The following is a 115,343-nucleotide window of genomic DNA, read 5'->3' on the forward strand; positions in this document are numbered from 1 at the left end:
CGGGAAACGACTATGCACGCACCTTGGGCATGAAAATTAACGACCCCGAAGGCGCGTTTGCACAGCTGGTTCGCGGCAAGGTTAAGCAGCTAGAGATTGGTCGCATCAACGACGTCTACTTCATGGAGACCATGTCGTTTGGACTTGATGCAGCTATTGCAGCCGACACCACAAAGCGCCGCGCGAACAACTCCTCTACCGAGGGCGAGGCGCTCTTCTTAACCTCAGGTCTCAAGTTTATGGCTGCAGGTAGCAAGGGTTACCCTTGCACCGTCTCGTTTGATGGCGAGAAGGACATTGATCTTCAAGCGCTTATCATGGCCTTCCAGATTGGCCCTACGTATGGCGGCGGCTTTAAGGTCTGTCCGCATGCGCAGCCTGACGATGGCCTTCTTACCGTTTGCTACAACACTAAAGTGCCTATCATTCCTCACCTGCTTGCTCTGTTTGGCCTGGCTAGGGCTGGCAAACACGTCAACTCCCGTATCATTGAGGAGCGTCACCTCAAGCAAGCAGTGGTAACTTTCCACAAGCCTGTCCCAATTCAGGTAGACGGAGAGGAGCTCCCTTTTGCAGAACAGTTTGTCATTGAGGTTATTCCCGCCGCACTTTCCGTGATTGTTCCCTAGCGCACAGAGCAACTCCTGCACCGTAGGTCGCGCTTCGAAGCTCGGGCTTTGCCGGTTGCGCATTGCGAGAAGATCGGTCTTCTCGCCAGAAGGCTTAACGTTAAAAAAACAGGGGCACCTGCCAGCGCAGATGCCCCTGAATTTGTATTGTGTAGCTAAGACTTTACGACTAGAACTTAGCGAGCTTCACGCTCAAGCAGAGCCTTAACCTCAGCTGCGGTGTCAAGCTCCATAACGCGAGCGGTGAGCTCATCTGCCTCAGCCTTTGTCCAAGCAGCAATGGTCTTGCGGGTGCGCAGGACAGATGGTGCAGAAACGGAGAACTCGTCCAGACCAAAGGAAAGCAGAACTGGGATGAGCAGTGGATCTGCAGCTGCCTCGCCGCACATACCAACCATGATCTTCTCCTTGTTACCCTCACCAATGAGGAACTTGAGGGAACGGAGAACGGATGGCTGGTAAACCTCGTAGAGGTAGGCAACGCGGTCATTACCGCGGTCAGCGCACATGGTGTAGCCAATAAGGTCGTTGGTGCCAATGGAGAAGAAGTCGCACTCACGAGCCAGCTTGTCTGCAATCAGGGATGCAGATGGAGTCTCGATCATGGTACCGACCTCGATGTCCTTGTTGTAAGCTACGCCCTCAGCGTCAAGCTCACGCTTACACTCCTCAACAAGAGCCTTTGCCTGGCGAACCTCATCAACGGTGGTGACAAGAGGAAGCATAATCTTGATGTCACCAAATGCGGATGCGCGGAGAAGAGCGCGGAGCTGAACCTTGTACTGCTCAGCATTGTTGAGGCAGTAACGGATAGCGCGGAAGCCCATGAATGGGTTCTCCTCAGCCTTCATGTTGAGGTAAGGAATCTCCTTATCGCCACCAACATCAAGAGTGCGGATGATGACAGGCTTATCCTTCATGCGTAGAGCAACCTTCTGGTAAGCAGCAAACTGCTCTTCCTCACTTGGAAGCTCCTTTGCGTCCATGAACAGGAACTCGGAGCGGAAAAGACCAATGCCCTCAGCGTCAGCTTCAACTGCGCCGTTAGCATCATCTGGGTTGCCGATATTAGCAACAAGCAGAACCTTGATGCCGTCAGCAGTTACGGTCTCCCTGCCACGATAAGCCTCAAGAGCGGCCTTCTCTGCAGCATAAGCCTCAGCCTGAGTCTTGTACTCAGCAAGCTCAGCCTCAGAAGGATTAACAACAACCTTGCCATTGGTGCCGTCGACAACAATAGCGTTGCCAGTTGCAACCTCAGAAGTGATGTTAGGAACAGAAAGAACTGCAGGAATCTCAAGAGCACGAGCAATGATTGCGGAGTGAGAAGTACGACCACCAGTCTCGGTAACAATACCTGCAACGTGGTCCTTATCGATGTCTGCGGTCATAGAAGGAGTCAGCTCATGGCAGACAATGACGGAGTTCTCTGGAAGTGTGGAGAGGTCAACAACCTCTTTACCAAGAAGGTCAGCGAGAAGACCAGTCTTTACGTCAGCAACGTCTGCAGCGCGCTCACGGAAGAGCTCATCCTCCATGCCAAGGAACATGTTGTAGTACATGTCGTATGCGTCACTTACAGCCTGCTCAACGCAGGTGCCACCGTCAATTGCGCCGTTAACAGCCTCTTTGATGCCCTCATCCTCAGCAAACTCAATGTGAGCACCCATAATTGCAGCAGCTTCCTCGCCCACCGTCTTGGTCATGCGCTCAATCTGCGCATTTGTCTGTGCGATGAACTTAGTTACAGCCTCTGCGTAACGAGCCTTCTCTGCAGCTGTATCTTCAACAGTGTGTGGAGTAAAAGTAAGATCTGGATCTACGGCAACCTGAGCAGTACCGATGCCGATTCCATTGGACGCATTGACTCCCTCAAACATACTTGCTCCAATCATTGTCCGCGAAGCGGTGTATTTAGTTCTGCAAGCCTATCCACATTGGACAATAGTCGCAGAAACAAAACTGTCTTTTTACAGAGTAACATTTTTTTGACCTGTTACGTTGTGAGTATCGTTAAATAAATTTCAATAAAAAAACACTTGGCAAGAGAATCTTTCTTGCCAAGTGTATGTACGTTCACAATAGTAAAAGTGTTCAGTATTTCTTGCGCGGCGAAAGTACACCATCTGAGGGTTTCTCGCCAAAAGACCTAGACGATTAGCTTGTGGTTACTACTCAGAATCTGCCAGCCAAGATGACTTGCCCTCGCGGCTCTCCTCTTTCTGGCGAGCAAGCTGAATCTCTTCTGCGATAGAAGCAGGCATTTCTCGGCCCATCTTCTTGTAGAGAGCAGTGACAACACGATCGATGGTTGCGCGCTTTGCGATTCCTCGGCTTGCTGCAGTTGCCGTTCCGCAAGCAGAAGCGTAGATAAGCGCAGTGTCGTAATCATAGCCAGCGGTGGTCTTTGCCAAAAAGCCTGCAACCATGGAGTCACCAGCGCCAGTTGCGTTAACAAGGCGAATCTTTGCAGTTGGGACAATGTGCTCAGTACCATACTCGTCCAGGAGCAGCGAACCTGCACCGCCGCAAGAGACGATAACGTTGCGAGCGCCGCCGTCCTGGAGCTTCTTTGCAAATGGAATGCACTCTTCTGGAGTCTCTGGACTTGCACCAAAGATACGGCCAACCTCGTGGTTGTTAGGCTTGATCAGGAATGGTTGAGCCTTAATAGCCTCCATAAGCAGCTGACCAGGAGCGTCAACAACAAACTGAATACCGCGACCAGCAAGCTGAGCCATAAGGCGAGTGTAGATATCCTCTGGAAGCGAGCTTGGAATAGAACCGGTAAGAACCAGGGTGTCACCTGCGCCAACAACATCCATGCGCTCCAGCAGCTCATCAACCTTTTTCTCCGGAATGCGTGGACCATTGCCGTTGACCATAGTCATAACAATGCCGTTAAGCTTGACATTAATGCGGGTAAAGCCTGAATCCAGCTTGACGAAGTTACTTGGAATACCCTGACGCTGAAGATCACTCAGCAGGTATTCACCAGTAAAGCCACCGACAATGCCCATAGCAACGGTGACTTTATCAAGCTCATTTAAGAGTGTGGAGACGTTAATACCATTACCACCGCAGTGCAACTCTTCTGAGGAGGAACGGTTAGTAAAGCCCATGTCCAATGTGTTTGGATGCATGACATAGTCAAGCGCGGGATTAAGCGTCATTGTGTAAATCACGGCGAGTCCTCCGAACTACAATAAAATCATGGAGACTTCAGTATGACGCAATCGCTCTCAACAAACAATTAGAAACTAGCGACTCACAAAAAATAAAAACCCCGACGCATGCCGGGGTTTGAAATTCAAATGGTGGATCGTCAGGGGTTCGAACCCTGGACCTTGGGATTAAGAGTCCCCTGCTCTACCAGCTGAGCTAACGATCCAATTAACGTTTCGAATGGGGTGGGAAAAGGGGCTCGAACCCTCGACCTACGGAGCCACAGTCCGTCGCTCTGCCAACTGAGCTACTCCCACCATTTGGCCACCTCATGAAACGCAGCTAAATCATTATTACAGAATCAGAAAAAGATGCAAGCGAGAAACGCAGATTTTTCAAACTCTTTTTTGATTTTCTTAGAAATCTGCCGGTGCAACGGGTTTCTCGCCAAACAAAATGCGGAGAAGAACGAGCTTCTCCGCAGGTGATTTCATGCGCTATACGAGCTGGTATATGGTGGTATGGCAGTGGTACGGTGTCAAGAAACCGCAATCAATCCGCTTAAAGCCGCAGACTGTATCTAGAAACCGTGAGCCGTAAGTGCTGCATCCAGGCGATCCAGCGCCTCTTCAATCTCCACACGAGGGGCTGCCAAATTCCAACGCTTGAAGCCCTGGGCAGCCTCGCCAAAGAAGACTCCGTCGGTGAAGAAGAGCTGAGCCTCAAACTGCAACAGGTGGTCGAGCTCTTCTGGGGTAAGGCGAAGGTCTCTGAAGTCAAGCCACTGGAGGTAGGTTCCCGTGATTGGTGCAAGCTTCACCCGAGGGTGCTTGGTGGCGAAGAAGTCCAGGACCAACTTCTGGTTATCGTCAACTGCCTTGATGCATGCGTCCAGCCATGCCCCACCCTTGCTATAAGCCAGCTCACAGGCCTTGAAGCTGATTGGATTGCATGAGGTGGTCTCTCGGGCCTGCAGGCGCTTCTCGAGGCGGCTGCGCAGTTCTGGATTGCTCACGATGATGTTGCTGAACTGCGTGCCAGCAAGGTTGAAACTCTTTGAAGCGCTTGTGCAGGTAATGGTACGCGCTGCGACTTCATCGGAAACTGTTTCAAAGACGGTATGCGTAGAACCTGGCATGATGAGGTCGTGGTGGATCTCGTCGGCGACCACGATGAGGTTGTGCTTAACCGCAATCTCTGCGATGCGCGTAAGCTCTTCTTTGGTCCACACGCGACCGCTTGGATTGTGGGGTGAACACAGGATGATCATGGTGTTCTTTGGCTCGGCGGCAAGTTTCTCAAGCAGGTCAAAGTCAATGTCGTAGTGAGGACCCTCTGACAGGACAAGCGGGCACTCTACCAGCGCACGGTTATTCTCCTCAACTGCCATGTAGAACGGATGGTAGACAGGAGTAAACAGGATGACACCCTCGTCTGGCTGAGTGAACTCGGCAACAGATGCAAAGAGCGCAGGCACCACGCCTGAAGAGTTGAGCAGCCACTCTGGTTTTACATCCCAGTTGTGGCGAGTCTTCATCCACTTGCACACAGCCTGCTTCATCTGATTGGTTGGCACGGAATAGCCAAGAATTGCGTCATTGATATATTCCTTGAGGCCCTCGACAATCTCTGGGGCTGTGTGGTACTCCATATCAGCAACAGAAAAAGGTGGAATACCAGGAGCTACATCAGGATTAACGTCATACATGACGTTCCATTTTCTAGAACCAGTACCAGCACGATCAACGCGTGATTCAAAATCATAAGACATAGTGTCTCCATTCACGTAAGCCTGTAATCAGTGTAGCTGCTTTTAGTGTAGCTACTTTTCTTTTCCTTTGTCATTCTTCTGATAAGAAAATCTTTGATGGCACGACGTATTTGCAATCCTTATTGCTATAATGAACGACGCTATATGTCTCCTTAGCTCAGCTGGATAGAGCGTCGGTCTTCTAAACCGCAGGTCGCGCGTTCGAATCGCGCAGGAGGCACCAGAAACTCCAGGTAGATGGCTTGCCGTCTACCTTTTTTGTTAGGCCAACACCGCAAGTGCACCCTTTTTGCACCCAAACTGTATGGCTACTGTAAAAGTAGAATACCTGTTCGAATAAAAGTTTTAACTATCTAGATAGGCGATTTTTGCATAAACACTTGCCAATATGCAGGAAAACTAATCAAGAAATTGATGTATCAAATGAGAGGTGCTGTTTTGGGTAAAAAATCCGTTTAGTTGGAGTTTATTTTTGGTCTTCGAAGTTTTGGCACTTACGTTTACCCAGCTCAGAAATTTTGTACTAATTTCCACAATTTTGTCCACGCAAAATTGCTGGTAGATGGACTGCATAGAAACTAAGCATTTTTGGATACTCCAACTAAACGCATTTTTTACCACTTTGCCGCCGAATGGTACTCTATCGCTGAAAAATTTCACTCGGACGCACAAAAATACCCGTTCGATTCCACGAAATAGAATCGAACGGGTACTAGGTCAACGAAAATGATGCGTGCACGACTGCACGCCAGATATTACAGCAGGTACTCTACAATCTGGACAGCGTTTGTTGCGGCGCCCTTTCTGATCTGGTCTCCGCAGCAGAAGAATGTCAGTGCATGAGTGTTCTCATCAGCAGAGAGATCCTCGCGAATACGACCAACATAGATGAGGTCCTGGTCGGAGGTATCAAGAGGCATTGGGTACTGAAGCTCTGCAGGGTTGTCCACAACCTTAATACCTGGTGCGTCTTCAAGAATAGCGCGAGCCTCATCTGGGCTCAAAGGACGCTCGAACTCAACAGTGATGGACTCAGAGTGAGAGCGCATCGTTGGAACGCGGACGCAGGTACAGTTAACGCGCAGCTCAGGAAGGTGCATAATCTTGCGACCCTCGTTTTGCATCTTCATTTCCTCAGAAGTGTAGCCAACCTCGTCAAAGCCGCCAATCTGTGGAATCAAGTTGACTGCCAGCTGGTATGCAAAAGGAGCGGTCTCGGTTACTTCCCTACCTGCAACAACATCAGCCATCTGGTTCTTCAAACTGGTAAGACCAGGAAGTCCAGCGCCGGATGCAGCCTGATAGGTAGAAGCGATAATGCGCTTTGCACCCGCTGCCTTATGCAGAGGATACAGAGGTACCAGGCCAATAATGGTTGCGCAGTTTGGATTAGAGATGATGCCGTTATGGTTCTTGATATCCTCAGCGTTAATCTCTGGGATTACCAGCGGAACGTTTGGGTCCATTCTAAATGCATGGGAGTTGTCAACGCAGACGCATCCACGCTTAACTGCTTCAGGGAGCAGCTCTTTTGCCTGCTCGTCGCCAGCTGCACCAAGGACAATATCTACACCCTCAAATGCCTCTGGTGTTGCCTCGCGAATAGCAATCTGCTGGCCAGCAAATTCGATAGTTTTACCAGCGCTTCGAGCGGATGCCAGAAGCACCAGCTCCTTGATAGGAAAATTACGCTCTTCAAGGCACTGCATCATCTGGGCACCAACAACGCCGGTAGCACCAAGAATTGCAACGACCTTACCGTTTTGATCAAAAGTCATAGTTACCTCGAAACCATTTCGTCACGAACAAATCCGTTATAAATGACGCCAATTGTGCGATCAAAGTCGGCATTATCGACGCCCACAATAATACTAATCTCTTCCGAGCTCTGCGTAATCATGCGAATGTTGACGCCCGCATTGCCCAGCGCGCCAAAGATCTTACCAGAGGTGCCAGAACGCCTAGACATATTACGACCAACAACAGAAACAAGAGCTAAGCGGTCTACCATCGTAATGTCATCAGGCTCAATCTCGCGACGAATATCGCTGATGATGGAATAAACCGTATCCTTTACGTCGGAGGCATTTACCACAATACCAAACGAATCAACGCCTGTTGGGATGTGCTCGACAGAGACGCCGTAGCGCTCAACAATATTGAGTGCGCGGCTGATGACGCCAACCTCGTTGGACATGTGAGCCTTCTTGACATGAATAGCTAAGAAGTCTTTCTTGCCTGCAATACCTGTAATCAAGTGCTCGTTTGTATCGCCATCTGCAGTCTCACGGATAACCGTGCCCGTGTCTTCTGGACGGTTTGTGTTCTTGATCTGAATTGGAATGTTTGCCTCACGAACAGGGAAAATTGCCTCTTCCTGAAGAACGGAAGCGCCCATGTAAGAAAGCTCGCGCATCTCGTCAAAAGTAATGCGGCCAATAGCGCGTGGATTCTGAACAATGCGAGGATCCGCAGAAAGGAAGCCAGACACGTCAGTCCAGTTCTCATACAAGTCAGCGTCTAGGCAGCGAGCGACAATGGCGCCGGTAATATCGCCACCACCGCGCTGGAACAACTTAATTGCACCGTCAACGGTAGCACCGTAGAAGCCAGGCAGCACAAACGAGCCGCTGCGAGCAACAACTTCTTTGAGTCTAGAAGCAGTGCGCTCCATATCAATGGTGCCGTCATGATGGAACAGCATAACGTCAGCAGCATCAACAAAGGGCAGGCCAAGATACTCAGCAAGGATCTGGCAGGTGAACCACTCGCCCCTACTTACTACATACTCTGGCGAGAAGGACTTAATGTTTGTAGCAAACTTCTCAAACTCCTCAGCGACAGACCATGCAACTCCCAGTTCATCAGCAATCTCCACAAAGCGAGCCTCGATGTCTGCAAGTAAAGAGGTGCAGTCAACGTGATACTCAATGTGGGCATTTACCAGCAGCAAAAGATCCGTAATCTTGTTATCGGTTGAGTGGCGCTTTCCTGCTGCAGACGAAACAATAAAGCGTCTATCAGGGTCAGCCTCAACAATAGCTTTAACTTTTTTGAACTGCTCTGCAGAAGCAACACTTGAGCCGCCAAATTTTGCAATTTTGATCATTTCTAATTCCTCTTTTCAAGTGCAGCCATAAAGGTTGTAGGGTCTTGCGAAAGTGCGCTGGTAAGAAGCTCGCAGGCCTTCTCGGCACTTAGATTTTTAACCAACTGAGCACCCGGCTCCCAGAACGTACCGCCTGGAATATCGGCCTGCGTCCTAAACACATAGTCGGAAACAAGCAGCTCTGGATTATATGAAAGACCAGCCGAGAAGGTCTGCTGACCCCCAGCAGGAGCCGCGGCACAGTCAATAATATCCTGCACGACGGCGTTTGCCGTTGGGTCGCCACCGGCACCCTGACCGTAAAACTTGAGCTCTCCAATGGTATTTCCCACGGCAGTTGCAACGTTAAAGTTAGTTGGAACGTTGGCCTCTATGGTTGAGAGCGAAACCGCAACTGGCTCAACAGCTACCGCATACGATGAACCGTCAGAAACACCACGACCAAAGAGCTTGATTGTCATATCGTGACTGCCAAACATGGCAAGATCGCGCTTAGTTAAGTTTCTGATACCAGACATAGGAATCTGGTCTGTGCAGATTACGTCGAAGGCAATAGATGCAGAAATCATAGTCTTAGAGCGAACATCAATGCCGTCGATATCGCTTGACGGGTCTCGCTCGGCGTAACCCAGCTCCTGAGCCTTGCTCAGAACCTCAGCAAAGTCCGTTCCGTCTTTGAGCATGGAATAGACAATGTAGTTGGTGGTTCCATTCATGATTCCCCAGAACGCAGAAATTTCGTCAATACGACGAACTTTCTGAATTCCTGCTATCCAAGGAATGCCACCGCACACGCATGCTTCGATCTTAAGGTTGACGCCCGCTTCAGCGGCAAGTGTCATAAACTCCTCAAAATGAGCAGATACCACGGCTTTATTTGAGGTGACTACATTTTTCTTAGCAGTCAGCGCAGCTTTGATGTACTCATAGGCTGGCGTGAGGCCACCCATGCACTCAACAACGGTATCAAGCGCAGGGTCAGACAAGAGCGCATCAAAATCAGATGTTGCCCGAGGGTCAACGTGCTCTTTACCAGCTCTAACCAAGATGGACGTCAGGTTAACGTCAGAAACGCGCTCATCAAGAATGCGCGCAACTGAAGCACCAACCGTTCCAAATCCAAGTAGGGCAATGTTTTGCATATAACTCCAAATCTAGCAGTCATTTTGCGAGAAAACCGGTTGCCTGCAAGGCTAATTGCAGAGCAAGGACAACCGCACACAAAGGTGACTGCACTGATAACAATCTCATAGACAAAAACTACCAAAAACCTAGACAGAATCTAATCGACAGTTTTTCTCGTCTTCATAATGCTATGAACAATTCTATGTTACAAGCGACATTTACTTCTCACTGTTAAAATAATAGAAACGCAACACGCGAGACGCGCAATTTGCACGCGCACAACACGCGACACGCACAACACGCGACACGTTCTAAAGATTGGTGGTTTCATGGCCGTCGCATATCACAGCACAAGAAGCTCTGACCATACCGTTTTGGCCAAACAGGCCATTTTGCAGGGAATTGCTCCCGACGGCGGCCTTTATATCCAAGATTCAATTGGCGAGAAACCCCTCGATCTTGCAAAGGTTTGTTCTCAGGGCTTTAAGGCTACTGCTTTTGACGTGCTTTCTGCTCTGCTGGACGACTACTCTGCTGAAGAGCTGACTCGCTGTATTGAGGGCGCGTATGGCTCTCAGTGGGACACCCAGGCTATCACGCCTGTTTCTGCTATCGGAGAAGACTGGCTGCTTGAGCTCTTCCATGGTCCAACGTCGGCTTTCAAAGACGTCGCGCTTCAGATGCTTCCCCGCCTGATGAGTGTTGCTCGCGAGGACGCGGACGTAGCTGGCGCTGTCGACGCTACCGCCACCGCCGGCAAGAGCATCATGATTGTGACCGCAACTTCTGGCGACACTGGCAAAGCTGCACTTGAGGGCTTCAAAGACGTACCCGGCATGGGCATCACCGTCTTTTACCCTGAAGGCAAGGTTTCTGATATTCAACGCCTGCAGATGGTAACTCAAAAAGGCTCTAACGTAGCTATTTGCGCTGTTAAGGGAAACTTTGACGACGCTCAAAACGCCGCTAAAGCAATCTTTGCTAACAAGGAGTTGGCGCATGAGTTGGCCGGTAAAGGCACAGTACTTTCCAGCGCAAACTCCATCAATATTGGTCGTTTAGCCCCACAGGTAACCTACTACTTTGACGCATATGCCCAGCTTGTTGCCAAGGGTGCCATCACTCAGGGTCAAAAAGTTACTTTCTGCGTGCCAACCGGCAACTTTGGCGACGTCCTCGCAGGTTACTTTGCAAAAGAGATGGGACTTCCTGTTGAGCGCCTCATTGTGGCTTCTAACAGCAATAAGGTGCTGACTGATTTCTTGGAAACAGGCGTCTATGATCGCAGGCGTGCATTTGAAAAGACTATCTCTCCGTCGATGGACATTCTGGTTTCATCAAACCTTGAACGACTCCTCTATCTTGCGTCCGGCAAAGACACTGAGCTTGTCAGCTATCTGATGAACCAGCTGGTAACCAAGGGTATCTACACGGTACCTGCTCAGGTGATGGACACCATCCGCGAAACCTTTGATGCTGGCTTTGCTACCGACGCTCAGACGCGTGAGACTATCTATTCTACCTGGGAGAATTGTCGTGTGCTGATTGATCCTCACACAGCCGTCGCAAAGCACGTGCTTGACAGGGTTTCTCGCCAGGCGGGTAACGTGCGCGTTTGTCTGTCTACTGCTAGCCCGTATAAGTTCTCGTCCGACGTGCTTGCCGCGCTGGGCCACTCGACCGCTGGCCTGGATGACTTTGCATGCATGCATACGCTCGCCGAAATCACGGACACTAATCCGCCAATCCAGCTTTCATCGCTGAATGATAACGTTATCATTCATACTGACGTTCGCGAGAAGGAACAGCTTGCTTCATACGTTTCCGAAGCATGCGGGCGTATTTTTGCTTGTTAGACTTTGAGAAAGCAGGTTCTACATGCTCGACAACACCATCTTGACCGTATCTGTACCTGCTACCTCTGCAAACATTGGCGTCGGCTACGATACGCTGGGTCTTGCGTTTAACCTGCGCGCAAAGATTACGTTTAGGGAATCCCCTACGCTCATCATTGACGGCTGCCCCGAGCAGTTCAGAAACGACGATAACCTTGTCTGGACGTCTTATGTTCGAGCCTGCGAAAAGCTGGGCGAAGAGCCTACTCCTAAGCACATCACTATCGACTCGCCTATTCCGCTTTCTGGCGGACTTGGCTCAAGTTCTACCTGCGTAATTGCTGGTATTGCAGCCGCGATGACCGAGTCTCATGGCGGCTGGGATCCTGAGCGTGCGCTCGACTTTGCCTGTCATTTTGAGGGCCATCCCGATAACGTTGCTCCTGCAATTTACGGTGGCCTGACCTCATCATTTGTTGAGGGCGGGCATACCGTTTGTACTCGAAGGCTCGTAGCGCGCGGTCTCTCTTTTGTTGCAATTGCGCCCCCGTACTCTATCAATACTGAGGAAGCGCGCAAAGTGGTTCCGCAGAAAGTCTCCCTTGAAACGGCCGTTTACCAGATGGGTCGTACCGTTGCTGTTACCCATGCACTTGAAACAGGCAATGGAGGTCTTTTGGCAGCTGCCTGCAACGACAAACTCCATGAGCCCTACCGCAAGGAGCTCATCCCCGATTACGAGGAGCTTAAGCAGGTAGCAAAGCTTGCTCGTGCATGCGCCTTTGTCATCTCGGGCTCAGGTGCCACTATGGTTGCCATCTGCGACTCCCCCGTTACGGCGCGCGCGGTTGCCGAGAATGCCAAGCAGGTCAGAGGCGATCTTTGGATTCAGATTCTTGAGCCAGCACTTCTGGGTACCGTCCTTACCTTGGACGACGGTCAGCAACACCGCAACACTTTCGACGAAATCTAACGTGACAACTGCGCTCGGTCAATGCGTGTACTAACAAGTACGCCTGCGACAACACGGGTTTCTCGCTAGGAGTGTCATTCCCGTCCGTTTTTCTCGCCAGGCGGACCCTTCTGCTATTGCGTGCCTGAAAAGTGCAAAGAATCTGTATTTGAGCCACCGATTCTTTGATGAAATCAGGCAAATCCACAGATTCTTTTACGTATTTAGGCAAAAGTTACAGATTCTTTGAAGAAATCAGGCGCGTGAAGATAGGCTGCGCCGCGCCAAATTTTGCGAGCCTGAAAACTACATCAAGTCTGAGTAAATTAACTCAGACTTGGCGAGAAAAACCGGCAAATAGCTCAGATATGGTGCGCTTTTCAGGCAAACTGTTCAGACATGACAACAAAACCCGGCTCCTACGTTGTGTGGGAGCCGGGTTAACGTTTAAGGTACGTTGACGTCAAAGCACATTTGCCACTAGTTGCGTTTATGCGCCGAGGTAAGCCTTACGAACGTCATCGTCGTGGAGAAGCTCCTGGCCGGTGCCATGCTTAGCAACCTTACCAAGCTCAAGAACGTATGCACGGTCAGCAACCTTAAGTGCCATATTAGCGTTCTGCTCAACCAACAAAATGGTGGTTCCTGCATCGCCGAGCTGACGAATGATCTGGAAGATTTCCTCAATCAGAAGAGGAGCCAGACCCATGGAAGGCTCGTCGAGCATCAAAAGCTTTGGCCTGCTCATCAGAGCTCGACCCATAGCAAGCATCTGTTGCTCGCCACCAGACAGCGTTCCTGCCAGCTGATTCTTGCGCTCGCGAAGACGTGGGAAATGCTCGTAGACCATCTTGACGGTCTTAGCGTTCTGGGAATCGGGCTGCGTATAGCCGCCCATCTCAAGGTTTTCAGCAACACTCATGCGAGAAAACACACGGCGGCCCTCAGGGCACAATGCCAGGCCAGCCTCAACAATCTTGTGAGCGCGCTGGCCTACAAGGTTTTTCTCGTCAAGCGTAATGGTGCCAGAGTCCGGCTTTACTAGACCAGCAATGGTGTTCAGTGTAGTTGATTTACCTGCGCCGTTTGCGCCAATAAGGGTAACGATCTCACCCTCGTGGATGTCAAAAGAAATGCCCTGAACTGCGTGGATTGCACCGTAAGAAACATTAAGATCCTTGACGGATAGCAGGGTTTTTCCAGCGCCAACTGCCTGGGTGTTTGTAGTTTCAGCGGCCATTAGCGCACCTCCTGCTTTCCAAGATATGCCTCGATAACGCGAGGGTTGTTCTGAACCTCTTCTGGCGTTCCCTTTGCGATGATGTTGCCGTGGTCAAGAACGGCCAAACCCTCGCAAATGCCCATAACAAACTTCATATCATGCTCGATGAGAAGAACAGCAATCTTGAAATCATCACGAATCTTAAGGACATTCTCCATAAGCTCGTCAGTCTCTGCTGGATTCATACCTGCAGCTGGCTCGTCAAGCAGTAAAATCTTAGGCTGCGTTGCCAGAGCGCGAAGAATCTCAAGCTTGCGCTGAGCACCATAAGGCAGGTTGCCTGCAAGGTTATTTGCAAGGTTCTCCATACCAAAAATGCGCAGCAGATCGCGAGCGTTATCAGCGCTCTCTTTTTCCTGCTTCCAGTGAGCTGGAAGACGAAGGACGTCCTCAAAGAAATGAGACGTCATGTGGCTACCCTGACCAACCTGAATGTTCTCCATAACAGTCATGTTGTTGAACAGTCGAATGTTCTGGAAGGTGCGGGCAATACCCATATGATTTGCTTCAACAACGCTTTTACCAGCAAGGTCGTAGCCGTCAATCATTACGGTACCACGGGTTGGCTTATAGACACAGGTAAGCAAGTTAAAAACAGTTGTTTTACCTGCACCGTTAGGACCAATGATGCCAGAGATCTCGGTAGGACCAAGAGCAATGTTGAAGTCGTTAACAGCAGTCAAGCCACCAAAGTCAATGCCAAGGTGCTCAGCTTGAAGAACTGGAATTGCACCAAGGTCTCGCTCAGGAATGAGGTTAGGAGACTCTTGCCTAATAAGTTTTGTAGTGTTTTTAGTTGCCATCGCTCTTACGCCTCCTTCGAATCAGTTGTGGCTTCTACCTGCGTATCCGCCTGCTCATTTGCCTGAACGCCTGCCTTCGCGTTGACCTGCACGTCTGTCTGCTCGTCCGAGTCATCATTGTTCCAAGGGAAGTCCCTGTTCATGACTCGCTTAATAATGCGAGACAGCGAGAAGTCATAGGAGCCAAACAGACCCTCTGGTCTGAAGATCATGACCAGAATCAGCACGATTGCATAAGCAACCATGCGGTAGTCAGCAAAGGCACGTAGAGCCTCTGGGAGTACGGTCAGGACAGTTGCGGACACAACGGAGCCAAACATAGAACCCATGCCGCCCAAAACAACCATAACAAGGATCTCAACGGACTTCATGAAGCCAAACTTGGCAGGCGCCATAACGCCGATGCAGCCCGCGTAAAGGCCGCCTGCAATACCAGCAAGAAATGCAGAGAAAACAAAGGCAAGGGTCTTGTAATACGTGGTGTTAACGCCTGATGCCTCTGCAGCAATCTCGTTATCGCGGATGGCGAGAATAGCACGTCCATGTCTAGACTTCATAAGAGTATGAATAGCAAAGATGGCAAGCGAAGCAACAATTGCGGTGTTTAGGTAGCCTGTATAAGCAGGAATACCCGTGAGGCCTGATGCGCCACCAGTAAGCTTGAAGCCAAGAGCAGAGTCAATGTTTACCAGGACAACGCGGATAATCTCTGCAAAGCCCAGAGTAATGATGGCCAGGTAATCACCGCGAAGACGAAGTGCTGGAATACCAATAACCACGCCCATCAGAGCGGCGCAAATGCCGCCAAACAAAAGACCCACAACAAAAAGAATAACTGCAGGTGTAGAGCCTGAGGCCATGGACTGAGCATCCAGACCAAAGAGTGGCATCATGCGAATGATAAAGATTGCGCAGGCATAACCACCAATGGACATAAAGCCAGCGTGACCCAAAGGAAGCTGTCCCAGATAACCAGTAACAATGTTCAGAGAAACGGTCATCAGAACATACACGCCAATTTGCTCAAAAACAACGGTCTGATAGCGAGAAATAAGGCCCTCTCCTACCAGGAAGTTTCCACCAAAGACAAAGAGTGCAACAAGAATTGCATTGATGGCATAGCGAGCAGGCATAGTGAGCTCACGACGGTGACCATCTTTTCCACCAAAACCAGTGACAATTACGGGGTTGTGGTTATTATCGCGTGGATACATTTTAGTCATGTGAGCCTCCTTACACTTTCTCGGTAACTGGTCGGCCAAGCAGGCCAGTTGGTTTCACAACAAGAACAAGAATCAAGAGTAAGAAGACTACTGCATCCTGCCAGACAGACAGGCCAAAGGCAGCAACAAAGACCTCGGAGAAGCCAACAATAAGGCCGCCAATAACAGCGCCAGGAATGGAGCCAATGCCGCCAAGAACTGCTGCAACAAATGCCTTGGTGCCCAGCATGACGCCCATGGTAGGAGAAACCTGCTGGTATGCCATGGAGTACAGAATAGCCGCAATGCCTGCCAGAGCGGAACCAACTGCAAAGGTAAAGCTAATAGTGCTATTGACGTTAACGCCCATCAGACGAGCAGCGCCCATATCCTCAGAAACTGCACGCATTGCCTTACCAAGACGAGTCTTCTGAACCAAAAGGGTCAGAACAACGGTCGCCACAATAGTAACGGCAACAGTCAAAAGTGCAGTGCCGGAGAGCGTCGAACCAAATACCTGAACAGTTCCCAAGTCAATGATGCTTGGAACAACCTTAGCGTCAGCACCAAGAAGTAGCTGAACTCCATTTTCAAGCAGGTAAGAAACGCCAATTGCGGTAATCAGAATAGAAAGCCTTGGAGCTTCTCTGAGTGGTGCATAGGCAACCTTATCAATAAGAACGCCCAGTACAACGCAGCCGAAAATGGCGAGAAGAACGGCGATTGCAGGATTGAGTCCTAACTGAACAAGCGCAATCCAAGCAACGTAGGAGCCAAACATGATGATGTCACCATGTGCAAAGTTAAGAAGCAAGATGATGCCGTACACCATTGTGTAACCAAGCGCCACCAGTGCGTAAATACTGCCCAATTGAAGTCCATTGAGCACCTGAGTCAAAAACATCTGAGGTTCTCTTTTCTATGAAGGATTGATCGTGTCATAGATGGACTCTTTGCCATCTTTAAAGGTAATAATCAAGGTGGACTTCACTGGGTCACCTGTTCCCTGATATGAAAGGGTTCCAGTAACACCTTCGACCACACCAGATGCAATAGCGTCAATAATGGCTTGCCTATACTCATTAGAGTTGTAGGTATAACCGCGTTTCTCGACAGTCTTAAGAGCGGAGCAAAGAATCATTGCTGCGTCATAGCCCAAAGAACAGAAGTTAGTTGGAGCCTCACCGTATTCCTCGGTATAAGCCTTAACAAAATGCTGAACTTTTTCATCTGGGTTTGAAGCAACAAAGGCAGAGCAATAGAAGCATCCTTCAAGGTCAGCCGCAGAAGCATAGTCCTGCTCGCCGCCAATGATGCCTGCCCAACCATCTGCGCCCATAAAAGGCTTTTTGCAGCCAAGCTGGCGAGCCTGCGTCACAATCTTGCCGTTATCCTGGTAATAGTTTGGAGCCAAAATGGCATCAGGATCCAGTCCAATAATGCTGGTAAGCTGGGCGTTAAAGTCAACAGCTCCCGTTGGATAACCCTGCTGGGATACAACCTCAATGCCCAACTCACGAGCCCTCTGGACAAATGCGTTGTTTACGCCAATTTCGTAATCGCCGCCAGAGTTAAAGATGGTTCCTACACGCTGATAGCCTTGCTTTTTAGCAAACTCTGCAAGAACAACGCCCTGGAATGGGTCGGTGACAGTAGCGCGGAACATGTTATTGCCGTGAGCAACAACGTCTTCTGCTGTTGCAGATGCCGTTACGCAAGGAATGTTGTCCAGTACCGATTTCTGTGCCAGTGCAATGGTTGGCGTTGAGGTAACGTCACCTAGAATTGCACAGACATTCTCGTCAAGAAGCTTGTTATAGACAAGAATGGCCTCAGTTGAATCGCCCTTCTCGTCCTCAACAATAGAGACAATCTGACGGCCACCAGCTCCACTATTCTTGTTGAATTCCTTGAGGTACAACAAAATGCCGCTACGTACCGCAAGACCATACTGAGCAACGTCGCCGGTATACGGTCCCATCACGCCAACGTAAATGGAGTTAGGGTCTTGGTTCTTTGGCGAACAACCTGCTAGAGCAAACGAGCCCGCAATGGTCCCGGCCACCTCCAAAAAGCGTCGTCGCGTTAGCTTATGTGCCATATTCATCTCCTTTTCTCCATAGCGTTGAATATGTGACACAACACAATATGGCTGCAGCCCTTAAAAAAGAACCACAGCCAAAAAATGTTATCTAACTTGAAATAATTTTAGAGAAACCGGATGTTTCTACGAACTCCAGCCTTTCGCGACGGTTGCGCGGTTGTCTTCTGACTACCCGCAGCTGGCCTACGTGTGCTACTTACGCCTCACGTACCAGGGGAAGCTCACCCGCAAAGTGACGAGGTTTGTAAGAGGCCTTGTCTGCGCTGGTCTTCTCGCCAAGATCAAGCGAAGAAATCTTCTTCATCTTGCTGGTGCCGCCCTCAATGAGGCGAAGGAGCTCGCGCGTTGGTCTCTCGTCAGCCGCCTGAAGCTCAGCTGCCATCTCACGCTCAACCGCGTCAAAGATGTCCTGAACATGCGATGACGTATCGTTTGTAGCCTTGATCAGCGGCATTGCGGTTGATTGTGCAACCACACCAGCGTAGTTTGGCTCGCGAGAAGGACGCATCTGAGCTGCGGTAACCTTGTGAGACGCAGCAGGTTTTGCACCCGACAACTCCACCGAGCTTGCAACTTCAGCCTCAGCAGCGGCCTGACCAATGAGCGGCAGCTGCACTGGATGATACTTGCGCATCTGCTGCTGATCATGGCGAGCTAGATGCTCGTCCATTGCAGCCAGCGCAAGCGTCCAATCATCAGCATGCTCAAGCTCGTCAATCGTACGCTTCTCAGGGAAGACTCCCTGGTCAACGTAAGAGATACGGCTAGAAATATCAGCAGCATGGTTGGTAAAATCTTCAGGAATAGCCTCGGCGCCAATCTCAGCAATACCAAAATCGCGCGTAATGGACTCTTCGCCCACAGCCTTAGTCCACCAAGCAGTACCAACGTCACCAACGGTTCCGTCAGCACGCTCGATAATAGGCAGGCCGTCCATAGGATCTTGTCCTAAGCGCTCAAGAAGTACCGCAGCAGCACCCTTTGCACGTGCAACGGTACGCTCACGCCAGCTCAAAAGCTTGGTGTAGTTCTCTGCAATCTGCGCATAGTCGTTTGTAGAGTGCGCAGGAGCCTTCTTTGCGCGAACGGGAAGAACTCCCTCTGCGGCCGTACTTACAACCTGTGACTTCTTTGCAGGTGGCTCGGCAGGCTGGACAGGCAACTCAGCAGACTGAACACGAATGGAACCAGTCATATCCCACTGAGAAGCCCTCATGTGCTTTGGCTTGTACGCAGCAATCGAGCGCCTTGAAGAGTCCAGTGGAATCACAATGCTCTCTTCTGGCGAGAAGTTCGATGCAGCTGAGACCTGCTTTGAAGATAGAGCCTCATCTGAGCTCTGGAACGTTGCAGCCGACTGGCTCTTTGCTTCTATTTCATCGATTTTCTCGCCACGATTTACCGAGCGAGAGACTACCAAGGCCGCACCAGAAATGATTGCAACCGCAGCAAGTCCCACTCCAATGCCTGTAAAGATTGCACCAAGAGGCGTTTGACGAATTTCATTAGCGGTAAGGGCATACGCAGATGCTGGCTCTGCTACCAGAACCAGTCCACTGAGCAGGCCGGCGACTACTGCCGGATTCCTACCTTCTGTCATACAAACTCCCCCTACAAACGCCAAGAAGATGTATGAAGACACACGCTAAATTTGCATATGCTACTAAACCCAATACGGGCGACGTGAGCAACGGGTGGGCTTCATTTCATCTTTGTGTAATCCGCTGCAACACATAATTGTGCTGTTAGAAATGACTATAGCGTAATTCATTATTTTTTACAGCGTCATTAAAACTTTTTCATAATTCTTCAGCAGTTATTCAACAAAAATGGCGAGAAAAAAGAAGTGCCTCCCAACATAGATTGGAAAGCACTTCTTGCGTCATCTTTAAATCTGACTAATTCTGTGGATAGTCAGACTGTGCAGCCTTCTTTGCAGATCTAATCAGGAAGTCCTGGTTATTGTCGGTCTGCTTAAGACCACTGATAAGAGCAGTAGTTGCACGCTCAGTGTTATTGAAGCCTGCAAGAATACGGCGAACGCCCCATACCATAGGCTGAAGCTCTGGCTTAATAAGCAGATCCTCATTACGAGTACCAGAAGAAACAGGATCAATAGCTGGGAAGATACGGCGATCTGCCAGGTCTCGATCAAGCTTGAGCTCCATGTTACCAGTACCCTTGAACTCCTCGAAGATAACCTCATCCATCTTGGAGCCTGTATCTACCAGGGCAGACGCAATAATAGTGAGCGAGCCGCCGTTCTCGATATTTCGAGCTGCACCCAAGAACTTCTTTGGTGGATACAGAGCTGCGGAGTCAACACCACCAGAAAGAATACGACCAGAAGCAGGAATAGCCAGGTTGTATGCACGAGCGAGACGTGTGATGGAGTCCAGAATAACCACAACGTCCTGACCCATCTCAACCAGACGCTTTGCTCGCTCAATGACAAGCTCCGAGACAACGGTGTGGTTCTCTGCTGGCATATCAAAAGTTGAAGCAACAACGGTGCCCTTGATGGAGCGCTCCATGTCCGTAACTTCCTCAGGACGCTCGTCTACCAGGAGACAGAAGAGGTGAACCTCAGGATTGTTGGTAGTAATAGACTGGCAAATGCGCTTCAAAATGGTGGTCTTACCTGCCTTTGGAGGCGAGACAATCAAACCACGCTGACCCTTACCAATAGGAGCCACCAGATCAATTGCACGGCCCGTAATGGAGTCTTTACCGTGCTCCATTGTAAGAGGCTGGTCCGGGAAAATAGGGGTCAGGTCTTTGAAGCGAGGACGATCCTTAAGACCCTCAACTTCCCCACCGTTGACCTGGGTAACCTTAAGCAGTGGTGGATACTTGCTATTTACGCGAGCAGGTCCCACCATGCCCAAGACGCTATCACCCGGACGCAGACCAAGATTTCTAATAATCTGCTGGTGGACAAAGGCGTCGTCATCGCCTTCCATGTAATTGCCCGTACGAATCCAGCCGTAACCTTCGTTGCTAATCTGAAGAATACCCTCAACAGTCTTAAAGCCCTCAGCAGCTGCAGATGCAGCGTATACAAGCTCAATCAAATCAGACTTATGAACGCCTGCGTACTCAATGCCCAGCTCAGTTGCTTTAGCACGAAGCTCAGAAAGCTTCATCTCTTGCAGAGCCTCTTTGGAAAGCGATGGCTCGCTTGCCTGGCCTTGCTTGCGATTCTTGTTGCGCTGGTTGTTCTGTCTACGATCGCGAGAAGGACGCTCCTGGTTGTTGGCGTGTGCGTTTTCCTGTGTCTTCTCGCCCTCCTGAACTGCTTCTTTTGGCTCAGCATTACGATGTCGACGACGTGCTGCACCCGTACGAGAACGTCCTGGACGCTCTGCTGGAGCTGCATCGGAATCTGCTACTGCACCAGAAGCCTGCTCCTGAGCTGCACCATTCTGCTGCTCAACACTACCCTGCTCTTCAGCAAAGTTCTTCTGAGCCGCATTGTCATTCTGGCCAGCCGCACCCTCTGCCTCTGCTTTAGTGAAGGCAGGAGCCGGAGTTACCTCTGCAGAAGGCTGAGTTGCGTCCTGAACAATCTTGGTAAGGCGATCAGTGTCTACAACGTCAGAAGAAACCTTGCCGCCTGCCTGGACCTGAGCCAGGACCTCTGCCTGTGCAACTTCAAGGGCACGCTCGTGAAGAGCACGCTCTTCCATCTCTTCTTTGCTAGGACGGCCGCGGCGACGTTTAGGAGGCTCTGCAATGCCAGCTGCGTTCATAGCCTCTGCCACAACAGCCTCTACCGCACGACGTGCCTCAGTCTCTTTTTTAGTTGGACGACCACGACGACGCTTTGCAGCAGATGAATTAGAGGCCTTTTCTTCAGTTGCCTCAGAATTGGTATTTTCTGAAGTTGAATTTTCTGAATTACTATTTTCACTCTTACGAGGTCTACCACGTCTACGTGGTGCTGGAGTATTTTCTACATCATTTAAAGAATCATTTTGGACCGAAGATGTTTCGTCCGACATGTACAAACCTCTCTGTTTGCTCATCAAAATAATCTGTAAAAATACGTGAGAAATATGATGAAGGGATAACAAACAAAATCAAATAGGTGCAAATCCAAAAGGAATATACCACGAAAATGCCCGCCTTATGATGAAAAAATAAATAAAATTCACCATAAAACGGGCAAATGGGGATTTATAACCACTAACCCTTAAACCTCGAGAAATCCATCTTCTAGATTTCTTTAATCTGCATAAATCATTTAAACAGCTGTACGGCTCTTTCTTTTTACAACAATATCTTCAATTTGCTGAACGATTTCTTTGATATACGTCTTGCCTTGAGGCGTGAGCTCAACCATAGTTACTCTTCTTGAAAGAGCATCGTCATGTTTGCGCTGTACCAGGCCACTTTCTGCCAAAGCAGTAAGAGACATAGAAACCGTTGGCTGCAAAAGACCAAGTGCGTCAACAATCTCTGTAATTGAAAGAGCGTCTTTAGGAGAATCTAGAATTGCAAGAAGGACCATATCTGCTGCCCTGCAATACAGAGCTCCCATAGCGTCAACATACATGACAATACGCTCAAACGAAGTACGTGAAAGCGCCTGGCCGGGTGCAATACGAGCACAGGTAAGCTTGGACAGCTCCTCAACTGCTTCTACACCCTTTTCTGTGATGATACACACTACGTTGCGTCGATCAATGGCGCCTTCATCTCTCTTGATGAAACCAAGCCTTGCCAGGTGCGAGGTACGATGAGTAATCGTAGGACGAAGAGCACTCTGATACTCGGCAATTTCTGAAGTCTTAACAGGAGCACCCTTCACATTGAGGCGACACAAAATAGCAAACTCTTCAAACGTGAGTCGTCTGTTAGCAGGCACCACTCTTCTAACCAAGTTGTAAGACCTGCGAATGGACATGTACTCGCGAAGTTCCATAGAGACCTCCACTCTTATGCCCGAACCATTTACTATTTGCTCGCATAATGAGTATACCCCTAAAAAACACGTGTTAACGTGGGGACAAAACAATAGTTAGTCAAAAATATGTTAGAAAATGGTGCTTATATGACATCAAAATAGGCTTTTATATGCTGAAATATAAAATTTAAGTAATAAATATTAATTTTATTATCTCTTTTATACATTAAAAAATTTTTTACATAACGGAGAAATATGTAAATTATCTGGAGAAATTCACTAAAGATACCGTGCAGGTATTCAATACTTGCACGGTATCATGACAAAACAACATAGTTAGCTATCGTTTACATTGCCTCAGGAGCAGAAACACCAATCAGATCAAGAGCAATTGCAAGTACACGACGAGTTGCATCACACGCAGCAAGACGAGCCTTCGAAAGCTCTGCGTCCAGTGGGCGTCCTTCAGAAGGAAGTACCTGGCAAACGGTATAGAATGCGTGGAACTGACCAGCAAGCTCTTCAATGTAGTGCGTAATGCGGAATGGTGCCCTATCGCGAGCACAACCCTCAACAAGACCTGGGAACTCAAAGAGTTTACGAGCAAGAGCCTGCTCGGCGTCTTCAGAGAGCAGCCCAAGATCAACCTCAGAGCCAATAGCCTTATCTGCAACAGCGTCCATACCAAGTGCCTTTGCCTCATCAAGGTCAACGCCAGCAGCGCGGCGCAAAATAGAGCAAATACGAGCGTGAGCATACTGAACGTAATACACAGGATTAGAGCTGTCCTGACGCTTTACCTGCTCAATGTCAAAGTCAATCATCTGGTTGGAAGACTTTGAAACAAGGGTGTAGCGCGTTGCATCAACACCAACCTCAGCGAGAAGCTCATCAAAGTGGATACCAGTTCCTTTACGCTTAGACATTCTGACGGCAACACCGTTTCTGAGCAGGTTAACCAGCTGGCCAAGCAAAACCTCAAACTGAGTTGGGTAACCAAGAGCTGTTGCAGCAGAGCGAACACGCTGAATATAGCCGTGATGATCTGCTCCCCAAATATCAATAACGTGGTCAACACGCTGGAACTTGTTCCAGTGGTACGCAACGTCGGAAGCAAAATAGGTATACTCGCCATTTGTCTTGATAAGTACACGGTCCTTATCGTCACCAAAATCAGTGGAACGGAAGAACAGCGCGCCCTCGTCAGAACGGTACAGATAGCCAAGCTTATCCAGAGCATCAAGTGCGCGGTCAACAGCGTCTTTACCCTGGTCATCCTTGACATACAAAGAACGCTCGGAGAACCAAACGTCAAAGTCAGCGCGGGCGTTGTGGCAGGTATTTTTGATGGACTCAAGCATCATCTTATAGCCGCGCTCGCGGAACTCTGTCATGCGCTCATCTTCAGATTTATCTGCCCAGGCCTCTCCGTCATTTTTGAGGAAGAAAAGTCCCAGGTCAACAATGTAATCTCCAGCGTATGCGTTGCCGCCAAGAGAGTTAATGAACTCGTCAGTAAACGGATGCTTCTCTGGATGAGCATCGTCTTCATCTGCAACGTAAGCATTGCGATCTTCTGCAAGCACCTGAGCAGCCGACTCCGCATCAATGCCGCGCTTCTGCATAATGTCAATAAGCTGCAGGTAGCGCTTGGAAATAGAGTGACCAAAGACATCCATCTGAGAGCCATGATCGTTGACGTAGTACTCGCGCTCAACCTCATAGCCTGCGAAGGCAAGAATGCGGCTTAGAGAATCTCCAAGCGCCGCCCAACGGCCATGACCAATGTGCAGAGGACCAACAGGGTTTGCAGAAACGTACTCTACCTGAACTTTCTGGCCAGCGCCAAAGGTAGAACGACCAAAATCGGCGCCCTGCTCACGAACGGTGTTAAAAATCTCATTGCCCGCAGCGGTAGACAGATAGAAGTTTACAAAGCCAGGACCTGCAACTTCGACACGCTCAATTTGAGGGTCTGTAGCAATATGAGCCACAAGAGCTGCGGCAATATCGCGAGGAGCCTTATGTGCCAGCTTTGCAGAACGCATTGCAACCGTAGAAGACCAGTCTCCATTTGATGAGTCCTGTGGGCGCTCAAGTCCCACATCATCAATCTGGAATTCAGGCAACTCACCCGCAGCCTGGGCATCTGCCAAGGCTTGACGTACAAGTTCCTCGATCTTCTCGCGCATGGTTCTCCTTTAAATTCAGCGCACGTGTGCAGCGCAATTACATAGTTGGTTGTGTAGCTTCTAGAGAACTACTCAGTTTCCTCGGAAGATTTTACCTGATGTTGAGCAGCAAGTTCATGACGCAAATTGGCCAGGCCACGCTCGAGACCCACAGGATAAATCTGAGGATTCAAGAAACGCGTATACGCTGCGTCCAGGCGCATGAGTGCCGCGTGACAACGGTCGCGAGCAACCTCAATAGACTCGCTCTCCCCTACACGCTTGCCGCCTTCTACCAGCCTTACCATCAGCTCGCGAGAAGTTCCTTCAAGCTTGTGAGTTGAATACGGGTCAATAATGTCGACAACAGTTGCCTTAGACTCTGGACTCTTGGTTACCAGGTAATCTGGGTCAAAAATCATGTCGCCTGCAGGACAGCCGTTTGCATCATAGAAGCGGCGAATGTGCTGAATGCCTGGGACGGTACGCTTGTAGGCCATCTCGGACAGCTTGATAACAGGAGTCCAAGGCTCAGCAGCAGACTGACGACGAGCGGTCAGCTTGTAGACACCGCCAAGTGAAGGCTGAGGATCGCAGGTGGCAAGCTTGGTGCCAACACCAAAGGCGTCAATAGGTGCTCCCTGAGCAAAGAGAGACTGGATGGTGTACTCGTCAAGATCATTTGAAACAGAAATCTTGATGTAAGGAAGGCCTGCCTCGTCAAAAGCCTTGCGAGCTTCCTTAGAAAGGCGCGCAAGGTCTCCGGAGTCAATACGAACAGCACTCAAGCGCTCGCCGCGCTCTTCCATCTCCTTTGCCACAATAATGGCGTTCTTGATGCCTTCGTGAACATCATAGGTATCAAGCAGAAGTGAGCAGTTAGTTGGGCTAGATTTTGCAAACGCCCTAAAGGCATCAAGCTCAGTATCAAACGACATTACCCAAGAGTGTGCGTGGGTACCAAAAACAGGAATGCCGTAAATTTTGCCAGCAAGAACATTTGAAGTGCTTGAAGCACCTGCAATATAGGAAGCGCGAGCAACTGCCAAGCCACCATCTGGACCTTGCGCACGACGCAGGCCAAAGTCAGAGACGGGATTGCCCTGAGCAGCCTTGATAACGCGAGCACACTTAGTTGCGGCCAAAGTCTGGAAGTTGACCAAGTTTAGCAGGGCGGTCTCAATGAGCTGGCAGTCAACAATGGAGCCCTCTACGCGGACCATAGGCTCACGTGGGAAAACAAGCTCTCCCTCGGGGATTGCATCAATGGTTACATTGAGCTTGTGGTTGCGCAAAAACTCAAGGAACGCTGGCTTAAAGAGACGGCCGCCACCAGGAGAGTTAATGCTTGCCAGGTAGTCAATATCGTCGTCTTCAAAGATAAAGTTTTCAACTAAGTCAGCAATTTGACCAGTTCCACAAGAAATGGCAAAGCCGCCATTAAAGGGATTCTCGCGGAAGAATGCGGTAAAGCATGCCTCTGCATCAACAAGACCGGCTTCCCAATAACCTTGAGCCATCGTGAGCTCATACAAGTCTGTATTAAGGCTAACGTCTGAGGGTTTGGTACGATCAGTGAGTGACATAGTTGCTCTTTTCGATTGGTCAAAAACTGACGGTGAGACGATATATCTAGAGTAGCAGTCCTACAAAATAAATTGGCTTACAACAAAGATAACTGCGAGAATTACCACAGTTCCAATAACAATTTTTTGCCCCAAAGGCATTTTGATGTCTTCGTCGTCCTCATCTGGCTCCATAAGGGCGCGACCTTTTGCGCGCTGCTCCTGAATGCGACGAATTTGCTCGGCCTCCTGCTGAGCTGCCTGACGTGCAGCACGCTGCTGATCTGCAACAAGCTGAGCATCTTCAGCGGCAGCTGCCTCTGCTTGCGCTTGCGCTTCTACTTGGGCTGCACGGGTCTTCTCGGCACGAAGCGTCTCAAGCTCAGCGCGCTCTTTCTCTGCGCGAAGAGCCTCGAGCTCCCTGCGCTCTTTCTCTGCGCGGAGCGCTTCCAGCTCGGCGCGCTCCGCGTCCGTGAGCGCAGCCGCCTGTGGCGCTGGGGTGGTTTGGAGCTCTTCGGGTTTCTCGACAGACATGGTTACTCCTCAGTTAGTGTGTCGGAGGTGCTTGTGGTGGCGTCGTTGGCGGCATCTCCGTGTGCCATGCGAAGCTTGAGCGCGGGACCCTCAACGCCTGTTGCGTCAAAGGCTGGCACAAAACTCTCGGAGACGGTTCCACCCTCCTGCCACCACAGATTTTCAAAGCCCAGGTCATCCGCATGACAGAGCACCAACTCGTACTCCTCATCAGAAAGCGTTCCAGAAAGCGGACCGCCAGCCGTGCGCATGCGCTCGTTGGGCGTGTACTGATTCATGATTGATACGTCTACATCATTATGACAAAGATTCCAGACGCGGTTGAGTACCTCGCAGGAATCGTCCGCGTGCGTGGGCATGACCAGGTGGCGCACAATGATGCCCTGCATCATGCGACCGTCGTCATCCAGCTTGCGACCGCCACGACTCATCACTGAGTCATGCATAACCTCAAGTGCCGCCATGGACATCTCTGGATAATCTGCTGCGTACGAGAGCTCTTTTGCCAGCGTGGGGTTTGCGTACTTGACGTCTGTCAGCCAGATATCAATGACACTCGAAACTTTCTGTACCACCTCTGGCAACTCATATCCCGAGGTATTGCACACTATTGGGAGCGTCAATCCTGCCTCTTTTGCCAGCGTCACTGCTTCAATTATGTGTGGCGAGAAGTGCAAAGGAGTGACAAGGTTAATGTTGAGTGCACCCTGAGCTTCAAGCTCAAGCATCATCTGGGCAAGGCGTTCAGTTGTGACTGGCTTGCCAAAACCCTCTTGCGAGATTTGATGGTTCTGACAGAACACGCATCTGAGCGGGCAACCTGTGAAGAAAATTGCGCCTGATCCGGCCTCGCCCGAGATGGGAGGCTCCTCCCAAAAGTGCAGCGCTGAACGAGCCACACGAATGGTGCTTGAAGCTCCACAAAGGCCCGCTTTACCAGCGTTTCTTTGAGCATGGCAACGCCTTGGGCAGAGTTCACAGACGTCGTAGGCAGAAAACGTAAGGGCATGAGGTGATGGTGCACTACCCAAGGGTTTCTCGCCTCCCGTCGTATCTGCCCAGGCAGATGGTGGTATAAAAAACGCGCAGGGTCTCTGCGCGCGTCAAAGTCATGGTGGAGATAAAGGGATTCGAACCCTCGGCCTCTGCCTTGCGAAGGCAGCGCTCTCCCAACTGAGCTATATCCCCGTTGCGGTACTTATTGTGGCAATCAGGGGCAGGTATGTCAATGATTATGCGGGCGGAATGAGCGGCTGTAGGCTTGCGAGGAGGCTCGTGGCGTTTCCGCAGACCATCGCAACTCTTCCGCGAGCCGTCAGAGCTTTAACACAGGCTACCGAGGCAGAAAAATATCCTTCCCCGCAGTCATCTATGAACCCACCTTCATAAGGTGGGCGCCGCACTCGGGCGTTCCAGCTTCCTTAACAACGAAGGATGCCTGTACTGAACACGAGATTAGGCTCCCTGAAAAAACTTGTCGGTTCACCCAGTTTAGACCGCGGGAGAAGGACAATTCTTACTATAAAGAGATTATAAAAAGATTAAAGTCTTGACTTGTTTTTTAATGAGCAGCACAATTAAATGGTATGGATTTTAGCAGTTAAATACTGTTTTTTATTGGAGGGTATACGGCTTGAACCTCTGGGTAACCATGTTTTGTGTTTTCCTCTCGGCTGGTCTTGGTTCAGCTCTGATTACCCCTGCCGTTCGTCAACTGGCTTGGAAGCTTGGAGTTGTCGATAAACCCTCTGCTCGTCGAGTCAATAAAAAGCCTATTCCTCGCATGGGCGGCGTTGCAATTTTCTTTGGGTTAGCCGTTGCTATGCTGGTGCGTTATGGCGTTGAAGCAATCCTTGGACATGCCGAGATTACGCTTTCTTCTCGCTATTACCTGAACGTTAATTTTTGGGTTGTTGGCGCAGCCTTTGCGGTAATTTTCTTGACCGGATTGCTTGACGACATTTTTTCTCTCAAGCCTATTCAGAAACTCGCTGGTCAGGTAATTGCAGCAAGCATCGCGGCTGCAAGCGGTCTGATTATCGGTAACGTTGTTGATCCGTTTTCCGCGTACGGCTTTGTGGATCTTGGATGGCTCGCCTATCCAGCAACTGTCATTTACCTGGTTGCTTACGCCAACATCATTAACCTTATCGACGGCCTTGACGGACTTTCTTCAGGTATTACCTGCATTGCCTCTACCACTATGTTTGTGCTTTCTATCTGGGCGGGTCGCTTTGACGCAGCTCTTTTAAGTGCAGCAATCGCAGGCACCACACTGGGATTCTTAGTTCACAACTCCTATCCTGCAACAATCTTCATGGGCGATTCTGGTTCGCTAACCTTGGGATTTGCTCTGGGAACAATTTCGCTTTTGTCTGTCACTCGTTGGGCGGGACTCACAACCATCATTGTTCCTCTCGTCGTTGCAGGTATTCCAATCATCGATACCTTCTCCGCAATTGTTCGCCGTACCCGCGCACACGTCAGTTTTGCTACTGCCGACCGCGGACACATACATCACCGCTTAATGGCTCACGGTTATAATCAGCGCCAAGCGGTACTTTTGATGTACGGTTGGACTGCCCTTCTGTGCGTTGGCTCGCTCATTATGACGCAGGTCAATACGCTGCCTCGTATTGCAATTTTTGTCATGCTACTTACTATGTCTGCTTTCTTTGCAAAGTACCTGCACCTCTTTGAGCCTGTTCTGCTTCACCATACTGATCCAAAGACTGGTGAAGATGAACTCATTACCCCTAAAGATCCAGGCTTCGATGAAGAGATTAAGCAGCTCCACGAAGAAGAACACGAGCACATCGAAGAACTCATTCACAGAGACCACAAGAGCGAATAAGCTGGAAACGGATGCTCGCAAGCCAACTTTCCGTGAGCTCGTGGTTCCGTTCACGGCTGCAATTGCGACTGCACGGGTTTCTCGCCAAGTGCGCCAACAACCAGCTCACGCGCCTAAAAAGTGCAAAGAATCTGTATTTGAGGTACAGATTCTTTAACAAAATCAGGCAAATCCACAGTTTCTTTTGCATTTTTAGGCAAAATTTACAGATTCTTTGACGAAATCAGGCACGTGAAAGATAGGAGCTTCGGCCCTGAATTTTTGAGCCTGAAAGCTGCATCATGTCTGAGTGAATTTACTCAGACATGGCGAGAAAACCCGGCAAATAGCTCAGATATGGTGAGCTTTTCCGGCAAATCGTTCAGACATGGCGAGAAAATCAGGCGCGTCGTGACCTCAACTGTGCGCGCCGTGACCTCGACCGGTCGTGCTCCCAGCGAAATTCTCGCCAAAAGAAAACCCCGCACATCCAAAAGGACATACGGGGTCTAGCTATCTAGCTGTAATGAAATTGCTCAGTGCAAACCGAAGTTACTCAGCAAGTGCCTTCTTAGCAATCTCTGCAAGATCTGCGAAGCCCTGCTCGTCAGAGTAAGCAATCTCTGCGAGAACCTTGCGGTCAAGCTCAACACCAGCGAGCTTGAGGCCGTGCATGAACTTGCTGTAAGAAAGGTCGTTGATGCGTGCTGCAGCGTTGATACGCTGAATCCACAGTGCGCGGAAATCACGCTTCTTGTTACGACGGTCACGGTAAGCATACTGACCAGAATGCTGTGCCTGCTCCTTCATACCACGGAAGGTACGAGAGGAAGTTCCGTAATAACCCTTTGTGCGCTCGACGAGCGTCTGACGCTTCTTGCGACCAGCAACTGCGCGCTTAACTCTTGCCATATCTAATCACTCCTTGTTATTTGATCTGGTGGGTGGCGCGCTTAGTTCTTAGCGCCCATACGCTGAGAAACTACTGCTGCATCGCCAGCGGAAAGAACAGCTTCTTTACGGAAGCCACGGATACGCTTCTGGGACTTCTTGGTAAGAATGTGGCTCTTAAAAGCCTTAGCACGCATAATCTTGCCAGTACCGGTGCGGCGGAAACGCTTAGCCGAACCCTTGTGCGTCTTCATCTTAGGCATACTACTTCTCCTCCTGTGTGGTGCCATCCTCAGCACCCTCGGGCTTCTCGTCAAACGCTCCCTTGATTGGAGCAACGAGCATGTGCATGTTACGGCCTTCAATGAGCGGTTTCTGCTCAATTGTGGCAAAAGGCTTCAAATCTTCAGCAAGGCGATCAAGTACAATACGGCCCTGCTCTGGGTGAGCCATCTCGCGTCCACGGAACATGATGGTGATCTTGACGCGTGCTCCCTTCTTGAGGAAGCGCAGTACGTGACCCTTCTTGGTCTCGTAATCGCCCACATCAATCTTTGGGCGGAACTTCATCTCTTTGACTTCGATCTTGACCTGGTTCTTGCGAGCTGCCTTGGCCTTGCGAGCCTGCTCATACTTGAACTTACTGTAATCAAGAATCTTGCATACAGGAGGCTCGGCATTTGGAGCAATCTCTACGAGATCAAGACCGTGCTCACGAGCTCTCTTCATTGCATCATTGACGCCAAAAAGACCAAGCTGACTACCATCAGCGTCAATCAGACGGCACGTGCGAGCAGTGATTTCCTCATTGATGCGAGGACCATCGTTCTTGGCTATCTTGTACACCTTCCCTCTTGGACAATTGCTTGTCCGACAATAAAAAACCCAGTGCACAAGCAACTGGGAGACAATACGCACAAATGTTGTGCGAGATAATAAATTGTCTGACCAGACAGCTGCTTTTGCGCTGTGTAGGTGGGGACTCACGTTCAATCCCGCTTCAAAAGTACCTTGTAAGGTTACCTCTAACAAGAAGACATTACAAGTACCAAGTTAGATATGACGAGAAATTCACATCTAGCTTAAACTTTTAGCTGGTGCCCGAGGTGGGACTTGAACCCACACGAGTTTCCTCAAAGGTTTTTGAGACCTCCGCGTCTGCCATTCCGCCACTCGGGCTAAAAAGTTTGCATAGGTACTATACCGCACCTATGCAAATCTGTCTTGCTAAATCATCAAAGTTATAGCTGATTTAATCCTGTAAGAATGGATTAGTTGCTAACTCTGCCTCAAGAGACGTTTGATTTCCATGTCCTGACAAAATAATGGAGGTTGGATCAAGCTCTGTCTTGATGCGGTTCAAAGAAGCCTTAAGCGTTTCAAAGTTGCCGCCTGGAAGGTCTGTTCTTCCTGCAGAACCCTGGAAAAGCGTATCGCCTACAAAAACGGCGCCAGTAGCAGTTCCCTCTCCCACCAAAACAATGCCGCCAGGAGTGTGACCAGGAGTTTCCATAATTTTGAACTGTGCAGTTCCAACAGAGAGAACATCTCCCTCGTGGAGAAAACCGTCTGGCTCTGGAGCATCATCATAAATCTCGTTTGAGTTATGAGCTCTCTGTGCAAGCTCATTATCTGCCTCGTTGATTAGGTACTGAGCGCCAGGCACAGCAAGCTTCAGAGCCTTAACGCCGCCAACGTGATCAGCATGGCCGTGAGTAGCAACAATGTACTTAAGCTCAAGGTTCAAGAGCTGTGCAGCAATCTCTGCACCCGATGCACCGGCATCAATAATCATGCACTCATTACCAGAAACGTAAATGTAGCAGTTAGTCTCAAGAGGACCTACTTTAAAGACACCAATCTGGTCTTTTGCGTGATGGCAACCACCGTGACCGTGATGGCCGCAGCAGCCACCGTGACTGTGCTCACCGTGGCCATGCTCGCCATGATGACCGCAGCAGCCACCGTGTCCGTGCTCTTCCTCGTGATTATGGCCGCAAGAGCAGCCCTCATTTTGATTAGCCATAAAGTCTCCTTCTCATCTGATTAGCGCCTTCACCTGGCATAATACGACGAGCGTCGTAGACAGAAGGCACGCGAGTTACAAATGCAAATAAGGTATCAAGCAAGCTGGTATCAGAGATAGAAACCAAGAAACGCATACGTACTACGCCCTGCTCACCCACTTGTGTAGCTGCAGAAAGAATGTTTGCACCAGCGTCAGACAGCGCAACCGTGACGTCCTTAAGAAGGCCCATACGATCCGTTGCCTCAACGACAATCTCTACCCTAAACTCAGTAGCGCCGCTGGCATCCCAAGAAACAGGGATGATACGCTTTGGATCGTTGAGCAGGTCTTTAACGTTAGGGCAATTGGCGCGGTGAACAGAAACACCGCGACCGCGTGTAATGAAGCCCACAATATCGTCACCTGCAACAGGATTGCAGCAATGTGCAAGATGAACAAGCAAATCTGGATCGCCGTTTACCACAACGCCGCAGTTAGACTTCTTGGGACGACTTCCCTTGGTGGTACGAGAAATAACGTAGGAGCGAACCAAAGGTTGATCGTTTGCAATTGCCTTGTTCTTCTCCTGAAGGCGTGCCGCATTACGCTCTTGCTCAGTAACAACCTCAGGTTTTTTCTCTTCCAAAATCTCGCTTACGCGATTGACAACCTGCTTAACAGACTGATTACCTGCACCAATTCCCGCAAACAGGTCGTCTACGCTGCGATAATCAAACTGCTCGGTGAGCTGATCAAGCGCCTTAACCGTACGCGTAGCGCTGATGCCATAGCCACGCTTGCGCAGCTCTTTTGCAAGCTCAGAACGACCGCGCTCGGCATCATCAGACTTGTTCTCTTGCGAGAAGTACTTACGAATCTTTGCACGAGCAGACGGCGTCTTTACCAGCGTCATCCAGTCGCGAGAAGGGCGAGCGTTCTTGTTAGTCAAAATCTCAATGCGATCGCCCATCTGAAGCGTATGCGTCAGTGGAACTACAGAACCATTAACGCGCGCACCAACACAGTGATTACCAACCTCAGTGTGGACAGCGTAAGCAAAGTCCAGAGGTGTTGAATTGACACGCAAGCTCATGACCTCGCCCTTTGGCGTGAATACAAAAATTTCATGCTCAAAGAGGTCTACACGCAAGTTATCCAAGAACTCGTGGGGATCGTCAATATCGTCTTCAACGGCCCAGTCAAGACTGCGGCGAATCCAGTTGATAGTTGAGTCAATAAGCTTGTCTTCAGAGGACATCTTGCCCTTTGAATTGCCCTGCTCCTTATACAGCCAGTGAGCAGCAATACCGTACTCAGATGCCTCGTGCATCTCGGCGGTTCTAATCTGAATCTCAATAGGGCGACCATCAGGGCCAATAACTGTTGTGTGTAAGGACTGATAGAGATTTGCCTTTGGTGTTGCAATGTAGTCCTTGAAACGACCAGGCATTGGATGCCACAGTGCATGGATAGCGCCAAGTGCTGAATAGCAATCGCCTACGTTTTTAGTAATAACACGCAGAGCGATAAGATCGTAGATGTTGGAGAACTCTCTGCCCTTGCGGACCATCTTTTGATAAATGGACCACAGGTGCTTAGGACGTCCCGTAATCTGGAAGTCAGTAAGACCGGCAGCATTAAGCTCATCTGTCAGAGTCTTTTTAGCGTTGTTGAGGTCATTCTCTCTTTGTGCACGAGAGTCAGAGACCATGCGCGCAACACGCTGGTACTCCTCTGGTTCAAGCCAAAAGAAAGACAAATCCTCAAGCTCCCACTTAACCGAAGAGATGCCCAAGCGGTCAGCAAGTGGTGCATACACGTCCATGGTTTCTCGCGCCTTAAACAGACGACGATCCGGTGGAAGTGCTGCCAGCGTACGCATGTTATGAAGACGGTCAGCAAGCTTGATGATAACAACGCGGATGTCCTTTGACATGGCAAGGAACATTTTGCGCAGGTTAAGCGCTTGTTTCTCGTCCATTGAACTGACTTCGATGGACGTAAGTTTTGTGACGCCGTCAACAAGCTCAGCCACTGACTCACCAAAGCGAGAAGAAATTTCATCTAGTGAGGCAGACGTATCTTCTACGGTATCGTGCATAAGGGCACCGCAGATGGTGTCTTCATCCATATGAAGATCGTGCGCAAGAATAAGGGCCACTTCAACTGGGTGGTTGATATAAGGCTCGCCAGAACGACGGCGCTGATCTTTGTGATAGTCAGCAGCAAAGGCATATGCAGCAGCAATCTTTGCCTGGGCTTCCTCAGGTAAATATGTACGCACGGCTCCCTCAAGCAGGCGGTAATTATCCGCGCCTGGCGCCTTGGCCTCTTTTGTGGTCCTCTCGTCACTCATCAGAGGACTCCCTTCCCCCATCAAACGTTGAACCAATTTCTGGAACGATGGGTTTTGTTATAGCATCTGCCAGCTCATCTGGTGAAGCAGAAAGTACCCACTGAGCAAATGATTCAAACTCAGTGTGCGCTTTAAGCCCCTCAGCGTAGCGCGCAGACTCCAGCAAGTCCATGTGCGAAGCTTGACTATTGACGGAGATTGTTCGCGTTTGATCAAATCCTTCAATGCTAATAAACCCTAGCTCAGCAAAAACGTCAAGTGCAACACGAACGGTTTGCTCGTCAGCCTTAGATCGCGGGTCAATTTCTAGCGCCATCTGCGCAATATCTTCATCGGTAAGTGCTGAATCAGCTGTCTGAGCACCAAGCTTTGGCTGCAGTGCCGTAAGCGCGCGGTAGACAGCTACCAGAGCTTCTCGCTGTGGTGCATGAGAAGAAAGGATGCGCTCGTTAACGCGCATGTCATGCGCATCAAATAGCATCTGAATTACAGAAGGCTTACCGTCTCTACCTGCGCGTCCGCTCATCTGATTGAAGGCAACGCGACCAAACGGCAGGTGATACAGAATAACCTGGCGAATATCAGAGATATTGACGCCTTCGCCAAATGCACTGGTAGCAATGATGCAACAAACGTCTCCACGCCTAAAAGCGCGTTCAACGTTCTTGCGTATCTGAGGTGTTAGACCCGCATGATAAAACGCAATTTTATGACCAAGTTCTGGAATACGATGGCGCAACATACGCGTCAGTGCCTGCGCTTGCTCCCTTGAATTGACGTAGACAACCGTTTTTGTGCCATCGGACACAAGAGAAAGCAGCGCACATTCCCTATCCTTAGCACCGCGAAGGTCCTTGAGTTCAAGGTTAGTACGAGCCGTTTTGTCTTTGTATACATGCTCTGCTTCAATAGAGAGAAGCTCACAGATGTTCTGAGCCGACTGCGTGGTAGCCGTAGCTGTTGTGGCAAGTACCTGCGGGCTCCCAAGCATCTTTAGTACCTGTGGCATTTGAGCGTAGGCAAGTCTGCCCTCAGAAGCATTCATACCCACATGATGTGCCTCGTCAAACACTACAAATGAGATGTTTTGCGCCTTGGCAAATTGATCAGCGTGGAGCGAGAAGAACTCTGGAGTAGTTAGCACAATATCAAGCTCATTGTTTGTCATGCGAGCAAACAGGTCTTCTCGGCTGGAAAGGTCTGTTTCTCCGTTGAGTACCTCGACAGAGATTCCCAGGGGCTCAAAGGTGTTTTTTATGCTTTGAACCTGGTCGTTGATGAGGGCGCGCAGCGGATAGACAAACACGCTCATTTTATGTTGCAGCAGCGCAACACGAGCAGCATGAATCTGGAAGATAAGCGATTTACCTCTACCTGTTGCCATGACAGAGAGACAAGACGTTCCTTGAGAGAGGACCTCTAGTGTTTTCTTTTGCAGAGGCAAGAGCTCTCTTGAACCAATCATGGACGTGACTAGGGTCTGGGTAAGCTCCTCAGCAGAAAGACTTTCCAGCTCACGGCGCTTTTGCTGCGCCTGTTCTTGGGAGGCTGCATCAGCCTCTGTAGTCTCCTTGGTAACCACAAGGGGCAAGTCAGCAGCGCTGCCGAGAAGATCTGCTTCAATGGGGCCGTCATCTTCATCGGTAAAGTCTCTGTAGAGAATATCTCTGACCATGAGTTTTGGCTTAGTTCTGCCCTGCCAGGTCTCGTTAACCGCTTCAAAAATCAAATCAACAGCGCCATCATACTCAGCTGCTGCCTCAACATGAGGCGTTCTAAACATGATGGATGAAATTGAAGAAATGCCATTTGAAGCCATAAAACAAAGATGAGCTCCGCCTGCGCCAACACGCGAGCGATTCTTCATCACCACACCCTTAACGCCAAAGAGCGGCTTTTTATTACCCTGACCAAAAGGTTGCAGAGCCTCAAGTGCATCAATGGAGTTGATGGTAATCTCATCAAGGTTTACTAGTGCTGTTACTTCTCCTGAAGCCTCAAACTCTTCTTCTGGAAGCTCTGCCATAACCTTTGATAAACGCTTTCTAAATGCGTCAATCTTTGCTGTTTCTACCGTTACGCCAACGGCTCCTTGGTGGCCACCAAAACGGACGGTAAGGTCTGCACACTGTTCAACGGCGTGGAATAAATCAACGGAGCCAACAGAGCGGCCAGAACCGCGAGCAACTCCATCTTGGATGGTAAACAGAATGCAAGGCACGTGATAGCGATTAACAATTCTTGAAGCAACAATGCCCTTTACGCCCTCATGCCAACCCTCTTTGGCAAGCACAATTGCGTGGCCGCCATCGTAAATTTCTTTTGCCTGCTCAAGTGCCTCATCGGTAAGCTTTGCCTCAATAGCACGACGCTCGGCATTAATCTCTTCTAACTTGCCAGCAAGAATGGTTGCCTCTTCAGCGTCTTCTGTAAGAAGAAGGTCAAGCGCAATATCAGTAGTACCCATGCGCCCTGCTGCATTAAGGCGAGGAATAATAGAAAACGGCAGATTATCTGCAGAAATCTGGGCAATATCTTGACCAGCAACAGCAGCTAGAGCCACAAGACCTGGACGAAGACCTTTCTGCAGGCGTTTGACACCTTCAGAAACCAGCGCGCGATTCTCTTTGTTGAGCATCATCATGTCAGATAGCGTGCCCAACATAGCTACGTCAATATAATTAAGCCAAAGCTGAGGCTGATCTTGAAGCTGTCCTAAAACTTGCACCAGCTTAAGGGCAACGCCTGCACCAGCAAGTTCTCTAGAAGGACAATCTTCAATAAGCTTTGGGTCAGTGACTGGAATACCCTGGGGCACCAGATCTGCGGGCTCATGATGATCGGTAACAACAACATCAATCCCCTGCTGCAAAAGCCAAGCAACCTCTTGAGCAGCAGCAATGCCATTGTCTACCGTAATAATTAAATCTGGCTTTCTATCTTGCAAAACTCTTGCAAGAGCCTCTTTAGAAAGTCCGTATCCCTCACCAAAACGATGCGGAATATACGGCAAAACATCTGCTCCCAATCGACGTAAAGCCAGGGTAAGCAAACACGTTGAGCTCATTCCATCAACGTCAAAATCACCAAAAACGGCAATCTTTTTATGCTCAACAATTGCCTTGTGAACGTGGGCGGCAACCTCAGCCATTCCAGGAATACACTGTGGATCAAGCCAGTCTCTTTGCAAAGATGGCGAGAGAAACTCTTGAGCTGTGGCTACATCAGTGAATCCACGTGCTACTAATACACGAGCAACAAGTGGCGTAACGTGCAATTCTTTTTTAAACAGCGACTCTAAATATACGTCTTGTGTAAGAACACTCCAACGAGTGCTTTTCTCGATGCCAGGCATCATGTCCTCTTTTCTGTGGCGGCAGAGCCAGCCAGGGGCACCTCGGGCGCCCGCGAATGTTTATCTCTTTCATTCTACCCATGTCACCGGACAAAAAATGACTAGCCCACAAATTAGTGAGCTAGTCATAAAAAATTTAAATCAAAGTTGCTCGCGCAGGGCTATCAAGATTGCTTGCGCAGGGCTATCAAGAAGACGGGGTTCTCGCCAGGCGAACTTAGAAATCAACCACGCCGTCAGAGTTTTCCCACTCCTCAACAAAATCGCTGTAAGTACCTGCGAGAATTGCTTCTCGTGCCTGACGCATCAACTCAAGCAGGAAGTAAATATTGTGCGTAGAAAGCAACTGACCGCCCAGCATCTCGTGCTGTTTAACCAGGTGATTGATGTACGCGCGAGAATATCCGCCCGTACAGACAGGACAGGTGCACTTGGCATCAAGAGGGCCTGCATCTGCAAAGTACTTTGCGTTCTTAAGGTTCATGCGGCCCTCATGAGAAAATGCGGTACCCATACGAGCGGTGCGCGTTGGAAGCACGCAGTCAAACATATCAATGCCACAAGCAACACCGCGGATAAGCGTGGACGGATTACCAACGCCCATCAGGTAGCGAGGCTTGTTACGAGGCATGTAATCGGCGCAAAGTGGCGCCAGCGTCTCAAACATAACCTCGTGAGGCTCTCCAACGGAATAGCCGCCAATGCCATAACCAGGGAAATCACCAATGGACTCAAGGTGCTCAATGGAGCGCCTGCGCAAATCAAGGTGCATGCCGCCTTGAACAATGCCAAAGAGCGCCTGATCAGGACGGGTATGAGCCTTAAAGCACCTTTCGGCCCATGCGCTTGAAAGCTCAACACCACGCTCAACTTTTTTGCGCTCGGCAGGATAGCCTACGCACTGATCAAGCTGCATAACAATGTCTGCACCAAGATTCTGCGCAATCTGCATATTAGTTTCTGGCGTCCAATACGACCATGCGCCATCGTAATCTACGGCACGGAATTTAACGCCCTCGTCAGAGAGCTTCATGAACTCCTCGTGACTAAAGACCTGGAATCCGCCTGAATCCGTCAGAATTGGTCCATGCCACTGCATAAAGTCATGCAAGCCACCCATCTGTGCAACCAGCTCATCTCCTGGGCGCTGAGACAGATGGTACGTATTTGCCAGAATAATTTTGGCGCCAAGGTCACGGACGGTATCGGTCATCAAACCTTTAACGGTTGCCTTAGTACCAACCGGCATAAAAATAGGCGTTGGAATATCACCATGAGGCGTATGGAAGATGCCGGCGCGTGCATGCGTCTTAGGATCTTCGGCGAGAAGTTCGTAGGTAAACCAAGAATCTTCTTTTTTCTCTGCCCAATTCTCTGTATGTACGCAGGAAATGTTGGTGGTAAAACCCTGTGCTTTTTTGGAGCCGTCTGGCATGTAACCTCGATTACAACGTGCGGAGAGCATCAACCAAAGCTGTCTTGCCCTCTGTTTTCTGGTCCTTCATTTTTATCACACGTGCAGGACATCCCGCTACCACAGCATTTGCTGGAACATCTTCAACTACCACAGCACCTGCTGCAACAACAGCGCCCTCACCAACACGAATGCCCTCGATAACTACAGCGTTTGCACCAATAAGAACGTTATCCTCAACAATAACTGGCGTAGCAGATGCAGGCTCAACAACGCCAGCAAGAACGGTGCCGGCGCCAATGTGGCAGTTCTTACCAACGGTTGCGCGACCGCCCAGAACAGCACCCATATCAATCATGGTGCCCTCACCAATAACGGCACCAATGTTAATAACGGCACCCATCATAATGACGGCGTTGTTGCCAATCTCAACGCGCTCACGAATCAGCGCGCCTGGCTCAATACGTGCGTTTACGTCCTTCATGTTCAGCAGAGGAACACCGGAGTTTCGACGGTCATTCTCGATATCAAAATACTCAAAGGCGTCTGCATGCTGCTCAACAACGCTCTTGAGCTCAGACCAATCGCCAAAGACAACCTTTGAAGTGCCCTCGCCGTACACGCGAGAAGAGCCGTAAGACACAGAAGCGCCCTCACGCTCTTTGACATAGAGCTTAACAGGGGTTTTCTTCTCTGACGTAGCAATGTAGTTAATAATTTCCTGGGCGTCCATGCGCGTCCTTTCTCAAACAAACAGGCACTGACCTGCAAAGGCCAACATGTGCATTTATCCAAAAATCAAATCTTCAAAGGTATAAAAACCGGGAGCTTTTGTAAGCAATCTCTGAGCACAAGCAACGGCACCGTTCACAAAAATCTGACGTGATGTTGCGCGATGAGTCAGACAGACTTCCTCATCCTGTCCAAAGAAGTGCACCTCATGAGTGCCAGCCACCGTGCCGCCTCTGAGCGCAAACACGCCAATCTCGTCTTTGGTGCGAGCTCCGCAGAAGCCCTCGCGGCCAGAAACAACGGGACGAGTTCCCTCTGGGTCAATAGCGGCGAGCAGCAGCTTTGCTGTGCCGGACGGAGCGTCAACCTTCTGGTTGTGGTGCGTCTCCACAATCTCGGTATCCCAGCCGTTAAGCGCCTCAGCAGCCATTGCCACCGCGCGCCTCAACACGGCAACGCCCACCGAATAGTTTGCCGCGTGAATCACCGGCACGCTCTCCCCCAGCTGCTTCAGCTCTGAAAGCTGCTCTGGCGAGAAACCCGTGGTACCAGAAACAAATGCGCACCCGCGCTCACGTACAAAGCCGACAACAGCATCAAAAGCAGCAACGCCAGAGAAATCCACAACCACGTCAGGAGTCTGCTCAACAGTGCTCAACTGATTGATATTCTCGTGACCAAACGCGCCAAGCACCTCAAAACCGTGAGCAATAAGGGTTTGCTCAATGAGCTTTCCCATCTTGCCGGTACCAATTACTACTGCACTAGGCATCAAGAAGACCAGCCTTTCTCATAGCGTTTTCAAGCACCTCGGCGTGCTCATCAGTCATCTTCCACAAAGGTAGACGATAATTTTCTTCCATAAGTCCCATACGAGCCAGCGCGGCTTTTACTGGAATTGGATTGACCTCGCAGAAGAGGGCGTGTACCAGGTCAAGATACTGAAGCTGAAGCTCGCGAGCAAGGGAGACCTCTCCGCGGTGCCATGCAACTACCAGGTCATGAACCATCTTTGGATCAAGGTTAGACCAAACAGAAATGACACCAGAAGCGCCAAGAGAAAGCAGCGGCACAATCATGTCGTCATTTCCAGACCACATAGTAAAGTCATCGCTCAAATAACGAGCAACCTTTGTTGCGTATGCAATGTCTCCAGAAGCCTCTTTAATGCCCCATGCATTTGGATGTGCCGCAAGCCTCTGAACATTGTGCTCAGAAATTGAGCAGCCCGTTCTACCAGGAATGTTATACAAAATACAAGGAACATCAACGCGGTCGAGTACATACGAGAAGTGCTGGTAGATGCCCTCTTCGTTACTCTTGTTGTAGTAAGGAGTAATCAGCAACAGACCATCAACACCCGCCTTCTCTAGAGCCTCTGCTTTGCGCAAAGACTCAGCAGAAGAGTTGGAGCCAGCACCGCCAATAACAGGAACTTTGCCCTGAGCTCTTGCAAGGATTGCCTTAACTACCTCGATGTCCTCCTCGTCTGTCATGGTTGAGGACTCGCCGGTAGTACCAAGAGCGAGAATACCGTCAATTCCCTGCTCAATCTGGAAGTCTACAAAGTGCTCAAGTGCCTCGAAGTCAACATTTCCCTGAGCATCAAATGGGGTTACTAAAGCGGTAATTGCACCAGTCAAATTCTTCATGTCCATAGTTTTTCTCGCCCTCTAACGTGTGGTGTTTATAGTTGTTTGTTGCGCAAGATCAGAAAAATCGGAGCCATCAAATGCAAGCGTTGCAAAGTAATCGGCTTCTGTCTCAGCGCGGCGAATAAGCTGCACGGATCCGTCTTCTAGAAGCAGCAGCTCAGCGGAGCGCAGACGGCCGTTGTAGTTATAGCCCATCGAGAAACCATGAGCGCCTGTATCGTGAATGAACAAGAGGTCACCCACAGCCACCTCTGGGAGCTGGCGGTTCTTTGCAAACTGATCGTTATTCTCGCAAAGTCCGCCCACAACGTTGTACGCATGTGTTGCAGGGGCATCCTCTTTGCCCATAACAGTGATGTGATGATAGGCATCGTAGATTGCAGGACGCATAAGGTTTGCCGCACACGCGTCTACGCCTAGGTAGTGGCGGTACGTCTCTTTTTGGTGCAAAACGCGGGTAACAAGCGCACCAGCGGGGCCCAAAAGCCAGCGTCCAAGCTCGGTGTAAATGGCAACGTCTCCCATACCTGCGGGAACTAGAACCTCTTCAAAGGCATGCTTTACACCCTGACCAATAGCCAAGACGTCAGGCTCAACCTGGTCTGGCTCATACGCCACACCAATACCACCAGAAAGATCAATAAATCCAATATGAATATCAAACTCTCTGTGCAGCTTAACGGCAAGCTTAAAGAGGACGCGCGCAAGGTTTGGATAGTAATCTTCCTCTTGAGCGTTACTAGCTAGGAAGGCATGAAGGCCAAACTCAGTCACGCCTTTGGTCTTAAGATACGCAAACGTCTGGAAAAGCTGCTCTTCTGTCATGCCAAACTTAGCATCATCGGGATTTCCAATAATGCCGTTTTGCGACTCAAACACACCGCCTGGATTAAGGCGTGCGCACATGACCTGCGGCATGTTGCTTCCCACTGCTTCTTCAAGCGTTGTAAGCATGTCGCCGCCAGCGTCCAAGTTGATAATGGCTCCCAGCTCATGAGCGCGAGCAAAGTCAAGCACTGTAGTGTCGTTTGACGAGAGCATAATGTTTTGACCGGTGACTCCACAGGCTTTTGCAAGCGTGAGCTCGGTAGCATTTGCACAGTCACAGCCGCAACCAAGTTCTGCAAGCAATCTCACAATATAAGGATTTGGCGTAGCCTTAACCGCAAAGTACTCTTTAAAGCCAGCGTTCCAGCTAAAAGCCTCTTGTAACAGCTTTGCACGACGAACAATCTCTGCCTTGTTATACAGGTGAAATGGCGTTGGATACGTCGTAGTGATTGCCTCTAGGGCATCTACAGAAACAAACGGTTTCTTACTCAAAGCTCCCCCTCAAATTGGGGGCGCAATACACCGTCAAAGTAGCACCCCCGAAATCTCGGACAGTCTTGCATGTATTTCATACAAGCCCACCTGACAACCACGCCTGATTGCCAAGTTCGGCGAACCTCGCCTCCTTCTGGGGTCACTGCCTGCCGACTAACCCAGAACCCATCGTGCTCGCTCCTCTATTGACAGTAAAACCCTACCACAGAAAGCTCTGTATTTGGGCTAGTTTTGTTCTTCTCGCAAAGTATTAACAAAAGTCTTAAGGCGAGAAAGGCCTTCTGTTAGATTCTTGTCAGAAGCAGCGTAACTAATACGCACATAGCCCTCAGCGCCGAAGAAAACACCAGGTACCAGTGCTACACCAAACTCTTTGATTGCTCGCTCACAAAATGCCTCAGAATCAAGGGCAAATTCCTTGATTGATGGGAATGCGTAGAAGGCTCCTTCTGGCTCTTCAACAGGAAGTTTCATGTCTTCAAGTGCAGAAAGCACAATCTGCCTGCGCTTTTGATAGTTTGTGCGCATAGGCGTGACATCGTAAGAAAGTGCATAGAGAGCAGCTGGCTGCAAAAATGAAGGAATAGAAGACACTAGCTGGGCGTGAACCTTTCCAATATCTGTCGCAAGCTCATCAGAGGTAGCAACCCAGCCAAGTCTCCAACCCGTCATTGCCCATGGCTTTGAGAAACTATTTGTCACAATGCAGCGATCAGACAAATCTGGGTAGAGCTCAACAAAATGTGGAACGTCCTCAACATAGGCAAGCTCTCTATAAACGTCATCACACAAAACATAAAAGCCGTGTTTGCGGGCAAGTTCCGCTACCGCATCAAGCGACTCTTTTGTATAAACACATCCCGTAGGATTGTTAGGAGAAGTCAGCACAATAAGCTTTGTCTTCTCTGAAATCTTTGATTTAAGCTGCTCAGCATCAATCTGGAAATGATTGTCGCTGGTATCAAGCGGCACGACTACACCACGATTAAGCTGGCAGAGTGTTTTGTATACCAGATACGCTGGTTCAGGAATGATAACCTCGTCACCTGGATTCATAAGGGTCAGCATAGTTGCAGAAATGGCTTCCGCAGCTCCCACGGTAACTACAATGCCGTCTGGGCCTACCTTCATACCACGAGCAGACTCCCAGGCAGCAATGGCCTCCCTAAGTTCAAGAGTACCAACGTTGGGTGGATAATGCGTGTTTCCAGCTGCAAGTTCTCTGTCTACTAAGTTGCAAATAGGAGCTGGAGTGTCTTCTCCCGGCTCTCCAATAGTTAAAGAAATACATCCTGGTGTTGCAGCAGCAAGTGCCGAGAAACGCCTGATACCAGAGGGTTTGAAAAGCTCTAGTGTTGTATTTCTTGATAGCGACATACAAACTCCTCAACATACTTTCAATCCATAATAGTTATCATTTAAATCATACGACACTTGATTGATACGAGGTTCGCATGAAAAGAGTTTTGTCTCTTGGCCTTAAGTTTATTATTGGCCTTCTAAAAAGGGTTCTTGCACCACTTTTCAAATTTGTAGGCGGGCTTATTGTTCTAGCTTTACTGGTTCTTGGTGGATATGCCCTCTACCTGCAGCTTAATTATTATCGCATTCCTGACAATACTCCTGTATCCAATCAAGGTGCTTCTCCTGAGGCTACAACAGTACAGGTAGGCCAAACCTACACAGCTTCGACCTACAACATTGGCTTTGGTGCTTACACCCCTGATTACACCTTCTTTATGGATGAAGGCATCATGCAGGATGGCACGCGCACCGTGGGAACTCACGGCCGTGCTGTCAGCAGAAACTCCGTGCTTTACACCACAAACGGTGCCCTGAACACCGTTTCTTCTCTGAATGGTGGTACAGCTCCTGACTTTATTCTTTTCCAAGAGATTGATACTTCATCTGACAGAAGTTGGCATGTGAATCAAGTTTCTGAAGCAGAGAGCCGCTTTGGATCCTACGCATCATATTTTGCGCAGAACTTCCACACCGCGTTTCTCGCCTATCCACTCACTGAATTTCACGGTACTTCTAACTCGGGAATTCTTACGCTTTCAAACGTACTTGCTTCAAGCGCAACTCGTCGTACTTACCCCATTGATGAGTCGTTCCCCACAAAATTCTTTGACCTAGACCGTTGCTTTATGATTACACGCTACCCTACCAGCGATGGTCATGAGCTGGTACTTATTAACAGCCACATGTCTGCCTACGACAAAGGCGGCACCAGCCGCGCTCAACAGCTTGCACTTCTGACCAAAATAATGTCTGAGGAGCGCGCTAAGGGTAATTACGTTATTGCGGGTGGCGACTGGAATCATGCCATTTTAGGTTCACTTACACTCTATCCTTCTGTTCAGCAGATACCAGACTGGGTAGCAGAACTCAAAGATTCTGATTTGCCAGAAGGTTTTAGCGTTGTAGCTCCAGACAACCTTACCGACGTTCCTACCTGCCGCGGAGATGACATTCCATACGAGAAGGACAAGACGTACACCACCACAGTTGATGGCTGGATTGTCTCGGATAACGTTGTTGCAACCGCCAGAAACATTGACACGCAATTTGCCTATTCTGATCACAACCCGGTTCTTCTGTCTTTCACTTTAAAGAGTAAAGAATAGGATTGTCTGCCCTTCAATATATTCATATTATGTGCGTATTATACCTATAGTACGCACATATTTATTGACTTTGCCGTCATCATCTTGTATAACATAGCTACAAGAAAGGCGGGTCATTATGGCAAAAGTAAGCACAAATATAAATTTGGATCCAACGCTTAAAAAGAATGCCCAGGAACTTCTCAGAGATTTAGGCATGGATCTTACTACTGCTATTACCATTTTTCTTCGTCAGACTGTTCGTGAGCAGGGAATCCCTTTTGAAATCAAGCGAGAAATTCCTAATGCTCAAACTATAGAGGCTCTTAATGAATACACCAACATGAAAGAGCATCCAGAAAATTACAAGCACTATGCCTCATTCTCCGACGCAATGTCGGAGGTCCTAGATGCTTAAAATTGTTCTCTCTAATCAATTTAAAAAAGACATTAAAACTAAAGAATAATTTCTGTTTTGTTGTAACCACAACAAAAGCCATATGGAAGTCCTGTCACACTTTGGGTATAAAGTAAGCCATAGTAGACTTTCTAAACTTATCCGAGAGGAGCCCGTATGGCACAGGTTCTTGATTTAAGCAAATCCGTTTATGAGATTTGCACTAAGTATCCCGTTATTAAAGGCCTCATGGCAGAAAACGGCTTTGCCGAGATTACCGAGCCAGGCCGTCTTCAGACCATGGGTCGTTTTATGACCATCCCTAAAGGCTGCGACCACAAAGGCGTAGACCTTGAAGAGCTCAAGGCAATCTTCCGCTCCCACGGCTTTACCATTCTTGGCGATGAGGAGCCTGCAGCAGCAGAAACCCCAGCTGACGAGAAACCCGCAGAGGCAGAGAACGCACCTATCGCGCAGACTCCTGAGGAGCGCAAAGCTCTTATCGCCCAGTACCTTGAGCGCCTCAATGACGGCGAGGACATCGAGGCTGTTCGCGAGGACTTTACCCGTAACTTCAAGGACGTCTCTGGCTCAGAGATTTCTAACGCTGAACAGGAGCTCATTGCTGGCGGCGTTCCTATGGAGAAGGTCCTCAAGCTCTGTGACGTTCATGCCGCTCTCTTTGAAGGCAAGGTCTCTTGCGCACCAACAGGTGCTGTTGAAGAGACCCCTGGCCATCCTGTTTGGACCATGCGCCAAGAGAACGACCGCATTCTTGCCTTTATCCACGACCGCGTTGCTCCAGATGTGAAGCGTGCTCGTACGCTTACCGAGTCTTCCAGCAACGAAGAGTGCGCTGGTGTTGCAGCAATTCTAAAGGCTGATATGGACGCCTTTGACGAGGTCTTTGTTCACTACAAGCGCAAGGAAGAGCTACTCTTCCCTCATCTTGAGCGCCACGATATCACTGGTCCTTCAAAGGTTATGTGGGGTAAGGACGACGAGGTAAGAAACGCTGTTAACGGTGCAGAGGCTCTGCTCGAGACTGCATACGGCCAGTATGATGCAGGCCTTATGGCAGCCGTTGCTGACTATCTGGATGAGGCTATTGAGGGTGCTGAGTCCATGGCTTCCAAGGAAGAGAACGTCCTCATTCCGCTTTCCCTTGAGCACCTAACCGCTACCCAGTGGACCCAGATTGCCGCTGAGGAGAACGAGTTTGGTCACGCATTTGGCGTCAATCCTCCTTCATGGCACGCAGATCCTCTTGAGCTTGCAAACGACAAGCTTAAAGAGATGGAAGCCGCAGCCGCTATGGACGAGAATAACGCTGAAGCAGAAGAGGAAGCAATTTCTGCTGACGGTAAGGTTAAGCTCTCTACCGGTGAGTTCACCATTCCGCAGCTTGAGGCTGTCTTTGCAACCATTCCGCTTGACATTACCTTTGTTGATGCAGATGACAAGACACGTTACTTCAGCCACGGCGACACCCGTGCTTTCCCTCGTCCTAAGAGCTGCCTTGGCCGTGACGTATATGACTGCCATCCACCAAAGAGCCAAGAGGCTGTTCGTCGCATCCTCACCGAGTTCAGGAGCGGTCGTAGCGACTCCTCCGAGTTCTGGTTTGAAGTAAGAGATAAGTTCCTCTACGTCCGTTACTTTGCTGTTCGCGATGAAGAGGGTAACTACCTAGGCGCTCTTGAGACCACTCAGGACATCGGACCAATCCGTGCTCTTGAGGGCGAGAACCGCAGAGGTTCTGACAGCTAAGATCTTGCGCGCGTAAAACCCTGAGTTGCCTCTTAAAAATTTTGTACGACTTGGTAGGCGATGTGTCCTTTTTAAGGCACATCGCCTACACTATTTCTGGCCAAAAGAGAGGAGCCTCAGTGCTACATCGTTTACTCGGCACTAAATATGCATACGCCATCGTTGCAACTTGTATTGTCATCATGTTTTTGCCGTGCGCCATTATCCTTACGTGCTTTGGCATCTTTATCACACCAGTTTCACAATATTTTGGCGTTCCCCGCGTTGCCTTCTCTGCGGTCTTCTCGGTACTCTGTATTGCCATGACGGTAGTTCTGCCATTCATGGGCAAGTTCTATAAAACACACGACACGCGCCTAGTGCTTTCTGCAAGCGTTATCATTTGCGCAATCTCATACGGAGCTATGTCAGCAGCTCAAGAAATGTGGCATTTCTATCTCTGTGCAGTGGGACTTGGTATTGGCGTACCTGCACTCATGTTCTTGTGCGTCCCCGCCCTCATTAACGATTGGTTTGACCAGCGCGTTGGTACCTTTATGGGCCTCTGCTTTGCATTCACCGGCATTGGTGGCACTGTCTTTAACCCCATTGGATCCGCCATCATCTCGTCTGGCCCTGAAGGTTGGCGCGCTTGCTATCTGATTTTTGCTCTGGTCATGCTTGTAGGAACACTCCCCTTCACCCTTTTTGTGGTGCGCGAGAAACCCCAAGACCTTGGCCTTACTCCCCTTACCTTCTCCTCTACTGACGAGAAAAACGTTGAGGTTGCAGAGACTTCTTCTACCGATATCTCTGCCGATGACGCAATGAAATATCCAGAGTTTTTTATGGTTGCTGCGTTTTATGCACTCATTACCTTTAACCAGCAAATCTCTCAGTACTTCCCAAGCTATGCAGCAACCTTTGCAGAAACTGCTCCTGCCATTGCCGCTGCCACAGGCCTTCTTGCTGGAACAACTATGCTGGGTCAAGCAATTGGAAAAGTGCTTCTAGGTGCTTTAAGCGATATCTCCGTGAAGCTTGCTTGCTTTGTAGGAATTTTCTCGGGCATTGTTGGCTTACTTATGTTGGGGATTAAGCTTCCAGTATTGCCACTCTTGCTGGCAGGAACCTTCCTTTTTGGAATTGCCTATGCCCTTACAACGGTTGGCTCGCCACTTTTGGTACGTGCGGTCTTTGGTAAAAAAGATTCCACTCTTATTTACTCAAGAATTGCAGGCGTAAGCAGCTTTGTCTCTGCGTGCGCGCTCATTATCTGGAGCTTGATTGTAGACGGCTCAGCCCACGGTTTCTTAGTGCTCTTTGGCATTGGCATTGTACTGATGAGCAGTTGTCTTGCGCTTGCGCTCACCGCACTTAAGCGCGCTGACAAACGAGCATAAGGTTATCTGACTCTGTTGGATCAACTTCTGGATCCAAAGGTACAACCTCTACCTGTTCAAACACTGTGCGAGCAGCATCTAGGAGCACTTCAAGTTGATGTGCGTCCTCTCCTACCTGTGCAGAAACTACATTTGTAAGATATCTTCCGCCAGGAGTAAGGCAGTGTGCCACCTGTCTCATCCACTCAACAGTCATCATAGCTGCAGATGGAACTTCTCCGCTAAAGCAGTCGTTTAAGATAGCGTCATAGCGCCTATTATCAGAGGTAGATAGGTTCTTTATATACTCAACGCCATCAGCTACCTGTACCTGAAGCCTACCATTACTCTCTCTAATAGCTTCATCCACAAAGAAATAGCTGCGAGCAAGGTCTGCAATTTTAGGATCAAGCTCCAGTGCGTCACAAGAAACCTCTGGATAATGAGCCACTAAATATCGAGGATACGAGCAACCACCAGCACCCAACATTAAGACTGAGTGCACGGAACAAGCAGCTTCAAACAACAAGTCATACAACTCAAGATAAGGAAATACCAGCTGATTCTTTCTAGAATCTGTGTACGTTGCACTTTCATAGGCGCCGCCCTGCCACAACACACGTATTTCTCCACCCTCACCATCTGAGATAGGAAATACCAACGCAGGGCCATTCAGTGTCTGAGGTTCAACGAAAATGCCTGCACAAGTTAGGAGCTCCATATCATGAGCAGTAAGCTGTTTTTCTGACATGGAGCTCCTTCAAGTGATGTGTTGTATGCGATGTACGTAAGTATAGCTAGTACACGGGGTTTCTCGCCAGGTACTACCTCAACTCAAACGAATCGGCATCGGTGATGCAGACGCAGGTGTCATAGAACGCCTTGAGAGCCTGGTATCCCAGAAGCGTGTCTTTAGTGCCCGCAGTCTCGTACACGGAGTGCATAGCAAGCTGTGGCAGGCCCACATCAACGGCGTGCATGCTGGCCTGAATGTTGGAGAGGTTGCCTAGCGTTGATCCGCCTGGCATGTCGCTTCTGTTAGCAAAGACCTGGTAAGGAATATTTTGCTGCTTCCAAATAGCCTCGACAATGGCGCGGCTAAACGCATCGGTGCAGTACGACTGACGGGCTGCTTCCTTGATAACCATGCCGCCATTGAGATAAGGCTTGTTGGCAGCATCGTGCTTCTCGGGATAATTGGGGTGTACCGCATGCGCATTGTCGCAACTTACCAGCAAAGATGCCGAGAGCGCTCGGTAGTAATCTTCCTGTGTAAAGCCAAGCATGGCGTTTACGCGCTGCAGCGTGTCTTTAAGGAACGTAGACTTTGCGCCCTGCTTGGTATTTGAACCAACTTCCTCATTGTCAAAGCAGGTGTACACGGAAATGTCCTGTTCATTTGAAGACGCAAGGAAGGCCTTGAGTGCTACAAAGGCGCACTGCAAATCATCAAGGTGACCAGCGGAAACAAACTCCTTCTTAGCACCCCAAATACGGCCGCCCGTGTGATCAACTAAGAACAAATCGCGAGAAAGAATGTCCTCTTGAGACACACCTACTGCGTCTGCTACCAGGGCGTTAAAGGCGCCAGGATTAAGCTCACCAGCACTAAAGAGTGGCATCAGATCTTTAGCGCGGTTGAACTCTGGCGAGAGACCATTTTTGTGCTCAAGATGAATAGCCAAGCTTGGAATCATGACAACATCGTCTTCAATGTTGACTAGCCTGGACTCTACCTTGTTTCCTACTTTGACCAGCACACGACCGGCAATACCCAAAGGACGGTCAAACCACGTGTGATCAAGCATGCCGCCGTATGCCTCGGTGTTCAGACGAAGCGAGTTGCCCTCACCGGTAAGCTCTGGTTGAGCTTTTACCTTGTAGGTTGGAGAATCGCCATGGGCAACAGCAAGCTGGAAGTGATAAGGAGCATCAGCGCTTGAGGTTTGGGACTCACGGTACTTCTCGCCAACTTTCCAGGCAACAATTGAAGAATTGTTGCGCGTGGTAAAGTAAGAGCCGCCTGGCTGAACATTCCAAGAAGAACCCTCGGAGAGATAGGTAAAACCGTTCTCTAACAGGTACTCTTTGATGGTTTGCGTGGTATGAAACATAGAAGGGCTCTGCTTAATAAAAGCAAGGAGCTCCTCAGAAAGAGCAAGTGACTCATTCAAATCAGACATGCGTAAAACCTTTCATAGAACTGTGTTGCACTCAACAGCCTAGCACGCATTTTTGGTGAGGCGCGCACTTTCTAGAAAATGACGCAAAGAATACGCGCTTCAGGGTAGATACTTATATGTTGAACTAATTCTCACCCACCAAAGCGAGAGTGTATGGATATCAATCAAGCTATTGAGCACGCTAATGCGTTTGTCATACCTGGCCTTCTTGTTGATGATCAGTCCATTATCGGCGAGGTCAATAAAAACTGTGATGCCATTAAAACGCTGCTTGATGCCTGGAAAGAAGCTCCTCTAGGCCAAGAGCCTGTAGAGTTTTCTGTCATTCAGCAGCTTGCTGATAGAACGCGCTCACTCTGTGATACCTACGGTGTGGAGAGGCTCAGAAACCATCGAGGCGTTGGACTTTCTCGCGGTCTTTCAAACGACGATCTTGCGGCTGCTGTTGCAAAGATGCAGCGTCGTCGCCCTAAGGCTGTCTTTAAAACCGCAGGTCCGCTTCTTAATGACTTGCAAATTGCGTATGTCGAGAAGAGCGTTTCTGGCACGGTACTGGGCATTGATATTGAGACCACGTCGCGTTTTCCTGAGCTGGGCTACATTGTTAACGTGGGCTTTGAGTTCTGGAATCTTGGTCGCAACACCGTTGCCGTAGAGCCTCACACCGCCTACTTTGGCATTCCAGAGATGTACAAAGAAAAGGGCGTCCCACTTGCCGATATTCACCAAATTACCTGGAAAGATGTTGAGGGCAAAAAATCATTTAGAGACGATAAGAAAGCCCAAGAGGCCCTGTTGGCAACTATGAAAAAGATTCCTTTTATGGCACATAACGCTGCCTTTGAGGATTCTTGGTTCATGTTCAACATTGATGGCTACGCAGAAGCTAGAAAAGCGGGCAAGATTATTGTTATTGACTCCCGTGATATCTGCCGTCGCTTGGACCCAGAAATTAGGTCTCTTCCCCGTGAGTCTTCTCCTGCCGCACTTGAGAACTGGGCACGTCGTAGGCATACCCTTGCGGCGGACGAGAAGGAACGTCACTTGGGACTTGAAGACGTAGACCTTATGATCCGTACCGTGCAAGCAGAGTTTGCAGACCACAATATGTTTGAAGACTAGGCAACGTTGTCGGTTACCTGTGTTCAAGCGTTATACTAAAGAGTGCATAAACTAGATTTTCTCGCTAGAAAATAACTGCCAAGGAGGAGTTTTGTCAGAGAAGCAGGTTAGAGTACGTTTTGCGCCATCACCAACAGGTAAGTTGCACATCGGAGGTGCACGTACTGCTATCTATAACTGGGCTTTTGCTCGCGCAAATGGTGGCAAGTTTATTCTTCGTATTGATGACACAGATCCTACGCGCTCAACTGAGGAGAACACTCAGATTATTCTGCGCGCCATGAAGTGGCTTGGTCTTGATTGGGACGAGGGTCCAGATAAGGGCGGCGATTGCGGTCCTTATAGCCAGACCGAGCGTCTTGATTTGTATCGTGAGGCAGCAAATAAACTGCTGGCAGAGGGCAAGGCATACCCTTGCTTCTGCACGCCAGAGAAGCTCGCTGAAGACAAGAAGGCCGCAGAAGAGCGCCACGACCCCTTCCAGGGCTATCAGCGTACCTGCAGAAACATTGATCCTGCAGAGGCACAGCGCCGCATTGATGCTGGCGAGCCTTATACCATCCGTATCAAGGTTCCTCTGGACCGCGGCGACGTTATTGTCCACGACGCTGTTCACGGCGACGTAACCTTTAACGCTCGCGAGCTTGATGACTTTATCATCTTCCGTTCTGACGGCACCCCAACTTATAACTTTGCCACCGTTGTTGATGACGCTGGTATGGGCATTACCCACATCATTCGTGGCGATGACCACCTGTCTAACACTCCTCGTCAGATTATGGTGTACGAGGCTCTGGGCGCACCTGTTCCAACCTTCGCGCACATCTCCATGATTTTGGGTCCTGACGGCAAGAAGCTCTCCAAGCGCCATGGAGCAACCTCTGTTGAAGAGTATCGTGACCAGGGCTATCTTGCAGATGCCTTTGTCAACTACCTGGCTCTTCTCGGCTGGTCACTTGATGGCGAGACAACCATTGTTCCTCGCGACGTTTTGGCATCTCAGTTCTCTCTGGACCACGTTTCCAAGAACCCTGCTAAGTCCGATCCAGAGCGTCTGAACTGGATTAATGCAACGTATCTTGCCAATATGGACAACCAGACCTTTGCAAAAACTGTTCTGATTCCAGAGCTTGTAAGCGCAGGTCTAGAGCCTGTTCAGGGCAATACAACTGACGCAGATGAGATTTACGCAACTCGTCCAAGCTGGTATGACCTGCTCTCCGAGATTCTTCGTCCTCGTACCACAGTAAGCCCAGACGTCATTGAGAAGTCCCGCTTCCTATATGAAGGCGCAAACGTCACCTTTGACCAGAAGAGTGTTGAGAAGGGCCTTACCAAAGACGCTGCTCAGAGTGTTACCGTCCTTGCGGCTGCAAAGACCGCTCTTGAGGGCGTTTCTGAAGACGAGTGGAAGGCTGCAGCAATTGACGCTGCCCTTGAGGTGCTTCCAGAGCAGCTTGACCTTAAGAAACGCATTGTCTTCCAGTCCATTCGTGTTGCTGAGTGCGGCAACATGGTCTCCCCTCCTCTTGGAGAGTCTATGGAGCTTCTTGGTCGTGAGGTTTGCCTTGCTCGCCTTGACCGCGCTCTGGAGCTTTGCAAATAACGCGTTGAATGCGCGCCTGCCGCGTATTCTTCCAAGCGTAAGTGGGTATCAAAAGTAAAACCACACAAGAGCTGTAAAACAGATGGTTTTGCAGCTCTTTTATCGTTATCGTTTGTTTAGTTTTGGAGTAGCTATGATTTCTATGTCTGCGTTTGAGGTCCTAGGCCCCATTATGGTGGGTCCTTCTTCCTCGCACACAGCAGGAGCCTTGCGCATTGCTCTGGTTGCACGCTCGCTTGCACCAAAGCAGCTGGAGCGCGTTGAGTTTTGGCTCTACAACTCCTTCTCTCATACCCACCTTGGTCACGGCACCGATTACGCTCTGATTGCAGGCATCTTAGGCCTTGCTCCAGACGATACGCGCGTCCGTGAAGCACTTAGCCTGGCAGAAGAAGCCCATCTTAACTACAGCGTTATTGAGAAGGGCGACGACGAGACTCTCCATCCAAACACCGTAGAAATTCACCTCTACGGCGCAGATAACGTTCACGTTTCTGTTATGGGCGAGTCTGTTGGCGGCGGCCGTATTCGCATCTCTGGCGTCAATGGCGTACGCATTCGCATGTCTGGCGATATGCCCACTATCTTTGTTTCGCATCACGATAAGCCCGGTGTTCTTGCAGCTCTCACTACTATTTTGGCTACACAAAACATCAATGTTGCAACTATGCGCACCTTCCGCTCAGAGCGCGGCGGCTTTGCCCACACTGTCTTTGAGATTGACGAGCCTATTGAGCAGAAAGTCCTCGACCTCTTCCAGCTGGCACCTCACGTTTCGTATGCCGCTCAGGTTTCCATTCCAGGAGCAGCTCCACAGGTCACAAACGACGTGCTTTCAGGAGCCTTTGACAACGGCGCAGATCTTCTCGCCAGGTGCTCCAAGACAGGAGCCTCTATTGGCCAGATTATGCGCCAGCGCGAGAAGGACCTGCGACCAGATGCCGACGTAGACGCCGAGATGGCTCATGTTCTTGAGATTATGCGCGATGAGGTTCACGACACTATCAAGACGCCTCGTCAGTCCATTGGTGGTCTGCTCAACGGCCAGGCCAAAACCGTAGCTAACACCCCAGCTGCAATCTCAAGTGCGCTTATGGGCACCACGCAAACACGAGCCGTTGCGTACGCTATGGCCGTGCTTGAGCGCTCAGCAACCATGGGTGTTATCGTAGCCGCTCCTACTGCAGGCGCTTCTGGCGTTGTACCAGGATCGCTTATCTCGGTAGCAGAAGAGATTGGTGCCACCGACGAGCAAGTTATTTCTGCGCTTTGGAATGCAAGTGCTATTGGAGCCATCCTAACCACCAACGCAAGTGTTTCTGGCGCTGAGGGCGGCTGTCAGGCAGAGGTTGGATCTGCTGCTGCCATGAGCGCATCTGCACTGACTGAGCTCTTGGGTGGCACTCCACAACAGTGCTTGGACGCTGCTTCTATTGCCATCTCTAATCTTCTAGGACTAGTCTGTGACCCGGTCAGAGGACTGGTTGAGTATCCTTGCCAAGATAGAAACGCTATTGGTGTAGCCGCTGCCGTAAGCTCTTCTCAGCTTGCTCTTGCGGGCGTTGGTAACCCAATTCCGTTTGATGAGGTTGCACACGCTATGGCAGAAGTTGGCGCCGCGCTCCCTGTTTCTCTCAGAGAAACAGCTAAAGGTGGTCTTGCCGCAACTCCAAGCGCTCCTACCGCATGCGCAAGTTGCACCGGCTGTGCCCCTCTTGACCAGGCGCTTATTGATGCAGAACGAATGCTCAGCTCAAATACTAGAGACGTTCCTTGCGCTTAGAGATGCGTTTTGTATAATATTTTTTGCTGCAAACAGAATTTCTTGAAATTATTGCTTGCATCTCTGACGAGTCTCCTTTATAGTTATTTCTCGCGCTGATGCGCACGGATGACATCTTGGGATATCGTCTAGTGGTAGGACAGCGGATTCTGGTTCCGTCAACGGGAGTTCGACTCTCTCTATCCCAGCCATGTCCTCCCAGTCATACATGGCCCGTTCGTCTAGCGGTTCAGGACGCCGCCCTCTCAAGGCGGAGATCACCAGTTCGAATCTGGTACGGGCTACCAAATGTTCAAGGACTTCTTCGGAAGTCCTTTTTGTTTATCTCAACACCACTTTTGCTTCTATCGTAAAATAGACCAGTCTGTTTGAAATAACTGTCACGCCCAGTTGTATGACCCAGACGTGCGACCCAGAAGTATAAGAATTTTTACTAACACCTTGATTGGATCAGGATGTGGCTTGAGTTCTTCCAAAGTGTAGTTGTCATTATTGCCCTGCTCTACGTGCCGGGTGTCATTTTGTTGCATGCTTCCGGCATGCCAAAGCCCTGGGCACTTGTTAGTGCTCCTTTGGTTAGCTGCGCACTCTTCTTTATTGAGGGAGAAATCTTTAGCGCACTGAACATCCCCATCCCCTTGGCTGTAATGGTTCTTGTTCCACTGCTGATCGCAGTTCTAGTCAATGGCTACGTTTTTTATGTTGCTCCCAAACACAAAGAACACCACAGAGGCGAGAAACCCAACAAATCCAAAGCAATACGCGCTGGCAAGCAATCAACTAGCTCTGTACCAGCATTCATCTGCGAAGAACTCCCTTTCTGGATGCCTCTTCTGTACGTAGCAATTGGTCTTCTTACCGTAGGACTTCTCTTCTTACCCACCCTGCCTTCTGCCAGCTCCTTTGTACAAGGCTGGGATATTGTGCACCACTTGGACGTCACGCAGGCAATGATTGAGTCTCAAAAGTACTCATCAATTCACTATGACTTCTACAGCACCGTAGAAGCTTCAATTACCCCTTGGGAACCGGGGACTTCGGGATTTTATCCTTCAGGCTGGAACATCATTGTTGCACTAACAACGCAGCTTGTTTCTACAACCGTTCCTATTGCAGGAAATGCACTCAACTTTGTTAGTGCAGCCATTGTCTTTCCGCTCTCAATCTGCTCGGTTATTGCAAAAGTTCTTCCTAAACATCGCATTGCGCTTATCAGTGGAGCTTTTGTTTGCCTAGCATTTTTTGTTTTCCCTTGGTCGCTTCTCATCTATGGACCAATCTTTCCTAACACCGTAGCCTTCTGTGTAATGCCTTCTATTTGGTGGATTTTTATGCAGATGACTCGCTCAAAAACACCAAAACACGACCTCATCTGGCTTATTGTCATATTTGTTCTTGGCTTGATTACCCTCTTTATCTTGCATCCTTCCACGATTTTCTCGTCAATTGTTGTGCTTTTACCTTGGAGTTTTGCACGCATTGGCGAATCAAAACGCAGGGTTGTTCTCTTTGGAAAACAAATCAAGCCTGTCACGCTAGCATACGCATTCTTTATCTTTGCGCTGGTTATTTGGTCTGTTTTCTACTACGTTTTGATTGTTCGAGGCGTGGCTCTCAATTTCTGGTGGAGCGCCTACTCTAGCCTGCAAGATGCTATTTTGCACGCCCTTGGCATGGACTTTATTGGACAGTCGTACGCAGGTGGAGAGCTTGTTTCTCCACAACCGATACTTTCAATCTGCGTGCTTGTAGGCGCTGTATGGACGTTTAAGCACAAGCAGGCTCGATGGATGGTATCTGCCTTTATGTACCTGTCTGTACTCTGCATTTTTATTATTACGTTTGACGTTCCTCTGAAGGGATATCTCTCGGGATTTTGGTATACCGATCCGTTCCGCATTGCGGCAAGCTGCGTCATTATGGCAATTCCGCTGGCAGCACTTGGCCTAGCAACTCTTGCCGAAGCTGCGCTGGAAACGTTTGCCTCCTGGAGAGAAAAAGCTTCTCAGGCTCAGACCTGCGTCTTTTGCAACGTTTGGGCTAAACCTCTGATTGTGGGAGCGGTCATTGCGTGTGTGGTTGTGCTCAACTATGTGGTTCCTATGCCAAACCTTAAATCTGAAAAGCCAATTCCTGCTGCTACTGCCTTTAAACAGGCTTCCGAGAAGGCCTATGGTGATCACTACATTTTGACATCGGAAGAATTGGAGTTTTTACGTCGCGTGGAGCTTACCGTTCCTGCAGGTGCTGTTATTGCAAACCTACCTCAAGATGGCAGTCTCTGGGCATATGGCACTAACGACTTACATGTGCTCTGGCGCTTCCCTAACGGCTATGACGCTTCAGAACGTCCCGCAAGCGCTATTCTTCGTAAACGCCTTAATCGCATTTCCAGCGATCCCGAGGTACTTCAAACGGCACGCGACCTTAACGTACAGTATGTCCTTATTCTGAACAACGTTGTTGATTACTCCAACGCTGTTACCAGTACCTACAAACCTGGAACCTTCAGAGGTATCACACAAATAACAGACACCACCCCAGGTTTTGAGGTGGTGCTAGAAGAAGGTTCTATGAGGTTATACAAGATTACCTTGTAAGAACGTTATGCCTGAAGTGCAGAAACTGCGTCCTTAAGCTCCTGAACACGATCAGTTGCTTCCCATGTGAAGTCTGGATCTTTGCGGCCAAAGTGTCCGTATGCTGCTGTCTTAGAGAAGATAGGACGGCGCAGCTTAAGATCTCTGATAATGGCACCAGGACGAAGATCAAAGACCTTCTCGATAGCCTGCTCAATAACAGCATCGTCAACAATACCAGTGCCAAAAGTATCAACCATGATAGACAGTGGATGAGAAACACCAATGGCGTAGGCAAGCTGAACTTCGCACTTCTTTGCAAGGCCTGCTGCTACGACGTTTTTGGCAACCCAGCGCGCTGCATATGCTGCTGAACGGTCAACCTTAGTGCAATCCTTTCCGGAGAAAGCGCCGCCACCATGACGACCCATACCGCCATAGGTATCAACAATAATCTTTCTACCGGTAAGTCCTGTGTCTCCCATAGGTCCACCAACAACAAAGCGGCCAGTTGGATTAACGTAAATGTCAGCGTTATCCCAAGCAATGTTGACCTCACCCATAACAGGTGCAATAACGTGGTCGATCATATCCTGCTTGATAACAGACATGTCTTCAATCTCTGGAGCATGCTGCGTGGAAACAACAATGGCTGTGACCTCAACGGGTTTCTCGTCCTCATAACGAACGGTAACCTGAGTTTTGCCATCTGGACGCAAGTACTCAACCTCGCCAGACTTACGCACCTCTGAGAGACGCTGAGCCAAGCGCTGAGCCAGGTAAGCAGGCATTGGCATCAGAACATCAGTCTCATCAGAGGCAAAGCCAAACATCATGCCCTGATCGCCTGCGCCGATAAGATCAAGCGGATCTGTAGTGCGTCCTGCCTGCGTGTCATAGGACTGATCAACGCCCTGAGCAATATCGGGACTTTGTTCGTGAATGAGGCTTAAAACGCCGCAGGTCTCGCAGTCAAAACCATATTTAGCGCGGTCATAGCCAATATTTCTGAGAGTATTGCGAACAATCTCCTGGACATCAACGTAGGATTGAGTGCGAATCTCTCCAGCTACCACAATAGTTCCTGTAGTCGCAAAAGTCTCGCATGCACAACGAACGTTGTCCAAGCAAGCAGGAACACCACTTGGAGAAACGTATCCACGCTCTTCAAGCTCTGCCTCTTTTGCCAGGATTGCATCAAGAATTGCGTCAGAAATCTGATCGCAAACCTTGTCTGGATGTCCCTCAGTAACACTTTCTGAGGTAAACAAATAGTTTTTGTGTGCCATGAACTGTCCTTTCACGCATGGCTTCTCTGCTTATGCAGAATATTTGCGTTCTTCTACGCGCAACCACTCTTACTATACCCACCAAAGACACTTTTGAGCAGGATCAGTCAAGAAAATTGTAAAAAGAGCACCACAAGGATGCTCTTTAAATTGCATAGTTAAGCTGGCATTATGCAAAAACTCGTATGATTACTCGTCTATTCCAATACCAGCAAGTGTCATATCTAGCAGATTCTGTGCAAGTTCGTCAGAGCCCTCCGCACCGCGACGCTCTCCCATCAGGCCAATGGCCGAGAGAACCAATGCACCCGTAATAGAACAGGCAGCAAGTCTTGAATCAACGCTTTGACGAATAAATCCCTGCAATTTTCCCATCTCTAGCTGGTTAGCAAGGAGAACAACCACGCGAGAAAGTGGTCCTTCAATGTTGGTAATAAGTGCCTGCTCAGAGCTTGCAAGCTTGTTAATTAAAGCCAAAACCAAAGGTGAGTCAGGCAAAATATGAGCAGCAAGTTGAGCGATGATTGCATGAAGCGTCTCTTTTGAGGCGGGCTTATTACCAATGGTATGCGCAATATCTTTTGCAAGCTCATCAACGCTCTCGTCAAAGATTGCCTGCAAAAGGGCCTCTCTATCAGAAAAGTAGTAATACAGCGCGCCCTTTGAAAGACGAGCTCTATCAGAAATCTCACTCATTTTGAAGTTGGTATTTCCACGAGCAAGCATGAGCTTAGTTGTCTCGTGCATAATACGCTTACGTGTAGCTGCGCTTTTCTTAGTACGAGCTTCGGCACGAATATGAGAAATGGAAGGCGCTGGAGCTTCAGGTTCTTCTGCAGGCTGTTGTTCATAAGCATTATGGTGTATGACTTCTAACGTAATATAATCGCGCTTCTCGCCCATGAACTCCCCCATACGACACTATCCGTCATATAAAATGACGCCTCTCTGATATTTTTTTATGCCTACTATACCGTTTTACCGAACCTATAAAAATACAAAGGCCTTACTTTTTTTATTGATTAAATCTGGCACTCTTTATTATTTTTACCAATTACCCTGAGCAAGAATGGCGAGAAGATCTTCTTTTCTATTCTTCACTTGACCTGCTAAATAAAGCTCAAAAAGCCTACGTTGACACACACCGACAGCAGGTCCTGGCTGAAGCGAGAGCACTTCCATAATTTCTGCGCCCGAAATGCACAGCTCTTGCGGATGCTGAGCAATCTCTTGTTTTGCCTCATGTAAGAGGAGCTCTCTCATAGCTTCAAGCGTTACTGCGTAGCTGCGATAAGGATTTGCCTTTGCCAAGGCATCAGCCTGCTTCAACGTCAAAAGGTCATACGCAAGGGCAATGCCATCCGATTTACTTGCCTCGGCTAACAGGGCAATCATATGCCTGAGCGACGCCGTTGTAACATCCACATCATAGTCATGCAATGCCACAAGAGCGCAAACTTCATTACTCAAATGCTGCGATAAAGCTAAGCGTTTAAGCAGGGCTTTTGCTACGATTGCACCTTTTTCTGGATGACCATAAAAATGGCCTCTTCCATCTGCGTCAACGCTAAACATTTCTGGCTTTGCAATATCATGTAGAAGAGCAGCCCACCTAAGCGCAGGTGTTGCAGTACCTGCTGTAAAAGCCTCTGTTGCAGAGCAGACTCGAGCTGTATGTTCCAGCACGTCATAGGCGTGATACGGACTTCTTTGATCAAAGTTTTGAAGTGGTAAGAGCTCTGGAATTGCTATCGCTAGAACAGGAAATCCCAGCTTGATAGCATGAGCAATATGGCCAGCCTCAACAATTTGAGCCACTTCTGAGCCAATGCGCTCAGATGCAACCTGAGAGAGTAGCGGTGCACACTCGATAAGTGCCTGATGTGTCTTCTCCTCAATTGAAAACGAGAGTCTGCATGCAAACCGCAATGCTCGAAGCATGCGAAGAGCGTCCTCTGTAAAGCGAACCTTAGGCTCCCCAACAGCGCGAATTACACGTGCAGATAAATCTTCTTGACCGTCATAAAGATCAAGCAATCCCCTCTTTGGGTGATATGCCATTGCATTAATAGTGAAGTCTCTACGAGCAAGATCTTCCTCTATACGAGAGACAAACTGCACAGAATCAGGACGACGACCATCAAGATATTCTCCGTCACAGCGATACGTTGTGACCTCAATAGGGTGCTTCTCGACAACAGCAGTAACGGTTCCATATGCAATACCTGTTTCATGCACAGGAATGTCTGCAGCCTCAAAAGCCGCTTTGCTCTGCTGCCACGTTGCCGATGTTGTGATGTCAATATCATGGGCAAATGAGCCGCGTAGGGCGTCTCGCACCCAGCCACCCACAATCCACGCCTCAAATCCGGCATCTTCAAGAACTTCTAATGCACGCAAGGCATACGTGGGAACTTGTAAATTCACGGGGCAAGAAAGGCATGGTGAAGAGCTGTTTTTCTGTATGCTCATAGCCATTCCTTCCGCAGTTGCTGATGGGAAAAGTATACATCCTTCACACGTCATTCACATCCTTCCTGCGGTTTTAAAATGACAAACGTTTGTTCTAGATTTTTCTTTACTTCTTCTCCATTCGTGATAGTCTAAGTATACGAACAGGCGTTCTATTTTCAAGTAGAAAGTTGCTGCCATGGATACTCTTGATAAACTCGCCATACTTGCAGATGCAGCCAAATTTGACGCGGCGTGCACTTCTTCTGGTGTAGACAGAGATCCGCAGGCAGGAAAGGTAGGAATGGCCTCAGCGGCCGGCTGTTGCCACTCATTTACCCCTGATGGTCGCTGCATTACGCTGCTAAAAGTTTTACTTTCTAATGCTTGTTGTTATGACTGTGCTTACTGCGTCAATAGATCTTCTGCACAAACCAAGCGGGCTACCTTTACACCACAGGAATTAGCAGAGCTTACCGTAGATTTCTATAAAAGAAATTACATAGAGGGACTCTTTCTTTCCTCAGGTGTTATAGGATCGCCAGACCACACCACAGAACTCATGATTGAATGCCTCTCCTACCTTAGAAATGAGTTGCTGTTTAACGGCTATGTTCATGCAAAAGTAATTCCCGGAACAGATCCAGATCTTATTGATGCCATTGGCCGCTTAGCAGATAGACTCTCTGTCAATCTGGAATTACCTAGCTCAACCTCACTTACTAAACTTTGTCCTCACAAAAACGCAGAAACGGTTACTAAACCCATGTCTTTCATTCACCGCCTACGTGTCTCTGAAGAAAGGCAATTGCTTGAAGCTAAAAATGCATCAAAGGGCATTGTGAAGTCTGCTGGCAAATCTAAGGGCATTGTTATTCCTACTCAGAAGCAGATCATAAAAGAAGGTTTAGCTCTTCGTTCAAACTGCTTGAAGAATACCTTTATGCGCTCATCAAGGGTATCTTCAGGCAAGAGGTCCTTCTCGCCCGCTGGACAATCAACGCAAATTATCATTGGAGCTTCTCCAGAATCAGACAATCAAATATTGCACTTATCGCAAGCGCTTTATCAACAATTTGAATTGAAACGAGTATTCTTCTCTGCCTATATTCCTGTTATAGAAGACCATCGTCTTCCAGAGTTGGACACTCCTGTTCCCCTGCGTAGAGAACACCGTCTTTACCAGGCTGATTGGCTTATGCGCTACTATGCGTTTTCTCCTGATGAGCTAGTTTCTCCGGAAGCACCTTGGCTTGATTTAGAAATTGATCCAAAGCTTGGATGGGCGCTGGCACATCTTAATCAATTTCCTGTAGAGATTATGGATGCTCCACTAGAAATACTTTTACGAGTGCCCGGTATTGGCCCCACCGGCGCACGAAGAATTATTGCTGCAAGAAGACGGTCTCGCCTCACCTTTGATGATCTGAAACGGCTGGGAATACAGCTCAAACGATCTCATCACTTTCTCACCTGCTGTGGCGTAAGAGATGCCTCAGCTCCACTTGACCAAGAACTGATTAAACAGAGGGTAATTGCTGATGCCAAAGCAAGTTCGTACAACAAAACAAGACGCCGTATTGAGTCCTCTCAACTCAGGCTCTTCTGATCAGAGCGTAGAGCTTGTCTCACTTGTTCAGAGGCTTACAAGACTCTCCAAGCCTCAGAAGGTTGTTATCTCCTGCAATCCAAGCTTAGAAGGCGTTGTAGGGGCTGTAGGGCTCACTTATCTCTCACATGCTAACCCGGCACACGTGCGTCTTGTTAGAGAAAGCTTTTGTCAGCCTAGCCTTGGGGAGCATGTTCTCTGTGGACCAGACCCTTCTGATGACTCAGTAGTAGCCTTGGCTAAACGAGTTCTAACTGGACTAGAGAAGAAAGTAGGCACAAGAGAAATAACACGTCGCATTGTTTTGGCATGTGCTTCAGATGCTCATACTATGCCGGAGATTGTGCATCGATACATTCGTCTTGCATTCTCCTATGGTGTAGGAGCCCTTGAAGATATTGCAGACCCAACCGTGGCAGAGTTTAATGCGCTGGCTAGACAGGTAGAAACTGAACGAGAGCATACGCGGCAATTTGTGCGGTTTTCTCGTATGTCAGATGGCTCTTTTATGTCTGTATTTCAGCCTAATGCAAACGTAGTGCCACTAACCTGCAATTACTTTGTCAAACGGATGAGTACAGAGCGGTTTTTTATTGTTGATCCAGCTCATCATATAGTCAGTTTTTATGCACCAGAAATGAAGACCTTTGGAACCATTCAGCTGGACGATGCCTCTTTGGAAGAACTGCTCTCTAGAACAGACCTTGCAACTGATGAGAAATACGTGCAAGCCATGTGGAGGCGCTTCTATGAGGGAGTTGGTCTAGAGGGTCGCGGGCCTGCAGAAAGAGGATATGACTTGCGCGCCCATTGGATGCCAAAACGCGTATGGCAAGGGCTCCCTGAACTCACTGCAAGCACAAATGCAGAAGCTGCGCGTAGCCAAGGCGTACCTATTCGCTATCAGGGACGAGAAAACAGAAAGGATGTGCATCATATAGAACAAAAGCAAACATTCTGCAAAGAGCTTACTTCTGGGTTATAAAGCTGCCGCTTAAGACGACTGATAACAAATAAGCGCCCAGCAGAGCTGAGCGCTTATCAGTACAAAGGTAATGGCCTAAGACTTAGTCAAGGTCGTTGAAGTCACCAGCTGCAGGTGCAGGTGCAGAAATCTGAGTCTGCTGAGCTGCAGGCTGAGCAGCATTCTGGGAACCAGTTGGAGCATTGTTGGTAAGAACAGTCTCTGGGAAGACAGAGTCTGCGTCATCCAAGAAGTGCTGGAGGAGCTTACGGTACTCAGCGCGGAAGTCCTCACGGGACTGCTTGAGGCGATCAATCTCATCAAGCTCAGTCTGCTTCTCTGCAAGAGCCTGACGGATAACCTCACGAGCCTTCTGATCTGCCTCGTTGCGAATGCGCTCTGCGTTTGCACGAGCGTCTGCAACAAGCTTATCTGCGCTCTGCTGAGCAACAATGAGGACCTGAGAAATCTGGTGCTCAGATGCAGCAATAGCTGCAGCGTTTGTCTCCTCAACAGAAGGAACGCTTGCGTTCTCCTCAAGGTTTGCAACCTGTGCCTGTGCTGCAGCAAGCTGCTGCTCAGTGCTGGTCAGACGGCCCTTAAGGTCAGCGATCTTTTGAAGCATTGCATCAACCTCAGAAGCGAGTTGCTCAAGAAATGCGTCAACTTCCTCTGGATTGTAGCCGGTCTCAGCAGGAGAGAATGTCTGCTGCTCGATGTCTGCTGGTGTGATTGCCATCTTTGTTCCCTTTCAGTCTGCGAGTAGACGTACCACACATCATAACTACTCAGTTTGTATTCAAAGACAAACTAGTTTCTATATTAGTATAAAGCCCAGCGTCGAAATGGCAAAACGTCCCACAAGATTAAGCACAAAAAGTGCAACAATCGGTGAGAGATCAACGCCAGAAATTGGAGGAATTACGTTCCTAAACACACTGAGGTATGGCTCAACAATTTTGCCAATTGCCTCAAGAATGTTCTTAACCGAATCATTTGAAACGGTAATCCAAGAGGACAGGCACCATACCACAATGCAGAAGCTGTAAATCCTCAACAAAGTATAGAGCGAGTTCAAGACATAATACGAAAACACAAAAACCTCCAGTTACCTGGTAATCTCGCCCTCATCAGCAAGCTTATCAAGATCAGCCTGCGTCAAAGAGATGCCATGAGGAAGTACAACAAAAACGCGGTCAGCAACTTCTTCAACAGCGCCGTCAAGTCCATAAGAAAGGCCAAAACTGAAGTCCAAAATTCTCTTAGCAACCTCAATGTTGGTGTTTTTAAAGATAAGGACAACTGGCTGACCAGTACGAACACGACGAACTACCGACTGAACATCATCATAAGAAACAGGACGAAGAACGTATGGTGGCAGCTGTCCGGAATAGCTTGTACGGCTCACAGGACGAAGACCAATATCACCAGGAGTTGGCAGATTTGGGCTCACAGTATGCTCGTAAGAAGGAGTGTATCCGGAAGGCTCCTGACGAGATGCATACGCAGAAGCGCGCGAACGCATATCCTGCTGAGGATTGTAAGAAGCGGCTGGATTAGTGCTGATTGGCTTGCCAGAGCGCGTATACACAGAAACGCTCTCTGCCTCTGGTCTGGATGGATTGCCCAGTAGTCTGTTGGAAGCGCCTTGCTGTGCACGATCATCGTACGAACGTGGAGAAGCTCCGTCTACCTCGTCATAGCCTTCGTCGCCATAATACTCATCATCGTAGTACTCATCGTCCTGACCACCACGAAGCTTTGCTCTTAGCGTATCAAGAATGCTCATCATTGTGCCTTTCTGTAACGCACGTAACTTCTTACTACTGTATCAAAAACTTGCAACTATTTTAGTGCCCACTCAACGTATAGGCTGGGTCAAACAATACTCGACCCAGGCGAATAGTAGTAGAACCCTCTTCAATGGCATACGTAAAGTCATCACTCATGCCACAAGAAAGAACATCTAACTTCAAACCAACTTGTTGGCTCAAGCAATCACGCAATTCTCGAAGTCCTGAGAATGTTCTCTTTGCGCGCTCTGAATCATCTTTTGGTGCCATAGTCATCAGACCTACAACAGAAATGTGAGGAAGCTCAACAATCTTTTGAATAGACTCTGACACTTCTTCTGGCGAGAAACCCGATTTTGAGGCTTCAGCGGAGACGTTTACCTCAAGGAGAACAGACTCCTCAGTACCCTTCACCTCAGCACGCTTTGAAACCGCCTCTGCAAGGTGCTCGGAAGAAATTGAATGAATGTAGCGAACCTTGCCAACTACCTGGTTAATCTTGTTCTTCTGAAGATTACCAATCATGTCAAAAGATATCTCAGACGCAAAAGGAGCCTCAGATAAACACGTCAGTTTATGTGTCAGCTCTTGTGGGCGATTCTCGCCAAAAACCCTATAGCCTGCCTTATAAGCTGCAAGGACAGCCTCAACAGGAACGGTTTTGGAGACAGCTACAATTTCAATCTCAGAGGCGCTTCTGCCGGACTTTTTTGCAGCATCCGCCACAAGTGACTCAATCTGAGCTCTACGAGCCTTTATAAACTCAAGATATTCGTCTGAATCGTACGCCATAGCCATCATCTCTTGCGGTGAATACATCAATATCTTACGTAACGTTTAACGACTTTTGTCGTAGACCTAAACACCTTCTCCGATAGCGCTAAACGTCTTCTACCCTACTTTGACGCCATGTAAGCAACAGCCGCGTGTCTTCCGCACTTGCCATGCTCTGCTCGGTACGAGAAGAACCGCTCAGTTGTAGAGGCGGTCGAGTCAGTAACCTCTTCAATAGCAGACGCGCGTACACCAGCATCTACCAGTGCGGCTCTGACGGCATATCCAAGATCTAAGTACCTCTCGCCAGATGCACGGTCTACAACGCCGGGACCAAACTCTTGTGAGAACATCTGAATGAGCTCAGGAGAAACCTCGTAGTCAGCGCCGCCAATGTGCGGACCAATATAGGCTTTGACCTCAGAAGACTTGGCGCCAGTTGCCTGGCAAAGCGCCTCGGTTGCGCGCGCAGAAATGCGGGCAATTGTGCCTTTCCAGCCAGAATGCGCCACCGCAAATCCGCCGGGAGCTACAAGAATTACGGGCACACAATCGGCAAACGCCAACATCACAGGCGTATTTTGAACCGTACATACTATGGCGTCTGCACCAGCTTCTGCCTCAGCTTGAGCCTGTTCAAAAGCCTCTGATGTATTGGAAGTCAGACAAACTACCTTGCTTCCGTGCACCTGATGAGGAATAAGCAGTTGCGAGAAAAGCTTGCCAGCTCCAAGAGCCTCTAAGACCAGCTGGCGGTTCTTTTGCACCTGTTGCAGATTGTCTCCACACCTACTGCCTAGATTGAGGGAACTAAACTCCCCTTCTGAAAAACCGCCAGTACGCTCAGTAAATGCGAGCGTGACCCCGCATGGAACCTCAGGATCCATGAGCAGGGTCACGCCGTGTAAGCACTGTCTATTCAGCGCGCACATGTTTAGATGCGGCTACGCTTAAGGAAGTCTGGAATATCAAACTCTTTCTCATTAGAAGAGTTGTTGGTGCGAGCAGGCTGTGGCTGAGCAGCTACAGGACGAGTTGGCTGTGGCTGAACAGGACGACTTGGACGGGTGGTACTCTGAGTGTTCAGAGTTGGAAGCTGCTGCTGAACGTTAGAGTCATTGAAACCAGTTGCAATAACGGTTACGCGAACCTGATCGCCCAGGGACTCATCAACAACAGTACCAAAGATGATGTTTGCATCAGGATCAACGTTCTTAGCAACCAGGTCAGCTGCCTCGTTAATCTCCTGAATACCAAGGTCTTTGTTACCAGCAATGGAGAGAAGAACGCGGGTTGCACCCTCGATGGAGCTCTCAAGCAGGCGGCTAGAAATTGCCTCAGTTGCAGCATCAGCAGCGCGGTTATCACCAGCAGCAATACCAATGCCCATCATTGCGCTACCTGCGCCCTTCATGATGGTGCAGACGTCTGCAAAGTCGAGGTTGATCAGGCCAGGAACAGTGATGAGGTCGGTAATACCCTGGGTTCCCTGGCATAGAACATCGTCAGCCATGCGGAATGCCTCAAGCATAGTGGTCTTCTTCTCAGAAAGATCAAGCAGACGATCGTTTGGAATAACAATGAGCGTATCAACATTCTCGGAAAGAGTCTTGATACCGTCAGCTGCAGAACCATAACGACGACGGCCCTCGAAGGAGAATGGTTTAGTAACAACGCCAACGGTCAGTGCGCCAACGTCATTCTTTGCAATATCAGCAACAACTGGAGCAGCGCCGGTACCAGTACCGCCACCCTCGCCAGCAGTAATGAAGACCATATCAGCGCCAGCAAGTGCAGCCTTAATCTCGTCGCGGCTATCCTCTGCTGCCTCTTTACCAACCTCAGGGTTAGCGCCAGCACCAAGACCCTTGGTGATGTCAGTACCGATGTGAACCTTAATGTCAGCATCGGAGATTGCAAGAGCCTGTGCATCGGTGTTTACAGCAACGAACTCAACGCCACGGATGCCTTCTTCAATCATGCGGTTGACAGCGTTAGTTCCGCCGCCACCAACGCCAACAACCTTGATAACAGCAAGATAGTTGTTAAGGGTATCGGTGTCCTTAATCATGTCTTCCTCCTTGAGGCACGCTTGTGCCCGTTTGTCCCGGAGCGCGACTGCGCTTAGGCTACGTTTATGCGCTCGCAGAACCGCTGTATAAAACCCTAAACCTCAAGTTAAGGCTTACGCTTCATGCAAAGCGGGGTATATTTGCACAACTGACCCATACAAGTCAAATAATATGTAGAAATTGTGAAGAAACCTGGTAAACGGTAGGAAACTATTCCCTAACGGCGCGCATTGTCTGCGCGTTTACCTACGAAACACCAGAACCAGACTGAACATTTCCGGTAGAAACTCGCCTATAGGTTGGGCTTGCAGGTGTTCTTACGTTCAAGTACGTAAGCTCTCCTGGGAACTGCTTAAGCATTGCCAGAATCACTTTTTCTTTGTCAGCAATCTGTGTTGGAGAGCCTAGGGCAACCTGTACACCATTGGTTAGGGTGACAGAAATAGCATCAACGCTACTTGCTGAGTAACTCACAATTTGCGAAGTAAGCTCTGATGAGAACGTAGACTGATACTGCATAACCGCTTGAATTTCTGCGTCTGTTGCTGTGGTGCCTGCTACAGGAGAAACTGTTGCAGGAACATCGGTAATCAGTAGCTCACCTTCTGAGGTTGCCTTCTCAAGCGCAACGGTAGCGGTAGTTTTTCCTTCTGGTACGTTGAGCTGATCTGCCTCTAGCCAGACGTTATTCTCGCCCAAATACCATGCAACGGGACCAGAAGAAAGCGCCACTATAGCTGTGACCTTACGCTCTGTGATAGTAATGCGCAGCGTATTGGGGAACTGCCTCTCGTACGTTGCAGAAGCTACCCAAGGATCCTTCTGTAGTTCTTGGGTAATAAGGGATTCATCCATATTAAGCAGCGTTGTTCCCTCTTCTACTGCAATGAGCTTTTGAATTTGCTCGTTTGAGACGTGCTCTGTTGGCTCTACCTGAATGTTGGTAATAGCAAAGACTGAGGAAGAACGTAGGACGAGAAAAGCAATGCCAGCGAGAAGGGCAAGGCTAAGCAAAACGATAAAGGCCGTGCGTACTGCCTTAAACGATACCTTTCTGCTGTGTTTAATGCGCTCAGCTCGAGCTTGAGCTGCAGTTTTTGTAGCGTTATTTGGCTTTTTAGTAGAAATCTTTTTAGCAGAAGGCTTGGCGTCAGAAGCTGTAGCCTCAACCTTTGGCTTAGGCTTAAACGCCTTGCTCATAAAAGAAGGCTTAGTAGCCCCTGCCGTCTGAGCAGCACCAGACGATAAAGGCTCCCTTTTTGTGCCCTTACGGCGTGTTGTTTGCTTTGAAGTATCTTCTGCCATATCTTCCCTATGCCCCAAAACCCAGAAGTTTAACCTCTGGCTGAAGATCAATATCAAACTTTTCTTGGACCGCATCGTGTGCTCTGCGCATAAGTGCAATGACATCTGAGGCGGTGGCGTTACCGGTATTCACAATAAAGTTGGCATGAACATCAGAAATTTGTGCGCCGCCCTCAGTAGCTCCCTTAAGACCACACTCTTCAATAAGTGCACCAGCAGACCTACTACCTGGATTCTTAAAAACAGAACCGCAGCAAAGCTGACCAGTTGGCTGAGTATTTCTTCTACGCTGCAAGAGTGTATCCATGCCAAGAGCAACTTTAGGACGATTAGATGCTGTCAGCGCAAACGTTGCCTCAAGAATGATCTCATCTGGAGCAAACGTGGTATAGCGATAACCCCATTCAATCTCGGAGGCATCGTAGCGTATAAGACCCTTACCAGGCTTAAGTACCACGCAATCACGGACGGCTTTACCAATCCAATCATGCCTGGTACCTGCATTCATCGAAAGAGCGCCGCCGATAGTTCCGGGGATACCAGCACACATTTCAAGGCCAGAAAGACCTGCTTTCATAGCCTCATTGCAAACGCGTGCCGTAAGTGCACCTGCACCTGCAGTAATGAGGTTATTCTCGCCAACTGAAATGGTAGAAAGCTCATCGTCAAGCACAATAACGCAGCCGTTGTAGCCCTTATCAGAGACAAGGATGTTTGAACCTTTACCCAAAAGCACCCAATCAACTTTATTAGCTGCAAGCACCTCAAGCACACGCACCAACGCCGCATGGCTGTGAACAGCAGCAAAAAGCGACGCCTTACCACCAATCCTAAAGGAGGTATGGTGGCTCAGCGGCTCATCTTGCTTGATTGTTGCATCAAGGGCCCCAGAAAGGCTTACATAGGCGTTAAACAAGCTCACAGCAAAGGCCCTAGTTGCTCTGAAGACGCTCTTTGAGTGCGCGGATAAACATTGGACCAATCTGAGTGACGTCTCCTGCGCCCTGAGTAATCAGCAAATCTCCTGGCTGAACCGTATCAAGAAGGTCGGCGATAAGATCGCGGCGAGAAGGGATATAGCGCACGTCAGGAACAGTATTGGCAGCCTGAACTCTTAAAGAGACGGTCTTGCCTGAGACACCTGGAATAGGAAGCTCACCTGCGGAGAAGACATCCATGACGCGCAACACGTCAATGCCGTCAAATGCGTGAGCAAACGAATCTGCCAAGTCCTGTGTTCTGCTATAGCGATGTGGCTGGAAAACAACAACAACACGCTTAAAGCCAAGAGGAAGAGCTGCAGACATGGTTGCTGCAATCTCGGTTGGATGATGGCCGTAATCGTCTACGACGGTAATACCGTTGATGTCGCCTACGTGCGTAAAGCGACGGCGTGCGCCCTTGAACTGGGAAAGCGCTGCTGCGGCCTGGTCAAGATCAAAGCCAAGAGCATCAGCAACAGCAATTGCAGCGGTTGCGTTTGCAACATTGTGCTTACCAGGATTAGCTGGAAGTACCACAGAGATAGTCTGACCAGAAGGAGTCTTGATGGTAAGAGGATTCTCAATACCAGCTTTTCTCTCCTCCTGTGTGCAAACAAAATCGCAGCTTGAATCAAAGCCGTAGGTTACTACGTGCCTACCAGTTGACTGAGCAAGTTCAACGTAATGAGGATTATCGCCGTTGATAACAACAGTTTCTTCCTTATCAAGCAAGCTCATAAACTCACAGAAGGTCTTCTCGATATTCTCTAGAGAGCCGTAGTGGTCAAGGTGATCTGCCTCAATATTGGTGACAACAACCACGTTAGGGTTAAGGAACATAAACGAACCGTCAGACTCGTCCGCTTCGCAGACAAAATACTGGCCATTACCGTTTTTACCGTTGGTGTCGTAGCCCTCAACAACGCCACCTATCAAAAATGATGGATCAGCGCCAAGCTTGTCCAGCATGGTAGCAACCATAGAAGATGTGGTGGTCTTGCCGTGAGTGCCCGCAACAGCAATGGTCTTGCGGCCGCGCGACAAATACGAGAGCATCTTAGCGCGAGGCCAAATAGGAATGGAAAGCTCACGTGCGCGAATGACCTCTGGGTTTGTCTCTGGGATTGCGGTAGAGGTAACAATGACATCAGGCATCACAGCGTCAATAGTGGCTGCGGTGTGGCCGATGCTTACCTGAATACCTGCATCTTCAAGCTCTCTAACATAATGCGAGCTCTTTAGATCGGAGCCGGTAACGGTGCAGCCGCGCTCGTGCAGAACAAGCGCAATTCCGCTCATACCTGCGCCACCAATTCCAATAAAATGTGCACGCGAGATGGTCTTCTCGCCCATGGAATCTGCCATAAGAGAGCCTTTCCAAGTATTGTTATCGTTTGAGTCTTGGACATTCCAAGACATGTTTACTCTAACGCAAAACCGAATGTTTTATGCGCCACAAACGGCACTTTCCACAGCGTCAGCCACAAGAGATGCGGCACTGCGCTGGTCAAGTGTAGCGGCTGCCTCGGAAAGCTTTTTGCGCTGGTCCGCGTTATCTACCAGCTCAAACAGAGCTGTCGAGAAGGTCGTGGTGCCCACCTGGTTATCTGGCACCAGAATAGCTGCTCCCGCGTCCGACAACAGGTGTGCGTTAGTAGTCTGATGATCTGCTGTTGCCAGAGGGTACGGCACCAAAATGCTGGGGAGCTCAAGCGCTGCAATCTCGGCTACAGAAGATGCTCCGGATCGAGAAACCACCAGGTCAGCCGCAGCAAGGGTGGCACCCATGTTGGAAATGTAGGGCTTAACCTCCCAGCGAGCAGCCTCCTCGTCAGAAAGCTTCATAAGCGAGACAACCTCGTCGTAGAGCTTCTGACCTGTTGACTGGATGATGCGCAGGTTAGGACGGGCAAGAAGCTCCTGCTTAAGCGCAGCAAACGTCTCGTTGATACTACGAGCGCCCAAACTACCGCCAAAGATGAGCAGCAATGTCTGGTTGTCTGCAATACCCAACTCCTGCCTCGAGGCGGCTCTGTCAGCAGAAAGAACACTCTTACGTACAGGATTACCGGTAACCACAATGGTGTCTTGAGCCTTTACGTGACCCTCAAAAGCCTTACGAGCCTCTGGGAACGCAATGCACACCTTAGATGCTTTACCAGCAGATACACGGTTAGCAAGACCGGTTACTGAGTTCTGTTCGTGAATCAAATAGGGGATGTGTAGCTTTGCACAAAGCTGAAGCAAAGGCAGCTCTACGTAGGCACCAAAGCCAATAGCAACATCGGGGGCACCATGCTCTTTAAAGCGCTTGTGCAGCTGCATCTTTGCGCGCTCAAGATTGTATGCCGCACTTATGAGCGTCCAAGGACGTCTGCGATCAAAGCCATTTACATGGATAGATACCAGCTCAAATCCTGCCTCAGGTACCAGCGTACCTTCAAGCTTGTTGGGCTGACCGTAAAACGTAACCTGGTGGCCGCGCTCACGAAGCTCCTCAGCTAGAGCCAGAGCTGGGTTAATGTGACCAGCGGTTCCACCTGCAGCAATTGCAACAGAGAGTTTCTTCTGTTCTGCCATGCAATCCATCTCCTAGAAATCAGCTATCGGCGAGCCCTGTTGTTTCCACGAAGCCTGTCCGATGCAGAAGGTCCCAAATCAATTCTGCGCCTTCCGGAGGCATCTGTCGTAATGCGACCTTGAGGGGCGTCGTCATCTCTTGAGCGCAAAACGCCTCGTGATGGGCGCGCGGAGCTTTGTGCGCTGCTCTTAGGGCGAGAAGAACGTGGGAGTGGCGTGCCTACTCCTACCCCACCGTCAACCATGGTAAGACCAGCAAAACCTGGAGCATCAAAGGTATCCTGCTCTTCAGCTATGCTCCAAGAAGCGCGCTGTCTATCGTACTCGGTCTCTGGAAGCCTTGACTGCCTTGAAACAGACATCAAAAGACCAACCATCAAGATACTAGACATGATGGTTGAACCGCCGTATGAGATAAACGGCAGAGGCTTACCAGAAAGAGGCAAAAGGCCCAAAACACCACCAATGTTAACAAAGGCCTGGATGATAAACATAGAGGTACAACCTGCAGCAATAAGCCTACCGGTCAAATCTGGTGCATAGCGAGCAATCTTAAAGCCTGCCCATACCAGTGCGCCAAATACAGCCAAAAGACCTAAAACGCCAATAAAGCCCAGCTCTTCTCCAATGACCGCAAAAATAAAGTCATTGTGAGCCATAGGAAGATAGGAATATTTCTGGCGAGAAAAACCAAAGCCAACACCAAAAATACCACCAGAGCCAAAAGCATAAAAGCCCTGTGCAAGCTGATAACCTGCACCGTAATAATCAGCCCAAGGGTTGAGCATAGTAACAACGCGAGCACGAGAATAATCATCTTTAAGAGATAAGAAGGCAAAGCCAATAAAACCCACAACAGCAATAGTTACCAGAACTCTTCGATCAAAGTCAGAAAGATAGCCAATGACCAGAAGCGTTCCCACAATAATCAGCGTGGAACCCTTATCTGGCTGAGCCAAAATTAACGCAAGCGGAACGACTGCGGCAAAAGCAAACTTTTTAAAGAACTCCATCTGATCTATGGTCTGATCAATAAAGTACTGCTGAGCCAAATACGAGACAGAAATTAAGATGGTAATCTTTGCAAACTCAGACGGCTGGAAAGAAAACGGTCCAACTGAAATCCAACGGGTTGCACCATATGCATCAGCGCCAGCAATAGGAGTAAAAATAATTGCTAGCATTCCAATGGTCACAATCCAGATAGGTACCTGGAAGTTTCTTACTACTGCACGGTAGTCAATGCGAGAAACAATAAACGCTAACGCAACTCCTGCCGCAGCAAAGCCAAGCTGACGCTGCACGTAGTAGAAGGGGTTATAGCCCATGTCCTCAGAAGTCATTGCAGAAATCGAGGATGCGGAATAAATCATTACCAGGCCAAAGCACACCAGAATAGCCGTTGATACCAGAAGCACCAGACGAGGCTGCATAAAACGCTCTGGAATAGCACCAAAGCGGCCTTTGGCCTGCGAGCCCTCGGAAGATTTCTGGCGAGAAGTACGTGGTTGCTGCGCGCGCCCCCCTGTTCTGTTTCTGCTGGTAGCCATTATCGACCACTCTCTTTTTGAGCAAGATCTGCCACCAGCTGTTTAAAGACACGACCACGCTGAGCCATGCCTGTAAACTCGTCAAATGAGGAACAAGCTGGTGAGAGAAGCACTACAGAACCTGGACGAGCAAGCTCTACCGCACGGTCAAAAGCTTCATGCATATGAGGCTCTTCTACCACTTCTGCATGGCTGCCAGAAACGCGGCGAAGCGCCTCTGCAAAGCGAGGACCTGCCTCTCCAAAGCAGATTGCGTATGCACAGGTAGCGGATACCTTCTGAGCAAACTCATCAAGCTCTGTGCCCTTATCGTGACCACCAAGTAGCAAAATAACGTCTTTACCTGGGAACGAAGTTAATGATTTTTCAACTGAATCAGTGTTTGTTGCTTTGGAATCGTTAACGTACAAAACACCATTAACCGTATCAACTGGCTCAATTCTGTGCTCAAGCGGCATAAAGTCCAACAGGGCATGCCTAATAGAAACAATATCAAGTCCCAGGAATAAGCCACATGCAGCTGCAGCAAGAGCGTTGAGTGCATTGTGTGCTCCCCTAATGTGGAGTGCATCCGCTGCTACAAGCTCCATCTCTTTACCAGATAGCCTGACTACCAGCGCTCCATTGCGTACAAAAGCGGCGTTTTGCGTACCGGGATCTGTCTGAGCAAGATGGCATACGGTAATGCCGCGTGCCTCAAGGCGAGAAGACGCGTCCTGACAAAACTCATCCAAGTCAGAAACAATTGCCAGGTCATTTGCATCAAGGTTGGCAAAAATCTTCTCTTTAGCTGCTGCATACGCCTCGAGTGAACCATGCCACTCAAGATGATCCGGCGTAATGTTTAAAAGCATCGCAACGTGAGGATGCAATTTTTGAGTAGTAGCAAGCTGGAAGCTTGAAAGCTCTGCTACAAACCAGCTCTTAGGTTTTCTCTCTGCAAGTTGGTCCGTAATAGTTAATCCGATATTGCCAACAGCGCTTGCATCAAGGCCTGCATACTGCAGAATAGACGTGGTCAAACTTGTGGTAGTAGTTTTACCGTTTGTACCGGTAATACCAATCCACTGTGAAGGACTCTCTTGATAGGCAAACTCTGGCTCGCCCATAATCTGCTGAGAAGCTACCTTTGCACTTAAGAACAGCTCAGAGGTGTCTGGAATACCAGGAGATGCAATAGTCAGGTCAAAGGTACCCTTAACCTGATCGGAGCCGCATTGTACCTGTACGCCTGAGTCTGCAAGCTCTTGGATCTTCTCGCCAACAGTAGCCTCTGCGCCGCCTACAAGAGTTACGGAAGACACACGACCCTCTGGCTGCTGCAGCAAATACATGCAGACAGAGACGCCGGTCTTACCAAAACCAAGAACACATACATTTCCAAGTGTTTCTAGAAGCGACACGCAAGCGATCCTTTCTAAGAGCAATATCTTTAGTGAAGCTGGAAGTACAGAGCAAAGCCCAGAGCGGCAAATGCGCCGGAAATAATCCAGAATCTAAAGACTACTTTTGTCTCGTTCCAGCCAAGTTTCTCAAAGTGATGATGCAGTGGAGCCATCAAGAATACGCGCTTTTTAGTTGCCTTGTAGCTGACAACCTGAATGATAACGGACAGTGCCTCGATGATAAAAAGACCGCCCATGACCAGGGAAACTACCTCGGTCTTGGTAAGAACGGCCAGGGCCGCAAAGGCAGCACCCCAGGCAAGAGAGCCGGTGTCTCCCATAAAAATGCTTGCAGGATAGCTGTTAAACCACAAAAAACCAATACAAGCGCCTGCGATAGATGCGGCAAAAACAGCAAGGCTACTCTCGCCATAGCGGAAAGCTACTGCAGCCATAAAAATCATGACAACCATAACGCAGCCACCAGCCAGGCCATCAAGGCCGTCGGTCAGGTTAACAGCGTTGGAGAGGCCAGCCATGAGCAAAAAGACAAAGAAGAGATACAGCCAAGGGATAGAAATAATATTTCCGCCTAAATTGACGGTGGTAGTAAGGATTCCCAGGTTGATATCAAGGCCACCAGGGAACGCAATAATGGGCGTAATGCCCCAAATGTTGACTGCTGCCAGGCAAAATGCCACAGAGATAGTAATGAGTCCAGCCATCTTCTGAGATGCGGTAAGACCAAGGCTTCTACCGTGGGCAACAGACTCAATATCGTCCAGAAGACCAAGCGAGCCTGTGAGCAGCATAGCTGCCATAGCAAGAATGAGGTCGGTGTTCCACTGAGCAAGCGCAATACAGGTAAGCACAATGCTTACCAGCATAACGACGCCACCCATAGTAGGAGTACCCTGCTTGACCAGGTGTTGCTGAGGGCCGTCAGCGCGAACCTGCTGTCCTACTCCCTCTTTCTTCATCAGTTTGATAAAGAGTGGCATTAAGATCAACGTGATGATGCAGGAGACACCAAGCGCCACAAACACCTGGTATGTTGGGTAAATAGTCTGGAAAAACATTACTCAGTAACTCCTTTTACAAAAATATCAAGCTGGGCAGACCTCGATGCCTTGGCGAGAAGAACGTCTCCTTGCGCAAGTACTGGTCCGAGCACGGTAAGTGCTTCGTTGACATCGCTGAACTGTTCAATTTTATCTTCCGAGAAACCCATGACGCGTGCGGCTTCAACCATTTCACGCGCGGCTCCCGTGCCTACAAAGGCAACGAGGTCTGGGTTCTTAGCAGCAATATAGGCGCCCACATAACCGTGAAGGCGCTTCTCCTCTGGACCAAGCTCGCCAATCTCTCCGATAAGAGCAATGCGGCGACCCTCTGCAGGCATCTGCATCAAAACGTCAAGCGCTGCAGCTGTTGAGTTAGGACTTGCATTATATGAATCGTCAATAATCTTGGCACCACAGGTTGCGTCAAGTACCGAAAGACGCATACGAGTGGCAGGCATCTGCTCAATAGCCTCTGCAGCTGCGTCAAGGTCAAGACCAAGCGTCTCTATAGCCTCAAGTGCCAAAAGAAGGTCGTCGACAACAACGCGCCCAGGTACCTCAAGGGTTACCGTGCGTGACCAGCCGGATGCAGCAACAATAGTGGCAGTTGGAAGGCCCTCCTCGTCAAGAGTGACCTGCTGTGCGCTCATGACGTCAGCTTCTGTGGCGCCCACTGTCTTGCAAACAACGCGAGCAGGGCGAGCAAACTCATCTGCAATGAACTTGGTGTAGTCCCCCGCCGAAGCCTGAATAAGCGTAGGTTCAATTGAGCCAAATGCACGCATGCCCGAGACAATCTCTGCCTTGGCGCGCGCAATGTTTTCTCTGCTGCCGAGAAGACCAATGTGGCTGGTACCAACGTTGGTAATGACCGCCACTGTTGGACGGGCAACAGAGGCAAGCCTGGTAATCTCGCCGGCGTGATTCATGCCCAGCTCAAGAACAAGTACCTCGGTATCCTCTGGAGTAGAAAGTACCGTAAGTGGCAGGCCAATGAGGTTGTTGTGATTGCCAGCGGTGGCGTGAACACGACGGGTAGCACCAATGCCGCGACGAAGCATTTCTTTGGTAGTAGTTTTACCGACCGATCCGGTTACGCCCACAACCAGCCAGTTTGGATGGGCTTCTCGCCAAGCAGCAGCAAGAGCTAGCAGAAATGCCTCACAGTCATCGTCAGCGGTTTCAAGAACGCTGACTCCTGTGGCGGCCAGGTTGTCGAGCAGATTGTCTGCTACAGGCTCAGATGCCACTACAACAGCAGCGCCCGCCTGAGCAGCAGATAAAAGATAGGAGTTTCCATTGACCTTCTCGCCAGCAAAGGCCACGAAGAGCGAGCCTTCCTGGACCTCGCGAGAGTCGATGACGGCCGCGCGCGCAACCTCGCGGGTTCCGCGGTGGAGCAGTCGTGCATTTGTAGCTGCGACTATCTGTTCAACCGAAAGCTTAACCATGAGCTCTCCTAGTTATTGATTGGTTGAATATTAAGGCGTGTAGCTGCGTCTTTTGCAAATTGCGAGAAGACCACAGCAGCAGACTGCGACGCAAGCTGGTGGGTATCGTTAAGTCCAACGTAAACCATCAAATCAGATTCTGATGGATTCACGATACCGCAGAAGGAAGCAACAAAACCGGAATTCTCGCCGTACGAGCCGGTTTCTTCCACAACCTGCTGGCCCGTACCTGTTTTACCAGCAACGGTATAGCCATAGATACCTGCACGAACACCGGTACCCTCTTTGACAACGGTAGTCATCATGTCAAGCTCGGCCGAAGCTGTGGAAGCGGAAATAACGTCTTTAGTAGGCCAGGTAACCTCTTGACCGCCCTTAGAAACCATAAAGTGCGGAGTCACCATAGTTCCCTTATTAGCAACAGCGGTATATGCGCGAATGACCTGGATAAATGGGATTGCAAGACCCTGACCAAACGCCATGTTTCCACCAGTTGGGCCTTCATATTCGTCCAGAGAGCGGACAATTCCTGTGGCCTCACCAGGGAAGTCAATGCCTGTGGTGTGACCTATACCAAACTTATCAATTCCTGCTGCAAAGCGCTCATCACCTATGAGCTGTGTCTCGAGGAAGGCCATACCAACGTTTGAGGAACGTCTGAGCATCTCTCTTACGCTCATGTCCATGGCGCTGGTACGCCAGTCATCGTCGGTAACCTTGTTATCGCCAACTTTGAGCTCGGTTGGGATATTGAAGGTTGAATTTGGACCAAAGAGATTGTCATCTATACCAATTGAGGTAGTAATTACCTTAAATACGGAGCCTGGCTCATAGATACTTGAGACAAGCTTGAGGTTGAGGGATTCGTAGTCAACGCCGTTATCGCTCTTAAAATCTGGCAGAGGGTATGAAGCTGCGGCATAAATCTCTCCGGTACGAGGATTCATAGCCATGATTGAGCCACCCTGCTGGGCCTCAATGTCTTTTACTGCAGCAGTCAGCTGCTCTTCTGCCTTCTTCTGCAGCTCAATATCAATGGAAAGAACAATATCCTGGCCGTTTTGTGCCTCAGTGATATTGGAGGTGCCACCTGCAATTGGTGTACCACCAGCGCCGGTCTCTACAATCATGTGGCCGTTAGTGCCCGCAAGGATATCGTTGTAGTAATACTCCAGGCCAGAAGCACCCTCATTATCAGCGTTTACAAAGCCTAGAATCTGAACGCCAACGTTGCCGTATGGATAGACACGCTTGGTGTTATTAACAAAATAGACGCCTTTGAGGTTTTTCTCGTCAAGTGCTTTTTCAATCTTGGAAGCGGTGTCCGTGTCAACACGACGACGAACGTAGACAAAGGTAGTGTCTTGCTGCAGATCCCCAAGATAGTCTGAAGGACTTCCGCCTAGAAGCGAGGCGAAAACCTGAGCCACGGTGCTGGCGTCTTTGATTTCTGAGGGATTGGCGTAGATGTCTTTGCAGTCAACGCTCATGGCTAAGACATTGCCGTTGCGGTCGTAAATGGTGCCGCGACGAGCGTGCAAGACAATGTCGTTGGTGCGGTTATTCTCGGCGCCCTTTGCAAGATCTGCTGCCGTAAAGATTTGCAGCCAAGCAAGCCTAAGAACAACAATTGCCACCATAATGGCCATAGCAGCTGCTACGCGACGGAGTCTACCTTCAGGGCCAACACCATCCGAGCCACCGCTGCTACCACGATGACCACGAAAATGCACACGAGAGGCCTCGTCGTACGAGGCCTCAGGAGTTTTTCTGCGCGATGCGCGAGTATGTCGATTCTGCGTACTCACAACGTATATTTTACGCCTAAGCGTTGTTGTTTACATCTACAACAGGGCGATTTGTCTCAAGAGTCATGCCGTAATTCTGAGTAGCAATGCGCTCAATGCGTGTAGTGCTTGCAAGCAGAGAGCGAGAAACGCGCAGGGAATCGTTAGTTGCAGTTGTTGCGCGCATTTCATTTCTGATGACGTTGTTAGCCTGAAGAGTTGAAACCGTAGCGGTGGAGATACCAATACGGACAACACCAAGTGTCAGGAAGAGTGCTGCAGCAACAGCAATAAGCTTGACACGCTGGATGAACTGGCTGCTTACGCCACGGCGAGCATCAGCATCAAGGCCGCCACCAGGGACAACCTCAAAAGATGTGCGAGTGCTCTGTTCAGGAGCGTACTCATGCTCAAACTGAGTTGTGCGTGCTACAGCTTCTGATCCGTAACGTGCCATTAAACTTCAATCCCTTCAAAAACTTCTTAACAACAAGCAACAAGTGCTATGGGGTACTTCATTTCTCTGGGTCGCGTTTAACCGCTACCCTCATCAGGGCGCTTCTCGCCCTTGGGTTGCGCTCTATCTCTTCTGGAGTGGCCACAAGAGGTTTGCGCGTAATCACGTCAACTATCGGCACTTGACCGCACATACAAACCGGAAGGTCTGGCGGGCAGATACAACCTTGACTCAGCTCGGAGAACACGTGCTTGACAATGCGATCTTCAAGCGAGTGGTACGAGATAACGCAAATCCTGCCTCCTGGATTAGCCCAGGCAATTGCACAGCGTAGTCCGCGCTCCAAAACCTCAAGCTCGTGGTTTACTTCAATACGAAGTGCTTGGAACGTCTTTCTGGCGGGATGTCCGCCGTGACGGCGCGCTGCTGCGGGAATTGCTGCCTTGATTACCTCAACAAGCTCAAGCGTCGTTTGGATGGGACGCTTTTCTCGCGTTTGCACAATGCGTCGTGCAATGCGTGAGGCAAATTTCTCGTCTCCGTAAATTCGAAGGATTCGGGCGAGGTCGGCTTCGTTGTAGGTGTTGATGACCTCTTGTGCAGTTGGAGTTTGTTTGCCCGGGTCCATTCGCATATCCAACGGGGCATCTTCGTGGTACGAAAAGCCTCGCTCTGGGATATCAAGCTGAGGAGAAGAAACACCAATGTCAAAGAGGAAACAGTCAACTCCGGGGACTTCTGCAGAGACGAGAAGTTCATCGAGGTCGCCAAAGTTTCCCTTAAGCGGCAAAAACTCCGCGTTTGGTACTTCTTGCTTCAGGCGAGCAGCTGCTGCTTGATGAGCCATTGCATCCTGGTCAATTCCAATGGAAAGACCGTCTGGAGCAATCAGCTTTGCCATCTCTACGGTGTGGCCCGCTCCTCCCAAGGTGCAGTCGCAAACAACTTCACCTGGCTTGGGGTCCAGCTCGCGCAGCACTTCTGCAAGCATTACTGGTTGGTGCCGATATTCGACTTTCAAGTTACCGTCTTCTACCTTCACGATCTTCTCGCCTCACTAGGCGCCAAAGATGAGGTCCTCGAGCGTTGCAACGCGGTCATCTGCCGAGAAGAGGCTGTTCCACTTGTTGGTGTTCCAAATCTCAAAGTGGTCGCCGTTACCGACAATGGTGACGTCGCGGTCAAGCTGGAGCTTCTCCCTAGCCTGTGGATCGGACTCGTCAATCTTTCCCAGGGCAACACGGCCGGCCGAGTCAATGTCGACGGTTGTTGCTGCTGCGTTCAGCATGCGAAGTGCTGTGACGTCGTCGCGGTTCCTTGGGTTGAGGTTCAGACTTGCAATCCAAGCCTCATACGCCTCAGGTGAGTAGCCGTAAAGCGCGTCCTGTCGACGGAGCAAGATGACAACATCGCCAAGCTGCTTGCGCTGAGGTGCAGGAAGAGTCACGCGAATCTTGGAGTCCAGCGAGCGCTGATACTGACCAGTAAGCATGTCTCCCCCTTTCACGTTGGCGCCCCTTGCCGCGCGGGCTGTGTTTGTGTTGTGTGTGCGCGGCAACGCTTGGGCATAGTCCGTCGATTGAACGTGGAATAAATATAACTCATTCCGACACTTACACACACTAGAAAACACTTTCCAACACCAAGTATTTTTCTTATGGTCTAGCTGGGGATTAACGTAGATGTGAATTGATAGAGTAAGACCACAATATGTAGTGTTTAAAAAAATCCGAACTACAAAAGAACGGATTTTCTTAGTCTTGGACTCAATTTATTAAATTTTTTATGAAGTGAAAATTTTTGAGGAAATTGTGGTGAACTCGTGGCGAAAATCACACGTTACTCAAACAAAACCTTCGTCTTGCTTTTACGCAGTCACCACTTTGCCCCACACCTGTCCCACGCTTGTCCCACGCTTGTCCAACACTTGCGTCAAGCGCGATTATTTGTCCGCATGAACGTGGGCTCTTGGGTGAGCCTCAAGGTACACGTCTCTAATGTGCGACCTATCTACGTGCGTATAGAGCTGCGTAGTTGAAATATCTACGTGTCCCAAAAGCTCCTGCACCGAGCGAAGATCAGCGCCACCCTCTAGAAGGTGTGTGGCAAAACTGTGGCGCAGTGTGTGAGGATGCAAACCTTCAATCCCCACTACCCTGCCGTAATTTGCCACCAGTTTATGTACCGACTGGCGAGAAATGCGTCCACCTCTGGCGTTTACAAACACCTCAGACACCTGACCGTGCTTAAGCAAAAGCGAGCGAGCCTCATAAAGATATGTTTTAAGCGCACGATACGCAGAGCCCAACACAGGGACTATGCGCTCTTTGGAACCCTTACCAAAAACACGCAAGAGTTCATCTTCTAGAAGGACACCCCGAACCTCAAGATCGCAAAGCTCAGACACACGAAGACCGCATCCATACAACAACTCAAGTATGGCTCTATCGCGAATACCTAGAGGCGAATTAGGAAACGGCTGATCAAGCAGTTCTTCTGCCTTCTCTTGAGAAATAACATCAGGAAGCCTTTGAATTCTTGCTGCGGTAGGTAAATCTTCTGCTGGAGATGACTTACAAATTTGCTCAACAGCCATAAACTTGTGGAAGTTTCTAAGTGCCGCAGTGTGGCGCTCAACCGAAGCTGGAGCCATACCTAAATCTCTAAGAGAGCCTATGTACTCTTCAACATCTGAGCGAGTTACCTGGTTGGGCAAAGTAATTTTTTTGCCATTCAGCCAAAGCAAATAACCCTCTAAATCTCTGGTATAGGCATCAAGAGTATTTACAGAAAGACCTCGCTCAACAGCAACGTACGCTAAAAATTCTGTACGCGCCTGAGCGAGGTCCATAAGTATTCTTCCCTAGTAAAAATCTGCTTAGAGAGACTGGTTTACATCATGACGGTCAACACCCTCATGATGAGCGATTGCTGCACGTGCAAACTCACGGAACAAAGGTGCAGGATGAGTTGGACGGCTCTTGAACTCTGGATGTGCCTGACTTGCAACAAACCATGGGTGAACAGACTCTGGAAGCTCAATCATCTCTACAAGGCGATCATCTGGAGAAACACCAGAAACGACCAGACCAGCCTCAACAAGCTGATTACGGAATACGTTGCTTACCTCATAGCGGTGACGATGACGCTCATAAACCAAGTTGTTACCATATGCCTCGTGTGCAAGAGTTCCCTCAACAACCTTGCAAGGATAAGAGCCAAGGCGCATGGTGCCGCCCTTGTCAGTAATATCCTCCTGATCAGGCATAAGATCGATGACAGGATATGGAGTATCTGGACCAAACTCTGCTGAATTTGCACCCTCCATGCCGCAGACGTCACGAGCAAACTCAGTAACAGCCATCTGCATACCAAGGCAAACGCCAAGGTAAGGAATCTTGAGCTCACGAGCACGACGAATAGCAACCATCTTACCCTCTACGCCGCGAAGACCAAAGCCGCCAGGAACCAAAATACCATCTGCGCCAGCAAGCTCCTGCTCTACGTCTTCTTCTGTCAGCTCTTCACCGTTCACCAGGCGGATATCAACGTGCCTGCCATAGAAAATACCAGAGTGGTGAAGTGCCTCAATAACAGAAAGGTAGGCATCAGGCAGTTGCGTATACTTGCCGACAACATAAATTCTTGTTGCGTCTTCAAGCGCATTTGCCTTGTGCATAGCAGTAGTAAATGCTTCCCAGCCGCCAAGATCACTTGGACGGACTTCAAGACCAAGACGCTCAAGTACCTTCTTGTCAAATCCCTGTGCTGCCAGATGTGCTGGAACATCGTAAATTGAAGGCAAATCGTTGTTTTCAAAAACGCAATCTGCATCAACATCGCAGAAATTAGCGATTTTCTCGCGAATAGATTCATCCACAGAATGGCTAGAACGGCACACGATAAAGTCTGGCTGAATACCAAGGGAACGAAGCTCTTTTACGGAGTGCTGCGTAGGCTTAGTCTTAACCTCATGAGCTGCTGCAATATAAGGAACAAGGCTCACGTGAATAATAGCAACATTGCTTGCGCCACGCTCTTTTCTAAACTGGCGAATTGCCTCAACAAAAGGCTGAGACTCAATATCACCAATGGTGCCACCAAGCTCAGTGATGACTACATCAGCGTTAGTAACCTCTTCAATGCGAGCAAAACGAGCTTTAATTGCATCAGTTACATGAGGAATTACCTGAACTGTACCGCCAAGGAAGTCTCCAGCGCGCTCACGCTGAATCAAAGACTGATAAATGAGACCAGTGGTGAAGTTAGACTCCCTGGTAAGATTCTCGTCAATAAAGCGCTCATAATGACCAAGGTCAAGGTCAGTCTCTTTTCCGTCCTCAGTAACAAAAACCTCACCATGCTGGAAAGGACTCATAGTGCCTGGGTCAACATTGAGATATGGGTCAGCTTTTTGCATCATGACCTTATAGCCACGAGCCTTAAGAAGTCGGCCGAGAGATGCAGCAGTGATTCCTTTTCCAAGAGAGGAAACAACGCCACCTGTTACAAATATGTGCTTGGTCATGGATTACTCCCGTAGGTAAGATTAGCCAATTACATTTCTACGGGTCTTTATATTATTCCGCTTTGAGACCCATAGAGCCGAGAAATTTAATCTCCAAACAAATACATTGTTATGTCCATGTAGTTCTGAAAAATCTAGCGGACTTCTGACAGCAGCTCATGCGCGTGAGCCAAAGAAGCCTCAGTTATAGAGCCTGAAAGCATGCGTGCAATCTCTTCTTCTCTCTGAGTACCAGAAACCTCTGTAAGAGAAGTTACAGGGATCGCGTTATGTTCTTCTGTCTTTGAGACTACATACTGTTTAGAGGCCATAACAGCAACCTGTGGCAAGTGAGTTACCACAATCACCTGATGTGTTTTAGCAAGCTGCGCTAAAACCTCTGCAAGAGCAACGGCAGTAGCTCCACCAACGCCAGCGTCAACCTCATCAAATACAAGCGTATCGCAGACGTCAGACTCTCCCAGAACCACTTTACATGCGAGCATGACACGAGAAACCTCACCACCAGAGGCAATCTTTCTAAGCGGACGAGCAGTCATCTGAGCTGAAGGCTTATACATAAGCTCAATCTTTGTAGAGCCAACTTTATTCCACTGCTCAAAAGGAAGATCTTCAAAGTTCAATTCAATCTGAGCTGAACCCATCTGCAGATGACTCATTTGCTTAATAACTGCATCACAAAGTTTTGGAGCTGCAGCAACACGAACCTTCTTAAGTGCCTGGGCCTTTACGGTAAGAGTCTCTTTTGCCCTATCTACCTCTGCCTGTGCCTCACGGACAAGCTTTTCTGTGTCTCTTGTAACCTCAAGAAGATTTTGAGCTACCTGGTATTTTTTAAATACGTCTTTCATGCCAGGGCCATACGTTCTCATAAGACCCTGGAGACGAGCCATACGACTTTGCATCTCTTCAAGTGCTTCTTCATCAAAATCAAGAGATCCAACATAGCTTCTGAGCTCTGAAGAAACATCCTCAATCTCTATAAGTGCACTTGAAAGAGACTCTGCATAATTACCTAGCGTAGCATCAAATGTTGCAGCACTTTGAAGCATCTGAACTGCATCAGAGAGAGAATCAATAACGCCCTCATCTCCTGAGAGCAACTCATGTGTTCCTCCTGCAGCTTGAAGAAGAGCCTCTGCGTGCTCAAACCGAGGAAGTTGCTCTTCTAAGTCTTCTAGCTCCCCTTCTTTAGGAGAGACCTCATCAATTCTTTGAACAAGAAATGCCGCTTCATCAATCTTTGCATTGCTAGACTGGCTTACTTCAATAACTCGTTGAAGTTCAGCGACTGCAGCATGATAAGCATGAAGAGCGTCTACATACTCTGTCTGGCAAGATTGAATATCTGATCCAATCCATGCGTCCAACATGCTGACATGGTTCTTTACGTCAAGCAGCCTTTGATGCTCATGCTGACCACACAGATCAATTGATGTTCCAATACCTCCGGCCAGTTCTTTAACTGATGCCATGTGGCCATCAATCTCTACTCTGCCTCTGCCATCAGCAGAGACTTTTCTAGAGACTACAATTCCCTCTTGATCTTCTGGCGAGGTAAAAAAGCGTGCCTCAACCCTAAGAGCGTCTGTTCCTTCTCTTACTGCAGAAGCATCCGCACGCTCTCCTACTAAGAGCTTAATGGAAGATAAAAGAGCGGTTTTACCAGCACCTGTCTCTCCTGTTAAAACAGTTAAACCTGAGGCGGGTGCAAGAGAAGCGTCTTCAATAAGTGCAACATTTTGCACGCGAAGTTCATCAAGCATATATGACCTGCTTACTGACCAGTTTTACCGTAAAATACACGAGAAACTGAACGATAGAAACTATCAGCACTTCTATCAAGCAGAATGATATCTCCTGGTCCACGGCTAATACGAGCTTTGGTAGCCACACCCTCTTCTGGATGCTTAATGTTTTGCCCATCAGAGAAGAAGTGACATGTCGCCGGCCTATCTTTTGACATGGTAATTTCAACCACATCAGAAGGAGAGGTAAGGAATGCACGAGCCAAAATAGTATGTGGTGCGATTGGCACGCAAACCATTCCCGAGAACTCTGGTGTAACAATAGGGCCACCAGCAGCAAGAGCATAGCCGGTGGATCCAGTTGCTGTACTAACAACAAAACCATCACCGCGAAGCTTATCAATATGGTTGCCTGATACAGAAACTGTAAACTCAACCATATCGCCTGCTCCACCTCTGGAAACTGCAAAATCATTGAGCGAGAAGGTCTTCTCGACGTAAGTTTCTCCAGATGGAAGCTCATACTCTGTTTCTATTGCAAGTGTTGCTCTTCTAGATACGTGAAGCTCTCCAGCAAGAGCATCAGCTACCATCTCAATCATTTGATGAGGAGTTGCACTAGTTAAAAAGCCAAGGTGACCATAAGAGATACCCAAAATTGGAATTTCTGAATACTCAACAATTTTGGCGGCCCTCAGAAGCGTTCCGTCTCCACCAAGAGAAATAACAAGCTGGCAATCAGAACAATCTACAACTTTATCCGGGAATAGCTTTTTATCGTGTGCCCATTGAACATCACAGCCCTGCTCAAAGAGCCATTCTTCAAGTTCACGTGCACCAGAAACAGCAACTTCTCTTGAATAATTTGGAACAAGAAGTACCTTCACGCAAACCACTCTCCCGATTTTGCTTGATTGCACAACTGAAACAGTTAAAGCGTCTGATTCGATGTACTTAGTATACCTAAAAAAATACAAACAATACTACAAAATAGAACATTCGTTCTATTTCACTATTTCTACAGAATGACTCGATACCACTGAAGCAAGATCCAAATCATGCGAACCTGCCTCAAGCTGTCCAAACAGTAAATATTCCACGTTGCCCTTAGCACCGTGAATAGGACTTTCACACGCGCCCAAAGGACCCATATGAGCTTCCTTAAACGCATCGGAAACCTTTTGCAGCGTTTGCAGGCGCACGGAGGCATCAGTCACAATACCGCCCTCACCCACTTCTTCCCTCTTAGCTTCAAACTGTGGTTTGACCAGTGTAACAAAGGCTCCTTCAGGAGCTAGAACATCTAAAACAGAAGGAAGAATTGACAAGATTGACGTAAACGATACGTCACATACAGCAACATCAAAAACGTGCGAGTAGCCCATTTCTGGCAGGGACGTAATATTTGTACGTTCGAGCAGTTCAACCCTGCTGTCGTTTCTGAGCGACCAATCAAACTGCGCATAGCCAACATCAACCGAGGTAACCGAAGCAGCTCCATGTTGAAGCAGGCAATCGGTAAAACCGCCAGTTGAACAGCCAATATCTAGACATTTTTTATTTTGAACCGTAAAATCAAAAACTTCAAAGGCACGCTCGAGCTTAAGTCCACCTCGGCTCACGTATGGAATAGCACCTTTTACGTGCAGAAACAATCCCTCAGGAACAAGCTCTCCCGCTGAAGTTAATCTTCTGTCGCTTGTAGAAACATCACCCGCAAGAATTGCGCGTAATGCAGCTTGAGTGTCCTTGAAAAATCCTTGCCTAACCAGCTCTTTATCGAGCCTTTGGCGAGAAATGCGTTGAGCCACTAGTGCTCATCGCTTTCTGAAACCGCGTCATCAGACGACGTTTCATATGCAGCTGAAGCCTCAACCTGCTCAGAAGAAGCCTGCTCATCAGTGGCAGCCGCTGCGCCGCTTGCGTCAGCTGCGTCCCCTGCTGCCTGGGCCTGAATCAGACGCTCTTCCTCTTCCGGCGTAAACTCTGTGGTGTCAACCATGTTGACAGCCTTTGAGCCTAGAGCAATTGCCTCATCAAAGAGGTCAAGAGAATGCTCCAGCGAGACGTTTTTATCGCGAACTTGATCAACAATTGAATCAAGTCTTGCGGTTATCTGGCCAAAGCTCTGATATTCAGACGTATCGATTTTTGCCATGACTACTCTGCATCTTCCACAGAGCTCTCTGGCTCTTCTTCAGAAACGTCTTGCTCAGCAGACTGCTTATGGCACAGAGAATAAATGTCTTCTCCAGCCTCAATGTCATCAACAATACGACCAAGAACGCCGTTAATAAAGCGAGGTGAATCATCGCCACAGTAAGCGCGAGCAAGGTCAACTACCTCGTTAATAGCAACAGCTACATCAACCTCAGGAACCTCAAGAATCTCGTAAAGAGAAATTCTTAGGAGATTGCGGTCTACGGAAGGCATGCGATCAATTGCCCAGTCTTTTGAGTAAGCAGCAATGATGTCATCAAGATCATCTCTAATGCCATCTGCTCCTACTGCCAGTGACTGCGCATACTCGTCAAGAGGTCCCTCGGAGAGCGTGTAGTCTCCGTCGAGGACCTCAAGAACGCTGCGATTAGTGGCTTCAGCCTGGAATAAAAGCTGTAGTGCTTGGCTACGGGCGCGGGTACGTCCAAAAAACTTAACGCTCAAGCCTACTCCTTAGGAAAAACAAGGCTGTCAATGTAAACATCAACGGAAGCAATGCTGACGCCAATCTGCTCATTTACAGCAGTTGCAACAGCAAGCCTTACCTCAGATGCAAGCTTTGTGAAAGGATAGCCATAGAAAACGGTAAGGTGTACTCCAAGGTGGAGCTGACCGTTCTCTACACCTGCCTCTACAGCCTTCTCTGGAGCAAGGCTTCTGCTGGTAAAGACGTTAATAAGGTTGGATGCCAGGGTATCGTTTCCGCCAACGGAGGCAACACCTTCAACACTTCCAGCTGCGCCGGAGACAACCGTTGAAATTACATCTTTTGAGATGCCGATGCCTGCTATACGAAGCTCTGTTTCAGCCATGTCTACCCCCTAAAAAGACAAACTGTCTTTGAAATAATTACTCAATACTGTTGGATGCCAATGCACCCAAAGAGAATGCATTAAACGCGAGAAACAAACTTGCCGTCGCGGGTGTCAACCTTAATGCGCTCACCCTGGTTCAGATACATTGGGACCTGAAGAGTTGCACCGGTCTCAATAGTTGCTGGCTTAGTACCACCCTGAACGGTGTCACCCTTGAAACCTGGATCGGTCTCAGTGATCTCTGCCTCAATAAACATTGGAGGCTCAACGCCAAGAAGCTCAGTGTCTGCATAGAGAAGCTGTGCGTTATCGTTCTCCTTGAACCAGACGCTCTTCTCGCCAATGAAATCAGCAGGAACAGCTACCTGATCGTATGTCTCATTGTCCATGAAGTAGAAGGACTCACCGTCGTTGTAGAGGTACTGCATCTCTTTGGTGAGCAGAAGAACGTTCTCAAACTTGGTGCCAGCGTTGCAGGTCTGATCGATAACGCGGCCAGAGCGAAGGTCACGAATCTTATAGCGGACAAAAGCGCCGCCCTTACCTGGCTTTACGTGCTGGAACTCAACGATGGTGTAGTACTTATCGTTAATCTTAAGGCCAAGGCCGTTCTTAAAATCTGCGGTGCTGATAGTTGCCACGTCTAACTCTTTTCACTCGGTAAAGTCGCGAGAAGAACGTGAATTTTCAAACTACCCGCGACACGTATATGCATGTTGGATTTTATCAGTTTCACGCCTTCCGTGCTGGCGGCTCTTGTGAAAATGCAAAATTTGCTTACTTCTTTTTAATAAAACTCTCTTTAATAAGGCGAGGAAGCTGTGGAATTGCCATAAGTCCGTGCTTAAAAACAAACCAGAAGTTTGGAGAACGCACGAGTTTCTCCTCCCCTATATAGGCGCGAATTGCCCTCAGTGTTGCCTTGTTGTCTCGCGTAGAAAACGAATAATTACCATTGCTTTTAGTAAAAATGGCAAAGCGAGAAATGCTTTTGGTGCGTCCCATAACTGAGGCAGCCACATGATCTATCTGATCCCAGGGAATCTGAATGTAATCTTCGGGATTTTTTTGGTTGTAGAACTCAAAGGCCTTGTTGCCAATAAGGATATCGCCATACGTAGCTAGCCCATGAAATGACGTTGCCTTTGCGGTGAAGTCAACCGTACTGTTTTGAGACTGAGCCATACAATCCTTTCAAAAAATGGGTCGCACCCATTATAGAGCGCGACCCATATTCGTGCGACTTTAAGTACTAGAGCGTACGCTTACTCATTACATAAAGCCAAGGAGTCGACCAATAATACCAACGGCAAAGAGAGCCAGGATGATAGCAATTGGAGAGACCTTCTTCTTAAGCAGTGAGCAGCAGAGCAGTGTCAGACCAACAGCTGCCAGTCCAGGAACAAGGGAATCAAGGTTGGACTGAAGTGTGGTTACCTTCACTGGATCAAGACCGTTTGGTCCAAGTGCAGCGTAAAGCTTTAATGCCTGGTGCATTCCCTCTACTCCTGAAGGAATGCTTGTCCAATCAATGTAGGCACCTGCCTGCTGAGGAATGGTAGAAACAACTGGGGTAAATGAAATTGAAACCCAGCGCTGTACCAGGGCGCCAATGATAAACATACCAAGAATAGAAGCACCCTCGGTAATCTTGCCCAGCATGCCGCCAGAAAGATCGGAAGAGATTGAGGCACCTGCCTTGTAGCCAAACTCCTGGGTGTACCACAGGAAGGAAAGGCGGATGACGTTCCACAGAACAAAGAAGAGAATAGGGCCAAGTGCAGAACCACCAGCGGCAATAGATGCGCCGAGTGCTCCAAGAATTGGACGGACAGTAAACCAGAAGACTGGGTCACCAACACCGGCCAGAGGGCCCATCATGCCTACCTTAACGCCCTGAATTGCAACATCGTCAATAGGCTCACCGTTAGCACGTCCCTCTTCCAGTGCAAGGGTAACGCCCATGACTGGTGCAGAAACATAAGGGTGAGTGTTGTAGAACTCAAGGTGGCGCTTAAGAGCTGCTACCTGATCTTCTTTGTTTGGATAAAGCTTTTTGATGGCTGGAATCATTGAGAATGCCCAACCACCGTTCTGCATACGCTCATAGTTCCAAGAACCCTGAAGGAACTGATGACGAAGAGCAACAGACATGCGGTCTTTCTTAGAAAGCTGAATCTTATTCTCCATTAGTTTCACGCTCCTTCAGAATTAGTAGTTGTCAATAATATCGCCGAGCGGATCACCAGATCCGCCACCTGCGCCGCCACCCTGCTTAGCAAGGTCTTTAAGACCAATGTAGAGAATAGCAAGGCAAACACCAATAACACCAAGAGCAATAAGAGTGAGCTGGTTAATAGCAGCAAAGACAAAGCCAAGAGCAAAGAACGGCCAAACCTCACGAGTAGCCATCATGTTAATGACCATTGCGTAACCAACAGCAGCAACCATGCCGCCGCCAACTGCCATACCGCCAGTGAGCCACTTAGGCATTGCGTTTAGAGCATCAGTGACAATAGCTGGGTCAATGAAGCAAAGAGCAGCTGCAGGAACAGCAATACGTGCGCCCTGCATGAGGATAGCTACAATGTGCCAACGCTCGATTGCAGCAAAATCGCCCTTCTCGGCAGCTGCGTCCATTGCGTGGACAATACCAGTTGCAATAGTACGAGCAATCATGGTGAGGAACAGGCCTGCTACGGACAAAGGAATTGCAAGTGCAATAGAGGTGTTAATAGCAGCGGTGGTGTCAGTGTCTCCGCCGTTAAGTGCCAAAACCATAATGATTGCAGATGCGACAGATGCCAAAGCTGCGTCTGGTGCAACTGCAGCTCCGATGTTTGCCCAACCAAGAGCAATCATCTGAAGAGAACCGCCGAGGATAATTCCCTCAGCAGGGTGACCAGTCACAAGGCCAATCAGTGAGCAAGCAACCAGGGGCTGGTGGAACTCCCACTGGTCAAGAATACCTTCCATGCCAGCGAGAAGAGCAACAATTACGACAAGCAGTATTGTGATAGGTGTCATTTCTACCTCCTTCTAGTTACTTACGGGCGCCAAGCTCAGACTTAGCTTTTTTAAGCATTGCCTCAAAGTTCTCTGCGCTGTCTGCAGGAACCTTACGAACATCAAACGTTGTACCGCACTCGCGGATAGCCTCAAGAGTCTTTACATCGTCCTCATCCATAGCAACTGCGTTGGTAACAACAACTTTGCCAACAGAATGAGCCATAGAACCAAGGTTTGCTTCCTTGATTTCTACGCCACCCTCAATAGCACGAAGCATATCTTGAGGAGTCTCAAACAGAAGCATTGCCTTGGTATTGCCAAAACGAGTGTCGTGAGCAATCTCAATAATCTTCTTAATAGGAACAACGTGGACATGTACTCCTGGAGGAGCTGCCTGAATAATCATGGTCTTGCGGAGCTCATCTTGAGCAACACCGTCAGAGCAGACAATAATGCGATCTGGCTTGGTCATCTTTGTCCACGTAGTTGCAACCTGACCATGCAGAAGACGGGTATCAATACGAGCAAGAACAATCTTAAGCTTGCCATCACCAATAACAGTACCCGCAGGAATTGCACCCTGAGGTGCTGCTGGAGCAGCAGGAACATCAGTAGGTGTTGCCTCTTGTGGCTCAAGCTCTTCTGGCTTAATCTTTACGCCCATACGAGCTTCAGAGTAGATCTCTTTTGCTACCTCAGCTGCGGTATCTACACCAAGACGAGAGCCATAAGCTGCAATAAGCATTGGGAGGTTAAGGCCAGTAACAGCAACCCAATCCTCTTTACCCTCTTCCTCAAGAACGCGAGAAATCTGGTTAAAGGGGGTGCCACCCCATAAATCAACCAAGAACAAAACGTGCTCTTGATCTTCAAGCGTGGCAATTGCTTCGAGAATCTTCTGGTGCAGGTCATCTGGGCCCATATCAGGAGTAAGCGTTACAGCTACAACGCCTTCCTGTGGTCCAAAAATCATGCCGCCAGAATCTTTGATGCCCTCGGCAAATTTGCCATGGCTGGCTAGAACGATACTAACCACTTCTACCTCCTTCTTTTACACCTAATAAAACAAATGAAACTGTAAACATAACAATGAAAATAACATTTACTTTTCTGATTTTATTACATATATCTGAAGCGTGTCTTCACTAACCTAACTCTTTTTAGATTTTTTAGGTTTTATAAGCCAATTTTAGGGCGAGAAGACCTTCTCGCCCTAAAGGTGAACAAAAAATGCGGCCAGAAACCCAAAGCTTCTGGCCGTAAGAATTCTGTATATCGCGTCTAGTTAGCAGCCAACAGACACAAGGTCGTGTGTGGACTGAGTAAAGACATCGTAGCCGTCCTCAGTAACAACGCCAAAGTCCTCAAGACGGATACCAAACTTGCCAGGCAGGTAAATGCCAGGCTCATCGGTAACAACAGAACCTGCTGCAATAACCTTGTTCCAGCGAGGGTTGAAGAATGGACGCTCGTGAATCTCAACGCCAACACCGTGGCCAAGGCCATGGCCAAAGTACTCACCGTAGCCAGCCTCAGAGATAACCTTAACTGCAAGGTTATGAATATCAGAACCAGTGACACCTGCATGAATAGCTGCCGCGCAAGTTTCGTTTGCCTTGCGGACAACGTCAAAGACGTGCTGCTGCTCCTCGGAAGGTGCGCCAACAACAACAGTACGGGTCATATCTGAGTGGTAATCCAGGTAACCTGCACCGTAGTCCATAACAATCATGTCGCCTGTCTGAACTACGCGCTCACCTGGCTGTGCATGAGGATTAGCACCATTAGGACCAGAAGCAATGATGGAATCAAAGGACAGGGCATCTGCACCGTTAGAGAGCATGTAGTTCTCAAGCTCTGCGCGGATCTGCTGCTCAGTAAGACCTGGCTTAATGTACTTGCAGATGTGGAGGAACGCCTTGTCAGTAATTGACTGAGCGTGCTTCATAAGCTCAATTTCAGCTGGGTCTTTAACAATACGCAGCTCAGCAATATCACCATGCATGCGTGGAAGCAAAGCAGCAACAGAACGATCGCGCAATGCCTGCTCAAGGCCATCAAAGAACGCAAGATCAACGGTGTCCTCAATAGCAACTACGCGAGCACGAGCCTCAGCAATATGAGCGGCAACCCACTCGGTAGGAGTAGCGACTTCCTGGTCAAACTTCCATGGAGAATCAGCACCAAGGCGCTCCAGGAATGTGTTGTAGTAACGAGAGTCAGTGTGCATGAAGAGCCCATCCTGCGTAATAAATGCAGTATGTGCCTGCTCAAAGTCAAAGACACGCTCAGCGTCAGTCAACCAACGAAGGTCTGGGTTGTGACGTAGAACAACAGCGTCGTAACCCCTCTGAGCCATTACCTCGCGAAAGCGCGCAACGCGCTTTGCTGCTGCCTGTAAATCTGCCATTTCAAATCCCTTCTCGAGATGTTTACAACAAAGAGTTGCACCTAGTGGAGCCGCATCAGCAAACGGAGCTCCTTACTGCAAGATGCGGCGCTTTAATGCGAAGCGTGAGCCTCACACCAAGCGCGGGCATGCTCGGCGAGAAGTTCCTCGTCGACTGAAGCTAATCTTACCCTTCCAATAGACATTGGAATCGGCAACATAAAACGATTAGTAGAACGGAAACATTCCTGTTTGAGCGCTTCGATGAGCTGCTCGGGAGTAATGTCACACGTAACAAAACCAATATTCAAGCGCTCAAGAATCTCGTCTTGGGCAAGCATATCGTCAAAAGAAAGTGCCTCTTTAGCTACTGCAATTCTTGCCGAAAAACGCAGTGCGTCTGCATAAAGTGCAGAAAGAGGCTGATCAGCTGGGATGAGCGGGCGAAGTGCCTCCACAAAAACCCAACCGTAAGGAACAGACTGCTGAATAGCAATAGCGGAAGAATCAGAGAGACGGCCACGGGTCTTAGTAGACTCTGCCAGCTGCTCTGCAACTATATCGGCAACTCCAGAGGAGAGGTTATCTGCTCTATCCCAAATGCGGCCAAACTCCGCCTCGTTATCAGACATAGCCGTTGCAACCATGCATACCTGGGCAACCTTAGCACTGTCATCGCAAAGGTCCATAACCTCAAGATCTGCAAAGCAGAAACGAGCACAAGGCTTAGTGGTAACAAGGCGCTGATGTTCAGCGTCAGTATCAAGTGCTCGAGGAGTAATGGACGAGACAATAACTGCTGCTAAATCAAGTGGAACAGTAGCAAGGGAAACTCCCCCACACCACTTGTTTGCCACGTGGTTAGCAAGAGAAATGACGCCCTCGTGGCCCACGGCAACTACTAAATCATCAGCTGTCAGGTGCATTTCTGCCAAAGCAGACAATACCTGTGCCTCAGTTGCCACGGTAGTTGCTGCCTTGCCATCTTCCACATCTACACGTGTGACGAGAAAACCAATGGTGGTGAGGTCTCTACGCAGAAGCTCAGCAAGGTCTTCATCTGCCTGATTGCTGACAAGAAAAGCACAGCGATGAGGTCTTCCCACTGCGGTTCTGAGCTCAGTACCAAAGTTTGAAAGAACGCCTGCGCCAGAACGAAGTGCAATAGAGCCACCAGGAATAGAAACCCACTGTTTGATCTGAACAGGTGGCAATTCCTCTTCAAGTTCAGTCTGGACGTTGTCACTCATAGAAGACCTCTTTCCCAAAGCAGCTTGCCAGAATCAATGGCTACCTGCTCAAATGTTTTCTCACGAATATCAATAGTAATATCAGCAGCGGCCTCATAACGCGGGCGCAGGCGTCTATAGAGCTGAGTAGCGTTTTCAAAGCTTCCCAGATCGGGACGCCTATCCGTGCGCTGAATTTGGCGAAGCGAGTCAGAAAGATCGCCGTCGAGAAACACGATGACTCCCATCTCACGCATAAGCGCAAGATTGACGTCCTTCTCGACAATTCCACCGCCGCAGCTTACGAGCAGTGACTTCTTAGACTTAAGCGTGTGTAAAACCTCAGTTTCTGCCTGCCTAAAAAGCTCTTCACCGTCATCTTCGTAGATTTCTGCCAGTGATTTACCTGCTATACGCTCTGCTAGGCGATCGGTGTCAACATAACGGCGGTGAAACAGCTCGCCCAAATTACGTGCGAGTGTAGACTTTCCGGCGCCCAGAAAGCCTACAAAAAAGATATGATCACAGCCCTCATGTACAACGTATCTTGAATCGCGAAGCTCCATACTCCTCCAGCCTTTCAAGATGATTCTATCATCGAGTTGGAGCAAGTAAACTAAAGCCGTCTTGTTATGACGTAAAAGTTACATTTTTTAAAATGCGGCGCTCGATGTGACGAATGATATTGGTGTACCAAAGATCCTCATTGGACTGCGGCTTTACCAAAATAGTTGAAACGCCAGCCAAATTACCTGCAATAACATCGGTAAAAATCTGGTCTCCCACCATCACGGTTTGCTCTTTAGTTGCCGAGAAACGCTTCATAGCAGCAGTTAGCGCGCGAGGAAGCGGCTTGCATGCAAAGCCTTCTCCTTCAATTCCCAGCTCGTGAGCGCTATGCTGGACCTCATTGAGGTGAATGTTATTGGAGATGAGACAGAGCGTTAATCCAGCTGCATGAGCCTTCTCAAACCAAGCAGAAACCTCTGGCGGCACCATCTTGGTGTCTCGGGGCACACAGGTATTATCGCGATCTAAGAGCACAAGCTTAATCCCCTGCTGAACCAAATCCTCTATTGAGATGTATTCAACAGCAGAAACGTATTGCGTTGCTTTAATTAAACTCATGCCACACCAGCTATTGCTTACTTGCGGCTTCACGCTCGCGTGCGTTTTCAATAGCCTGCTGATGCTCGTCGTACGTCTCTGAGAAGACGTGCTCATCCGAGGTAATCCAGAAGTAGTAATAATTGGTTGCTGCTGGATCCATAGCCGCCTTAATAGAGGCATAACCTGGGGAGCAAATAGGTGTAGGAGTCAAACCCTTAAACGCATATGTGTTATAGGGGTCGCTTGTCATTGAGCTGAGCTCTTCTGCAGTAGCTTCCCTACCCAGGGAATAAGCAAGAGTAGCGTCACTTTGCAGATACATATCATCGTACAGGCGGTTGTAGAAGACAGATGCAACCTTAGGACGGTCATCATCAGTCAGTGCTTCTCGCTCAATAATCGATGCCATGATAATGATTTGCTCGTTAGTAAGATTCAAGTTATAACGCTTATTAAGCGTAATGCGAGCAGCGTCCAAGTTAAGATCAGCCGTCTCTGTCTCAAACTGATCAAGCATGGCACGGATGACCGTATCGGCAGTTACATTGCTTTCTGTAAAGGTATAGGTCTTGGGGAACAAGTAGCCTTCAAGAGAATCATTAGCATCTACCGCACCTGCAAGGAACGGATAGTCAGCAACATAATTGGATGCTTTTGCCTGGTTCAAGAAATCATCGCGAGAAATACCAAAGTAGTCCTGAACCAGATCAGCAACCTGAGAAACGGTATAACCTTCTGGTACAACAAAGCCACTACCAGGAGCATTAGGGCCAGAAATAAGCAGATGAACGATGTCTGCTGGCTTGGTGCCAGTGGTAATAACATAGATACCGCTCTTGATTTTCTGCTCAGCATCCTGACGCTTTACCTGGTTTAAAAACTCGCTCTTAGTAGCAATAATTTTGTTCTCAAAAAGAATCTTTGCGACTTCCTGCGCACCAGCACCATCTGGAATAGTAATGGTAACTTGCTGACCTGCGGTAATTTCTTGTGTATCGGAATTAGCACGAGAAAGCTCTGGAAGCGCTACTTTCCATACAAAGATGCCAAGGGCCGCGACCATGATAAAAGCGATAAGTGCCGCAAAAATACGAGAACGCTTTGAAGCCTTCTTATCTCTATGCTTTACTTGCTTGTTCTTTGCCATATGAGTGACTTGAGCGCTTCTTGAAGAAAGCTTGCCACCGGTAAGTGCAGGTAGCGATCCCGTAGCCTCAACTGAAGGCTGTGTGATCTGTTCCTGCTGAGCCTGCTCTTCCTGAACCTGTCCTTCTGGTACAGGAGAAGAAAAATGTGCGCCCTGACGACGCGGAGAAGAACCATTGGATAGGGTGGGCATTTAGTCTCCCTTATTCATCTGTGCATCAAGCCATGATTGCAAAAAGAGCGAAGCAGCAACCATGTCAACTTTTCCACGCATGGCTTTTTCAGATAAACCTTGCGCTCGAAGAATCTTCTTTGCCTCCGCAGAAGAAAGTCTTTCGTCAGTAAATTCTAATGGAAGTTGGCAGTTCTTCGCAATTTGCTCAGCTTGAGCGGTAATTTTTTGGGCCTGTGGTCCATCTTCGCCGGCGAGCGTCTTAGGACGACCGCACAAAAGCAGTTCTGGCTCCCAATCTTCAAGCACAGCTTTAAACGTACGTGCATGTGAGAGCACCTCTTGCGCAGGTAGCACGCAAACAGGTGATGCAATAGCACCATCGGGGTCACTTACAGCAACCCCGATGCGAACTTCACCAATATCTAAAGCTAAAACGCGCAAACGTTACGCACCAAGCTTTGTTTTTGCAGCCTCAAGCGCAGCATCAATTCCTGCAGCGTTTGAGCCACCTGCCTGCGCCATTGCTGGCTTACCGCCACCACGGCCACCAACAAACTCTGCAATCTCTTTGACAATGTCTCCTGCCGAGAAGCCCGCTGCAACTGCAGAATCAGTGGCACCTGCAAGCAGGGAAACCTTACCGTCAGCGGTTGCGGATGCAATGACGCAAGCAACAGGCTGGCCGTCAGATGCATCACGGATGCCATCCCATGCGGAGCGGAGCTCTTTACCAGAAAGGCCCTCAAGCTTAGCAATTACACAGCTATAGCCATTAAGCTGAACAGCAGACTTAAGTGCTTCTGCTACCTGGTTGCTGCCTGCTCCGGTAAGAGCGGCCTCAAGCTTATGGTTTGCAGCGCGAAGATCTTGCTGCAGCTGCTCAACGCGGTCTGCAACAGCAGAAGGACGAACCTTCAGAGCTGCGGCAACCTCATCAAGTTGAGCCAGGCGCTCATCAACGTACTCGATAGCACCCATAGAAGTTACAGCCTCAATACGCCTTGAGTTAGAACCAACGGAGCTCTCAGAAATAATCTTGAAGAGGCCAAGGTCGGCTGTGTTGCGTGCGTGAGTACCACCGCAGAGCTCACGAGAGAATGGAGTGTCTTCTGCACCAGCAGAGACAACGCGTACGACATCACCGTACTTCTCGCCAAAGAGTGCAACAGCACCAGCGGCCTTTGCGTCCTCAATGCTCATAATCTGAGTAACAACAGGCTTAGCAGCAAAAATCTCTGCGTTGACCATACCCTCAATACGATCAAGCTCATCTTTGGTAAGAGCCTCAAAGTGCGTAAAGTCAAAGCGCATACGATCTGGAGCAACAAGAGAACCAGCCTGGTTCACGTGGTCACCCAGAACCTTTTTGAGGGCTGCGTCAAGTAGGTGAGTTGCGGTGTGGTTGCGGCGAATGAGCTCACGACGGCCGGCATCAATGGTTGCGGTGACTGAATCACCAACAGAGATGGTGCCCTCTTCTACCACGCCAACGTGGGACTCAAGGCCGCCGTCGCGGTGCTTGGTGTCAGTGACGTGAACGTAGAGACCAGGAGCTGTCAGCTTGCCGGTATCTCCAACCTGACCGCCCATCTCTGCATAGAAAGGCGTACGGTCAAGTACAACCTCAACCTCAGAGCCAGCAGAAGCGGACTCAACCTCCTGTCCATCCTGAACAAGAGCAACAACACGAACGCCGGAGAGCTCATTGTTGTCGTAGCCGTCAAAGACGGTCTCATCAAGGCGGTCAGAGAGTGCAACCCAGATGCTCTGAGCGTTACCCCAGGCATCGCGGTTAGCAGACTTACGGGCGCGCTCACGCTGCTCAGTCATTGCAGCATCAAAGGCGTCCATGTCAACAACGTGACCTGCATTTGCAGCAATCTCACGAGTAAGATCAATGGGGAATCCGTAGGTATCGTGTAGAAGGAATGCAACCTCACCGTAAAGCTGTGCGCCGTCCTCAAGCTGCTCAAGCTCTGCAGTGAGTTTAGACTCGCCTGCGTCGAGCGTAGCGCCAAAGCGCTCCTCTTCTGCAGTCAGAATACCGTCGATAAGAGCGCTCTTCTCGACAAGCTCTGGATATTCTGCGCCAAGCAGAACAGCAACCTCATGTGCGTACTCTGCCATGAAGGTGCCCTGAATGCCCAGTAAGCGGCCGTGGTAGACAGCGCGACGGAGCAGGCGGCGAAGAATGTAGCTTCTACCCTCGTTACCAGGGAGAATACCATCACCAATCATAAAGGTAACTGCACGAGAGTGGTCTGCAAGGATACGCAGGCTGCGGTCAATCTCATCAGTTGAGTGATACTTTTTACCAGAGAGTTTCTCGCCCAAAGAGATGAGGGTACGCATGATGTCACCCTCGTAATTGGTGCCTTCATGCTGCATGATAGCTGCGATACGCTCAAGGCCCATGCCGGTATCGATGTTGCGATGAGGAAGCTCAGGCAGAGAACCATCTTCCTGGCGATCAAACTGAGTAAAGACGAGGTTCCAGAACTCAAGGTAACGGTCACCGTCGTCTCCAGGAGCCTCTCCCTCAAACTCAGGACCCTGGTCAAAGTAAATCTCAGAGCAAGGACCACAAGGACCAGTTGGACCAGCTGCCCAGAAGTTGTCTTCCTCGCCCAGACGGGTGATGTGATCTTCTGCTACACCAAGAGACTTCCAAATCTCAATTGCCTCATCGTCGTCAGTAAAAACAGTAAAGTACAGGCGATCAAGAGGCAGGCCAAGGTGCTCTGGAGAAGAAATAAACTCCATTGCCCAGGTGCATGCATCGCGCTTGGTGTAACCACCAAAGGAGAAGTTACCCAGCATCTCAAAGAATGAGAGGTGGCGTGAGTCACCAATGTTGTCAATATCGTTAGTGCGAAGGCACTTCTGGCAGGAAGTTGCGCCAATCTCCTTCATAGTCTTGATGCCCTGGTAATACTCCTTGAACTGGTTCATGCCAGCATTAGCAAGAAGCAGCGAAGGATCAGAAGGCACCAGAGATGAAGAAGGATAGCGCTTGCAACCCTTGCTCTCAAAGAAGCTTAGGAAGTCATCACGAATCTCTGCTGTTGTCATTGTTTTATAGTCAGCCATAAAGTACTTCTCCGTATTCAAATAACTACTCTTTTGTACTGTCTGAGTCTACCGCATCTGACGATGGTTTATCTGGTTCCTTAGTAACTTCTTGAGTATTCCTAAAAAGTAACTGAGAAAAATCATGTCCAAGAATCTTGGGCGCGGGAGCTGAAGACTTGCTGCGCACATGAGCTGTAGTGTCTTGATCAACAAGACGCGACTCCTCAAAGAACTTTGGGTCATCGAGGGCATCATACTCTGGCAGAATAGCGCCAGACTCATCTACATACTGCGTCGAGTTAAAAAGCGCGCCATTTGGCGAGACGATCTGTCTGCCTGAATACTTCTCAAAGAAGTACACAAAGATGCCCCTCAGTGCTGCTGTCAAAGGTATGGCAAGAATAGTTCCAACTACTCCGCCAAGAGCGCTGCCAATGACAATACCAACGAGCGAAAGACCCGGGTGAACTTTAACGCTCGTTGCCATAACCAAAGGTGAAAGCACGTTATCAACAACGTTTTGTGCAACCATCAAGATAACGATAGTCCATACGGTCATGACAGGGTCTACCAAGATGCTCAAAATAAGAGCAATACCTGCCGAGAAAACCGGTCCAACTACAGGAATAATATGGAAGATTCCTGTAACCATGCCAATAAGAGCGGCATAAGGGTTGCCTAAAATCAGACACCCAAAGTACACAAGAATGCCATTAATCGCAGAGGTAATGATAGTGCCTCGCATATATCCACTGGTAGATCTACTTAAGATTGCAAGAATAAGTCTGAACTCATTCTCTTTTTGAGGACCAGCAATAATAGCCATCTCACGGACAATAACTGGATAATCTTTAGCCAACCAATAGGCAAGCACTAGGCCTAAGAAGAAGACCATGAGTTGGTTTGCCATAGAAGAGATGTTGCCTAAAGCAGATGTGGAAAGCCAACTCAAAATACCAGAAGCAACTGATATTCCAATACTTGATGCCTGTTCAATTGCAAGTTCTACTGTCTGTCTAACAGCAGGGTTACTTTGAGTGTCAAAGTTCTGCCAAAACTCCCTTGCCATTGCTCCTATCTGACTTGCATACGAAGGGGCATTTCTGAGTAGCGTAGTAAGCTCAAATACCAATGGCTGCGCAATCAAAATCAAAAATCCTACCAGCACAATGAGCGTAAGAACAAGCGCGATAAGAGCGGAAATGCCACGAGGCACTCCCCTGTCTTCAAGCCAATTGGTAACAGGGCTGCAGACAAACGCAACAATTGCGCCAATGGCGAGCAGCTCAACAGCCTGTCCCAGGATGCCAAGAACATACAATGCAAGTGCAAACAATGCGGCCAGACCAATGACTGTCCACACCATTAAGCCACGTTGTTTCCATTTTTGAGATGAATCGGAGAAGTTTTGATGCTTTTGATCCATTAACGGTTCACGCTTTCTGGGTCAATCTTTTCTTGGATACGCTTTAAGGTGCGACGAAGCAGCCTTGAAACCTGTACCTGAGAGATATTAAGTTTCTCCGCAATCTCTACCTGAGTAAGACCTTCAACAAAACGCATACGAATAATCTCTTGCTCTCGTGGCGAGAAGTCTCTAATGGCCTCTTCAAGAACAATGCGGTCATCAGAACCAGCAAGATCCTCATCTTCGGTCACATACTGATCAATGATTGAAGGAGTCTCGTCGCCATCAGCGCCAGAACCGCCTCCCTCAAGAGGAACAGAGCTATAAGCGCTAGAAGACTCCATAGCCTCAAGAACTTCTTCAACGTTAGTATCAAGGCGCTGGGCGATCTCTTCAATTGAAGGGCTTCTTTGCAGCTCTTTAGTCAAATCATCAGTGACCTGATTAATCTTGGACGAAAGCTCCTGCAAACGACGAGGAACACGTACTGACCAGCCTTTATCGCGGAAGTGACGCTTGATTTCTCCCATGATGGTTGGCGTTGCATATGTTGTAAATTCAAGACCACGATCAGGCTCGAACCTATCAATTGCCTTGATAAGTCCAATGGTTCCCACCTGAATCAAATCATCAAGAGGTTCTCCACGGTTTTTAAACTTGGAGGCCAAAAAGCGCACGAGGTTTAAGTGACTCACGATAAGCTGGTCTCTTACCTCAGGGTCTTTTGTTTCTTTATATTGGGCAAAGAGCTTTCGTGTTCTATCTTTATCCCAGGCCGGGGTACCTTTAGAAGCACGGCGAGCAGCTCTTCTTGCGGCTTTCTGCTCTTCTGCAGATGCCTGTACTGCCTCGTTAGCTTCAGGTTTAGGCATGTGCACCGCCAGAAATCTTTACAAGATGAAGCGTATAACCGTCATCACAAAGCGCAAACTCATCACAAATAGCGGAGAGTAGTAACTCTACAAGTTCTAAGGGCTGAGAATTATCTGCCTCAGACTCAACTGGATCCTCATCACCCAAGTCAAAATCAATAGCCATAGTATTGTCTTCGAGGGTAAACGTAATATCTACGGAATCCTTCTGAGTACCGCACGCAAACACAAAGCCTTCTTCAGCGGCCATTTTGACATCTTCAAGCTCATCAACATTCATCTTGCACAAAACGGCAAGATTGGCAGCCATCATTCTGACGGAGCGAGCAAATGTTGGATCTGCGGGAGCGGAAAGCTCAACAATTTTTTGTGCCATAACAATCTACTCCTCAGTCTTCTGAGAAGACTCAGAACCATACTCAATATAGAACTGCTCAGAACGAGCTGGTCTGGAATGCTTGGTCTTATCCTGAGAAAGCAAAGGAAGCTCCTCAAGATACTCTTGAGCACGCTGTGCACTCTGTTGTGCGGAAGCAGTCGCACCGCTCAGGCGAGCCTGAGCAGCCTCAGCAAGCTTAGAGGGATTCAAAGATCCGCCAAGACCAGTTCCCAGCTTTGAAACAGACTCAACAACGCCTGTCACCGCATCGCTTGCAGCCTTGCTGACTGTTGCAGTTACTGCGGAAGCAGCGCCAGAAACGGTTGCTACATCACCAAGAACCACATTGAGGCTCTCAAGAGAGGTATTAGCGTTCTCTGCAGCCTCATCAACCTTCTGCATGAGTGCAGGTAACTGCTTGATAGTTGGATCAAGCTCATCAACCATGCCATCAATCTTTGAAATAACAGGTTGAATCTGCTCAATAGTGTTGTTAGCTGAGAGTGTAATCTCAGTAATTGACTTTCTTGTTGTTCTTAGGGTCAGAGCAACCTCGACAATAGCCCAAACACCAGCTACGGCTAAGACTACAAGGGCAATCTGTAAGTAATCCATCTATGCCATCCCTCAAAGCTAACGGTTACAGTTCTTTCTATTCTACCCGAGGAGCGCCTTCTTGATGCTCCCACTTAGGTAATTCAAAATCCTAGACTTCCTCGTGACGATCACGCTCTGTAGCTGCAATTCTCCACGCTTCCCAACCTCTTGGAGATGGCGAGAAGAACGCACCGCGTTCAAGTCCTTCTGGAAGATAACGCTGCTCAATCCACCCGCCAGGATAATTGTGAGGATAGAGGTAGTTGCCGTACTCTTCAGAACCGGGGCGCGTACGGTCTCTTAAGTAACTTGGAACTTCTCGCCTTGGACCTGTTCTGACCTCGTGAAGTGCCGCATCAATACCTGCTTCTGCAGCATTAGACTTTGGAGCCAGTGCCATATAAATAACCGCTTGCGCAAGGTTAATTCTGCACTCGGGATATCCAATGACCTCAGCTGACCTGAATGCTGCATGTGCAATGAGCAGCGCCTGAGGATCGGCATTGCCAATATCTTCTGAGGCCAAAATCATAATGCGTCGAGCAATAAATTTAGGGTCCTCGCCTGCATCAATCATGCGCGCAAGCCAATAGAGTGCGGCATCTGGGTCTGAGCCACGCATGGACTTAATAAACGCAGAGATAATGTCATAGTGCATATCTCCTGCTTTATCGTAGGGAAGTCCGCGACGAGGATTTGCCTCAAGAACGTTTTGCTTGGTGATAACAAGCGGCTCAGATGCTTTGTTGTCAGCAGATTCTGGAACATCAACCATCTGAGAGGCAAGCTCAAGTGAAGTTAGGGCTGCACGGCCATCTCCGCCTGCAAGCGTCACAATCTCTTTACGAGCGGCTTCATCCAGGACAAATGCGCCTGCTAGACCATCTTCTGACTCAAGTGCTCGCTGAATGAGCTCATCGATTGCCTCATCTGACAATACATGCAGCTCCACTACACGAGAGCGAGAAATTAGAGCACTATTAACCTCAAAGTAAGGGTTTTCTGTAGTAGCGCCAATAAGTACAACTATTCTGTCTTCTACTGCATGAAGCAAGGCATCTTGCTGAGAGCGCGTAAAACGATGAATCTCATCAATGAACAGAATAGTTCTTCTACCTGCTGTTAAAAGCCTTGATTCTGCTGCTTCAATCTCTCTACGAAGATCTTTAACAGTTCCCGTAATTGCAGATACTTCTACAAATTCTGCGTGCGTTGTATGAGCGATGATGCGCGCAAGCGTGGTCTTTCCGGTGCCTGCTGGACCGTACAGCAAAACGGACGAGAGCGTATCGTGCTCAATTGCCTTGCGCAGCCAAGAACCCTGACCAACCGCATCTTCCTGACCTACGTATCCATCAAGCGTGGTAGGACGCATGCGAGCAGCAAGTGGTGCATTAGCTTTTTTAGCGGCACGTTCCATGCCAGAAAATAAAGTATCCATGCAGCTAATTTTACCCCGTCTCAAACATAAAAGCTTGGCGAGAAGCCCGCTCAGCACAAATGCTCTTTACGTGCCCGTTTGCCACACCGTGACTGAGTGGTAAACCTTACGCACGTACCCCTTCTGCAAAGTAGCTCCTCTTTGGAAAGAGCTCCTGAGCTTCTGGGAAAAGTGCTTCACAGGTAGCCACAAAGTAGTCATCGGTCATTGCGGAAATAAAATCAACAACAGTACGATGCACGTCACTCTTCCACTCATACGTATGGCCGTACCTAGAAAGGTGCCTGCTTACTGGCTCAATATGATGCTTAAAGATTGCAAGGCTCTGATCACCAGATTTAAGCGAGGACAACTCGTATTCGTACAACTTCTCAAACAGGTGCTTAATGTCTTCAGAGAAATCACCATTGGCTTCTGATGCACCATAAATCTTCTGGTAATTCTCGCGCTTTGCTCGTTTCATCTCTTTAAACGCCTCTTCTGAGAGAGAAATCTGAGGCTTACCAAAGCTATTCTGAACAATGTCTGCAACAAAAGCAGAGGTAGCCCATGCGTTATAGGCGCCACCAAGGCCATCATCAAACGTTTCTTCTGTTGCAGCGCCAGCACGAAGCGCATCCTGTCTGTCTTTTCCAACATACGCAATAATGTCCGAGATGCGCATAACGCACCCTTCAAGCGTCATAGGACGCAGGTGAGCAATAGCCTGAGGACCTCTCTCCCAACAATCTTCTACAACCTTGTCAAACTCATCAAAAGTTGAAAGATCACTCATTTGAAGTATCTGCTGTTCAAACTCGCCGTTGTGGCAAATTACCCCGTCAAGCGTCTGTAAAGAAAGGTTTCTTGCATAAAGACCATCAAGTACGCGCACACTTTGTACGTTGTGGAAAAACCAACGCCCCGTTTGCTCGTGATAAATATCATTGAGGAAATACTCCCCTGCATGACCAAAAGGAGTATGTCCTACGTCATGACCAAGAGCTATCGCTTCAATCAAATCAAGGTTAAGGCCAAGTGCGCGTCCAATATCTTTAGCAACTCTGCAAACAAGCTGCTCATGAAGGCCGCGGCGTGTAATATCATCATGCGCACGGAACGAGAAGACCTGTGTTTTGCCGTTTAGCCTGTTATACGCAGGGGTATGCATGATTTTCTCGACATCTCGCATAAAAGCAGGACGCAAAAGCGATGCCTGATCATGGGTGGAGTCTCGGCGGATGATGTCTTCATTTTTGCACGCGTAAGGGCTTAAGGTGCCCTTAGCTATTTGCTCAGCCACAAGGGCCTGAGTTTCTTCTGAAAGTTGCCCGGTCATATGAGGTGCAAAAGGATTAGTGATGTTCATGTGTATCCTCTCTAGATGTTTTTCACCTCTAGTGTAGAAGTTTCACCGGACAAAAAGTCGTGTTGAATTTTGGAAGAACTTTTGAGAAAGCCTAGCGTCTAAAAAAGACTATCCTGAACTGGCTGTTTTAAGGCTTCAAACAGATTTTTTGCTAAAAGTGCTGCACCCTTAGAATTTGGATGCACGTCATCAGCAAAATATTTCTTCTCCTGCGGCAATAGTTTTTCTCCAGAAATACACTGCAAACCAAACTTACCGGCAACCTCTTCAATTATTTGAGGAACCTCGGTAAAACAAGAATAAGGGTGCGTGGGATACGTATCCTCAAAATAAGGCGTAGGTGTCAGAACCACCACGCGCGCATCCGCATACATTTGAGAGATCTGCCAGAGTGAATTTTTAATATCATATGTTACCTGTGACTTTGCGCATTTCTCGTATCGATAATTTGCTCCAAGTGCAACAACAACTAAAGAAGCATCCTCGATAAACGTATACGAGCCAGGCTGATAAACTTGTCCACCAATTCCCTGGTTAACCACATCAAGCTTCATGCGCTTAGCAAGACGGTGTGGCCAAGTGTGGTCTGGGCGCTCAATAACAAAACCCTGCGCAATAGAATCGCCAAACACCACCAGCTTTTTCTTAGCTTCATCGGGCGAGAAAAACGTGCCATTGCCACGGAGATTTTTAACGGAAGCGCTCTGCAAACAGGGCAAGTAAACACTCACGTGATGCGTGTCATTAAAACCTGGAAGCCTAGCAAGGTCATCCTGAGAGGTTTCTGTTTCTAGATGAATAGAAAGTGTCTGTTCACCTGCATCATCCAGCGAGAATTTCTTGTAAGGTTTACCGTCAACTGTCACAAATACAGAGCTGAGCTTTTTAAAATACGTGGCTTTAAGTAACTGTAAAACAGACGAGGATCCCTTAGGAAGTTCATCAATTTTTAGATCAAGAACCACTTCTGAGCTGTCCGTGGTAAAAGCAACTTGAATATCTGAAGTGCACGTTGCCATCTGTTTAAAAAGACCGGGGTGCCAAGAAGAGCAGGAGCCAATGACTCTAAGCTGATTGGAAGAGAAACGCAGCGGATGGACCCATCCGTGAGCAAGCTTTTCAGACCACGGCGCACCAAGTAAAAACTTGGATGCCGGAGAACTAATGCTCCACTCCCCAACTTCCATACGCACCTCCAATCACAAGTTAAATTACTATAGTTATATACTACGAGGTTAATAGACAGTATTACAATCTTTAGTAACAAATAAACTGCTCTTGTTGTCCATAGGGAGGCAACAGATATGTTTGGCGAGAAGATATTTAATTTTTCAGAACCGATTTCTAGAAAAACAGTTCGTATTGTAATATTAGTCAGTTTTCTGGCTTATCAGGGAATGCGGCTACTGTGGAAACAGGGACTTATTCCACCATTACTATTTTTTCTAGTATTAATTCTGACTGAGGTTATCGATTTTTATGTCTTTTTTAAAAGCGGTATCAAAAAATGGGTAAGAATTTTGTTCTTAGTTTTCCTCATACTTGCGCTTATATTTGAGATCAGCCACATCATTTATTTTCTTTAACCGGTGAATAAAACCCTCTTCTGTGAACTGCCTCCCATTTCTTGGACACGAGAAATAGGAGGCAATTCAAAACACACCTAAGTCGGATAATCTGTTAAAAAGACGTATACATGACGCAGAAATTACCACAAACATGCAGATTATCGTCATTAGATGTGTAAAATGCCCACATTTGAGCAGAATATCCGACTTAGGTGTGTTCTGTAGATGCAGAATTCATCTATAGTTAAATTTCTTATATTTCTCTATTCATGTTTAAGCATATTAGATGAAGTTTATGCATAGATATGCATATCAGGTAGTGTGACCACCTAGCTGCCTGGCTATCTTGATTAATAACATGTCGATTCTTCGGCAGAACCTACCAAAGCTGCGCTATTTTGTGCGCCAGGCCTAAAAGCCGGCGCTAACACGCTGCAGAATCATAATCACCTGCATTTGAACTGCCTGCACAGAAGAGGGTTTTTCATATGCATTATATAAGGCTCACGTAATTACTCAGTAGCAGATACTTCTTCTGAAGCCTGTACCTCACCGGCATCATTTTTCTTTGCAAGCTTCTTATCAAGCCAACCAGTAAATGCTGGAGCTACCAGTGCAGTAATAACTACCGCGGCAGCAAGCTGAGCGTTTGCGTTTGCAACAACCTGGGCTGTATACGTTGGATCAACACTAGCAACCGCTGCAGGAGTGGTTGTTGCAGTACCAGCAATAGTCGCGCTTGCAAGACTTGCCTTACCAGAGCCACCAAGAAGACGCTCAACAAGCATGGTAAGAATACCCGTGATGATGCAAAGTACTGCTAGGAGAATACCTGATGGACCACCAATAATAAGGTTCTCAACACTCATGCCGCAACCAAGCGCAAAACCAACAACAGCAATGCAAGGGTTAATACCAGGAACCAAAAGTGCCCTGATAAAAGGACTAAGGTTACCAAGAACAACACCAAGGACTAGAGGAAGAAGGGTACCCGCAAGTGCGGTTGGAGAAATTGCTGCAACGCCTGCTGCACCAAGAGCAATCATGGTAACTGCTGGACCTGCAACAAGAGACAAAACTGCAGCCGCGCCTTGCTCATCAGGAGTTCCGTACTCAGCAGTAATACCAATGTACAGAGCAACATTACAGAAGGTAATGCCGCCAATAATGGAAAGAGCATTAAGACCAAAGAAATTATCGTTCATGAATTTTGCAACAAAGAGACCAAAGGCAATGGCAATAGCAAGCTTAGGGATAAGAATAGTCAGGCCAGTCTTCAGAACCTTTGGAACAGTCTTCAGATCAATGGAGGCGCCAACAAACAGCAGAACAATACCAACAATCGCAGGAGCACCCTTAGCAACAGCTGTAGTAAAACTACCAATTTCTAGAACCTGAGGGAAAAAAGAGTGGAGTAGTAGGCCCACAGAAAGTGGATACAGCATAATATCGCCGGGAAACCTGGGAACGCCAATTTTACGAGTTGCTTTTTGCTGTTCAGCTGCCATTATCAGCCCCTTTGCCCTAGTCGGTCAAAAAAATAGTTGACCTACTTTATCAGCACAAAGAATCATTTTTAAAAAGTACTGTACAAATTAACAATTTGGCTACAAACGCGAGAAGACCTTACAAGCTGCAAGGTCTTCTCGCGAAATGGGTGTATTGAGCTGTAAAGACGGACTAAGCCCAGAACTTAGATTTTGCCGCCCTCGACGACCATAGTATTCGGATCTACCTCATCGCCGTAAATTGGAGCGAGTGTCTCTTCATAAGCCTTGTGGAAGAAGTTCTCCTCTGCAAGAGGGCCGGTAATCTCGTTGTTGATAAACTCCAACACCGAGGAGTTACCCTTGTGAACTGCAGCGGCAATAGTATCGGAGTCGCCCAGGTCATCAATGCCAACAACAAAGCCAGGGTTAGACTTGATCCATGCAAGTACCTCGGTATTATCGGTTGAGAAAGCATCGCCGCGGCCGTCGAGCAGTGCGTTATACGCATCAGCATAGCTATCAAATTTGACCAGCTCAACCTTAGGCGCGTTCTTAGCAAACCAAACCTCAGCCGTGGTTCCCTTAGAAACAATAAGCTTCTTGCCATCAAGCTGGGAAACATCAGTAATTGGCGCAGAAGCGGGAGAAACAACACCCAGCTTGATCTTCATGTATGGCAGGGAGAAATCAACCTTTTCTTTACGGTCATCAGTTACCGTAAAGTTTGCCAACATGATATCTGCCTTATTGGACTGCAAGAAAGGCACGCGATTTTGTCCGTCAGTGGCAATGTAGTTGATCTTGACGCCCATATCCTTTGCAAGACGCTCAGCAAAAACAATGTCGTAACCAGCGTAATTACCGTTTGCATCAACGTACCCAAAAGGAGCTTTATCGCTGAAGACACCGATATTTACCGTGCCTGCCTTCTTGATGTCATCAAGAGTTCTGAACTTTGAGTCTGTATCAGAAGATCCGCCCTGAGCTCCATCGGAATCCTTTTTCTTGCAAGCAGCCAAAAGAGCTGCAGCAGAAAGTGCGCTTGCACCAAGGAAAGCACGGCGAGAAAGAGAAGCGGAAGTATTTTCAAAGAAGTTCATTTTAAATCCTAACAAGTTGAATCAATTACTACATCATCTACGTGCAAAAAACACGCTGTTTATTTATGTACACGTTCAAATTCAAAGGTGCGCAAAAACTCTTGTGCCCTTTCTGTTTTAGGTGCCGAGAAAAACTCTTGTGCGTCAGACGACTCTTCTACGATGTGTCCCTGATCAATCAAGATGACTCGATCAGCAACTGCTTGAGCAAAACGCATCTCGTGAGTTACCACCAGCATGGTCATCCCCTGCTCTGCCAGCTCCATAACTACCTGCAAAACCTCGTGAACCATTTCGGGATCAAGAGCTGCGGTAATTTCGTCTAGCAAAAGCACCTCAGGATTAGTCATCAAAGCACGAACAATGGCCACACGCTGCTTTTGACCGCCAGAAAGCGCTGATGGATAGGCATCCTTCTTCTCCCACAGCCCTACTCGACGTAGCAACTCTTCTGCCTGAGTTAAAACCTCAGCCTCTGAACGCTTCTGCACCACCAGAGGAGCCAGAGTTACATTTTTCAAAACCGTCATGTTAGGGAACAAGTCATAGCTTTGAAAAACCATTCCAATGCCTATTGCAGCGCTTTCCCTCTTCTGACCAGAAATAACCTGATCGTGGAGAAGCACTTCTCCCCCTTGGATATCTTCCAAGCCAACAATGGCGCGAAGCAGCGTAGACTTACCGCAACCGGAAGGTCCCAACACCACGACTACCTCGCCTTTATTGATGGAGAGCGAGATCTTATCAAGCACGGGTTTCTGACTTGAGGGATATACCTTAGTGAGGTCCTTAACTGCTAAAACGGTGTTACTCATGTGAGGCGCTCCTCTCAAGCCTGCGTGAAAGATACGAAAGTGGGAAGCAGGCAGCAAAATACAGGAAGAAAATAGCTCCGTAAATCCAAAGTGCTCCGTCGGTTGGGAACTTAAAGCGATAAAAATCGGTGATCTGACTACCAACTCTGAGCAGCTCAACCACGCCAATCAGATTACACAGTGACGTTGTCTTAATCATGCGTGTAATCAAGTTGATAGCTGGAGGCAAAAGAC

General features: G+C 48.8%; 98 protein-coding genes, 7 tRNA genes and 1 riboswitch (2 of these 106 cut by a window edge). Of the genes, 17 read left to right on the forward strand and 88 right to left on the reverse strand.

From position 1 onward, the window contains the following. A protein-coding gene (locus HMPREF1492_RS01125) for a diacylglycerol/lipid kinase family protein (protein ID WP_035435084.1) crosses the window boundary here: on the forward strand, positions 1–629 show its 3' portion. 301 nt of this gene lie to the left of the window's left edge; the window shows 629 of its 930 coding nt (coding positions 302–930); its start codon lies beyond the left edge, outside the window; the stop codon is at positions 627–629. 176 nt (positions 630–805) lie between these two features. On the opposite strand, the gene ptsP is transcribed toward HMPREF1492_RS01125, so the two are convergent. From ptsP to HMPREF1492_RS01150, 5 genes are all read right to left on the reverse strand, one after another. Next, a complete protein-coding gene (gene ptsP, locus HMPREF1492_RS01130) occupies positions 806–2,509 on the reverse strand; it encodes a phosphoenolpyruvate--protein phosphotransferase (RefSeq protein ID WP_035435086.1) in 1,704 nt (567 codons plus the stop codon). A 291-nt stretch (positions 2,510–2,800) separates the two neighbouring features. Next, on the reverse strand, positions 2,801–3,814 hold the full coding sequence (locus tag HMPREF1492_RS01135; RefSeq protein ID WP_035435088.1) for a 1-phosphofructokinase family hexose kinase: 1,014 nt from the start codon (positions 3,812–3,814) through the stop codon (positions 2,801–2,803). Positions 3,815–3,944: 130 nt separating this feature from the next. Beyond that, a tRNA-Lys gene (locus tag HMPREF1492_RS01140) sits at positions 3,945–4,020 on the reverse strand. Between the two features lie 15 nt (positions 4,021–4,035). Further along, positions 4,036–4,111, reverse strand: a tRNA-His gene (locus HMPREF1492_RS01145). Positions 4,112–4,374: 263 nt separating this feature from the next. After that, positions 4,375–5,565, reverse strand: a complete 1,191-nt coding sequence (locus tag HMPREF1492_RS01150) for a MalY/PatB family protein (protein ID WP_035435090.1) — start codon at positions 5,563–5,565, stop codon at positions 4,375–4,377. A gap of 146 nt (positions 5,566–5,711) precedes the next feature. Here HMPREF1492_RS01150 and HMPREF1492_RS01155 point away from each other — a divergent pair. Then, positions 5,712–5,788, forward strand: a tRNA-Arg gene (locus HMPREF1492_RS01155). 532 nt (positions 5,789–6,320) lie between these two features. On the opposite strand, the gene HMPREF1492_RS01160 is transcribed toward HMPREF1492_RS01155, so the two are convergent. The 3 genes from HMPREF1492_RS01160 to HMPREF1492_RS01170 are packed head-to-tail and all read right to left on the reverse strand — an operon-like array spanning position 6,321 to position 9,816. Beyond that, the gene (locus tag HMPREF1492_RS01160) at positions 6,321–7,343 is read right to left on the reverse strand and encodes an aspartate-semialdehyde dehydrogenase (protein WP_035435091.1); all 1,023 of its coding nucleotides are present in this window, start codon (positions 7,341–7,343) and stop codon (positions 6,321–6,323) included. A gap of 2 nt (positions 7,344–7,345) precedes the next feature. Next, on the reverse strand, positions 7,346–8,674 hold the full coding sequence (locus tag HMPREF1492_RS01165) for an aspartate kinase (RefSeq protein WP_035435094.1): 1,329 nt from the start codon (positions 8,672–8,674) through the stop codon (positions 7,346–7,348). 2 nt (positions 8,675–8,676) lie between these two features. After that, positions 8,677–9,816 (reverse strand): homoserine dehydrogenase, encoded by a 1,140-nt coding sequence (locus tag HMPREF1492_RS01170; RefSeq protein WP_035435097.1) that lies wholly within the window; start codon positions 9,814–9,816, stop codon positions 8,677–8,679. A gap of 312 nt (positions 9,817–10,128) precedes the next feature. Between HMPREF1492_RS01170 and thrC the strand changes: the two genes are divergently transcribed. Further along, entirely contained in the window at positions 10,129–11,655 is a 1,527-nt protein-coding gene (gene thrC, locus HMPREF1492_RS01175; protein ID WP_035435100.1) for a threonine synthase, read from the forward strand. A gap of 22 nt (positions 11,656–11,677) precedes the next feature. After that, positions 11,678–12,607, forward strand: a complete 930-nt coding sequence (thrB, locus tag HMPREF1492_RS01180) for a homoserine kinase (protein WP_051479331.1) — start codon at positions 11,678–11,680, stop codon at positions 12,605–12,607. Between the two features lie 469 nt (positions 12,608–13,076). On the opposite strand, the gene HMPREF1492_RS01185 is transcribed toward thrB, so the two are convergent. The 13 genes from HMPREF1492_RS01185 to HMPREF1492_RS01245 all read right to left on the reverse strand — a co-directional run bounded on the left by HMPREF1492_RS01185 (position 13,077) and on the right by HMPREF1492_RS01245 (position 28,344). Then, a complete protein-coding gene (locus HMPREF1492_RS01185; protein WP_051479332.1) occupies positions 13,077–13,826 on the reverse strand; it encodes an ABC transporter ATP-binding protein in 750 nt (249 codons plus the stop codon). Then, positions 13,826–14,671: an ABC transporter ATP-binding protein gene (locus HMPREF1492_RS01190; RefSeq protein ID WP_035431730.1), complete on the reverse strand. Its 846-nt coding sequence runs from the start codon at positions 14,669–14,671 to the stop codon at positions 13,826–13,828. The genes HMPREF1492_RS01185 and HMPREF1492_RS01190 overlap by 1 nt, the downstream gene beginning before the upstream one ends. Positions 14,672–14,676: 5 nt before the next feature. Then, on the reverse strand, positions 14,677–15,894 hold the full coding sequence (locus HMPREF1492_RS01195; protein WP_035435102.1) for a branched-chain amino acid ABC transporter permease: 1,218 nt from the start codon (positions 15,892–15,894) through the stop codon (positions 14,677–14,679). 10 nt (positions 15,895–15,904) lie between these two features. After that, positions 15,905–16,777 carry a branched-chain amino acid ABC transporter permease gene (locus HMPREF1492_RS01200; protein WP_035428101.1) on the reverse strand — a complete coding sequence of 291 codons (873 nt, stop codon included), beginning with the start codon at positions 16,775–16,777 and terminating at the stop codon, positions 15,905–15,907. Positions 16,778–16,792: 15 nt separating this feature from the next. Further along, entirely contained in the window at positions 16,793–17,974 is a 1,182-nt protein-coding gene (locus HMPREF1492_RS01205; RefSeq protein WP_035435104.1) for an ABC transporter substrate-binding protein, read from the reverse strand. A 199-nt stretch (positions 17,975–18,173) separates the two neighbouring features. Further along, positions 18,174–19,577, reverse strand: coding sequence for a hypothetical protein (locus HMPREF1492_RS01210; RefSeq protein WP_035435106.1), 1,404 nt, complete (start codon positions 19,575–19,577; stop codon positions 18,174–18,176). A gap of 298 nt (positions 19,578–19,875) precedes the next feature. Beyond that, on the reverse strand, positions 19,876–21,981 hold the full coding sequence (gene rho, locus HMPREF1492_RS07170) for a transcription termination factor Rho (RefSeq protein ID WP_051479333.1): 2,106 nt from the start codon (positions 21,979–21,981) through the stop codon (positions 19,876–19,878). A 242-nt stretch (positions 21,982–22,223) separates the two neighbouring features. Then, positions 22,224–22,904 (reverse strand): MarR family transcriptional regulator, encoded by a 681-nt coding sequence (locus HMPREF1492_RS01220; protein ID WP_035428097.1) that lies wholly within the window; start codon positions 22,902–22,904, stop codon positions 22,224–22,226. 329 nt (positions 22,905–23,233) lie between these two features. After that, on the reverse strand, positions 23,234–25,078 hold the full coding sequence (gene argS / locus HMPREF1492_RS01225; RefSeq protein WP_035435108.1) for an arginine--tRNA ligase: 1,845 nt from the start codon (positions 25,076–25,078) through the stop codon (positions 23,234–23,236). A 68-nt stretch (positions 25,079–25,146) separates the two neighbouring features. After that, positions 25,147–26,643 (reverse strand): nicotinate phosphoribosyltransferase, encoded by a 1,497-nt coding sequence (locus HMPREF1492_RS01230; RefSeq protein WP_035435110.1) that lies wholly within the window; start codon positions 26,641–26,643, stop codon positions 25,147–25,149. 60 nt (positions 26,644–26,703) lie between these two features. After that, positions 26,704–27,156 carry a hypothetical protein gene (locus HMPREF1492_RS01235; RefSeq protein WP_051479334.1) on the reverse strand — a complete coding sequence of 151 codons (453 nt, stop codon included), beginning with the start codon at positions 27,154–27,156 and terminating at the stop codon, positions 26,704–26,706. Between the two features lie 2 nt (positions 27,157–27,158). Continuing rightward, a complete protein-coding gene (locus tag HMPREF1492_RS01240; RefSeq protein WP_035435112.1) occupies positions 27,159–28,187 on the reverse strand; it encodes a radical SAM protein in 1,029 nt (342 codons plus the stop codon). A gap of 81 nt (positions 28,188–28,268) precedes the next feature. Next, positions 28,269–28,344, reverse strand: a tRNA-Ala gene (locus HMPREF1492_RS01245). A 463-nt stretch (positions 28,345–28,807) separates the two neighbouring features. Between HMPREF1492_RS01245 and HMPREF1492_RS01250 the strand changes: the two genes are divergently transcribed. Continuing rightward, positions 28,808–30,010: a glycosyltransferase family 4 protein gene (locus HMPREF1492_RS01250; RefSeq protein ID WP_051479340.1), complete on the forward strand. Its 1,203-nt coding sequence runs from the start codon at positions 28,808–28,810 to the stop codon at positions 30,008–30,010. 531 nt (positions 30,011–30,541) lie between these two features. Here the strand turns inward: HMPREF1492_RS01250 and rplT are convergent. The 13 genes from rplT to HMPREF1492_RS01315 all read right to left on the reverse strand — a co-directional run bounded on the left by rplT (position 30,542) and on the right by HMPREF1492_RS01315 (position 45,103). Beyond that, entirely contained in the window at positions 30,542–30,901 is a 360-nt protein-coding gene (rplT, locus tag HMPREF1492_RS01255; protein ID WP_035428088.1) for a 50S ribosomal protein L20, read from the reverse strand. A gap of 41 nt (positions 30,902–30,942) precedes the next feature. Continuing rightward, positions 30,943–31,143 (reverse strand): 50S ribosomal protein L35, encoded by a 201-nt coding sequence (gene rpmI, locus HMPREF1492_RS01260; RefSeq protein ID WP_012808612.1) that lies wholly within the window; start codon positions 31,141–31,143, stop codon positions 30,943–30,945. A gap of 1 nt (position 31,144) precedes the next feature. After that, positions 31,145–31,726, reverse strand: a complete 582-nt coding sequence (gene infC, locus HMPREF1492_RS01265; protein WP_035428086.1) for a translation initiation factor IF-3 — start codon at positions 31,724–31,726, stop codon at positions 31,145–31,147. Between the two features lie 249 nt (positions 31,727–31,975). Further along, positions 31,976–32,059, reverse strand: a tRNA-Leu gene (locus tag HMPREF1492_RS01270). A 73-nt stretch (positions 32,060–32,132) separates the two neighbouring features. Continuing rightward, positions 32,133–32,906: an MBL fold metallo-hydrolase gene (locus HMPREF1492_RS01275; RefSeq protein WP_084054949.1), complete on the reverse strand. Its 774-nt coding sequence runs from the start codon at positions 32,904–32,906 to the stop codon at positions 32,133–32,135. Further along, positions 32,899–35,244 carry a RelA/SpoT family protein gene (locus tag HMPREF1492_RS01280; RefSeq protein WP_035435114.1) on the reverse strand — a complete coding sequence of 782 codons (2,346 nt, stop codon included), beginning with the start codon at positions 35,242–35,244 and terminating at the stop codon, positions 32,899–32,901. Before HMPREF1492_RS01280 ends, HMPREF1492_RS01275 begins: the two co-directional genes overlap by 8 nt. Next, positions 35,237–38,599: a single-stranded-DNA-specific exonuclease RecJ gene (gene recJ, locus HMPREF1492_RS01285; RefSeq protein WP_035435116.1), complete on the reverse strand. Its 3,363-nt coding sequence runs from the start codon at positions 38,597–38,599 to the stop codon at positions 35,237–35,239. The genes HMPREF1492_RS01280 and recJ overlap by 8 nt, the downstream gene beginning before the upstream one ends. A gap of 217 nt (positions 38,600–38,816) precedes the next feature. Beyond that, positions 38,817–40,034, reverse strand: a complete 1,218-nt coding sequence (gene tgt / locus HMPREF1492_RS01290; protein WP_035435119.1) for a tRNA guanosine(34) transglycosylase Tgt — start codon at positions 40,032–40,034, stop codon at positions 38,817–38,819. Between the two features lie 10 nt (positions 40,035–40,044). Then, positions 40,045–40,746: a 2,3,4,5-tetrahydropyridine-2,6-dicarboxylate N-acetyltransferase gene (gene dapD, locus HMPREF1492_RS01295; protein WP_035435123.1), complete on the reverse strand. Its 702-nt coding sequence runs from the start codon at positions 40,744–40,746 to the stop codon at positions 40,045–40,047. Between the two features lie 54 nt (positions 40,747–40,800). Further along, complete coding sequence (gene dapB, locus HMPREF1492_RS01300) at positions 40,801–41,517, reverse strand: 4-hydroxy-tetrahydrodipicolinate reductase (protein WP_035435126.1); 717 nt, start codon at positions 41,515–41,517, stop codon at positions 40,801–40,803. Next, positions 41,510–42,403, reverse strand: coding sequence for a 4-hydroxy-tetrahydrodipicolinate synthase (gene dapA / locus HMPREF1492_RS01305; protein WP_035435129.1), 894 nt, complete (start codon positions 42,401–42,403; stop codon positions 41,510–41,512). Before dapA ends, dapB begins: the two co-directional genes overlap by 8 nt. A gap of 15 nt (positions 42,404–42,418) precedes the next feature. Next, a complete protein-coding gene (locus HMPREF1492_RS01310) occupies positions 42,419–43,723 on the reverse strand; it encodes a diaminopimelate decarboxylase family protein (RefSeq protein ID WP_035435131.1) in 1,305 nt (434 codons plus the stop codon). 31 nt (positions 43,724–43,754) lie between these two features. Continuing rightward, a riboswitch (Lysine riboswitch) is annotated at positions 43,755–43,919 on the reverse strand. A 32-nt stretch (positions 43,920–43,951) separates the two neighbouring features. After that, the gene (locus HMPREF1492_RS01315; RefSeq protein WP_035435133.1) at positions 43,952–45,103 is read right to left on the reverse strand and encodes a pyridoxal phosphate-dependent aminotransferase; all 1,152 of its coding nucleotides are present in this window, start codon (positions 45,101–45,103) and stop codon (positions 43,952–43,954) included. A 77-nt stretch (positions 45,104–45,180) separates the two neighbouring features. Here HMPREF1492_RS01315 and HMPREF1492_RS01320 point away from each other — a divergent pair, with 77 nt between their 5' ends. The 4 genes from HMPREF1492_RS01320 (at position 45,181) to HMPREF1492_RS01335 (ending at position 49,884) form a co-directional block, all read left to right on the forward strand. Further along, positions 45,181–46,356 (forward strand): endonuclease/exonuclease/phosphatase family protein, encoded by a 1,176-nt coding sequence (locus HMPREF1492_RS01320; RefSeq protein WP_198014326.1) that lies wholly within the window; start codon positions 45,181–45,183, stop codon positions 46,354–46,356. 118 nt (positions 46,357–46,474) lie between these two features. Further along, on the forward strand, positions 46,475–46,753 hold the full coding sequence (locus HMPREF1492_RS01325) for a type II toxin-antitoxin system RelB/DinJ family antitoxin (RefSeq protein ID WP_035431761.1): 279 nt from the start codon (positions 46,475–46,477) through the stop codon (positions 46,751–46,753). Between the two features lie 156 nt (positions 46,754–46,909). Next, positions 46,910–48,502, forward strand: a complete 1,593-nt coding sequence (locus HMPREF1492_RS01330; RefSeq protein WP_035435134.1) for a DUF438 domain-containing protein — start codon at positions 46,910–46,912, stop codon at positions 48,500–48,502. Positions 48,503–48,621: 119 nt separating this feature from the next. Beyond that, positions 48,622–49,884, forward strand: coding sequence for an MFS transporter (locus HMPREF1492_RS01335; RefSeq protein ID WP_035435137.1), 1,263 nt, complete (start codon positions 48,622–48,624; stop codon positions 49,882–49,884). On the opposite strand, the gene HMPREF1492_RS01340 is transcribed toward HMPREF1492_RS01335, so the two are convergent. Further along, on the reverse strand, positions 49,859–50,614 hold the full coding sequence (locus HMPREF1492_RS01340; RefSeq protein WP_051479335.1) for a spermidine synthase: 756 nt from the start codon (positions 50,612–50,614) through the stop codon (positions 49,859–49,861). The genes HMPREF1492_RS01335 and HMPREF1492_RS01340 overlap by 26 nt on opposite strands. Before the next feature lie 73 nt (positions 50,615–50,687). Beyond that, positions 50,688–52,046 carry a M18 family aminopeptidase gene (locus tag HMPREF1492_RS01345; RefSeq protein ID WP_035435139.1) on the reverse strand — a complete coding sequence of 453 codons (1,359 nt, stop codon included), beginning with the start codon at positions 52,044–52,046 and terminating at the stop codon, positions 50,688–50,690. Between the two features lie 153 nt (positions 52,047–52,199). Between HMPREF1492_RS01345 and HMPREF1492_RS01350 the strand changes: the two genes are divergently transcribed. The 6 genes from HMPREF1492_RS01350 (at position 52,200) to HMPREF1492_RS01375 (ending at position 59,157) form a co-directional block, all read left to right on the forward strand. Then, a complete protein-coding gene (locus HMPREF1492_RS01350) occupies positions 52,200–53,168 on the forward strand; it encodes a 3'-5' exonuclease (protein WP_035428071.1) in 969 nt (322 codons plus the stop codon). Positions 53,169–53,259: 91 nt separating this feature from the next. Continuing rightward, a complete protein-coding gene (gltX, locus tag HMPREF1492_RS01355) occupies positions 53,260–54,774 on the forward strand; it encodes a glutamate--tRNA ligase (RefSeq protein ID WP_035435141.1) in 1,515 nt (504 codons plus the stop codon). A gap of 133 nt (positions 54,775–54,907) precedes the next feature. Further along, positions 54,908–56,557: an L-serine ammonia-lyase, iron-sulfur-dependent, subunit alpha gene (gene sdaAA / locus HMPREF1492_RS01360; protein WP_035435144.1), complete on the forward strand. Its 1,650-nt coding sequence runs from the start codon at positions 54,908–54,910 to the stop codon at positions 56,555–56,557. A gap of 117 nt (positions 56,558–56,674) precedes the next feature. Continuing rightward, a tRNA-Gln gene (locus HMPREF1492_RS01365) sits at positions 56,675–56,748 on the forward strand. A gap of 19 nt (positions 56,749–56,767) precedes the next feature. Then, positions 56,768–56,844: transfer RNA gene (locus tag HMPREF1492_RS01370), tRNA-Glu, on the forward strand. A gap of 168 nt (positions 56,845–57,012) precedes the next feature. Further along, a complete protein-coding gene (locus tag HMPREF1492_RS01375; RefSeq protein WP_035435146.1) occupies positions 57,013–59,157 on the forward strand; it encodes a DUF6541 family protein in 2,145 nt (714 codons plus the stop codon). Between the two features lie 5 nt (positions 59,158–59,162). On the opposite strand, the gene metK is transcribed toward HMPREF1492_RS01375, so the two are convergent. The 3 genes from metK to HMPREF1492_RS01390 form a co-directional block, all read right to left on the reverse strand. After that, positions 59,163–60,425 (reverse strand): methionine adenosyltransferase, encoded by a 1,263-nt coding sequence (metK, locus tag HMPREF1492_RS01380; RefSeq protein WP_035435148.1) that lies wholly within the window; start codon positions 60,423–60,425, stop codon positions 59,163–59,165. Between the two features lie 189 nt (positions 60,426–60,614). Continuing rightward, positions 60,615–61,340, reverse strand: coding sequence for a TetR/AcrR family transcriptional regulator (locus HMPREF1492_RS01385; protein ID WP_232215580.1), 726 nt, complete (start codon positions 61,338–61,340; stop codon positions 60,615–60,617). A 132-nt stretch (positions 61,341–61,472) separates the two neighbouring features. Beyond that, entirely contained in the window at positions 61,473–62,897 is a 1,425-nt protein-coding gene (locus HMPREF1492_RS01390; protein WP_232215581.1) for a CCA tRNA nucleotidyltransferase, read from the reverse strand. A 178-nt stretch (positions 62,898–63,075) separates the two neighbouring features. On the opposite strand from HMPREF1492_RS01390, the gene HMPREF1492_RS01395 reads away from it, so the two are divergent. Next, positions 63,076–64,485, forward strand: a complete 1,410-nt coding sequence (locus HMPREF1492_RS01395; protein ID WP_035428064.1) for a putative DNA modification/repair radical SAM protein — start codon at positions 63,076–63,078, stop codon at positions 64,483–64,485. Continuing rightward, positions 64,457–65,470 (forward strand): TIGR03915 family putative DNA repair protein, encoded by a 1,014-nt coding sequence (locus HMPREF1492_RS01400; RefSeq protein ID WP_035428062.1) that lies wholly within the window; start codon positions 64,457–64,459, stop codon positions 65,468–65,470. Before HMPREF1492_RS01395 ends, HMPREF1492_RS01400 begins: the two co-directional genes overlap by 29 nt. Positions 65,471–65,552: 82 nt before the next feature. Here the strand turns inward: HMPREF1492_RS01400 and HMPREF1492_RS01405 are convergent, their stop codons facing one another. The 49 genes from HMPREF1492_RS01405 to HMPREF1492_RS01650 all read right to left on the reverse strand — a co-directional run. Then, entirely contained in the window at positions 65,553–66,188 is a 636-nt protein-coding gene (locus HMPREF1492_RS01405) for a DivIVA domain-containing protein (RefSeq protein WP_035431783.1), read from the reverse strand. A gap of 78 nt (positions 66,189–66,266) precedes the next feature. Continuing rightward, entirely contained in the window at positions 66,267–66,545 is a 279-nt protein-coding gene (locus HMPREF1492_RS01410) for a YggT family protein (protein WP_035431786.1), read from the reverse strand. Positions 66,546–66,557: 12 nt separating this feature from the next. Next, the gene (locus tag HMPREF1492_RS01415) at positions 66,558–67,238 is read right to left on the reverse strand and encodes a cell division protein SepF (RefSeq protein ID WP_035435155.1); all 681 of its coding nucleotides are present in this window, start codon (positions 67,236–67,238) and stop codon (positions 66,558–66,560) included. A 61-nt stretch (positions 67,239–67,299) separates the two neighbouring features. Next, entirely contained in the window at positions 67,300–68,034 is a 735-nt protein-coding gene (locus HMPREF1492_RS01420) for a YggS family pyridoxal phosphate-dependent enzyme (RefSeq protein WP_035435310.1), read from the reverse strand. Positions 68,035–68,138: 104 nt separating this feature from the next. Further along, positions 68,139–68,903: a purine nucleoside phosphorylase YfiH/LACC1 family protein gene (locus tag HMPREF1492_RS01425; protein WP_084054951.1), complete on the reverse strand. Its 765-nt coding sequence runs from the start codon at positions 68,901–68,903 to the stop codon at positions 68,139–68,141. A 47-nt stretch (positions 68,904–68,950) separates the two neighbouring features. Continuing rightward, entirely contained in the window at positions 68,951–70,087 is a 1,137-nt protein-coding gene (gene ftsZ, locus HMPREF1492_RS01430; protein WP_198014327.1) for a cell division protein FtsZ, read from the reverse strand. Positions 70,088–70,334: 247 nt separating this feature from the next. After that, entirely contained in the window at positions 70,335–71,393 is a 1,059-nt protein-coding gene (locus HMPREF1492_RS01435; protein WP_035435160.1) for a cell division protein FtsQ/DivIB, read from the reverse strand. A 7-nt stretch (positions 71,394–71,400) separates the two neighbouring features. Further along, a complete protein-coding gene (murB, locus tag HMPREF1492_RS01440; protein WP_035435162.1) occupies positions 71,401–72,315 on the reverse strand; it encodes a UDP-N-acetylmuramate dehydrogenase in 915 nt (304 codons plus the stop codon). 10 nt (positions 72,316–72,325) lie between these two features. Beyond that, positions 72,326–73,741 carry a UDP-N-acetylmuramate--L-alanine ligase gene (gene murC / locus HMPREF1492_RS01445; protein WP_051479343.1) on the reverse strand — a complete coding sequence of 472 codons (1,416 nt, stop codon included), beginning with the start codon at positions 73,739–73,741 and terminating at the stop codon, positions 72,326–72,328. An 81-nt stretch (positions 73,742–73,822) separates the two neighbouring features. After that, the gene (murG, locus tag HMPREF1492_RS01450; protein WP_035428052.1) at positions 73,823–74,956 is read right to left on the reverse strand and encodes an undecaprenyldiphospho-muramoylpentapeptide beta-N-acetylglucosaminyltransferase; all 1,134 of its coding nucleotides are present in this window, start codon (positions 74,954–74,956) and stop codon (positions 73,823–73,825) included. Positions 74,957–74,979: 23 nt separating this feature from the next. Then, positions 74,980–76,506, reverse strand: coding sequence for a putative lipid II flippase FtsW (gene ftsW / locus HMPREF1492_RS01455; RefSeq protein WP_035435165.1), 1,527 nt, complete (start codon positions 76,504–76,506; stop codon positions 74,980–74,982). Next, the gene (gene murD, locus HMPREF1492_RS01460; RefSeq protein ID WP_035435168.1) at positions 76,506–77,909 is read right to left on the reverse strand and encodes a UDP-N-acetylmuramoyl-L-alanine--D-glutamate ligase; all 1,404 of its coding nucleotides are present in this window, start codon (positions 77,907–77,909) and stop codon (positions 76,506–76,508) included. The genes ftsW and murD overlap by 1 nt, the downstream gene beginning before the upstream one ends. Before the next feature lie 29 nt (positions 77,910–77,938). Continuing rightward, the gene (gene mraY / locus HMPREF1492_RS01465) at positions 77,939–78,970 is read right to left on the reverse strand and encodes a phospho-N-acetylmuramoyl-pentapeptide-transferase (RefSeq protein WP_035435170.1); all 1,032 of its coding nucleotides are present in this window, start codon (positions 78,968–78,970) and stop codon (positions 77,939–77,941) included. Then, complete coding sequence (locus HMPREF1492_RS01470) at positions 78,970–80,406, reverse strand: UDP-N-acetylmuramoyl-tripeptide--D-alanyl-D-alanine ligase (protein ID WP_035435172.1); 1,437 nt, start codon at positions 80,404–80,406, stop codon at positions 78,970–78,972. Before HMPREF1492_RS01470 ends, mraY begins: the two co-directional genes overlap by 1 nt. An 8-nt stretch (positions 80,407–80,414) precedes the next feature. Further along, positions 80,415–82,139: a peptidoglycan D,D-transpeptidase FtsI family protein gene (locus HMPREF1492_RS01475; protein ID WP_035435317.1), complete on the reverse strand. Its 1,725-nt coding sequence runs from the start codon at positions 82,137–82,139 to the stop codon at positions 80,415–80,417. A gap of 91 nt (positions 82,140–82,230) precedes the next feature. Then, a complete protein-coding gene (locus HMPREF1492_RS01480; RefSeq protein WP_035435175.1) occupies positions 82,231–82,650 on the reverse strand; it encodes an FtsB/FtsL family cell division protein in 420 nt (139 codons plus the stop codon). A 58-nt stretch (positions 82,651–82,708) separates the two neighbouring features. After that, the gene (gene rsmH / locus HMPREF1492_RS01485) at positions 82,709–83,692 is read right to left on the reverse strand and encodes a 16S rRNA (cytosine(1402)-N(4))-methyltransferase RsmH (RefSeq protein ID WP_084054952.1); all 984 of its coding nucleotides are present in this window, start codon (positions 83,690–83,692) and stop codon (positions 82,709–82,711) included. Positions 83,693–83,707: 15 nt separating this feature from the next. Then, positions 83,708–84,157, reverse strand: coding sequence for a division/cell wall cluster transcriptional repressor MraZ (locus HMPREF1492_RS01490; protein WP_232215582.1), 450 nt, complete (start codon positions 84,155–84,157; stop codon positions 83,708–83,710). Positions 84,158–84,592: 435 nt separating this feature from the next. Next, the gene (xerD, locus tag HMPREF1492_RS01495; protein ID WP_035435179.1) at positions 84,593–85,501 is read right to left on the reverse strand and encodes a site-specific tyrosine recombinase XerD; all 909 of its coding nucleotides are present in this window, start codon (positions 85,499–85,501) and stop codon (positions 84,593–84,595) included. Positions 85,502–85,528: 27 nt separating this feature from the next. Next, on the reverse strand, positions 85,529–87,178 hold the full coding sequence (gene pyrG, locus HMPREF1492_RS01500) for a CTP synthase (RefSeq protein ID WP_035435181.1): 1,650 nt from the start codon (positions 87,176–87,178) through the stop codon (positions 85,529–85,531). 134 nt (positions 87,179–87,312) lie between these two features. Beyond that, entirely contained in the window at positions 87,313–88,944 is a 1,632-nt protein-coding gene (locus tag HMPREF1492_RS01505; protein WP_035435184.1) for a DNA repair protein RecN, read from the reverse strand. Positions 88,945–88,955: 11 nt separating this feature from the next. Next, positions 88,956–89,813 carry an NAD(+)/NADH kinase gene (locus HMPREF1492_RS01510; RefSeq protein WP_035431814.1) on the reverse strand — a complete coding sequence of 286 codons (858 nt, stop codon included), beginning with the start codon at positions 89,811–89,813 and terminating at the stop codon, positions 88,956–88,958. 117 nt (positions 89,814–89,930) lie between these two features. Further along, positions 89,931–90,737 carry a TlyA family RNA methyltransferase gene (locus HMPREF1492_RS01515; protein ID WP_035435186.1) on the reverse strand — a complete coding sequence of 269 codons (807 nt, stop codon included), beginning with the start codon at positions 90,735–90,737 and terminating at the stop codon, positions 89,931–89,933. Next, positions 90,737–91,084 carry an exodeoxyribonuclease VII small subunit gene (locus HMPREF1492_RS01520; protein WP_035435188.1) on the reverse strand — a complete coding sequence of 116 codons (348 nt, stop codon included), beginning with the start codon at positions 91,082–91,084 and terminating at the stop codon, positions 90,737–90,739. Before HMPREF1492_RS01520 ends, HMPREF1492_RS01515 begins: the two co-directional genes overlap by 1 nt. A gap of 2 nt (positions 91,085–91,086) precedes the next feature. Beyond that, positions 91,087–91,590, reverse strand: a complete 504-nt coding sequence (gene nusB, locus HMPREF1492_RS01525; RefSeq protein WP_035428029.1) for a transcription antitermination factor NusB — start codon at positions 91,588–91,590, stop codon at positions 91,087–91,089. A gap of 2 nt (positions 91,591–91,592) precedes the next feature. Then, positions 91,593–91,958: an Asp23/Gls24 family envelope stress response protein gene (locus HMPREF1492_RS01530; protein ID WP_035428027.1), complete on the reverse strand. Its 366-nt coding sequence runs from the start codon at positions 91,956–91,958 to the stop codon at positions 91,593–91,595. Between the two features lie 80 nt (positions 91,959–92,038). Beyond that, on the reverse strand, positions 92,039–92,602 hold the full coding sequence (gene efp, locus HMPREF1492_RS01535; RefSeq protein WP_012808557.1) for an elongation factor P: 564 nt from the start codon (positions 92,600–92,602) through the stop codon (positions 92,039–92,041). A gap of 136 nt (positions 92,603–92,738) precedes the next feature. Then, a complete protein-coding gene (locus HMPREF1492_RS01540) occupies positions 92,739–93,146 on the reverse strand; it encodes a DUF956 family protein (protein WP_035431818.1) in 408 nt (135 codons plus the stop codon). Between the two features lie 87 nt (positions 93,147–93,233). Then, positions 93,234–94,151, reverse strand: a complete 918-nt coding sequence (locus tag HMPREF1492_RS01545; RefSeq protein ID WP_035435190.1) for a PTS system mannose/fructose/sorbose family transporter subunit IID — start codon at positions 94,149–94,151, stop codon at positions 93,234–93,236. A gap of 21 nt (positions 94,152–94,172) precedes the next feature. Next, complete coding sequence (locus HMPREF1492_RS01550) at positions 94,173–94,988, reverse strand: PTS mannose/fructose/sorbose transporter subunit IIC (protein ID WP_035435192.1); 816 nt, start codon at positions 94,986–94,988, stop codon at positions 94,173–94,175. Between the two features lie 16 nt (positions 94,989–95,004). Beyond that, entirely contained in the window at positions 95,005–96,006 is a 1,002-nt protein-coding gene (locus HMPREF1492_RS01555) for a PTS sugar transporter subunit IIB (protein ID WP_035435195.1), read from the reverse strand. Positions 96,007–96,255: 249 nt separating this feature from the next. Further along, positions 96,256–97,380 (reverse strand): M24 family metallopeptidase, encoded by a 1,125-nt coding sequence (locus HMPREF1492_RS01560; RefSeq protein ID WP_035431822.1) that lies wholly within the window; start codon positions 97,378–97,380, stop codon positions 96,256–96,258. Positions 97,381–97,472: 92 nt separating this feature from the next. Then, a complete protein-coding gene (locus HMPREF1492_RS01565) occupies positions 97,473–98,609 on the reverse strand; it encodes a 3-dehydroquinate synthase (protein WP_035435197.1) in 1,137 nt (378 codons plus the stop codon). Continuing rightward, positions 98,606–99,154 carry a shikimate kinase gene (locus tag HMPREF1492_RS01570; protein WP_035431826.1) on the reverse strand — a complete coding sequence of 183 codons (549 nt, stop codon included), beginning with the start codon at positions 99,152–99,154 and terminating at the stop codon, positions 98,606–98,608. The genes HMPREF1492_RS01565 and HMPREF1492_RS01570 overlap by 4 nt, the downstream gene beginning before the upstream one ends. A gap of 64 nt (positions 99,155–99,218) precedes the next feature. Continuing rightward, positions 99,219–99,716: a YqeG family HAD IIIA-type phosphatase gene (locus tag HMPREF1492_RS01575; RefSeq protein ID WP_035435199.1), complete on the reverse strand. Its 498-nt coding sequence runs from the start codon at positions 99,714–99,716 to the stop codon at positions 99,219–99,221. A 10-nt stretch (positions 99,717–99,726) separates the two neighbouring features. After that, complete coding sequence (gene mltG / locus HMPREF1492_RS01580; protein ID WP_035435203.1) at positions 99,727–101,037, reverse strand: endolytic transglycosylase MltG; 1,311 nt, start codon at positions 101,035–101,037, stop codon at positions 99,727–99,729. Beyond that, positions 101,038–101,460 (reverse strand): Holliday junction resolvase RuvX, encoded by a 423-nt coding sequence (gene ruvX / locus HMPREF1492_RS01585; RefSeq protein ID WP_035431832.1) that lies wholly within the window; start codon positions 101,458–101,460, stop codon positions 101,038–101,040. Positions 101,461–101,463: 3 nt separating this feature from the next. Further along, positions 101,464–104,109, reverse strand: coding sequence for an alanine--tRNA ligase (gene alaS, locus HMPREF1492_RS01590; RefSeq protein WP_035435207.1), 2,646 nt, complete (start codon positions 104,107–104,109; stop codon positions 101,464–101,466). Positions 104,110–104,134: 25 nt separating this feature from the next. After that, the gene (locus HMPREF1492_RS01595) at positions 104,135–105,517 is read right to left on the reverse strand and encodes an AI-2E family transporter (protein WP_035435208.1); all 1,383 of its coding nucleotides are present in this window, start codon (positions 105,515–105,517) and stop codon (positions 104,135–104,137) included. After that, positions 105,517–106,371: a SigB/SigF/SigG family RNA polymerase sigma factor gene (locus HMPREF1492_RS01600; RefSeq protein ID WP_035431837.1), complete on the reverse strand. Its 855-nt coding sequence runs from the start codon at positions 106,369–106,371 to the stop codon at positions 105,517–105,519. Before HMPREF1492_RS01600 ends, HMPREF1492_RS01595 begins: the two co-directional genes overlap by 1 nt. Beyond that, the gene (locus tag HMPREF1492_RS01605; RefSeq protein WP_035435211.1) at positions 106,364–106,747 is read right to left on the reverse strand and encodes a serine/threonine protein kinase; all 384 of its coding nucleotides are present in this window, start codon (positions 106,745–106,747) and stop codon (positions 106,364–106,366) included. The genes HMPREF1492_RS01600 and HMPREF1492_RS01605 overlap by 8 nt, the downstream gene beginning before the upstream one ends. Positions 106,748–106,753: 6 nt before the next feature. Beyond that, positions 106,754–107,365 (reverse strand): DUF948 domain-containing protein, encoded by a 612-nt coding sequence (locus tag HMPREF1492_RS01610; RefSeq protein WP_035435213.1) that lies wholly within the window; start codon positions 107,363–107,365, stop codon positions 106,754–106,756. A gap of 91 nt (positions 107,366–107,456) precedes the next feature. Then, positions 107,457–108,788, reverse strand: a complete 1,332-nt coding sequence (locus tag HMPREF1492_RS01615) for a replication-associated recombination protein A (protein ID WP_035435215.1) — start codon at positions 108,786–108,788, stop codon at positions 107,457–107,459. A gap of 106 nt (positions 108,789–108,894) precedes the next feature. Then, positions 108,895–110,136, reverse strand: coding sequence for a deoxyguanosinetriphosphate triphosphohydrolase family protein (locus tag HMPREF1492_RS01620; protein ID WP_035435217.1), 1,242 nt, complete (start codon positions 110,134–110,136; stop codon positions 108,895–108,897). 98 nt (positions 110,137–110,234) lie between these two features. Next, positions 110,235–111,323, reverse strand: a complete 1,089-nt coding sequence (locus HMPREF1492_RS01625) for an SGNH/GDSL hydrolase family protein (RefSeq protein WP_035435220.1) — start codon at positions 111,321–111,323, stop codon at positions 110,235–110,237. An 893-nt stretch (positions 111,324–112,216) separates the two neighbouring features. Continuing rightward, on the reverse strand, positions 112,217–113,212 hold the full coding sequence (locus HMPREF1492_RS01635) for a 2-keto-3-deoxygluconate permease (protein WP_035435224.1): 996 nt from the start codon (positions 113,210–113,212) through the stop codon (positions 112,217–112,219). A 185-nt stretch (positions 113,213–113,397) separates the two neighbouring features. Next, the gene (locus tag HMPREF1492_RS01640) at positions 113,398–114,294 is read right to left on the reverse strand and encodes a transporter substrate-binding domain-containing protein (RefSeq protein WP_035435225.1); all 897 of its coding nucleotides are present in this window, start codon (positions 114,292–114,294) and stop codon (positions 113,398–113,400) included. A 59-nt stretch (positions 114,295–114,353) separates the two neighbouring features. Next, positions 114,354–115,109 (reverse strand): amino acid ABC transporter ATP-binding protein, encoded by a 756-nt coding sequence (locus HMPREF1492_RS01645; RefSeq protein ID WP_035435227.1) that lies wholly within the window; start codon positions 115,107–115,109, stop codon positions 114,354–114,356. Then, a protein-coding gene (locus HMPREF1492_RS01650; protein ID WP_035435230.1) for an amino acid ABC transporter permease crosses the window boundary here: on the reverse strand, positions 115,102–115,343 show its end. The gene runs 436 nt beyond the window's last position; 242 of the gene's 678 nt are visible here — the last part of the coding sequence; its start codon lies off the right edge, out of view; the stop codon is at positions 115,102–115,104. The genes HMPREF1492_RS01645 and HMPREF1492_RS01650 overlap by 8 nt, the downstream gene beginning before the upstream one ends.

It is taken from the genome of Atopobium sp. BS2 (genome assembly GCF_000565075.1).
Taxonomy (GTDB): domain Bacteria; phylum Actinomycetota; class Coriobacteriia; order Coriobacteriales; family Atopobiaceae; genus Lancefieldella.

Excerpts from the sequence above, each read along its gene's own strand:
- HMPREF1492_RS01315 (WP_035435133.1), bottom strand. The coding sequence starts at position 45,103 with ATGTCGCTATCAAGAAATACAACACTAGAGCTTTTCAAACCCTCTGGT.
- HMPREF1492_RS01575 (WP_035435199.1), bottom strand. The coding sequence starts at position 99,716 with ATGAGTTTAATTAAAGCAACGCAATACGTTTCTGCTGTTGAATACATC.
- HMPREF1492_RS01530 (WP_035428027.1), bottom strand. The coding sequence starts at position 91,958 with ATGGCTGAAACAGAGCTTCGTATAGCAGGCATCGGCATCTCAAAAGAT.
- thrC (WP_035435100.1), top strand. The coding sequence starts at position 10,129 with ATGGCCGTCGCATATCACAGCACAAGAAGCTCTGACCATACCGTTTTG.
- HMPREF1492_RS01635 (WP_035435224.1), bottom strand. The coding sequence starts at position 113,212 with ATGGCAGCTGAACAGCAAAAAGCAACTCGTAAAATTGGCGTTCCCAGG.
- HMPREF1492_RS01195 (WP_035435102.1), bottom strand. The coding sequence starts at position 15,894 with ATGACTAAAATGTATCCACGCGATAATAACCACAACCCCGTAATTGTC.
- HMPREF1492_RS01390 (WP_232215581.1), bottom strand. The coding sequence starts at position 62,897 with ATGAGCATACAGAAAAACAGCTCTTCACCATGCCTTTCTTGCCCCGTG.
- HMPREF1492_RS01415 (WP_035435155.1), bottom strand. The coding sequence starts at position 67,238 with ATGAGCATTCTTGATACGCTAAGAGCAAAGCTTCGTGGTGGTCAGGAC.
- HMPREF1492_RS01645 (WP_035435227.1), bottom strand. The coding sequence starts at position 115,109 with ATGAGTAACACCGTTTTAGCAGTTAAGGACCTCACTAAGGTATATCCC.
- HMPREF1492_RS01615 (WP_035435215.1), bottom strand. The coding sequence starts at position 108,788 with ATGGATACTTTATTTTCTGGCATGGAACGTGCCGCTAAAAAAGCTAAT.
- mltG (WP_035435203.1), bottom strand. The coding sequence starts at position 101,037 with ATGCCCACCCTATCCAATGGTTCTTCTCCGCGTCGTCAGGGCGCACAT.
- recJ (WP_035435116.1), bottom strand. The coding sequence starts at position 38,599 with ATGCCTGGCATCGAGAAAAGCACTCGTTGGAGTGTTCTTACACAAGAC.
- HMPREF1492_RS01480 (WP_035435175.1), bottom strand. The coding sequence starts at position 82,650 with ATGGCACGTTACGGATCAGAAGCTGTAGCACGCACAACTCAGTTTGAG.
- HMPREF1492_RS01350 (WP_035428071.1), top strand. The coding sequence starts at position 52,200 with ATGGATATCAATCAAGCTATTGAGCACGCTAATGCGTTTGTCATACCT.
- HMPREF1492_RS01505 (WP_035435184.1), bottom strand. The coding sequence starts at position 88,944 with ATGCTTGATGAACTTCGCGTGCAAAATGTTGCACTTATTGAAGACGCT.
- HMPREF1492_RS01280 (WP_035435114.1), bottom strand. The coding sequence starts at position 35,244 with ATGAGTGACGAGAGGACCACAAAAGAGGCCAAGGCGCCAGGCGCGGAT.
- rho (WP_051479333.1), bottom strand. The coding sequence starts at position 21,981 with ATGTCGGACGAAACATCTTCGGTCCAAAATGATTCTTTAAATGATGTA.
- HMPREF1492_RS01540 (WP_035431818.1), bottom strand. The coding sequence starts at position 93,146 with ATGGCTCAGTCTCAAAACAGTACGGTTGACTTCACCGCAAAGGCAACG.
- HMPREF1492_RS01375 (WP_035435146.1), top strand. The coding sequence starts at position 57,013 with ATGTGGCTTGAGTTCTTCCAAAGTGTAGTTGTCATTATTGCCCTGCTC.
- HMPREF1492_RS01600 (WP_035431837.1), bottom strand. The coding sequence starts at position 106,371 with ATGCCTAAACCTGAAGCTAACGAGGCAGTACAGGCATCTGCAGAAGAG.
- HMPREF1492_RS01190 (WP_035431730.1), bottom strand. The coding sequence starts at position 14,671 with ATGGCAACTAAAAACACTACAAAACTTATTAGGCAAGAGTCTCCTAAC.
- ptsP (WP_035435086.1), bottom strand. The coding sequence starts at position 2,509 with ATGTTTGAGGGAGTCAATGCGTCCAATGGAATCGGCATCGGTACTGCT.
- HMPREF1492_RS01385 (WP_232215580.1), bottom strand. The coding sequence starts at position 61,340 with ATGGGGGAGTTCATGGGCGAGAAGCGCGATTATATTACGTTAGAAGTC.
- dapA (WP_035435129.1), bottom strand. The coding sequence starts at position 42,403 with ATGGACATGAAGAATTTGACTGGTGCAATTACCGCTTTAGTAACCCCA.
- thrB (WP_051479331.1), top strand. The coding sequence starts at position 11,678 with ATGCTCGACAACACCATCTTGACCGTATCTGTACCTGCTACCTCTGCA.
- HMPREF1492_RS01340 (WP_051479335.1), bottom strand. The coding sequence starts at position 50,614 with ATGTCAGAAAAACAGCTTACTGCTCATGATATGGAGCTCCTAACTTGT.
- HMPREF1492_RS01230 (WP_035435110.1), bottom strand. The coding sequence starts at position 26,643 with ATGTCACTCACTGATCGTACCAAACCCTCAGACGTTAGCCTTAATACA.
- HMPREF1492_RS01610 (WP_035435213.1), bottom strand. The coding sequence starts at position 107,365 with ATGGATTACTTACAGATTGCCCTTGTAGTCTTAGCCGTAGCTGGTGTT.
- HMPREF1492_RS01325 (WP_035431761.1), top strand. The coding sequence starts at position 46,475 with ATGGCAAAAGTAAGCACAAATATAAATTTGGATCCAACGCTTAAAAAG.
- HMPREF1492_RS01470 (WP_035435172.1), bottom strand. The coding sequence starts at position 80,406 with ATGGTTAAGCTTTCGGTTGAACAGATAGTCGCAGCTACAAATGCACGA.
- HMPREF1492_RS01395 (WP_035428064.1), top strand. The coding sequence starts at position 63,076 with ATGGATACTCTTGATAAACTCGCCATACTTGCAGATGCAGCCAAATTT.
- xerD (WP_035435179.1), bottom strand. The coding sequence starts at position 85,501 with ATGGACCTCGCTCAGGCGCGTACAGAATTTTTAGCGTACGTTGCTGTT.
- HMPREF1492_RS01520 (WP_035435188.1), bottom strand. The coding sequence starts at position 91,084 with ATGGCAAAAATCGATACGTCTGAATATCAGAGCTTTGGCCAGATAACC.
- HMPREF1492_RS01425 (WP_084054951.1), bottom strand. The coding sequence starts at position 68,903 with ATGGATCCTGAGGTTCCATGCGGGGTCACGCTCGCATTTACTGAGCGT.
- tgt (WP_035435119.1), bottom strand. The coding sequence starts at position 40,034 with ATGCCAGACGGCTCCAAAAAAGCACAGGGTTTTACCACCAACATTTCC.
- HMPREF1492_RS01625 (WP_035435220.1), bottom strand. The coding sequence starts at position 111,323 with ATGGAAGTTGGGGAGTGGAGCATTAGTTCTCCGGCATCCAAGTTTTTA.
- pyrG (WP_035435181.1), bottom strand. The coding sequence starts at position 87,178 with ATGACCAAGCACATATTTGTAACAGGTGGCGTTGTTTCCTCTCTTGGA.
- HMPREF1492_RS01570 (WP_035431826.1), bottom strand. The coding sequence starts at position 99,154 with ATGGAGCTTCGCGATTCAAGATACGTTGTACATGAGGGCTGTGATCAT.
- mraY (WP_035435170.1), bottom strand. The coding sequence starts at position 78,970 with ATGTTTTTCCAGACTATTTACCCAACATACCAGGTGTTTGTGGCGCTT.
- HMPREF1492_RS01560 (WP_035431822.1), bottom strand. The coding sequence starts at position 97,380 with ATGGCAGATTTACAGGCAGCAGCAAAGCGCGTTGCGCGCTTTCGCGAG.
- HMPREF1492_RS01165 (WP_035435094.1), bottom strand. The coding sequence starts at position 8,674 with ATGATCAAAATTGCAAAATTTGGCGGCTCAAGTGTTGCTTCTGCAGAG.
- dapD (WP_035435123.1), bottom strand. The coding sequence starts at position 40,746 with ATGGACGCCCAGGAAATTATTAACTACATTGCTACGTCAGAGAAGAAA.
- HMPREF1492_RS01210 (WP_035435106.1), bottom strand. The coding sequence starts at position 19,577 with ATGACAGAAGGTAGGAATCCGGCAGTAGTCGCCGGCCTGCTCAGTGGA.
- HMPREF1492_RS01235 (WP_051479334.1), bottom strand. The coding sequence starts at position 27,156 with ATGTCTGTCGAGAAACCCGAAGAGCTCCAAACCACCCCAGCGCCACAG.
- HMPREF1492_RS01170 (WP_035435097.1), bottom strand. The coding sequence starts at position 9,816 with ATGCAAAACATTGCCCTACTTGGATTTGGAACGGTTGGTGCTTCAGTT.
- HMPREF1492_RS01595 (WP_035435208.1), bottom strand. The coding sequence starts at position 105,517 with ATGGATCAAAAGCATCAAAACTTCTCCGATTCATCTCAAAAATGGAAA.
- HMPREF1492_RS01150 (WP_035435090.1), bottom strand. The coding sequence starts at position 5,565 with ATGTCTTATGATTTTGAATCACGCGTTGATCGTGCTGGTACTGGTTCT.
- HMPREF1492_RS01640 (WP_035435225.1), bottom strand. The coding sequence starts at position 114,294 with ATGAACTTCTTTGAAAATACTTCCGCTTCTCTTTCTCGCCGTGCTTTC.
- HMPREF1492_RS01605 (WP_035435211.1), bottom strand. The coding sequence starts at position 106,747 with ATGGCACAAAAAATTGTTGAGCTTTCCGCTCCCGCAGATCCAACATTT.
- HMPREF1492_RS01330 (WP_035435134.1), top strand. The coding sequence starts at position 46,910 with ATGGCACAGGTTCTTGATTTAAGCAAATCCGTTTATGAGATTTGCACT.
- HMPREF1492_RS01320 (WP_198014326.1), top strand. The coding sequence starts at position 45,181 with ATGAAAAGAGTTTTGTCTCTTGGCCTTAAGTTTATTATTGGCCTTCTA.
- dapB (WP_035435126.1), bottom strand. The coding sequence starts at position 41,517 with ATGCCTAGTGCAGTAGTAATTGGTACCGGCAAGATGGGAAAGCTCATT.
- HMPREF1492_RS01420 (WP_035435310.1), bottom strand. The coding sequence starts at position 68,034 with ATGGCGTACGATTCAGACGAATATCTTGAGTTTATAAAGGCTCGTAGA.
- HMPREF1492_RS01345 (WP_035435139.1), bottom strand. The coding sequence starts at position 52,046 with ATGTCTGATTTGAATGAGTCACTTGCTCTTTCTGAGGAGCTCCTTGCT.
- HMPREF1492_RS01550 (WP_035435192.1), bottom strand. The coding sequence starts at position 94,988 with ATGACACCTATCACAATACTGCTTGTCGTAATTGTTGCTCTTCTCGCT.
- HMPREF1492_RS01620 (WP_035435217.1), bottom strand. The coding sequence starts at position 110,136 with ATGAACATCACTAATCCTTTTGCACCTCATATGACCGGGCAACTTTCA.
- murC (WP_051479343.1), bottom strand. The coding sequence starts at position 73,741 with ATGGCAGATTCCATGGGCGAGAAGACCATCTCGCGTGCACATTTTATT.
- HMPREF1492_RS01405 (WP_035431783.1), bottom strand. The coding sequence starts at position 66,188 with ATGGCAATCACACCAGCAGACATCGAGCAGCAGACATTCTCTCCTGCT.
- HMPREF1492_RS01250 (WP_051479340.1), top strand. The coding sequence starts at position 28,808 with ATGTTTTGTGTTTTCCTCTCGGCTGGTCTTGGTTCAGCTCTGATTACC.
- argS (WP_035435108.1), bottom strand. The coding sequence starts at position 25,078 with ATGCGCGAGAAGATCGAGGAACTTGTACGTCAAGCCTTGGCAGATGCC.
- HMPREF1492_RS01220 (WP_035428097.1), bottom strand. The coding sequence starts at position 22,904 with ATGGAACTTCGCGAGTACATGTCCATTCGCAGGTCTTACAACTTGGTT.
- HMPREF1492_RS01275 (WP_084054949.1), bottom strand. The coding sequence starts at position 32,906 with ATGGCTAATCAAAATGAGGGCTGCTCTTGCGGCCATAATCACGAGGAA.
- ftsZ (WP_198014327.1), bottom strand. The coding sequence starts at position 70,087 with ATGATTAAGGACACCGATACCCTTAACAACTATCTTGCTGTTATCAAG.
- ftsW (WP_035435165.1), bottom strand. The coding sequence starts at position 76,506 with ATGGCTACCAGCAGAAACAGAACAGGGGGGCGCGCGCAGCAACCACGT.
- HMPREF1492_RS01160 (WP_035435091.1), bottom strand. The coding sequence starts at position 7,343 with ATGACTTTTGATCAAAACGGTAAGGTCGTTGCAATTCTTGGTGCTACC.
- HMPREF1492_RS01200 (WP_035428101.1), bottom strand. The coding sequence starts at position 16,777 with ATGTTTTTGACTCAGGTGCTCAATGGACTTCAATTGGGCAGTATTTAC.
- rpmI (WP_012808612.1), bottom strand. The coding sequence starts at position 31,143 with ATGCCTAAGATGAAGACGCACAAGGGTTCGGCTAAGCGTTTCCGCCGC.
- murG (WP_035428052.1), bottom strand. The coding sequence starts at position 74,956 with ATGGCAGAACAGAAGAAACTCTCTGTTGCAATTGCTGCAGGTGGAACC.
- rplT (WP_035428088.1), bottom strand. The coding sequence starts at position 30,901 with ATGGCAAGAGTTAAGCGCGCAGTTGCTGGTCGCAAGAAGCGTCAGACG.
- sdaAA (WP_035435144.1), top strand. The coding sequence starts at position 54,908 with ATGATTTCTATGTCTGCGTTTGAGGTCCTAGGCCCCATTATGGTGGGT.
- HMPREF1492_RS01565 (WP_035435197.1), bottom strand. The coding sequence starts at position 98,609 with ATGAGTGACAACGTCCAGACTGAACTTGAAGAGGAATTGCCACCTGTT.
- HMPREF1492_RS01205 (WP_035435104.1), bottom strand. The coding sequence starts at position 17,974 with ATGGCACATAAGCTAACGCGACGACGCTTTTTGGAGGTGGCCGGGACC.
- HMPREF1492_RS01435 (WP_035435160.1), bottom strand. The coding sequence starts at position 71,393 with ATGGCAGAAGATACTTCAAAGCAAACAACACGCCGTAAGGGCACAAAA.
- alaS (WP_035435207.1), bottom strand. The coding sequence starts at position 104,109 with ATGGCTGACTATAAAACAATGACAACAGCAGAGATTCGTGATGACTTC.
- HMPREF1492_RS01545 (WP_035435190.1), bottom strand. The coding sequence starts at position 94,151 with ATGGAGAATAAGATTCAGCTTTCTAAGAAAGACCGCATGTCTGTTGCT.
- metK (WP_035435148.1), bottom strand. The coding sequence starts at position 60,425 with ATGGCACACAAAAACTATTTGTTTACCTCAGAAAGTGTTACTGAGGGA.
- HMPREF1492_RS01185 (WP_051479332.1), bottom strand. The coding sequence starts at position 13,826 with ATGGCCGCTGAAACTACAAACACCCAGGCAGTTGGCGCTGGAAAAACC.